The organism is Weizmannia sp. FSL W8-0401, from assembly GCF_038009125.1.
Taxonomy (GTDB): domain Bacteria; phylum Bacillota; class Bacilli; order Bacillales; family Bacillaceae_C; genus Weizmannia; species Weizmannia coagulans.
The window spans coordinates 461372-576714 of sequence record NZ_JBBPAG010000001.1; the positions used below are offsets into that span (position 1 = coordinate 461372).

Annotated in this window: 87 protein-coding genes, 10 pseudogenes and 1 CRISPR repeat array (1 of these 98 cut by a window edge); of the genes and pseudogenes, 60 read left to right on the forward strand and 37 right to left on the reverse strand. The window is 42.7% G+C overall.

Translation table 11 applies throughout. From position 1 onward, the window contains the following. Nucleotides 1-95: 95 nt before the first annotated feature. The 11 genes from NSU00_RS02200 to glf all read left to right on the forward strand — a co-directional run bounded on the left by NSU00_RS02200 (nucleotide 96) and on the right by glf (nucleotide 11074). On the forward strand, nucleotides 96-833 hold the full coding sequence (locus NSU00_RS02200) for a YveK family protein (protein ID WP_340703330.1): 738 nt from the start codon (nucleotides 96-98) through the stop codon (nucleotides 831-833). Beyond that, the gene (locus tag NSU00_RS02205) at nucleotides 823-1518 is read left to right on the forward strand and encodes a CpsD/CapB family tyrosine-protein kinase (protein ID WP_017550934.1); all 696 of its coding nucleotides are present in this window, start codon (nucleotides 823-825) and stop codon (nucleotides 1516-1518) included. The genes NSU00_RS02200 and NSU00_RS02205 overlap by 11 nt, the downstream gene beginning before the upstream one ends. Before the next feature lie 125 nt (nucleotides 1519-1643). Next, on the forward strand, nucleotides 1644-2408 hold the full coding sequence (locus NSU00_RS02210; RefSeq protein ID WP_207369140.1) for a tyrosine-protein phosphatase: 765 nt from the start codon (nucleotides 1644-1646) through the stop codon (nucleotides 2406-2408). Between the two features lie 318 nt (nucleotides 2409-2726). After that, nucleotides 2727-3614 (forward strand): UTP--glucose-1-phosphate uridylyltransferase GalU, encoded by an 888-nt coding sequence (galU, locus tag NSU00_RS02215; RefSeq protein ID WP_340703331.1) that lies wholly within the window; start codon nucleotides 2727-2729, stop codon nucleotides 3612-3614. Between the two features lie 13 nt (nucleotides 3615-3627). Further along, nucleotides 3628-4305 (forward strand): sugar transferase, encoded by a 678-nt coding sequence (locus tag NSU00_RS02220; RefSeq protein WP_340703332.1) that lies wholly within the window; start codon nucleotides 3628-3630, stop codon nucleotides 4303-4305. 144 nt (nucleotides 4306-4449) lie between these two features. Then, complete coding sequence (locus NSU00_RS02225; protein ID WP_340703333.1) at nucleotides 4450-5247, forward strand: DUF4422 domain-containing protein; 798 nt, start codon at nucleotides 4450-4452, stop codon at nucleotides 5245-5247. A gap of 53 nt (nucleotides 5248-5300) precedes the next feature. Continuing rightward, the gene (locus NSU00_RS02230) at nucleotides 5301-6425 is read left to right on the forward strand and encodes a glycosyltransferase (RefSeq protein ID WP_340703334.1); all 1125 of its coding nucleotides are present in this window, start codon (nucleotides 5301-5303) and stop codon (nucleotides 6423-6425) included. Between the two features lie 44 nt (nucleotides 6426-6469). Next, nucleotides 6470-7534: a glycosyltransferase gene (locus tag NSU00_RS02235; protein WP_340703335.1), complete on the forward strand. Its 1065-nt coding sequence runs from the start codon at nucleotides 6470-6472 to the stop codon at nucleotides 7532-7534. Between the two features lie 181 nt (nucleotides 7535-7715). Beyond that, entirely contained in the window at nucleotides 7716-8879 is a 1164-nt protein-coding gene (locus NSU00_RS02240) for a hypothetical protein (RefSeq protein ID WP_340703336.1), read from the forward strand. Between the two features lie 36 nt (nucleotides 8880-8915). Further along, nucleotides 8916-9941, forward strand: a complete 1026-nt coding sequence (locus NSU00_RS02245) for a glycosyltransferase family 2 protein (RefSeq protein ID WP_340703337.1) — start codon at nucleotides 8916-8918, stop codon at nucleotides 9939-9941. 26 nt (nucleotides 9942-9967) lie between these two features. Further along, complete coding sequence (glf, locus tag NSU00_RS02250) at nucleotides 9968-11074, forward strand: UDP-galactopyranose mutase (RefSeq protein WP_340703338.1); 1107 nt, start codon at nucleotides 9968-9970, stop codon at nucleotides 11072-11074. Between the two features lie 393 nt (nucleotides 11075-11467). Here glf and NSU00_RS02255 read toward each other — a convergent pair whose 3' ends face one another. Further along, a complete protein-coding gene (locus tag NSU00_RS02255) occupies nucleotides 11468-12769 on the reverse strand; it encodes an IS1380 family transposase (RefSeq protein ID WP_237349351.1) in 1302 nt (433 codons plus the stop codon). A 196-nt stretch (nucleotides 12770-12965) separates the two neighbouring features. Between NSU00_RS02255 and NSU00_RS02260 the strand changes: the two genes are divergently transcribed. The 8 genes and pseudogenes from NSU00_RS02260 (at nucleotide 12966) to NSU00_RS02295 (ending at nucleotide 22836) form a co-directional block, all read left to right on the forward strand. Continuing rightward, nucleotides 12966-14273 (forward strand): flippase, encoded by a 1308-nt coding sequence (locus tag NSU00_RS02260; RefSeq protein WP_340703339.1) that lies wholly within the window; start codon nucleotides 12966-12968, stop codon nucleotides 14271-14273. Nucleotides 14274-14495: 222 nt separating this feature from the next. Beyond that, a pseudogene (locus NSU00_RS02265) lies at nucleotides 14496-16049 on the forward strand (IS5 family transposase). A gap of 94 nt (nucleotides 16050-16143) precedes the next feature. Then, nucleotides 16144-16311, forward strand: a complete 168-nt coding sequence (locus NSU00_RS02270) for a hypothetical protein (protein WP_340703340.1) — start codon at nucleotides 16144-16146, stop codon at nucleotides 16309-16311. Nucleotides 16312-16377: 66 nt separating this feature from the next. Beyond that, the gene (locus NSU00_RS02275) at nucleotides 16378-16584 is read left to right on the forward strand and encodes a hypothetical protein (RefSeq protein WP_340703341.1); all 207 of its coding nucleotides are present in this window, start codon (nucleotides 16378-16380) and stop codon (nucleotides 16582-16584) included. A 51-nt stretch (nucleotides 16585-16635) separates the two neighbouring features. Further along, a pseudogene (locus NSU00_RS02280) lies at nucleotides 16636-16992 on the forward strand (xylose isomerase); the annotation flags it as partial. A 59-nt stretch (nucleotides 16993-17051) separates the two neighbouring features. Next, nucleotides 17052-18551, forward strand: a complete 1500-nt coding sequence (gene xylB, locus NSU00_RS02285; RefSeq protein WP_340703903.1) for a xylulokinase — start codon at nucleotides 17052-17054, stop codon at nucleotides 18549-18551. A gap of 339 nt (nucleotides 18552-18890) precedes the next feature. Beyond that, complete coding sequence (locus NSU00_RS02290; RefSeq protein ID WP_340703342.1) at nucleotides 18891-22217, forward strand: Ig-like domain-containing protein; 3327 nt, start codon at nucleotides 18891-18893, stop codon at nucleotides 22215-22217. A gap of 259 nt (nucleotides 22218-22476) precedes the next feature. Next, nucleotides 22477-22836 (forward strand): helix-turn-helix domain-containing protein, encoded by a 360-nt coding sequence (locus NSU00_RS02295; RefSeq protein ID WP_340703343.1) that lies wholly within the window; start codon nucleotides 22477-22479, stop codon nucleotides 22834-22836. Between the two features lie 152 nt (nucleotides 22837-22988). On the opposite strand, the gene NSU00_RS02300 is transcribed toward NSU00_RS02295, so the two are convergent. Then, the gene (locus NSU00_RS02300; RefSeq protein ID WP_003352379.1) at nucleotides 22989-23129 is read right to left on the reverse strand and encodes a ribbon-helix-helix protein, CopG family; all 141 of its coding nucleotides are present in this window, start codon (nucleotides 23127-23129) and stop codon (nucleotides 22989-22991) included. Nucleotides 23130-23216: 87 nt separating this feature from the next. On the opposite strand from NSU00_RS02300, the gene NSU00_RS02305 reads away from it, so the two are divergent. Continuing rightward, entirely contained in the window at nucleotides 23217-24335 is a 1119-nt protein-coding gene (locus tag NSU00_RS02305) for an RNA-guided endonuclease InsQ/TnpB family protein (RefSeq protein ID WP_195854872.1), read from the forward strand. 109 nt (nucleotides 24336-24444) lie between these two features. After that, entirely contained in the window at nucleotides 24445-24999 is a 555-nt protein-coding gene (locus NSU00_RS02310; protein ID WP_340703344.1) for an FMN-dependent NADH-azoreductase, read from the forward strand. Between the two features lie 609 nt (nucleotides 25000-25608). On the opposite strand, the gene NSU00_RS02315 is transcribed toward NSU00_RS02310, so the two are convergent. From NSU00_RS02315 to NSU00_RS02325, 3 genes are all read right to left on the reverse strand, one after another. Beyond that, nucleotides 25609-26784: an IS256 family transposase gene (locus tag NSU00_RS02315; protein ID WP_017551449.1), complete on the reverse strand. Its 1176-nt coding sequence runs from the start codon at nucleotides 26782-26784 to the stop codon at nucleotides 25609-25611. A 656-nt stretch (nucleotides 26785-27440) separates the two neighbouring features. Next, a complete protein-coding gene (locus NSU00_RS02320; RefSeq protein ID WP_340703345.1) occupies nucleotides 27441-30110 on the reverse strand; it encodes an SH3 domain-containing protein in 2670 nt (889 codons plus the stop codon). A gap of 380 nt (nucleotides 30111-30490) precedes the next feature. Next, entirely contained in the window at nucleotides 30491-30790 is a 300-nt protein-coding gene (locus tag NSU00_RS02325; RefSeq protein ID WP_340703159.1) for a glycosyltransferase, read from the reverse strand. 1139 nt (nucleotides 30791-31929) lie between these two features. Here NSU00_RS02325 and NSU00_RS02330 point away from each other — a divergent pair. Then, nucleotides 31930-32427 (forward strand): class I SAM-dependent methyltransferase, encoded by a 498-nt coding sequence (locus NSU00_RS02330; protein ID WP_340703346.1) that lies wholly within the window; start codon nucleotides 31930-31932, stop codon nucleotides 32425-32427. A gap of 171 nt (nucleotides 32428-32598) precedes the next feature. Here NSU00_RS02330 and NSU00_RS02335 read toward each other — a convergent pair whose 3' ends face one another. Next, nucleotides 32599-35268: a glycoside hydrolase family 70 protein gene (locus tag NSU00_RS02335; RefSeq protein WP_340703347.1), complete on the reverse strand. Its 2670-nt coding sequence runs from the start codon at nucleotides 35266-35268 to the stop codon at nucleotides 32599-32601. Between the two features lie 688 nt (nucleotides 35269-35956). Here NSU00_RS02335 and NSU00_RS02340 point away from each other — a divergent pair. The 3 genes and pseudogenes from NSU00_RS02340 to NSU00_RS02350 form a co-directional block, all read left to right on the forward strand. Beyond that, nucleotides 35957-36799: a HipA domain-containing protein gene (locus NSU00_RS02340; RefSeq protein ID WP_061566290.1), complete on the forward strand. Its 843-nt coding sequence runs from the start codon at nucleotides 35957-35959 to the stop codon at nucleotides 36797-36799. Continuing rightward, nucleotides 36800-37552, forward strand: coding sequence for an HIRAN domain-containing protein (locus tag NSU00_RS02345; RefSeq protein ID WP_017553302.1), 753 nt, complete (start codon nucleotides 36800-36802; stop codon nucleotides 37550-37552). Nucleotides 37553-37711: 159 nt separating this feature from the next. Continuing rightward, nucleotides 37712-38110: pseudogene (locus tag NSU00_RS02350) on the forward strand (class II aldolase/adducin family protein); the annotation flags it as partial. 456 nt (nucleotides 38111-38566) lie between these two features. Here NSU00_RS02350 and NSU00_RS02355 read toward each other — a convergent pair. The 3 genes and pseudogenes from NSU00_RS02355 to NSU00_RS02365 form a co-directional block, all read right to left on the reverse strand. Further along, on the reverse strand, nucleotides 38567-39550 hold the full coding sequence (locus tag NSU00_RS02355) for an NAD(P)H-dependent flavin oxidoreductase (RefSeq protein ID WP_340703348.1): 984 nt from the start codon (nucleotides 39548-39550) through the stop codon (nucleotides 38567-38569). 2 nt (nucleotides 39551-39552) lie between these two features. Next, nucleotides 39553-39908: pseudogene (locus tag NSU00_RS02360) on the reverse strand (MmcQ/YjbR family DNA-binding protein). Between the two features lie 273 nt (nucleotides 39909-40181). Then, a pseudogene (locus NSU00_RS02365) lies at nucleotides 40182-40687 on the reverse strand (DUF1648 domain-containing protein). 261 nt (nucleotides 40688-40948) lie between these two features. On the opposite strand from NSU00_RS02365, the gene NSU00_RS02370 reads away from it, so the two are divergent. Together NSU00_RS02370 and NSU00_RS02375 are read left to right on the forward strand one after the other, a co-directional pair. Next, entirely contained in the window at nucleotides 40949-42280 is a 1332-nt protein-coding gene (locus NSU00_RS02370; protein ID WP_285957741.1) for a ComEC/Rec2 family competence protein, read from the forward strand. Between the two features lie 15 nt (nucleotides 42281-42295). Further along, on the forward strand, nucleotides 42296-42508 hold the full coding sequence (locus NSU00_RS02375; protein ID WP_340702272.1) for a DUF3006 domain-containing protein: 213 nt from the start codon (nucleotides 42296-42298) through the stop codon (nucleotides 42506-42508). 232 nt (nucleotides 42509-42740) lie between these two features. Here NSU00_RS02375 and NSU00_RS02380 read toward each other — a convergent pair whose 3' ends face one another. Continuing rightward, nucleotides 42741-46313: a glycosyl hydrolase 53 family protein gene (locus NSU00_RS02380; RefSeq protein ID WP_340703349.1), complete on the reverse strand. Its 3573-nt coding sequence runs from the start codon at nucleotides 46311-46313 to the stop codon at nucleotides 42741-42743. Nucleotides 46314-46965: 652 nt separating this feature from the next. Between NSU00_RS02380 and cas3 the strand changes: the two genes are divergently transcribed. The 5 genes from cas3 to NSU00_RS02405 all read left to right on the forward strand — a co-directional run bounded on the left by cas3 (nucleotide 46966) and on the right by NSU00_RS02405 (nucleotide 56850). After that, nucleotides 46966-49116 carry a CRISPR-associated helicase Cas3' gene (gene cas3 / locus NSU00_RS02385; RefSeq protein WP_340703350.1) on the forward strand — a complete coding sequence of 717 codons (2151 nt, stop codon included), beginning with the start codon at nucleotides 46966-46968 and terminating at the stop codon, nucleotides 49114-49116. A gap of 3 nt (nucleotides 49117-49119) precedes the next feature. Then, nucleotides 49120-49767, forward strand: coding sequence for a type I-C CRISPR-associated protein Cas5c (gene cas5c, locus NSU00_RS02390; protein ID WP_104851188.1), 648 nt, complete (start codon nucleotides 49120-49122; stop codon nucleotides 49765-49767). 18 nt (nucleotides 49768-49785) lie between these two features. Next, nucleotides 49786-51444: a type I-C CRISPR-associated protein Cas8c/Csd1 gene (gene cas8c, locus NSU00_RS02395; RefSeq protein WP_340703351.1), complete on the forward strand. Its 1659-nt coding sequence runs from the start codon at nucleotides 49786-49788 to the stop codon at nucleotides 51442-51444. A 3-nt stretch (nucleotides 51445-51447) separates the two neighbouring features. After that, nucleotides 51448-52371, forward strand: a complete 924-nt coding sequence (gene cas7c, locus NSU00_RS02400) for a type I-C CRISPR-associated protein Cas7/Csd2 (RefSeq protein ID WP_017552738.1) — start codon at nucleotides 51448-51450, stop codon at nucleotides 52369-52371. Between the two features lie 373 nt (nucleotides 52372-52744). After that, nucleotides 52745-54688: a CRISPR direct-repeat array (repeat unit 32 nt; unit sequence GTCACACTCCTCGTGAGTGTGTGAATTGAAAT). 506 nt (nucleotides 54689-55194) lie between these two features. After that, nucleotides 55195-56850 carry an APC family permease gene (locus NSU00_RS02405; protein ID WP_340703352.1) on the forward strand — a complete coding sequence of 552 codons (1656 nt, stop codon included), beginning with the start codon at nucleotides 55195-55197 and terminating at the stop codon, nucleotides 56848-56850. A 124-nt stretch (nucleotides 56851-56974) separates the two neighbouring features. Here NSU00_RS02405 and NSU00_RS02410 read toward each other — a convergent pair whose 3' ends face one another. The 5 genes and pseudogenes from NSU00_RS02410 to NSU00_RS02430 all read right to left on the reverse strand — a co-directional run bounded on the left by NSU00_RS02410 (nucleotide 56975) and on the right by NSU00_RS02430 (nucleotide 61862). Then, nucleotides 56975-58036, reverse strand: coding sequence for an Ig-like domain-containing protein (locus NSU00_RS02410; protein WP_340703353.1), 1062 nt, complete (start codon nucleotides 58034-58036; stop codon nucleotides 56975-56977). Between the two features lie 93 nt (nucleotides 58037-58129). Continuing rightward, entirely contained in the window at nucleotides 58130-59677 is a 1548-nt protein-coding gene (locus tag NSU00_RS02415; RefSeq protein WP_340703354.1) for an IS5 family transposase, read from the reverse strand. Between the two features lie 87 nt (nucleotides 59678-59764). Beyond that, nucleotides 59765-60538, reverse strand: a complete 774-nt coding sequence (locus NSU00_RS02420) for a PPC domain-containing protein (protein ID WP_340703355.1) — start codon at nucleotides 60536-60538, stop codon at nucleotides 59765-59767. 516 nt (nucleotides 60539-61054) lie between these two features. Next, nucleotides 61055-61449, reverse strand: a pseudogene (locus tag NSU00_RS02425) (IS3 family transposase); the annotation flags it as partial. Between the two features lie 206 nt (nucleotides 61450-61655). Continuing rightward, nucleotides 61656-61862 (reverse strand): transposase, encoded by a 207-nt coding sequence (locus NSU00_RS02430; RefSeq protein WP_445684484.1) that lies wholly within the window; start codon nucleotides 61860-61862, stop codon nucleotides 61656-61658. A 313-nt stretch (nucleotides 61863-62175) separates the two neighbouring features. Here NSU00_RS02430 and NSU00_RS02435 point away from each other — a divergent pair, with 313 nt between their 5' ends. Beyond that, entirely contained in the window at nucleotides 62176-63144 is a 969-nt protein-coding gene (locus tag NSU00_RS02435) for an LCP family protein (protein ID WP_340703904.1), read from the forward strand. A 233-nt stretch (nucleotides 63145-63377) separates the two neighbouring features. Here the strand turns inward: NSU00_RS02435 and NSU00_RS02440 are convergent, their stop codons facing one another. After that, the gene (locus tag NSU00_RS02440; protein ID WP_061565457.1) at nucleotides 63378-64295 is read right to left on the reverse strand and encodes an aldo/keto reductase; all 918 of its coding nucleotides are present in this window, start codon (nucleotides 64293-64295) and stop codon (nucleotides 63378-63380) included. A gap of 196 nt (nucleotides 64296-64491) precedes the next feature. On the opposite strand from NSU00_RS02440, the gene NSU00_RS02445 reads away from it, so the two are divergent. Both NSU00_RS02445 and NSU00_RS02450 read left to right on the forward strand, forming a co-directional pair. Then, nucleotides 64492-65406, forward strand: a complete 915-nt coding sequence (locus NSU00_RS02445) for an Rpn family recombination-promoting nuclease/putative transposase (protein ID WP_315958954.1) — start codon at nucleotides 64492-64494, stop codon at nucleotides 65404-65406. Next, nucleotides 65403-65663: a hypothetical protein gene (locus NSU00_RS02450; RefSeq protein WP_328013454.1), complete on the forward strand. Its 261-nt coding sequence runs from the start codon at nucleotides 65403-65405 to the stop codon at nucleotides 65661-65663. Before NSU00_RS02445 ends, NSU00_RS02450 begins: the two co-directional genes overlap by 4 nt. A gap of 96 nt (nucleotides 65664-65759) precedes the next feature. Here the strand turns inward: NSU00_RS02450 and NSU00_RS02455 are convergent. Continuing rightward, a pseudogene (locus tag NSU00_RS02455) lies at nucleotides 65760-65996 on the reverse strand (CoA transferase); the annotation flags it as partial. Nucleotides 65997-66487: 491 nt separating this feature from the next. On the opposite strand from NSU00_RS02455, the gene NSU00_RS02460 reads away from it, so the two are divergent. Then, nucleotides 66488-67501, forward strand: coding sequence for an NADP-dependent oxidoreductase (locus NSU00_RS02460; protein WP_029143143.1), 1014 nt, complete (start codon nucleotides 66488-66490; stop codon nucleotides 67499-67501). Nucleotides 67502-67892: 391 nt separating this feature from the next. Here the strand turns inward: NSU00_RS02460 and NSU00_RS02465 are convergent, their stop codons facing one another. Beyond that, nucleotides 67893-68033 (reverse strand): ribbon-helix-helix protein, CopG family, encoded by a 141-nt coding sequence (locus tag NSU00_RS02465; protein WP_003352379.1) that lies wholly within the window; start codon nucleotides 68031-68033, stop codon nucleotides 67893-67895. Between the two features lie 87 nt (nucleotides 68034-68120). Here NSU00_RS02465 and NSU00_RS02470 point away from each other — a divergent pair, with 87 nt between their 5' ends. From NSU00_RS02470 to NSU00_RS02480, 3 genes are all read left to right on the forward strand, one after another. Continuing rightward, nucleotides 68121-69236 carry an RNA-guided endonuclease TnpB family protein gene (locus NSU00_RS02470; RefSeq protein WP_340703357.1) on the forward strand — a complete coding sequence of 372 codons (1116 nt, stop codon included), beginning with the start codon at nucleotides 68121-68123 and terminating at the stop codon, nucleotides 69234-69236. A gap of 330 nt (nucleotides 69237-69566) precedes the next feature. Further along, nucleotides 69567-70766: an MFS transporter gene (locus NSU00_RS02475; protein ID WP_013858362.1), complete on the forward strand. Its 1200-nt coding sequence runs from the start codon at nucleotides 69567-69569 to the stop codon at nucleotides 70764-70766. Nucleotides 70767-70874: 108 nt separating this feature from the next. After that, nucleotides 70875-71081 (forward strand): HTH domain-containing protein, encoded by a 207-nt coding sequence (locus tag NSU00_RS02480; protein WP_327077200.1) that lies wholly within the window; start codon nucleotides 70875-70877, stop codon nucleotides 71079-71081. A 234-nt stretch (nucleotides 71082-71315) separates the two neighbouring features. Here NSU00_RS02480 and NSU00_RS02485 read toward each other — a convergent pair whose 3' ends face one another. Then, nucleotides 71316-72728: a glycoside-pentoside-hexuronide (GPH):cation symporter gene (locus NSU00_RS02485; protein WP_340703358.1), complete on the reverse strand. Its 1413-nt coding sequence runs from the start codon at nucleotides 72726-72728 to the stop codon at nucleotides 71316-71318. A 285-nt stretch (nucleotides 72729-73013) separates the two neighbouring features. On the opposite strand from NSU00_RS02485, the gene NSU00_RS02490 reads away from it, so the two are divergent. Beyond that, nucleotides 73014-74108 (forward strand): helix-turn-helix transcriptional regulator, encoded by a 1095-nt coding sequence (locus NSU00_RS02490; RefSeq protein WP_340703359.1) that lies wholly within the window; start codon nucleotides 73014-73016, stop codon nucleotides 74106-74108. Nucleotides 74109-74128: 20 nt separating this feature from the next. Here the strand turns inward: NSU00_RS02490 and NSU00_RS02495 are convergent, their stop codons facing one another. Further along, entirely contained in the window at nucleotides 74129-74752 is a 624-nt protein-coding gene (locus NSU00_RS02495) for an MFS transporter (RefSeq protein WP_340703360.1), read from the reverse strand. Further along, nucleotides 74643-75488, reverse strand: coding sequence for an MFS transporter (locus NSU00_RS02500; RefSeq protein WP_340703361.1), 846 nt, complete (start codon nucleotides 75486-75488; stop codon nucleotides 74643-74645). Before NSU00_RS02500 ends, NSU00_RS02495 begins: the two co-directional genes overlap by 110 nt. Before the next feature lie 493 nt (nucleotides 75489-75981). Between NSU00_RS02500 and NSU00_RS02505 the strand changes: the two genes are divergently transcribed. The 4 genes from NSU00_RS02505 (at nucleotide 75982) to NSU00_RS02520 (ending at nucleotide 81071) form a co-directional block, all read left to right on the forward strand. Beyond that, entirely contained in the window at nucleotides 75982-76410 is a 429-nt protein-coding gene (locus NSU00_RS02505; RefSeq protein WP_029142376.1) for a MarR family winged helix-turn-helix transcriptional regulator, read from the forward strand. Continuing rightward, nucleotides 76407-77606: an MFS transporter gene (locus tag NSU00_RS02510; protein ID WP_029142377.1), complete on the forward strand. Its 1200-nt coding sequence runs from the start codon at nucleotides 76407-76409 to the stop codon at nucleotides 77604-77606. Before NSU00_RS02505 ends, NSU00_RS02510 begins: the two co-directional genes overlap by 4 nt. 282 nt (nucleotides 77607-77888) lie before the next feature. After that, nucleotides 77889-78875 (forward strand): LacI family DNA-binding transcriptional regulator, encoded by a 987-nt coding sequence (locus NSU00_RS02515; protein ID WP_013858377.1) that lies wholly within the window; start codon nucleotides 77889-77891, stop codon nucleotides 78873-78875. 198 nt (nucleotides 78876-79073) lie between these two features. Then, nucleotides 79074-81071 carry a beta-galactosidase gene (locus tag NSU00_RS02520; protein ID WP_340703362.1) on the forward strand — a complete coding sequence of 666 codons (1998 nt, stop codon included), beginning with the start codon at nucleotides 79074-79076 and terminating at the stop codon, nucleotides 81069-81071. 387 nt (nucleotides 81072-81458) lie between these two features. Here the strand turns inward: NSU00_RS02520 and NSU00_RS02525 are convergent, their stop codons facing one another. The 4 genes from NSU00_RS02525 to NSU00_RS02540 are packed head-to-tail and all read right to left on the reverse strand — an operon-like array spanning nucleotide 81459 to nucleotide 84879. Then, nucleotides 81459-82136, reverse strand: a complete 678-nt coding sequence (locus tag NSU00_RS02525) for an ABC transporter permease (RefSeq protein ID WP_046721282.1) — start codon at nucleotides 82134-82136, stop codon at nucleotides 81459-81461. Between the two features lie 2 nt (nucleotides 82137-82138). Next, nucleotides 82139-83053 (reverse strand): osmoprotectant ABC transporter substrate-binding protein, encoded by a 915-nt coding sequence (locus NSU00_RS02530; protein WP_013858380.1) that lies wholly within the window; start codon nucleotides 83051-83053, stop codon nucleotides 82139-82141. Nucleotides 83054-83068: 15 nt separating this feature from the next. After that, the gene (locus tag NSU00_RS02535) at nucleotides 83069-83722 is read right to left on the reverse strand and encodes an ABC transporter permease (protein ID WP_340703363.1); all 654 of its coding nucleotides are present in this window, start codon (nucleotides 83720-83722) and stop codon (nucleotides 83069-83071) included. An 11-nt stretch (nucleotides 83723-83733) separates the two neighbouring features. After that, nucleotides 83734-84879, reverse strand: coding sequence for a betaine/proline/choline family ABC transporter ATP-binding protein (locus NSU00_RS02540; RefSeq protein ID WP_013858382.1), 1146 nt, complete (start codon nucleotides 84877-84879; stop codon nucleotides 83734-83736). Nucleotides 84880-85075: 196 nt separating this feature from the next. On the opposite strand from NSU00_RS02540, the gene NSU00_RS02545 reads away from it, so the two are divergent. Together NSU00_RS02545 and NSU00_RS02550 are read left to right on the forward strand one after the other, a co-directional pair. Continuing rightward, nucleotides 85076-85621, forward strand: a complete 546-nt coding sequence (locus NSU00_RS02545; protein ID WP_340703364.1) for a GbsR/MarR family transcriptional regulator — start codon at nucleotides 85076-85078, stop codon at nucleotides 85619-85621. 14 nt (nucleotides 85622-85635) lie between these two features. After that, on the forward strand, nucleotides 85636-86196 hold the full coding sequence (locus tag NSU00_RS02550; RefSeq protein WP_029142384.1) for a maltose acetyltransferase domain-containing protein: 561 nt from the start codon (nucleotides 85636-85638) through the stop codon (nucleotides 86194-86196). A gap of 272 nt (nucleotides 86197-86468) precedes the next feature. Here the strand turns inward: NSU00_RS02550 and NSU00_RS02555 are convergent, their stop codons facing one another. The 3 genes from NSU00_RS02555 to NSU00_RS02565 all read right to left on the reverse strand — a co-directional run bounded on the left by NSU00_RS02555 (nucleotide 86469) and on the right by NSU00_RS02565 (nucleotide 88873). Beyond that, the gene (locus tag NSU00_RS02555; protein ID WP_340703905.1) at nucleotides 86469-87506 is read right to left on the reverse strand and encodes an SDR family oxidoreductase; all 1038 of its coding nucleotides are present in this window, start codon (nucleotides 87504-87506) and stop codon (nucleotides 86469-86471) included. A gap of 350 nt (nucleotides 87507-87856) precedes the next feature. Beyond that, nucleotides 87857-88150, reverse strand: coding sequence for a hypothetical protein (locus NSU00_RS02560; protein ID WP_013858390.1), 294 nt, complete (start codon nucleotides 88148-88150; stop codon nucleotides 87857-87859). 150 nt (nucleotides 88151-88300) lie between these two features. Then, complete coding sequence (locus NSU00_RS02565) at nucleotides 88301-88873, reverse strand: cupin domain-containing protein (protein ID WP_013858391.1); 573 nt, start codon at nucleotides 88871-88873, stop codon at nucleotides 88301-88303. Nucleotides 88874-89176: 303 nt separating this feature from the next. Here NSU00_RS02565 and NSU00_RS02570 point away from each other — a divergent pair, with 303 nt between their 5' ends. Both NSU00_RS02570 and NSU00_RS02575 read left to right on the forward strand, forming a co-directional pair. Then, nucleotides 89177-89992 (forward strand): SGNH/GDSL hydrolase family protein, encoded by an 816-nt coding sequence (locus tag NSU00_RS02570; protein WP_118499522.1) that lies wholly within the window; start codon nucleotides 89177-89179, stop codon nucleotides 89990-89992. A gap of 608 nt (nucleotides 89993-90600) precedes the next feature. Then, nucleotides 90601-91312: pseudogene (locus NSU00_RS02575) on the forward strand (MBL fold metallo-hydrolase). A 29-nt stretch (nucleotides 91313-91341) separates the two neighbouring features. Here NSU00_RS02575 and NSU00_RS02580 read toward each other — a convergent pair. Continuing rightward, complete coding sequence (locus NSU00_RS02580) at nucleotides 91342-91863, reverse strand: carboxylesterase family protein (protein WP_340703365.1); 522 nt, start codon at nucleotides 91861-91863, stop codon at nucleotides 91342-91344. Nucleotides 91864-92014: 151 nt separating this feature from the next. Between NSU00_RS02580 and NSU00_RS02585 the strand changes: the two genes are divergently transcribed. The 3 genes from NSU00_RS02585 (at nucleotide 92015) to NSU00_RS02595 (ending at nucleotide 94809) form a co-directional block, all read left to right on the forward strand. After that, nucleotides 92015-93592: a YifB family Mg chelatase-like AAA ATPase gene (locus NSU00_RS02585; protein ID WP_340703366.1), complete on the forward strand. Its 1578-nt coding sequence runs from the start codon at nucleotides 92015-92017 to the stop codon at nucleotides 93590-93592. Beyond that, nucleotides 93537-94511 (forward strand): Rpn family recombination-promoting nuclease/putative transposase, encoded by a 975-nt coding sequence (locus tag NSU00_RS02590; protein ID WP_029142396.1) that lies wholly within the window; start codon nucleotides 93537-93539, stop codon nucleotides 94509-94511. Before NSU00_RS02585 ends, NSU00_RS02590 begins: the two co-directional genes overlap by 56 nt. Nucleotides 94512-94644: 133 nt before the next feature. After that, nucleotides 94645-94809, forward strand: coding sequence for a hypothetical protein (locus NSU00_RS02595; protein ID WP_013858399.1), 165 nt, complete (start codon nucleotides 94645-94647; stop codon nucleotides 94807-94809). 203 nt (nucleotides 94810-95012) lie between these two features. Here the strand turns inward: NSU00_RS02595 and NSU00_RS02600 are convergent, their stop codons facing one another. From NSU00_RS02600 to xylA, 4 genes are all read right to left on the reverse strand, one after another. Then, nucleotides 95013-96095, reverse strand: a complete 1083-nt coding sequence (locus NSU00_RS02600; RefSeq protein ID WP_340703367.1) for an iron-containing alcohol dehydrogenase family protein — start codon at nucleotides 96093-96095, stop codon at nucleotides 95013-95015. 286 nt (nucleotides 96096-96381) lie between these two features. Further along, nucleotides 96382-97761: a sugar porter family MFS transporter gene (locus NSU00_RS02605; protein ID WP_014096118.1), complete on the reverse strand. Its 1380-nt coding sequence runs from the start codon at nucleotides 97759-97761 to the stop codon at nucleotides 96382-96384. Next, complete coding sequence (gene xylB, locus NSU00_RS02610) at nucleotides 97751-99286, reverse strand: xylulokinase (protein ID WP_340703369.1); 1536 nt, start codon at nucleotides 99284-99286, stop codon at nucleotides 97751-97753. The genes NSU00_RS02605 and xylB (NSU00_RS02610) overlap by 11 nt, the downstream gene beginning before the upstream one ends. A gap of 59 nt (nucleotides 99287-99345) precedes the next feature. Further along, nucleotides 99346-100680, reverse strand: a complete 1335-nt coding sequence (gene xylA, locus NSU00_RS02615) for a xylose isomerase (protein ID WP_026104657.1) — start codon at nucleotides 100678-100680, stop codon at nucleotides 99346-99348. 208 nt (nucleotides 100681-100888) lie between these two features. Here xylA and NSU00_RS02620 point away from each other — a divergent pair, with 208 nt between their 5' ends. Then, complete coding sequence (locus NSU00_RS02620; protein ID WP_014096115.1) at nucleotides 100889-102061, forward strand: ROK family transcriptional regulator; 1173 nt, start codon at nucleotides 100889-100891, stop codon at nucleotides 102059-102061. Nucleotides 102062-102208: 147 nt separating this feature from the next. On the opposite strand, the gene nadA is transcribed toward NSU00_RS02620, so the two are convergent. Genes nadA through nadB form a run of 3 tightly spaced genes read right to left on the reverse strand, consistent with a single transcriptional unit; the run spans nucleotide 102209 to nucleotide 105715 of the window. Next, nucleotides 102209-103306, reverse strand: coding sequence for a quinolinate synthase NadA (nadA, locus tag NSU00_RS02625; RefSeq protein ID WP_340703370.1), 1098 nt, complete (start codon nucleotides 103304-103306; stop codon nucleotides 102209-102211). Continuing rightward, nucleotides 103303-104154: a carboxylating nicotinate-nucleotide diphosphorylase gene (gene nadC / locus NSU00_RS02630; protein ID WP_035191137.1), complete on the reverse strand. Its 852-nt coding sequence runs from the start codon at nucleotides 104152-104154 to the stop codon at nucleotides 103303-103305. The genes nadA and nadC overlap by 4 nt, the downstream gene beginning before the upstream one ends. Further along, nucleotides 104123-105715 (reverse strand): L-aspartate oxidase, encoded by a 1593-nt coding sequence (gene nadB / locus NSU00_RS02635; protein ID WP_340703371.1) that lies wholly within the window; start codon nucleotides 105713-105715, stop codon nucleotides 104123-104125. Before nadB ends, nadC begins: the two co-directional genes overlap by 32 nt. Nucleotides 105716-105798: 83 nt before the next feature. On the opposite strand from nadB, the gene NSU00_RS02640 reads away from it, so the two are divergent. From NSU00_RS02640 to NSU00_RS02665, 6 genes and pseudogenes are all read left to right on the forward strand, one after another. Further along, nucleotides 105799-106944, forward strand: coding sequence for an IscS subfamily cysteine desulfurase (locus tag NSU00_RS02640; RefSeq protein WP_118499514.1), 1146 nt, complete (start codon nucleotides 105799-105801; stop codon nucleotides 106942-106944). A 312-nt stretch (nucleotides 106945-107256) separates the two neighbouring features. Continuing rightward, a pseudogene (locus tag NSU00_RS02645) lies at nucleotides 107257-108785 on the forward strand (IS5 family transposase). A 6-nt stretch (nucleotides 108786-108791) separates the two neighbouring features. After that, entirely contained in the window at nucleotides 108792-109349 is a 558-nt protein-coding gene (locus NSU00_RS02650) for a M16 family metallopeptidase (RefSeq protein ID WP_340703372.1), read from the forward strand. 22 nt (nucleotides 109350-109371) lie between these two features. Beyond that, complete coding sequence (locus NSU00_RS02655; RefSeq protein ID WP_340703373.1) at nucleotides 109372-109902, forward strand: hypothetical protein; 531 nt, start codon at nucleotides 109372-109374, stop codon at nucleotides 109900-109902. Between the two features lie 212 nt (nucleotides 109903-110114). After that, nucleotides 110115-110816, forward strand: coding sequence for an ABC transporter ATP-binding protein (locus NSU00_RS02660; protein ID WP_340703374.1), 702 nt, complete (start codon nucleotides 110115-110117; stop codon nucleotides 110814-110816). A gap of 345 nt (nucleotides 110817-111161) precedes the next feature. After that, a pseudogene (locus tag NSU00_RS02665) lies at nucleotides 111162-111758 on the forward strand (IS21 family transposase); the annotation flags it as partial. A gap of 416 nt (nucleotides 111759-112174) precedes the next feature. Here the strand turns inward: NSU00_RS02665 and NSU00_RS02670 are convergent. Then, nucleotides 112175-113485, reverse strand: a complete 1311-nt coding sequence (locus NSU00_RS02670) for a transposase family protein (RefSeq protein WP_013858128.1) — start codon at nucleotides 113483-113485, stop codon at nucleotides 112175-112177. A 444-nt stretch (nucleotides 113486-113929) separates the two neighbouring features. On the opposite strand from NSU00_RS02670, the gene NSU00_RS02675 reads away from it, so the two are divergent. Together NSU00_RS02675 and NSU00_RS02680 are read left to right on the forward strand one after the other, a co-directional pair. Next, nucleotides 113930-114457: an NYN domain-containing protein gene (locus NSU00_RS02675; RefSeq protein ID WP_019722134.1), complete on the forward strand. Its 528-nt coding sequence runs from the start codon at nucleotides 113930-113932 to the stop codon at nucleotides 114455-114457. A gap of 678 nt (nucleotides 114458-115135) precedes the next feature. Next, on the forward strand, nucleotides 115136-115343 hold the 5' portion of the coding sequence (locus NSU00_RS02680) for a formate/nitrite transporter family protein (protein WP_326241341.1). It continues 581 nt past the right edge of the window; 208 of the gene's 789 nt are visible here — the first part of the coding sequence; the start codon lies at nucleotides 115136-115138; its stop codon lies beyond the right edge, outside the window.

Here is a 115343-nt window from a genome sequence, read left to right on the forward strand (position 1 = left end):
CAGTTTCCCGCACATTTCGGGAGGATCTATGATATAATGTATGATAGTTTTCTATCTATTTCGCATTTGTGCTGCAGATCTAAAGGGAGGAACTTATGGAAGAGACAATTAGTTTAAAAGAATTGATGCAGGTGCTGCGCAAACGGCTTTCCATGATCGCGCTGATTACACTGGGGGCGATGATTGTGACGGCCATTGTGACCTATTTTGTGATGACGCCTGTCTATGAATCTTCGACACAAATCCTTGTCAATAAAGCAAGCGATGACCAAACGATGTATACCACGAATGCCGTGCAAACAAATGTTCAGCTGGTCAATACATATAATGTGATTATTAAAAGCCCATCCATTCTCGATAAAGTGATTGACGAACTGAAACTCAACATGACAACGGACGAACTGAACAACAAAATCGAAGTCAGCACAGAGCAAAATTCACAAGTCTTTACTTTGACGGTAAAAGATACAAACCCGTATATAGCAACCAAAATTGCCAATAAAATCGGGGAAGTGTTCAAAAAAGAAATCAAATCCATTATGAAAGTCGACAATGTGACTGTCATTTCCAAAGCACAAGTGCCCAGGGGACCTGTCAGCCCGAAACCGCTTTTAAATATTGCAATTGCGCTTGTGGTCGGCCTGATGGCGGGTGTCGGGATTGCCTTTCTGCTTGAATACCTCGACAATACGATTAAAGATGAGCAAGATGTTGAACAAATTTTGCAATTGCCTGTCCTCGGCGTGATCGGGCAGATTGATGATCAGGAACTGAATGGTTTGCACCGTGCAGGAAAAAAAACAAAAGGAAAGGTTGAGACGGTTGGCGCCTAAAAAAACAAAGCTGTTGAACACGAGAAGAAAATTAATCGCAAAGCTAAATCCAAAGTCACCGATTTCCGAACAGTTCCGGACAATCCGTACAAATATCAGTTTTTCTTCCGTTGACAATGACCTGCAGATTCTGATGGTTACCTCAAGCGGGCCTGGAGAAGGGAAATCGACGATTGTCGGCAACCTCGCTGTCGTTTTTGCCCAGCAAGGAAAAAAGGTGCTGCTCGCCGATGCCGATTTGCGGCGTCCGACCGTCCATTATACGTTTGGCATGACCAATACATTCGGACTGACAACGGTTTTGACCAAGCAGGGGACATTGCTGGAGACTGTTTCAAAATGTGATGTGAAAAATCTGCATCTCCTGCCGAGCGGCCCAATTCCGCCAAACCCGGCAGAACTGTTAAGCTCACGGGCAATGAAGGAATTTTTAAAAGAAGCAAAAGAACAGTACGACATTATTTTACTGGATACCCCGCCGGTTTTGGCTGTGACCGATGCGCAGGTGCTGACCAACCAATGTGATGGCACGATTCTTGTCGTCTCAAGCGGGAAAGCGGAAGTGGAGGCTGTCAAAAAGGCAAAAGAATTGCTGGAATCTGCCAATGCCAATCTGCTTGGCGTTGTCCTGAACAACAAGAAAACCCAAAACACGCATTATTATTACTATTACGGAAAAGATTGACACCATTTGCACGTAAGTTTTCCAATCACTATTGAAAAATGATAAAAATGCACTATAATTTTGTATAGGGTTTGATTTTCATTGAAACGAAATTTCATTTCTTGACAGGTTTGGAGGGGTTCGGGATGATGGATATCCATTGCCATATTTTACCAGGCATTGACGACGGTGCGCAAACGATATACGACAGCCTTGATATGGCAAAACAAGCCGTCTCCCAGGGGATCAAGCAGATTATTGCTACCCCTCATCATATGAACGGAAAATATGAAAACCGCAAAACTGGAATCATTCAAAAAGTAAATGAGTTAAATAAAAGATTGAAAGAAGAACAGATTGATCTAGAAATTCTGCCGGGGCAGGAAAACCGGATTTACGGCGAAATTTTGCAAGACTATGAAAAAGGCGAAATCCAAACGTTGGCCGGCACTTCTTACCTGTTTATCGAGTTCCCTTCAGGCCATGTGCCACGTTATGCGGAAACGCTTTTATATGAAATACAAGTAAAGGGCTTAATGCCGATTATCGTGCATCCGGAGCGGAACGCAGAGCTGATCCAGCATCCGGACCGGCTGTATGAAATGGTGAATAATGGTGTGGCGACCCAAATTACAGCCGCAAGCTTAACAGGCGCTTTCGGGAAAAAGATTAAAAAATTCACCGAACAGCTGATTGAAGCAAATCTCGCCCATTTTCTTGCATCAGACGCCCATAATGTAAAAACGCGTGCTTTTAAAATGGATGAAGCAGCGGACGAAATTGAAAAGAAATACGGTGCGGATATGCTCTATTTCTTTACGGAAAACGCCGAACTGCTTGCCAAAGACCAAGCTATCTACAGAGAAATTCCGCAGCCGGTAAAACAAAAGAAACTGTTTGGTTTGTTTTAATCGGCTTTTTTGGTATTCCGGGTATATGAATGAAGCTGTAGGGGCTGCTCCGCTGTTTTTGGGAAACAGTTTTATCCAGCGTTGCTTGATTTTGGAACAGCTATTTTCGGGTATGTCTCTCATCCGTTATCGTGGGAGGCACTCGGCCATGCTGTGGGTGTGTGTGCACCTTAGACGCCTGTCGTCAAGAGTGTGGTGTGAGGGCGGGTTAGATGCCCGATAATTATTTTTATACCCGAATGTTGGAAGAACAAACATCGATTGTTTTTATCGCACTGCGCAAATCTTAAAAATCAATTAGAATAAGGAGGAATTTACGTGAAAAAAGTGAGAAAGGCAATTATCCCGGCTGCAGGGCTCGGAACACGATTTTTGCCTGCAACAAAAGCCATGCCGAAAGAAATGCTGCCGATTGTAGACAAGCCTACGATCCAATACATAGTCGAAGAAGCCGTCGAATCCGGCATCGAAGACATCATCATTGTAACCGGAAAAGGGAAACGCGCGATCGAAGACCATTTCGACAACGCTTGGGAACTCGAACAAAACCTTGCTGAAAAAGGGAAGTTCGACCTCTTAGATAAAGTCCGCTATTCTTCCAATTTAGCCAATATCCACTATATCCGACAGAAAGAACCACTCGGCTTGGGGCATGCTGTCTGGTGTGCGCGCAACTTTATCGGCGACGAGCCATTTGCGGTCCTGCTTGGTGATGATATCGTGCAGAATGACCCGCCATGTTTAAAACAACTCATTGACGAATATGAAAAAACCCATTCTTCTGTAATAGGTGTACAGGAAGTACCGGAAGAAGAAACGCACCGTTATGGGATCATTGCACCAGCTTCCCAAAACGGACGTAGTTATCAAGTAGAAAAGTTTGTTGAGAAACCAGAACAGGGAACGGCACCTTCTAATCTTGCGATTATTGGGCGCTATGTGCTAACGCCTGAAATTTTTATGTTCCTGGATAAACAGGAAAAAGGTGCAGGCGGGGAAATTCAGCTTACAGATGCAATCCAGCAGTTGAATCAGATTCAAAGAGTATTTGCTTATCAGTTTGAGGGAAAGAGATTTGATGTTGGGGAGAAGTTAGGGTTTATTCAATCTCAAATTGAAATGGCACTTCAAGATGAAACAATTAATCATGCATTACTAGAAATTATTAAAGATTTAATTGAAAAGGCAAGTTTAGAAACAAAGTAGGGGGGAATAAAAGTTGGCTGAACCTGGTTATGCTGCAAATTCAGTTGTAAATCAAATACCCCAAAGTATTGTCTTCGAAGAAAAAAAAACTTATACCATTCTCAAACGAGGAATTGATATCTTTGGGGCATTGTTTGGCCTTATTTGTTTGTCGTGGTTATTTTTGATTATTACAATATTAATTAAGCTAGAGGACCCCAAAGGACCAGTTTTTTTTAAACAGATACGAGTTGGAAAAAATGGAAAAGAATTTTATATGTATAAGTTTCGATCAATGGTGACTGATGCAGAAGAAATATTAAAGGATCTATTAAAATATAATGAAATTGAAGGAGCGATGTTCAAAATAAAAAATGATCCGCGTATTACTAAAATTGGAAAAGTACTACGGAAAACAAGCATGGATGAATTGCCGCAGCTAATTAATGTATTAAAAGGGAACATGAGTTTAGTGGGGCCTCGTCCTCCTTTACCACGTGAAGTTGCTCAATATACAAATTATGATAAACAGAGGTTACTTGTTACACCAGGTTGTACAGGCCTCTGGCAAGTTACCGGTAGAAATAGTGTTAGTTTTAAGAAAATGGTAGAACTGGATCTAATCTATATTAAGAATAGAAGTCTGATTTACGATATAAGGATTATTTTAAAGACTATAGTGATTATACTTAAGCCAAATAATGCGTATTAATTATCAGCTTTTTATCATTCTATGTAATATATAAAGAAATATAAATGCTTATATTTCTTTATATATTATTTTGTACTAAATGGAACATACTAGACTGGTTGGCTTTTACTTTTTGAATAACTTTTTTAAGGAGAGTACACGGATTTGGATATAAAAATCTTAATAGCTACACATAAAAAATATGATATGCCATCGGATGATGTATATATCCCTGTTCATGTTGGAAAAGAAAACAAGCAAGATTTAGGATATGTCGGTGACAATACAGGTGAAAATATTTCATTAAAAAATCCTAATTATTGCGAGTTAACAGCATTGTATTGGGGATGGAAAAACTTAAAATGTGATTATATGGGTTTAGTCCATTATAGAAGGCATTTTTGCAATAATAACTTTTATTTAGGCTTATTTGGTAATAAGAAAAAGAAAATATTAACAAAAGAAAAGGTGGAAAATATTTTAAAAAATTATGATATGATTCTTCCTAAAAAGAGAAATTATTGGATAGAAACACTGTTTTCTCACTATGAACATTCACATAATGGTAAGGATTTATTAAAAACACGAAAAATTATACAGGCTGCCCATCCGCAGTATCTCCACGCTTTTGATAAAGTAATGAAGAGAAAAAAAGCACATATGTTTAATATGTTTATAGCTAGAAAGGATATTTCAGATTCATATTCTGAGTGGCTATTTGATATTTTATTCCGTTTAGAAAAGGAAATTGACATTTCTCACTATTCTCCATATGAAGCAAGAGTATTTGGATATATAAGTGAACTGTTATTTGATGTATGGTTAGAAGTTAACCAAGTTAATTACGTTGAATTACCTGTTATGTTTATGGAAAAACAAAATTGGTTTATTAAAGGTTATATCTTCTTAAAAAGAAAATTTAGTTCAAAAAATGAAGTGAATAGAAGCTTATACCAATCCTAACATTTCCTATAATTTTTACCTTCTAGTTTTAAGAAGTGGGGAATCAACTAGCTATGAAAAATATATTAGTCGTTGGAGATTTTCTATACGGAAGCGGGCTAACGAGGTTTATCTTAGATACTTTTTCAAAAATAGATAAATCAAAAATAAAAATAGATGTTCTTAATATAAGCGGTTCTCATGAAATGGATGAAGAGATTAGAGAAATCGGCTGGAATATGTATTATATTTTTCCCGCAAATCAAGGCCTAAAAAAGCACTTGAAAGAATTTAAATTATTCTTAAAAAGTTATGGACATAAATATGATGCAATCCATTTTAATTACTCGGCCTTATGGAATTTTATGCCAATATTATATGCAAAAAAATACAATGTGAAAAATATTGTGATGCACTCTCATAATACGTATTTTAGTAATGTTTCTTCTAAAAAGTATGTCATGTTTGTATTGAATATATTGCATAAAATTGGGAGGAAAATTGTAGAAAAATCCTGTTCAGGTTTTTTTGCTTGTTCAGAGGATGCAGCAGAGTGGTTTTATAGTAAAAGAATCATCAAAAGCAGCAGGATGAAAATTATTAAAAACGGCATAAATCTAGGTAATTATTCATTCGACCAAAAAACTCGGGATTATATGAGATCTGAAATGAATTTAGAAGGAAAATTTGTTGTTGGTCATATAGGTGTATTAGAATCTAGAAAAAATCAAGAATTTCTAATAAAAATCTTTAAAGAGGTTCTGGATAAAAGAGGGAATGCTGTGCTGTTGTTGATTGGTGAAGGTAGTCTGAAATCAAAATATAAAGAGCTGGTAAAGTCTTTAGGAATTGAAAAAAGTGTTTTTTTCTTGGGTATTAGAAATGATATTGAAAAGTTATTACAGGTAATGGATGTTTTTGTCTTTCCTTCAGTTACAGAGGGATTCGGCATAGTACTTGTGGAAGCCCAAGCTAGTGGTTTGATTTGTTTGTCATCAAAAAATGTACCTAAGGAAGCATTTTGTACAGATTTGGTATATCCAATTTCTCTTAGATATCCTTCAAAATGGGTAGAACAAATCTTGAAAATTCCTGGTGACTATGATAGACACCTAAATAAAAATGAAATAAATCTCCGGGTATATGACATTAATAAAACTGCACGGGATATAGAAGATTTCTACTTAGCTTTAAACTAATGATATGATTACCATGTAATTTTCTGTACTATAAGGAGAAATAGATGAAGAAAATAATTTTTATTGCGCCACATATTTCTGGTAAGGGCGGAACTGAGACGGTTCTAAAAACAGTGGTAAAACAAATGAGCAATTCAAGAGAATATCAACCACAAATTTATCTTGTAGGCGGCAGTATAGATATAAGCTGGTTAAATGGTTTAACATATCAGTGTTCTAAATATTATAGTAACAAAATTATACGCAATGTATATTACTTTATTACTCTTTATAAATATTTATTAAAGGAAAAGCCGGATATCGTGGTAAGCTTGGACCCAATGATATGTTTGATGACCAAAGTTGCGCGGAGTTTATCCCTTTTAAAATACCCAATCATATCATGGATACATTTCTCTATAAATAGTCCAAAGGTACGTAAAAATCTTATTCCCATGGCAGATTATCATTTTGCGATTAGTACAGGTATCGCGAAACAACTTGCAGAACTAAATATTAATAAAAAAAATATATTTACTGTTTTAAACCCAATTACATCAACTTCAAGGGTTGTAAAAAGACCATCTGATAAGACGGTATTCTTATATATAGGAAGAATACTGTTCGAAGGACAAAAACGGTTGAAAGATTTATTTGACGCCCTATCTAAATTAGAAGGTGATTGGCAATTAGATATATACGGAGACGGATCTGATAAGGAAAAATGTCAGAAATACACAGTGCAATTAGGAATTGCAGATAAAATTAATTGGAAAGGTTTTGTCTCTGATCCTTGGGCGCAGATAAAAGAAGCAACAGCTCTTATCTTAACATCCTCGTATGAAGGGCTGCCGATGGTACTAGCCGAAGCAATATCCAGAGGCGTATACTGTATAAGTAGCAATTGCGAAACAGGGCCGGATGATATTATTAAAGAAAATGTTAACGGGAATCTATACAGCGTGAATCACTTAGAAGAATTGAAAAATACACTTCAAGAATTAATCAATGGTAAGCAGTTGCCAAATCATCAAAAAATAAAAGATTCCATAAAAGAATTATATATAAATGAATACTATAATAATTTTCTTGCCTCTTTACGTACAGTTGAAAACACATGGAATAAATAGTTGGAGGAAGGAATTTTACATAAGCTCTGTTGCTGTTGAATAAATGTTGTATGCTTGTCTTCGGATAGATTATCCTTAATTATAAGGATAATCCTAAAACTGCATATTATTCAAACATTATTCAAGTGTATAATCCTTTGAATTTGCGGAGATAATTTCTCTTTATTTATGGGGGACCAGGATGTTAAGAAAAAAGGATATTCATTCATATCTGATTTATACTTCATATATTATTTTAAATATATATTTTTTCTTTTGTTTAACAAACTTCTCAAATTTCCTAAACTCAAAGTATTTATTGTTATTAGGGCTGGGGTTGGCCTTTTTTGCTTTACTATATATTAAATCCTTTGATTTTTATCGCCTTATTTGTTTAGTTATTGTCGGGGTAGTTATCTTATTAAATATTATTTATAACAAGGAAGTTAGTAGCGGAAATTATAGCTGTGACTATACCTTTATTTATCTGGTCTTTTTTGTATTAACAATGGCAGATATTAAAATATCAGATTTAATACGAATTTCATTTTTCACTCAGTTATCATCATTAGTATTTACCATTATTTGTTTTAAATTAAACCTTATAGAAAATACAATTTTATATAGAGATGGGATAATAAGGAAGTCTTTTGGTTTTGCACATCCTAATCTTTTTGGATTAATAGTAATGTGCATCACAATTTCATTTCTATATATATATTTTAAAAAGATAAATCTAATTGTTTTTATTTTAGTATCAGGGATAAATTTATACGTTTATACAGTTACATTATCAAGAACCTCCTTCCTTTGTGCAATTTTTGCTATTTTAATCAGTCTTCTGGCAAAATACACATCTCTATATCGAAAAGGTATTATAAAATATATACTTATATTTTCTATTCCGGTTATTTTTTTGATAAGCGTTACTCTGCCTCTCTTCTACAACACAAGTAACTTTTATTATTTGTTGGATGAAATTTTCTCTGGAAGACTAATACAGGGACATTATTATATAAATAAATATGGAATTAGCATATTTGGGAAATTTATTCCAGACACATATAATATTTTAAATTTGTATAATTGGACAGAAGGATGGGTATTGGATTCTGCGTATTTAAGGATTTTAATACAGCAAGGAATCATTATCTTTATCGTTGTGTTTATATATGTTTTATATAAATGTATTATATTATGTAAAAATCAGAAAGTATTTGAAGTCCTCTTAATATTCACCAGCCTTATTTATGCTTTCTTTGAAAGATATTCACTCAATATTTTCATCTTTTCTATTACATTACTACTTTTTATGAGTGAAACTGATTTTTCAAGTGAAGAAGAATTACAAATTGAGCAAAATTAAGGTATTTGTATATTCTTAAAGTAAAGGAAAGATCTTATGCCGGAAATTAGTATAATAATACCCGTATATAAAGTTGAAAACTATTTAAGAACATGTGTGGATAGTATTTTAAAGCAAACTTTTAATGATTTTGAAGTAATATTGGTGGATGATGGCTCCCCCGATAACTCAGGAAAAATATGCGATAAATATCAAAGTAAAGATACGCGGTTCAAAGTAATTCATAAATCAAATGGAGGAGTGGGTTCTGCAAGAAATGTAGGTCTTGAAAAAGCTGAGGGGAAATACATATATTTTTGTGATCCAGACGACTATATTGAACCCGATCTGTTATCAGATAATATTTCTTTATTAAATAGGTATCATGCTAACATGATAGTATTTGGGTACTATGAAGATTTGAACAGTAAGAAAAGAAAAACTAAATATATTGAACGCAATCCGGAACAGAATATTTTTTTAGAGGATGCAAAAGACTTTCGAGAATATTTCCAATATCTATTTAACTTAGACATTATGTTTACCCTATGGAATAAAATATACAGAAGATCGTATTTACTTGAAAACGGAATTACATTTGAAAGTGTTAAAATCGGGGAGGATTCTAGATTCAATTATTCGGTATATAAGAAAATAGATAGAGTTTATATTAATTCACGAAAATACTATCATTATGTTATAAGCCGAACCGATTCTGCCGTAAACCTTTACAAAGAAGATATATTTAATATTCGATATGAAGAAACAAGAAAACTAGAGGAACTTGTGAAATTTTGGGGTTATGAAAAAAAGTACCGAAATATGGTATACAACGATTGGATTACTACACTTATGGCTGGTGTAAAAAATTTGTATCTAAAAGATTGTCCCTATAATGATAGAGAAAAAAGAAATAAAATACGACAGTTTGTTGTTACTCCGAAAATAGCAGAAACACTAAATGAAATATCGTTCCAAAATTTCAGTGGTTCATTGAAATCTAAAGTAAGAAAACAATTATTAAAAAGAATTACCAACTTTTTTGTATATTTGATGTTTAAAAAATTTTATAGTAACAAATAGTAGAAGCATAATGGAGGAAAGAATGTATGGGTTATGATTATTTAATTGTAGGATCTGGTTTATTTGGAAGTGTGTTCGCCTACGAAGCGGCAAAGCGGGGGAAAAGAGTAAAAGTTATAGACAAAAGAAATCATATAGCGGGAAATATTTATACTGAGAAAGTAGAGGATATTCAAGTACATAAATACGGAGCCCATATTTTTCATACAAATGATAAAAAAATCTGGGATTATGTGAATCAATTTGCGGCTTTTAACAGGTACACCAACAGCCCAATTGCAAACTATAAAGGTGAAATTTACAATTTGCCTTTTAATATGAATACATTTAATAAACTTTGGGGTGTTGTAACACCTGAGGAAGCAAAAGCAAAAATTGAAGAGCAAAAAAAAGCAGCTCATGTTGAACAACCAAACAATTTAGAAGAGCAGGCGATCTCGTTAGTTGGGACCGATATATATGAAAAGCTAGTAAAAGGCTATACAGAAAAGCAATGGGGCCGTAAAGCATCAGAATTACCAGCTTTTATCATCAAAAGGTTACCGGTACGTTTTACTTATGACAATAACTACTTTAACGACAAGTATCAAGGAATTCCTATTGGCGGGTATACTCAAATAGTAGAAAAAATGCTGTCAAGTGAGTTAATTGATATTGAATTGGAAACAGACTTTTTTGTTAACAAGGAAAATTATTTAACGCAGTTTCCAAAGGTTGTTTACACAGGAATGATCGATCAATTCTTCGATTATCAGTATGGTACATTAGAATATCGCAGCTTGAAATTTGAAACGGAAATTTTAGATGTAGAGAATTATCAAGGAAATGCAGTAGTAAATTATACAGATGCAGAAACACCATTTACGCGCGTTATCGAGCACAAACACTTTGAATTTGGAACCCAGCCAAAAACTGTAATCACAAGAGAGTACCCGGCAAGTTGGAAAAAAGGTGATGAACCATACTATCCAATGAATGATAAAAAGAATAATGAACTCTACAAAAAATATCGCGAATTAGCTGAAAAGGTGCCGAATGTAATATTTGGAGGTCGGTTGGGAATGTATAAGTATTTTGATATGCACCAAGTAATCGGTGCTGCTTTAACTGTAGTAGATCGCGAATTTAAGTAGGAAAGTAAAATGCGGTGATGGAGTTGTAATGATTTATCTATCAGCTCCATTTTTTTTATTATGCTATAGAGAATAATTTGGAAACATTTTATTAGACGAATGTTGGTGCTCGCTAGTTAATGGCAGGTTACCCCTCTAAAAAGTAAGGTTCGAATAATATATACCTGAATCCGTGACGAAAATATAACAAACGCCGTTAATAGGTAGATTTCCCAAGAGTAAGGATATAGTGGTGTCCGACTACTCGATAAATGCACTTTTAGTGATTCAGTATGTAAAAATTTCCCTGTTTCACTCGTTTTTGTGCAAGCTAAATAAACCTGCAAATTTCCATTTTTTGCAAGTTTTCGTTTTTTTATTTCTTTTTTCCTAGTAGTCTATTGATCGGGATGTTTAGTAAAAGGCTTGATACAAACGAGTAAAGACCGGTAACCATTTGTTGGTCTCCGCGACTTTTAATTTCCATTGCCGGCCACGGAAAACCAGCTTTGAGGCCAGTGTGATCATATTCTGGATGACGGTTCGGATTCTTCTTCTTGTTGTTTTCTTTTTCAATGGCGTATCTTGTTTTTTCAAGCTTTCTTGTCCAATCAAGCGAAGCAGGTTATACGCAAATACACCGAAATGGAGCACAAGGCCATTCGTTTCATATTTGCCTGACGGCAGCCGTTCGAGATCCAGTTCTGATTTAATTTCACTATGGAACTGTTCGCAAGTGCCATGGTTATGATAAAGAGAGATCACCACATGAGGCGGCACTTCAAGGTCCGTCCAGTAGGTTTCAAATTCATACTCGGGAATTAAAAAAATTTGTCCGTCTCTTGAGATGGTTCTTTCGGTCACTTTAAAAACTTTTCGGATGCTTCGCTCCTGGTCCTTAATTTGAATGGTTTCGGGGATGGATCCAAGGTAAACCTTCTTTCCTTCCCGTTCTTCACAACAGATCCCATATTTTCGGGCAATGTACAGCCAGTCCTCAGCTTTTTCCTTACGGGGATTGCGTTTGATAATAAAGCTTGCATGGTTTTCTAGGAGAATAATGAGATTATCCCGGCTGTCATTTCCGGAATCAAGCCTGAAAAGCAATGGCTGATCTGTTAGTTTCCGGGCAGATTGAATGGTTTCCTGGATGAAATTTGGTGTACCTTTTTGGCAGTGGACACTTCCCTTTCGCATCTCAACATGCAGGCAGTAACCTTCCTGTCCCATGTAAGCGAACATAGGGGCATAACCGTCACAGCCTTTATAGGTTCTTTCGACACCTTCCTTTTTTGTTTTGGAGTTATCGAAAGGGGAGACATCCAGATCAATCGGGATATACGGCTTGTCTTTGGCGTAAACCGGGCTGATTTCCGCATTTGTATGGCGAATCAGATCCAGCGATTCTTCGTGCAAGATCGTTTTCCATTTTTCCACCAAGGCGGCCTGGTCCAATCGTTGCCTGAGAGTCGGGCTGGAAGGAACCCTCTGGATATCCAAAGCCAGTGCAAAAAAAGCATCATCACGGAAGGTTTCAATATTGTCATAATCACTTTTTCCCTGGCAAAGCAAGCCGATATAAGATTTAGCCACATCACCATTGGAACAAGCCGGATACCGGGAGATATCAGGGAGTTTATAGGCATTCAACCTAGAAACTAAATTCGTTTGATTTAGTAAATTTCCTACTATCGCTAAGCCAGCTTGGGCAACAATTCATTCTTTTGTGGGTTCTATCACAAACTTTTTCATGAGATCACCTGAATGTGGAATGAATTTAATTTGTCTGATATCCCAATTATACTAAATTTTATGCGAATTGTTTGCCTTTAAGCGGAAATTTCGTCACGGATTCAGGATTTATAATACAACTTGTCCAGCGGTTATTAAAAATATGGAGGGAGTTAAAGCTTTGGGTCTGGCAAATAACTTTAGTGTCATAAAAAATAAATTACAAACAAAGTTCATGAGAAATACAGGCTGGCTGTTATTTGAACAGATTTTCCGCATGTCATTATCTTTAGTTGTTACTTCATTAATGGCTAGATACCTTGGAACCCATAATTATGGATTAATTAACTATGGACTTGCATATATTACGATTTTTACAAGTGTCAGCAAACTAGGCATTGATGCGATCCTGGTAAATGAAATTATAAAAAACAGGGATAAAACTGGAAATTTAATCGGTACCACAATTGGACTTAGGTTATTATCGTCATTATTTTCTCTATTAATCATTGCTGTAGTTGTAAGATTCCTAAATCCTAATGGTGTTACTTTACAAATTATAACCTTTATCCAATCCATCTCTTTGTTATTTGTCACTTTTGATGCTGTAGGATTCTGGTTTCAATCAAACTTGCAATCTAAGTTTGCAGTTGTCTCAAAGTCAATTGCATTTACGATTGTGTCATTATGGAGATTATTGTTAATTTATTTAAAAGCTCCAGTAGAATATTTTGCAATTGCAACAATATTAGAGGGTCTTGTAATAAGTGTTTTTATTATGGTTTTTTATTATAAATATAAAGGCCCGCGTCTTACCGCTTCTATTCAAACAGCAAAATACTTGTTGTCAAGAAGCTACCATTTCATCATTTCGGCTTTACTCATTAACATTTATACTCAAATGGATAAAATTATTTTAGGACAGGTAACAGGAGGATCCACAGTTGGTATTTATACAGCAGCAATGACGATTGCAAATTTATGGATCTTTATTCCGAATGCGATTATTGATTCAGCCAGACCAATTATTATGACGGAGAAAGAAAATCATAATGAAGAATTGTATAGGAAAAGATTTAAACAATTGTGCAGTTCCATTATATGGATTAGTGTAGTAGCATCCATTTTAATTACAGTTATAGCAAAGCCGATCGTATTTATTCTATACGGTCAACAGTATACTCAAGCAGTTGGTGTATTGATTATCTTAATATGGTCAAGGATTTTCTCTTTAATAGGTACAGTAAGTTCAATTTGGCTAATATCTGAAAACCTTATGAAACTCCAGAAATATTTTGTTGGTATTGGCGCAGTAGTGAATATATTACTTAACCTAGCGTTTATTCCTCATTATGGTGCTTCGGGTTCAGCAATTGCCACATTATTCGCTGAAGTACTTACCTCAACAGTTGCTTTATTAATTTTTAGAGAAACTAGGCCATTATTAAAATTGATCCTAAATTCCTTTAATCTGAGAAATATAAGATAATATAAACATGCTATAGAAATTATTAACATATAAAGCAGTTGGTTGCGAATCTCAACTTAAAGTTTAATGTAATGGATGTGATGTAAAGCTTTGGCTAAGTAGGGCTTGCTGAATAAGCAAAAATTCCAGATTTGACAAGGATTTTGGCTACTTTTGTCGAATATAAAGTGTAAGGATTTCAAAGGAAACACGTAAAAAACCTTGCACTTGGAGGCTGTTACGATGTACAAAAAGACCGAACATCAATTAACTTTTGTAGATGATTTTTTTCTACCATTCGGTGGGAAATGAAATAAAGAAAATCGCTGGGTCCGTCTTGCTGAAATGATTCCTTGGTGGATGGCCGAAGAAAAGTATGCCAAGTCCTTCAAGAAGAAATTCAAAGGCGAAAAGGCTTATTCTGTCAGAATCGCTCTTGGGGCTCTTTATATCAAAGAACGGCTTGGGCTGTCTGACCGGGAAACAGTCGAACAGATCACAGAAAACCCGTATCTTCAGTATTTTATCGGCTTGCCTGAATTCCAGGAAAAAGCCCCATTCGACCATTCTCTGATGACTCGTTTTAGAAAACGTTTGGGCGCAAATATCATCAACGAACTGAATGAATGGATCGTTCTGGAAGAACAAAAACGCCAATTGGAAGAAGCATCTAAGGAAAACGACAACAATGATGATCAGGATCACGACGATGACGATCATGATGATGAAGATCGTAATGATCATGATCATGATCGTGGCGATCTTCAGCCTTCCGGTTCCGATTCAGAAAAGCATTCAACTGAATCGGCTTCTCCCAAAACGAAGAACAGAGGAAAGCTCATTTTGGACGCAACCTGTGCACCGGCTGATATTGCTTACCCTACAGACCTCGGGTTGTTGAACGAAGCCCGTGAGAAATTGGAACATATCATTGATGTCCTGCATGAACCACACAAAGGGAAATTACGTAAGCCACGGACCTACAGAAAAAGAGCCCGCAAGGACTATCTTTCTGTCGCTAAGCAACGTAAAGCTGGCGCCCGGAAAATCCGGAAAGCTGTAGGCAAACAGCTCGGATATGTGAAACGAGATCTGGAGATCATTAAAAATCTTGTTTCCCAAAGCTCTCTGTCTCTTTTAAGCAAAGATGAATACAGGCAACTTCTCGTGATTCATGAACTTTACCGCCAACAGGCAGAAATGTACAAAAAGAAAACACACCGGGTTGACCACCGGATTGTAAGCATTTCCCAGCCACATGTCCGTCCAATTGTGCGCGGCAAGGCAAAAGCGAACGTGGAGTTCGGTTCAAAAGTCGCCATCAGTGTCGTAGATGGTTATGCCTTGATTGAGCACCTCGACTGGGAAAATTACAATGAAGGGACCACTCTCAAGGAATCTGTTGAAAACTACTACAACCGGTTCGGATTTTATCCGGAAGCGATCTTGGCAGATAAAATTTACCGAAACCGTAATAATCTGGCATACTGCAAATCTCTTGGCATTCGTCTGAGTGGGCCAAGGTTAGGACGCCCATCCAGAACGGAAGACAAAACCTTGGAACGCGTCGCAAGGCAGGATGCCTCTGAACGTAATGCCGTTGAAGGCAAATTTGGCGAAGGCAAGCGCAAGTATGGGCTGGGCCTTATTCGAGCACGCCTTCAGGAGACCAGCGAAACAGTAGTAGCCCTTCAATTCCTCATACTGAATCTGGAGCGCAAGCTCAGGGTTCTTTTTTTGAAATTTTTACACAACACTATTTTATATTTTGATAATCGGAATTTGGCTTGTATCTGACCAAATTTGATTCGTTCAGCAAGCCCTAATATACAATAGTATTCAGCAGGAAAAAGCAAAAAGAATTGCTGCTGATAAAAAATATGTACATGCTATGCATCAGTTTGTATCGGATGGATATAAAGCAGGAACAAAAGCTGAAGAAATGGTAAAAACACTTCAGGATGTGTGGCATGATGCTATTTTTGAAGCGACATATGAAATCGATGGGAAAATTCACGCTTCCGGTATGGACTTTAATGACGCAATTCAAGCACAATAAACATCATTCGAAAAGAATGGAGACCTATCAAAACTGGAAAGTCATCAGGCTGCGTTAGAAGCTGATATGGATAAATTGAAAAATCCACCAGCAAAGTATAAAGATATTTACCACGATATTGTTGACGCATACGGGTCTTTAAAGGAATTTACTGAAATGGCTGATGACCCAAGTGGTTCTTTGGACTCTTTTACAGACAAGGCCAATGAATTAGATAGCGAAGTTGCCAAGAAACTAAATGCTGTAGATGTTCAATTACCAGAAGAAAAGTAAAAGCTTGCCTCCGTATTTAGACAGTATCATTCTTAAGACAGTTTTTTATTAGGCGGTCTTGGCAGGGGCGGATTGAACTTTGATGCAAAAACACGCCGCGCCTCGTTCACAGATGAAGATCTGTTTTATGCCCATATTGCCGGCATGGACAGCTTTGCCCTTGGTTTAAAAGTGGCGAACCGACTGATTGAAGACCACGTATTTGATGTCTTTATCGAAGAACGGTACAGCAGCTATAAAGAAGGCATCGGCGCCGATATTGTTTCCGGCAAAGCTGATTTTAAATCACTTGAAAACTATATTCTTGATAAAAAAGAAATTACAAACCAATCCGGTCACCTGGAACAACTGAAAAACACGCTGAACCATTATATTGTGCAAGAAGCCTATCAAAGTGTAAATGCATAAAATTCCGAACCGGTCTGCCTGGATGAAGGCCGGCCGGTTTATTCTATGGGGAGATTATGATGAAATATGCAATCGGTGTCGACCTTGGGACAAGTTCTGTTAAAGTATTGCTTGTTGACCAAAATGGACAGGTGGTTTCATCTGTTTCCAAATCCTATCCGTTAATGCAGCCACACCCGGGTTACAGCGAACAGGATCCGGAACAGTGGGTCGAAAAAACAGTTGAAGCTTTGAAAGAACTAACGGAAAAATCCGGGGTTCCCCGCGAGGAAATTGAAGGGCTCAGTTTTTCTGGCCAAATGCACGGGCTTGTGCTGCTGGACGAAAATCTGCAAGTCATCCGCAATGCCATTCTTTGGAACGACACAAGAACAACGGAACAATGCAAAAAAATCGATCAAGTACTGGGTGGTAAGCTGCTGGAAATTACAAAAAATCCGGCCTTAGAAGGGTTCACACTCCCGAAGATGCTTTGGGTCCAGCAGTATGAACCGGAAAATTTTCGGAAAACGCGTGTCTTTCTCCTGCCAAAAGATTATCTTCGTTACCGGTTAACCGGGGCGGTCGGTATGGATTACTCGGATGCAGCGGGCACCCTGTTGCTAGATATCGTCAATCAGTCGTGGAGCACGGATATTTTGCGCACATTTGACATCCCGGCCGGCATTTGCCCGCCGCTTGTTGAGACGGAAGCAGAAGTCGGCACATTATTGCCGGACATCGCTGCGACATGCGGCCTTTCTCCTGCGACTAAAGTGTTTGCCGGTGGGGCGGACAATGCCAGCGGTGCAATTGGCGCCGGCATTTTAGAAGAAGGCAAAGCACTCTGCAGCATTGGCACATCCGGTGTATTCCTTTCATATGAATCAGACAGCAATAAAAACTTTGGCGGCAAAGTGCATCTTTTTAATCATGGACAGAAAGATGCTTACTATACAATGGGCGTTACACTCGCCGCCGGATACAGTCTGTCCTGGTTTAAGGATACATTCGCAAAAGGCGAAGATTTTGCAACATTGCTGGAAGAAGCCGCGCATTCTTCGATCGGGGCAAACGGCCTGCTTTTCACGCCGTTTATTGCCGGGGAAAGAACGCCCTATGCCGATGCAAAAATCCGCGGCACTTTTACAGGCATTGACAGCTCACACACCAGACGGGATTTTACCCGGGCAGTGATGGAAGGCATCGTCTTCTCCATCAATGAAAGCGTTGAAATTTTTCGAAACTACGGCAAAAACATCGACACCGTGATTTCAATCGGGGGCGGTGCGAAAAGTGACCTGTGGCTGCAAATTCAAGCTGATATTTTTCAGGCAAAAGTCATCAAACTTCAGAATGAACAGGGTCCCGGGATGGGCGCCGCCATGATTGCAGCAAGCGGATTAGGATGGTTCTCTTCCCTCAAAGATTGTGCAGCCGCCTTTATCCGGACAGGCCGGACATTTGAGCCGGTACCGAATAACGTCAAGCGTTACCGGGATTTTTACCAGGTTTATAAAAATGTCTATTCCCACACCGCAGCGATCAACCACCAGTTGTTTGATTTAAGGAAGGAATGAGGGGGCTGCAGCACATTCAACTTGATAAATGTACCGTATGTTGGCTTTTTTTCGCAAAATAGTCGTTTTACCCTCTTTTATCCGTTGAAACAGTTTTCGAGTGCAAAGTATTTCTATAAAAAACTTATATTTTAATATTTTACTAAGCCTCGGAATTTTTACCAATTCTGGGGTTTTTGTTTATCCTATCTACAAAAAAATTAGAGGGGGAATTCGTAATATACACTTGACACTATTTAGAAAATATCGTAAAATTTAAACAAAGTGTTTTTTCTCCCTTTTTATAGAAAGGATTCTGTAAACAAGGGAGTGAGATGCAATAGATTAGGAGGGTATCATATGAAAAAAGTGAGATTAGTACTCTATGTATTGTTATCGTTCTCTTTGATTATTGGGTTGCCAGTAGGGGCACAGGCAAGCAGTGGAGATACGAATTACTATGAACTCATCAGCAATGAATCTCCTGATGGTTCAAACTCTGAATATACCGGTTCTTTCCGCATTAATAACGATGCTTACGCCGAAAGCAAAAAACTCAGCCCGTCCGCATATCGTATGGATTACGTGGCACCGTTTGATACAGAGAAAAACCAAAATAAAGCCCTGAAAAAAGAAACAAAATCGATTAAAAAAGATTATGTTAAAGGGGACAGCAAATCATTCTACGTCCAAAACTTAGAAACCAACGAGTTTTCATCCATTTCTGCAACGCTCCTTTATAGCGGCGACCACGCCAACGTTTGGGTGAACAACAATGATATTACAGAGGACGAAGCAACGTTACTTGGAAAAGAATTCGATAATAAAATCTATCGATTAGATGTCGATAATTTCGGATTGCCATCTGATGTTGACCAAAACGGGAAGGTCAATATACTATGCTATGATATTCAAGATGGATTTAGTGGAAGCGGCGGTTACGTGGCTGGTTATTTTTCTCCGCGTGACCTGTATAATGTCAGCTATTCCAATCAGTCGGAAATTTTCTATATTGATACCTATCCGCTGATGGGCATGTCTGGTACGAAAGATGTTTCGCAAGCTTATTCTACGCTGGCGCATGAATTTCAACATATGATTAATTTTAACCAGAAAGTATTTGTGCAAGGATTGACCGATATGGATACTTGGATGAATGAGGGCCTCTCGATGGCGGCTGAACAAATTTACACCGGTGCGCCGTTGAATGACCGGATCGATTACTATAATGAAGATGCGGACATTACAAAAGGCCATTCGCTCCTGTATTGGGATTATGCGGGTGACACATTGGCAAACTATTCTTTGTCATACCTGTTTATGGAGTATTTAAAGGCCCAGTGCGGACAAGGAAACACGATTTATAAGGAATTGATTAATGATCCGCATACTGATTATCAAGCAGTGCAGAATATCATCCATAAATACATTGATCCGAACCTTAGCTTTGGCCAGTTTATGACAGATTTCCGTGCCGCACTTGTCTTGAAAGAAGATACCGGTCTTTACGGGTTTAAAGGAGATACTGCTTTTGACGGGCTGAAAGTAAAAACCTACAGCGGTTCCTCCATCAATATAAAAGGCGGCGGAGCCATCGTCAAAGCTTTAAGCTCCAAAGATGATTTTCAAGTTCCTTCTGACAAAGGAACCGATATCACCTATACGCTTCTTGAAAAAGGTGATGCAGGCGCTGTAACGTCTCTTTCAAAACCGTCCGTTCAAACGGTGGGGGATAATGACACAGTGGTTACCGGTACGGCCGACCCGAATGTGACTGTGAAAGTAGCGGTGAGCGGAAAGGAAATTGGTTCCAATTCTACTGATTCAAATGGAAGTTTTTCGGTCAGCATCCCTAAACAAAAAGCCGGAACAGAACTGCATGTATATACAGAAGATGGCAAGGGTAATCAGAGTGAAGAAACCGTCGTCACTGTTCAAGACAAAACGGCTCCGGCAGCGCCAAAAGTGAATGAAGTAAGTGATGCAAGCACTGCGGTTACAGGAACCACGGAAGCGGGCGCGAAAGTAACAGTAAAATCTGGCTCGAACATTTTAGGCACGGCAACAGCCGATAGTACTGGTGCATTTAATGTAACCATTGCAAAACAAAAAGCAGGAACGAAGCTTGTCGTTTATGCAGAGGATGCAGCAGGGAATAAAAGCGCTGAAACAACGGTAACGGTCATTGACAAAACGGCTCCGGCAGCGCCGAAAGTGAATGAAGTAAGTGATGCAAGTACTACGGTTACAGGAACCACGGAAGCGGGCGCGAAAGTAACAGTAAAATCTGGCTCGAACATTTTAGGCACGGCAACAGCCGATAGTACTGGTGCATTTAATGTAACCATCGCAAAACAAAAAGCAGGAACGAAGCTTGTCGTTTATGCAGAGGATGCAGCAGGGAATAAAAGCGCTGAAACAACGGTAACGGTCATTGACAAAACGGCTCCGGCAGCGCCGAAAGTGAATGAAGTAAGTGATGCAAGCACTGCGGTTACAGGAACCACGGAAGCGGGCGCGAAAGTAACAGTAAAATCTGGCTCGAACATTTTAGGCACGGCAACAGCCGATAGTACTGGTGCATTTAATGTAACCATTGCAAAACAAAAAGCAGGAACGAAGCTTGTCGTTTATGCAGAGGATGCAGCAGGGAACAAGAGCGGTGAAACAACGGTAACGGTCATTGACAAAACGGCTCCGGCAGCGCCAAAAGTGAAAGAAGTAAGCGATGCAAGTACTACGGTTACAGGAACCACAGAAGCGGGCGCGAAAGTAACAGTAAAATCTGGCTCGAACATTTTAGGCACGGCAACAGCCGATAGTACTGGTGCATTTAATGTAACCATCGCAAAACAAAAAGCAGGAACGAAGCTTGTCGTTTATGCGGAAGATGCGGCAAGGAACAAGAGCGCTGAAACGGTGGTAACGGTCATTGATAAAACGGCTCCGGCAGCGCCAAAAGTGAAAGAAGTAAGCGATGCAAGTACTGTGGTTACAGGAACCACAGAAGCAGGGGCAAAAGTTACTGTGAAATCCGGCTCAAACATTTTGGGTACGGCAACGGCTGATCATACCGGTGCATTTAAGGTAACCATTGCAAAACAAAAAGCAGGAACGAAGCTTGTCGTTTATGCGGAAGATGCGGCAAGGAACAAGAGTGTTGAAACGGTGGTAACGGTCATTGATAAAACGGCTCCGGTGGCTCCGACCGTTAATCCGTTTGGCGATAATCAATTAACGATTACCGGAAAAGCAGAAGCCGGCGCCAAAGTGACGATTAAACGTGGCAAAACTGTGCTGGGGACAGGGACAGCAAACAGTAAAGGCACCTTCTCAATCAGGATCAAATCGAAGCAAAAGGCAGGAACGACTCTGACAGCCTACGCGACGGATAAATCGAGAAATACAAGTGCAGGCAAATCGTTTAAGGTTGTAGATAAAACCGCCCCTGGCATTCCAACAGCCGGAAAGGTCACTTACAAATCAACAACGGTTTTCGGTAAGGCGGAAAAATACGCGACGGTTTATGTTTACAACGGTAGCCATTACGTCGGAAAAGCAACGGCAAATTCAAAAGGAACCTACTCGGTGCATATGAAGAAACAAAAAAGAGGATCCACGCTGAAGATTTATGCAAAAGACAAGGCAGGGAATAAAAGCAAATACAGATATGTAAAAGTGAAGTAAGATGAAACGGCCTCCAGGTAGGGGGCCGTTTCTCCATATCCTGGAATGATAGATCGTTTTAGGTGAAAATTCCATCGCCTTCAGCTGGTGTTTTAAGCTGGGGATATTGGTCAATTATTACCAAATGCAATGAATAGTGTATTCGTATAAGGTATCCCAAACAAGGGAGATACTATGCTGCAACTTTTGTAGACGTCTACACTTTTTGCGTGGTTTTGTATATGATAAAGATATAGGAATAATTGAGGGAGTGTAATTCATGAATAAAGCCAATGAAGCGGCAATCAAAAAAGTGAGAGATTGGCTTGACACAGAAGGAAAATCCATTCAAGATCTTGCTGAGGAAGTAGGAATCAGTAAATCCTTAATGGGACATATTTTAACAGGAAAACGGCAATTTCTTCCAAACAGAATGGCTCAAGTCGCAAAAGTTATGGGGATTACCGTTGAAGAATTGTTAGCTGAAGATCGTTCAGAAAAACCTTATGTACTTTCTTTACGCGGGAAAGCCGATTCGAGGGCTGCCAAACGCCAGTTGGAAAATATGTTATTTGCAATTGAAGAGTGTTTACGGATTGAGGAGATCAATCGTGCTACTGGGGAGAAACCATATGAGTAAGCTGAAGTTACAGTCGGAACAAGTTGGTGAAGCTTTCGCCGGGCAATTTTTAACGGCTTTCCGAAAGAAGTCTCCCATCCTCAAGGAATGTGAAGGTGCGAATCGCACCAATGAGTAGGTGGGAGATGAATTTCGGTTGGCTTTAGCCAAAGTTATTTTTCCAATCCTTTTCTCAACAATTCTAAGATTGCGGCTGTTCTAGTTGGAATCCCATTTTCTTTTTGATATTGCTCCAATTTTTCTAATATCGTCTTAGGCATACGAATTTCTACACGTTCTTTCTCTTCTCTCATGATTATCACCTCATATTGATTGTACGGATTTTTTACGATATAATCAATATATACGAAATTTTTCCGCACAAAGTGAGGTGAATGGATATGGCCAAGCAAAACAAAGCTTTCAAGTTTCGTTTGTTACCAAACAAAGAACAATCCGCATTATTAGCTAAGACATTTGGTTGTGTTCGCTTTGTCTACAATAAGATGTTAGCTGAACGCAAAGAAACGTATGAAAAGTTCAAGGATGATAAAGAATCGCTTAAAAAGCAAAAGTTTCCGACTCCTGCAAAATATAAAAGTGAATTTCCATTCCTAAAAGAAGTGGATTCTTTAGCTTTGGCAAATGCACAAATGAACTTACAGACTGCTTATAAGAATTTCTTTGAAGGAAATGCGGATTTTCCAAAGTTCAAAAATCGTAAAGCAAAACAATCCTATACAACTAATATGGTCAACGGAAATATTAAGCTAGAAAATGGTCATATCAAACTGCCAAAAATCAAAAAGCCAATAAAAATGAAACAGCATAGAGAGATACCTGCTGATTATAAAATCAAATCTTGCACTATTTCTAAAACAAAGACAGGCAAATACTACATTTCAATTTTGACAGAATATGAGAAAGATATTCGTCCAGTTAAAATACAGAAAGTTGTTGGTTTGGATTTTGCTATGGATGGTCTATATGTCGAGAGTGAACAGGGTAAGAAAGCCAATTACCCACGTTACTATCGGCAAGCCTTAGATAAATTAGCAAAAGCACAACGAATTCTTTCTCGAAGAAAGAAAGGTTCTGCACGTTGGAACAAGCAACGACTAGTAGTGGCTAAGTTACATGAGAAAGTGGCGAACCAACGCATGAATTTTCTTCATCATAAGTCAAAAGAATTAGCTTCTAACTTTGATGCTGTCGTGATTGAGGACTTGAACATGAAAGGGATGTCTCAAGCCCTTCACTTTGGGAAAAGCGTTCACGACAACGGTTGGGGGATGTTCACTACTTTCTTAGCGTATAAGCTAAAAGAACAAGGGAAACAACTTGTGAAAATTGATAAGTGGTTTCCCTCCACTAAGAAGTGTTCATGTTGCGGCAAGGAAAAAGAAATGCCATTATCTGAACGTGTATATAAATGTTCTTGCGGCTTTGTATTAGATCGCGATCACAATTCAGCAATCAATATCAAAAATGAGGGATTACGCTTATTAGCGTTATCATAAGTAACAAAACTCTTGGAACAAGAGGGTTAGCTCGGTCAGTTTTCGTTGGCTAGTAAAAGCAACGATAAGTCGAGAAGCCCCCACTTCAATCAAACCGTAAGGTTGATAAGTGGAGGGTAGTTCACAGTCTTACCGGGAGCATCATCCAGACGATGAAATAGAAGAAACCCATTTGTATGATATCACCATTCCTGAAATTGACCGGGACCTGTTGGAAGCGTGGAACCAGTTAAAACAAAGGGTTCCTTTTTACGCATTATCCATTGAACAGCAACACAAAGTGACGTTGTTTGATTCTTTTACTGCGAGTTTTTTGGAAAAGGATAAAGTTGTCATTGCCAATCCTTTGTGGAATTTAAGCGTGCCAACCCATTTAAAAGCTTGGATTGATACCATTACAGTGGCAGGGAAAACCTTCAAGTACACAGACCAGGGATCTGTTGGGTTAGTGGAAGGAAAAAAAGCACTGCACATTCAATCAAGCGGAAGTGTCTACAACGGCAGTGACCCTGCAAGCCAATATGTAAAAACGTTATTCACTTTCTTGGGCTTTAAAGATTTTCAACAATTATTTGTTGAGGGGATGGACCACTTTCCTGAACGGGCTGAAGATATTATGGAGGAAGCTATCAAAAAGGCGGTTGAAATGGGGAAAACATTTTAATGGTTATTTGGCTTGCTAAATACCAAGATTTGGCGGTAGGTTCTGATCACTCTGCCCAATTAAGAGCAGCTGAATTATGCATTTTCATAAGTGCATGATTCTGTAAAGGTGGGGCAGGTTATGCTGGAAAATCGGATTCGTTCAGCAACCCGTATTTAGGGCTTGCTGAATAAGCAAATTCCTAGATTTGGCAGGGATGCTGACAGCTTTGGCATAAATTTAATGCAAGGGTTTTATAAAAAATGTGGGAAAAAGCTTGCATTTGAAACGTACCCTATGTGAAGAAAGGCCGTCAATTTTTCGAGCTTCCCTCACATAGACGGGCTCTATGTGAAGGAAGAGCTTCGTTTTATCGAGCTTCCTTAACGCAAACGCTCTCTATGTGAAGGAAGAGCCTCGTTTTTCCGTGCTTCCTTAACGTAGACGAGTCAAGTCCAGGTTATTGTGTAAATTTATGGGCAAATGTTTTCAACCACCCCTTCATTTTTTCGGCTTAACTTCCATGGGTTTTTTTCTTCATCTCCGGGAAGGGATGTCAAATGCCTTTCAATTTGACATCCCTTCCCGGAGATGAAATCATCCATGATGGAAGTTAAGCTGAAAATGCTGCTAACTATTCTTTCCCATAAGTGACTTCCTCTTCGAGTATTCTGTATCTTGATACTGCATTAAAACGGCACCAACCAAACGAAAAGCAGATTGGGTATTAGGAAAAATGCGAATGACCCTTTCCCTTCTACGAACTTCTTGGTTAAGCCGCTCGAGGGAATTAGTACTCCGTATGTGCATACGGATATTCTCAGGAAAGTTCATGTATTGGATAGTATCTTCAAAACCTTCATCTAAAATGGCCAGGGCTTTTTCAAATCTTGCTTCTGTACCAAATTTGTTTATTAATTCATCTTTAAACTTGCGTATGTCCTCAATCGTAACGGCCTCAAACACGCGCTTAATCATCACCCGGATTTCTGCAGTATCTTTTTTGGGCAGTTTTTCAATGATATTGCGTTTAAAATGAACATTGCACCTTTGCCAAGCAGTGCCAATGAATTCCCGTTGTATTGCTTTCTGAAGGCCCATGTGAGCATCGGAAATAACGAGTTTTGGTGATTGGAGTCCACGTGATTTAAGTTGTTTAAAAAATGAACTCCAACTCTCCAAACTTTCTGCATGGTCAACGCTTAAACCCAGTATTTCACGTGTATTCTTCTCTGTAATGGCAGTCGCAATATAAACAGCCTTTGATATGACCTTATGGTGCTCCCGTACTTTTATATACATGGCGTCCACAAACACATAAGGGTAGTAGGTTGTATTCAACGGTCTCTCGGCCCAAGCATTCACAATGGGATCCAGTTTTTGCGTAAGGGAAGAGACAAACGACTTGGATACATTCTTACCGCAAAGCTGTTCTACGACATTTGTGACCTTACGGGTAGAGACGCCATTGATGACCATCTCCAACATTGAAAGGACGAAAGCTTGGTCACATCTGGCATACTTTTCAAATAAGGTAGTTGAGAATTCGCCATTACGTGTCCGGGGAACTTTTAATGTAACATTGCCGATGCTCATCAACAGCTCGCGTTCATAGTAACCGTTCCGGTAATCCCGGCGTTCAACAGCGCGTTCATAAGGGCTCGTTTTTAAATAGTCATCCCTTTCCTTTTCCATAAACTCGTTTAACACGAGGACAACCGCTGATTTAATTACCGCGTCAAGATCGGAAGTCATGATGGCTTCTTTTAAAACATCCAAATTTAGGTTAAACTGTAAGTGAGTCATTTTATCTCCTCTTTTCATTGTTTATTGTTGTTGAAAACAGTGTTGCCAAGAGTTGATAAAATGACTCCTTCTTTTTACACAATTATACGGACTTAATCCGTAGACGGGCTCTATGTGAAGGAAGAGCCTCGTTTTTCCGTGCTTCCTTAACGTAGACGAGCTTTATGTGAAGAAAGGCCCTCGGTTTTTCCGTGCTTTCTTAACGTAGGCAGCCTCTATGTAAAGAAACAACGTCTTTTTTCCATGCTTCCTTAACATAGAGCTTGCTGAATAACCAAAATTCCTAGCTTTGGCAAAAATTTGGATACAAGGGTGTTATAAAAATCCAGAGAAAAGCTTGCACTTGAAAGCTGATTCAATGTATAGATATAGAGAAGACAGAATCGTATTTTTAAAGATGGATTCTTCTAGAACTTACTGACAAATTGGGTACAAACTCAGAATCGGATTCGTTCAGCAAGCCCTATTTATACAAGATGCAAAAAAACGGTGAGACACTATGAATGCTGGTGTCTCGCCGTTTTTATGTTTTCTTTTGAACTTTTTCAGCGGCTTCCCAAAAAGGGAGAAGCTTTTACCATTTGTCATGCTCTTTACAAGGTCCTGAATAGCCTTCGTTCGTAAAACCTTATGAACGGCTTAGTGGCTGCAGGCAGTTACTGATAACTTGGAACTTCCAATGTAATATTGTAATTGTCTAATAGGTTGTATAAGTTATAGATTTCATCCACTTGTTTGTAAGCCCAGCCAATGTCTGTTGCATATTGGTTGGAGGCATAGCCATATGTTGCAGCGACATCTGGATTCCATCTCATTTTATACAAGGTATCTTGACCGGCGCCAAGGTAATTGCTGCTGATAAATTTAGCTCCGCCAATGATGGCCGCTTCCGGGGTCGTCCAACCATGTTGATAGGCATACCTGGCTCCATCTTGGACAGCATTGCCATCATTCGCACCTGTCCCATACATATTATAAACAGTCTTGCCATTATACTTGACGCCATTTGCAAGCTGGGATGTGCCATTTCCTGTTTCAAGTAAGGCATGGGCAATCAAGTAAATTTCATTGATTCCATTTTGTTTTGCAGCGGTTAAAAATGCAGATGCTTTCCCGGCTAAAATGCCTTTACCCGCAAGAATTTTTTGGTTCACTTCTGTTGCATTCAAATTGGCAGTCGAAGTTAATTTCAAAAATTGAAGTGAGCGGACTGGATCCGAAACAAAGTTATTCGGATTTAAATAGTATTTCACTTCATTTTTTGTGGCATTTTTCCATGCTTTGTTGTAACTGATTTGATACCATGTATAGCCGTCATCCCCTTTTACGGTGGATAGGATGGTGACCTTTGTGCCTTCTTTAAGCGTTTCGCCGACTTCATGATTCTTTGTACCCGCACCATCTCTGATATTCCAGCTTCCGTTTTGGACAACACCTGTTGTATGGCTTGTCAGCTTAATGGCATCACTTCTGATATATCGTTCATTTGTATCTGTTTGAGGCGAAACTTTCATTTGAATATTTGCAAGTTCATCCAGTGAAAGATCATATTTTTTTACAATCGATGTCACCTTGCCATTGGATTGTTGCGCAGCGGATGTTAAATAATTTGTGCTGACATAACCAATTTTTCCACCGATTTCTACCTTTGCCCAGCCATCCTCTTCGGAGTAGACCTTTACAGCTGTTCCTTTATCAAGGACTTCAATCACACTTGCTGACTTAGAAGGCCCTTTACGTAATTTTAAATCTGCTGTCGTGTATTTGGTTATCGTAGAATCTGGTGTTGGTTCGGAACTGTTATTGCTGTCATCTGCTGTGCTTGCATCAGGGTCTGCATTTGACAGATAGGATGCGAGCACATAACCGGTTATACCTCTCGCTTTCACTTTTACCCACGGGCCGGAAGCTGTATAAACCGTCACTTTTTCGCCTCTTTGCAGACTTGCTAATATTTTGCCACTTCTGGAGGCTTTGGAACGCAAAACCAGATGGGAACCTTTGTCCACATTGACATATTTCGTCGTTGTTTGGACTGGGGTTGAAGTGCCTGCACTGCTATCCGGATTTGAATTCGCCAAGAAAGATGCATGAACATAGCCCGTTTTGCTGCCGGCTTTTACTTTCGCCCAGTCCCCGGAAATAGAGTACACCGTCACCTTTTCGCCTCTTGGCAAGCTGTCCAAAATGCTGGACGTTTCGGAGGCTTTTGAACGTAAGATTAGATGTGAACCCTTATCCACGTTGACATACTTCGTCGTTGTTTTGGCTGGAGTAGAAGTGTCTGCACTGCTATCGGGATTTGAGTTCGCCAAGAAAGATGCATGAACATAGCCCGTTTTGCTGCCGGCTTTTACTTTCGCCCAGTCCCCGGAAATAGAGTACACCGTCACCTTTTCGCCTCTTGGCAAGCTGTCCAAAATGCTGGACGTTTCGGAGGCTTTTGAACGTAAGATTAGATGTGAACCCTTATCCACATTGACATACTTCGTCGTTGTTTTGGCTGGAGTAGAAGTATCTGCACTGCTATCAGGATTTGAATTCGCCAAGAAAGATGCATGAACATAGCCCGTTTTGCTGCCGGCTTTTACTTTCGCCCAGTCCCCGGAAATAGAGTACACCGTCACCTTTTCGCCTCTTGGCAAGCTGTCCAAAATGCTGGACGTTTCGGAGGCTTTTGAACGTAAGATTAGATGTGAACCCTTATCCACGTTGACATACTTCGTCGTTGTTTTGGCCGGAGTAGAAGTGTCTGCACTGCTATCCGGATTTGAGTTCGCCAAGAAAGATGCAAGGACATACCCCGTTTTGTTACCGGCTTTTACTTTTGCCCACTCCCCGGAAATGGAGTAAACCGTCACTTTTTCGCCTCTTGCCAGGCTTGCTAAAATGCTGGCCGTTTTGGAGGCTTTCGAATGTAAGATTAAATGAGAGCCTTTGTCCACGTTGACATACTTCGTCGTTGTTTTGGCTGTGCTCGTTGTTGTTGCGGTACTGCCGGGTTTTGTGCTGGTTAAATATTCCGCACGAACATACCCCGTTTTTGTCCCGGCTTTTACTTCTGCCCAACCATCAGACACATTGTATACCAATACAGCTGTTCCTTTTTTTAAGCTGTCTAATTTGGCGGCACTTTTTGAAGGCTTTGCTCTTAATGTCAAGCTTGAATTCGAATCAACATTGACATATTTTGTCTCTGTTTTTGCTGCGGCTTGTACACTTGAACTATGTAGGAATTTTGTCAGTGAAGCGCCCTGTACCGTTTTATCAAAAGCAGGAGTGGATAATACTGCAAAACAAAGTGGTATGACTAAGCCTTTTTTCATTTCAATCTCCTTTCCAATTGGATCTTTCGCCAAACTTAAAATTTCATTCTATGAGTCTTTGTTCTATCAAAATACCCTAAACCTTATCACATCCGTCTAGTAAATTTATCGTCTTTTTTTGGTATTTTTTAAGGGGGACAGGCCAATTTCATTGAAAAAATAAACCGAAAGTCGCAAAGTGTGAAAAAATCTCTTTTGGCAAATGCCGGGAATCATCCTCCCAGCGTTGAATTGGAAGAAACCCCATTAAGAAAAACAAGAATGCATCAGTGATCATTAGCCAGTCATTAGACTAAAAGACGGTGAACGCAATAAATGACAGCGTTCACCGTCTGTAACTTTTTGGATAGTCTTCACGATAGAGCTTACTTCGATTTTGGCTATGTCAAATCATAAAGGGTAACGCCATCAACTGTTTTTGATTTAAAGTTCTTTTGAACCCAACTGGTGATCGATGAGCTTGTATTGGAACCTCTGCCCATGGCGCCATTTGGGGCATTGTTTTCAACCTTTTTGCCATTTGTATTGCCATCTTGCAAGGTTTTGGCCATTTGTTTCATATTGCCGAACGAGCCTCTTCCATTATTGATAAAGTAGTGGATCTTCCCTTGGCGGACATATTTTTTAAACGCGGAAAGGGTCGGGGCCGGGTCACTTCCTGTAAAACCGCCGATGTCCATCACGGGTTGATCTGTTGCAAGCTGATAAGTCGCCGGAGATGCGCACTTACCGTTGCAGCGACCCAAGTGTATGTTGAAGCACCTTTTTGTAACAACTTCACAATCTTTTTACTTTTGGATTCAGACCTTCCAGGAAATCCACCCTGTGTCTTTGGGGTTTATTACAGAAACTTAGTCTAGAGGGCTTCTTTTAAATTTTTCTTAATTTCGCCTGAATGTTTCGGTAGGGGGGGACAGACCGAATTTTGCCGCAAGATTTATAGATTGGTGTGGAGGCGAAAAAGCGATCCTTAACTCCTGATCATGCTAAGCATGGCGTTATCGCAATTTGATTTGGATGTCCAGCGGATGCCGGCTTCGTGATTAGATAGCTGAATCGTTGATGAATCGGTATTAATGGAAACAGGGACAGCGGGGATTGCAAAAACGGCCGGCTTGTCCACCCAATCATTTAATGGGCATTTTAATGATAAGAAAACCCTAAAAACAAAACCGGGAGCACAATGCGTACCCCCGGTTTTGTTCCGGCTCTCATGATAAAGCTGTATAAGGCAGCATTCCCTTTTTCCGTGCAACTTTCGAGCATGTGAGGGGGGCATGGAAAACGGACTTTAAATGCCGAAGATGTTTTTTGCAAGAAAAAAGTGCAGAGTATTGCAGTATATAAATTCGTTTATACCGCATAAAAATTCAATCTGAATTCTCGCTATTAAGGGCTTGACATGGAGCCTCTGCAGCCATGATTCTTTTGCCAAGCGGCCAGCTGTAACAGATTTGGCAAACCCAAACAGGTTATCATGGCTACCCCTCCATGTAAAGCCCCTCTGCATAACCATTTGCATAGAAATTTTGCACATCTCTGCACTTTAATTTTGCAATAAACACCCCCATATGCCTTCCTCCATTGTTTTTTCTTAACCAAAGTATGTTTTTAAACGATAAAGGTTACCGATTTCTGCAATGGTACATACGGTATATCAACGAGCCAACTGTTTGGATGGCAAGGGAGGGGTTAGAGTGGATCAGGAATATACTTACCTGAATGGCTTGGCAGAACTGGGAGTCGGCGGAGCGCATCCAGGCGGTTTCAAGCTGACACAGGATATATTATCGGCTGAACATATAGGAAAAAAACAACAGTGCTTGATGCGGGCTGCGGCACCGGCCAGACTGCTGCATACGTCGCGCAGCAGTACGGATGCCAAGTGACAGGGCTGGATCATCATCAATTGATGGTGGAAAAAGCCAGAAAAAGAGTCCGACCATTAGGTTTGCCGGTACAAATTGTGCACGGGAATACAGAGGCTCTCCCGTTTGCAGACAGGCAATTTGATTTGGTATTGTCAGAGTCGGTGATCGTTTTTACCGATATGCCCACAACGGTTCAGGAATTCCGGCAGGTGCTGAAGCCCGGGGGATGTTTAATTGCGATTGAAATGGTTTTGGAACAACCTGTTTCGCCCCAAAAACTGGCACACATCAAAGATTTTTATGGCGTATCCCAAATTTTAACCGAGGAACAGTGGGTGCAGCTTTTTCAGAAAGCAGGGTTTCCATCCATCCATTCTGAAAAAAATGATTTGCAATTTGGAGTCCAAAATGTCCCTGATAATCCGGAGACATTAATGTTTCCCTGAACTGGAGGAATGGGCGATGAATGAGCAGGAGGGACTCGAAACAATCAAAGAAAACCCCGAATTTTAAATAAAACCTACCTTGAAGGTGCCCTTCTTTCTGATTTGCAGTGAGCAGAAAAAAGCATCCCCACCCCGTTGCCGGTTATGGGGACGCTTTTTGTTTAAAGAAATTTATTTGCTTTTAACCGCCTTGGCATTGATGTAACCTATCCATTTGCCTTTGTTGTCATAAAGGGACAGGTAGCTTAACCCATTTATGTGGTAAAAAATGTACTTCGCCAAGTATGTTTTGTTTACGGCCCGGATATTTTTCTTCTGCCAGTTGAAGTTTTGATATACGGCGTAGTTCTTGCTGGTGACTTTGACATGTTTGCCGTATTGTATGGCAGCGCCTTGCTTGCCGCTTCCGGTTTTCACAGCTTTGGCGTTGATATAGCCTGCCCATTTGCCTTTGCCGTCATAAAGCGACAGGTAAGTGGATCCGTTGCTGTGATGGTATTGGACCTTGGCAAGATACGTTTTATTCACTGCAGTGACATTTTTCTTTTTCCAGTTGAAGTCTTGATATACGGCATAGTGCTTGTTTGTTACCGTTACATACTTACCGTATTGAAGTGCAGGGCCTTGTTTCGGCGTTGCCGCTTTTTTTGAGGGGATCCAGACGCCAAGATACCCTTTTACCTGGGCGTTTTGCGTCCCTTTTACATGAACGGTTAAAATGCCTTTGCTATCTGTGGACAGCTTTTCGTTATGAAATCCGGTTGCATCCTCAAATAGCTGGTTGGCATGCCGGGTACCCATGTCCACTTTAATAGTCGTATCGGTTTTCGGGTTATTTCCGATTACGGTTGCCACGCCGGTATTCCGGTCTTTTCCATAGCGGACGCTTGAGATTAGATCTTTTCCCGCCGTGCCGGAAGTGTTCGACTTATAGTTGGTTACTTGCTGGTTCCCATAGGCATAATTTTTGCGCACTTTCAACAATTTCACAATCGTATCATAATACGGCGTATGCTCGCTCATGTAAGAAGCATTCGTTTTGTACAAGTCGCCGTAAAAGACAGTCGGGACGGTATCTTTATTCGTCAAAATATATGCGTACTGGCTCGGCACATTGGATGGCGCATATGTTTTTACCGTTCTTTCCATGTCTTTTTCATAAATATCCAAAGCTTTTGCCTCTGTCTTTTTATCATACAGATCTTGGAAAGATTTCGGTGCGGATGTGCCGTAATGTATACCCGGCTTAATGCCGTACAGGTCCATCATGATTTTATTCACACGGTTCTTTTCCTGGTCATGATTATTCACAAATGACCAGTTAGGCGTTGCATTCGCCGTGCCTGCGCCTGCCCTGTTGACAACAGCGTTTGTAGCAATGGTTGACAGGCTGTTTGATGGCGAATTTTTGCCCAAAGCATTTTGCAAAGAATAGAACAGGGCATAATCCATCATTAACTGCGGATTCCCGTTTGCATTTTCAAAATTTGTCCCGGCACTTTCATAAGTCTCAATATAGCTTAAATGGTCGTTTAAATGGCTGCCAAAATGCTGTTTCATAACGTCACCTTCATCCAGCAGCACTTGCTTATCGTAATGGCTTGCCGCATCAATTCTGAAGCCGTCAAAGTGATACGTATCAAGCAGCCAGTTCATCCAGTGGATCTGTTCTTTTTGGACAGTTGGATTCCCGTTGTCTATGTCCAATCCTAACAGAAACTGGTTCTTCCCGCTGATCGTGTTGTTAAGGTTGTGAAAAGTTGTCCCATACTTGTTCACAAATAAAAATTGATCCTGGTTATCTGATCCGGAAATATCATTTTTAAACGACCTTTCTTCCGATCCGAAGCCGTACCCGGGCTGGGATGCAATATACGCATCTGTTAAACTTGCGATTTGCCCGTTGTCGCCGTTCAGTATATCGTCAACAGATGAATAGCCATGGCTTTTCATGTACTTTAAATAGCCGGGGTCATGCATTAACATCGGCTTCCAATAATTATCCGAAGTCGAAGCGTCTTTTGCAGCATACCAGCCGTCTACTGGCAAATAAGTATCAACTGTATTGATTTTATTTGCTGCTGCAGCTTCATCAAGCCAGCTTGGCAAGTGGTTTTTCGGGTTGTTTGGCCCAAAATAACGGTACGGCCAGCCCTTGCTGTCTTTCATCACGCGATCCATACCCTGCCCTTGTACGGAGGTACCGTTAAAATATTTTTTGTTCCATTCTTTGATATAGCCATATTTTGCCTGTCCTTCGCCGCCACCTTTTGTGTAAGCGAGATAAAGGTTGGCCCTGATTTGCGTTTGAAGTCCTGTTGTATAAGGATTTTTAAACAAATTTCCGTTTTGATCAACGCGTGTGACGTAAACTGCTTCCCTTTTGCTCAATCCGAGAACCTGGTTGGGCACAAGGTCTTCCTGTACTTTTAAACCATTTGCGTGAAGCACGGAAACCATACTTTTCAATTCATCGCTTGTCCCGTATTTGGTCGGCCGGGTGTTATTCGGCCCCTGGTTAAATTCACCGAGGTCATAACGGTCGGCAATGGCGTAGCCTTCCATGTAACGTGCCGCATTGAAAGAACGGTAAGCCGGCGGAAGCCATATATCCGTAATCCCCCAATCTTTCAATTCGTTGCCTTTCGTTGAAAGAATTTTGTACATATTGCTTTCATATGGCATGTACAGGCTAAAACTTTGGAAAATCACGCGGTTATCGAGCGATGTGCCGGATGTATAAGCCTTGGCAGATTTAGGAAAATAACTGACCGAGCCGGCAACCAACAATACAGAAAAGATCAATATTGATAATCTACTAAAAAATTTCTTTTCCAACATATCCGCCCCTTTTAAAAATAATGTTTCAATAGTAAAATATTACTGCATGATGGGAAAATATGCAATATCATCCTCACAAGTTTCACATAAAATTTTAATTTTTTTCATTTAAAAGGAACACCTTTGGAGGACGCAGGGAACCTTTGCAGGGGAAAATTTTGTATCCGGAGATGGCCTGAAAAAGAAAGGATAAAAAAGGAAATTTGAAGATATGTGTCGAATGTAACACATGTTTGTTTTTGAGGGAATGGGCAACAGAGGTTCCACTCCCTTCAGCAATAAAGTGAATCACACATTTTATAAAACTTATGAATACATCATCCCGGTTCAACTGATCTGTGCGTATGTTCCGCAGTTAAAAGGGATCGACCCAAGTACGCCAAAAGACAAGGATTTCCATAGAAAACTGGGGAGCAAGAAACTGGACCGGTGATTTGTTCAAGTTTTCCTTTTAAGAAAAAATAGCGGCATAACGCCGCTATTTTTTTTGATTTCAAGTCTGCAGATCTATGCTTCCTTCACAAGGTTAATGGTTTCGGATCTTCATCACAGCTTAAATGTAAGCACTCTATAAGGTTGTGATGAAGTTGGTTGGGGGCCGAACGTAAATGACTAAAAATAAGTTCATTGGCTGACAACTGCATCTTGTTCAATTATAATGGAATAAAGATTCCTAAAAGGTGAAACGATGTGCTTAATGGATGTTACAAATTGGAAAGTAGATGAAAAAAGGCAGGTTTCAGGAACAAGAGAGAAATATTGGTTAGTTCATCCGGAGACTGGCCAACATTTTCTATTGAAAATTCCCAAGGAAAACACGGGAGAAGCTTGGGCGGAGAAAGTAGCATCTGACGTGGGGAGAGCAATCGGCCTCTCCACAATGGATGTGCAACTGGCTAAGAAAAATGGAAAAGTTGCCACACTGGCGAAAAATTTTATAAGCAAACAAGAAGAGCTATTTGAAGGTGGAGATTTATTTTTCAATATCGCAGAGGATTTTGACAGATATAGTCTTAAGCATTACCACTTTTTTAATATTATGCGTGTTCTGTCAGAATTTAAATTGAACCGTGATTTCATTGGAATTATTGTATTTGACGCCTTAATTGGAAATCAGGATAGACATTGTGACAATTGGGGAATTATATATGATAATAATGAGTATAGAATCGCCCCTGTTTATGATAATGGCGCTTCTCTAGGATTTCAATTGAAAGAAAACAGAATCCGTCTAATGGACAAAGATTGCAATATGTTTAAAGCTTTTAGCAATCGTAGTTATTCCTTGATAGGCTTGCCTGAAAAAAAGAAGCCGCGCTTTCTTGATTTATTAACAGTGATCAAACAATATTATCCTTTAGAGACCAAAGAATCGATAAATTCATTAAATAAAATAAACTTGCAGATGCTTCAGGAAATCGTAGACTCCATACCGGAAAAAGTGATGGGACCTGTATACAAAAAGTGGGTAAAAAAGTTACTCCTCTATCGTAAAGAATGGCTCTTGAACTGGTACAAAGGAGGTGCTTGAATGCAAAAAAATCCATGTGTCTTATGGCTGATCTGGCAAAATCAGAAGACAAGGCAGCGTTATCATATTGGCAATTTATTTCATGAAAATGGAAAATACATTTTTTTATATGAATTAAGCGGGAAGCGCAGAACCTTAAAAGAGGCTTTGGAAAATGGATATAAACCGCATCTGTCATTTCGTAATCTAAATAAGACATACGTTTCTGATCGCTTATTTGGACCATTTGAACGGCGGTTACCGGATAAAAGGAGACCGGATTTTGATAAGATTTTAAAAAATTATGGGCTGCCTCCGGATTATACAGAAATGGATTTATTGCGGGCTACTGGTGGACGGCTGGCTACTGATCCGTATGAATTTGTTGCCCCGATTCGTGTTTTTGAAGACCGGTTTAATTTTGACTTTTATATCGCGGGGTGGCGCTACTATGACGGAGAAAAAGTCATTAATCAGTTGAAAGAAGGCGCGGCTGTGCGTTTTCAATTGGAGCCTTCAAACAAGGAAGATGAAAAAGCTGTAATCGTTTTGTCAGAAAAAGGGGAATATAAATTAGGATATATTCCGGCTTTCTATAGTGGCTTTATGTATGAGATGATTGAAGAACATTTCGTTTATGAAGCAAGAATTGAAAAAGTGAGCCCTATGGCAAGGCCGCAATCAAAGGTAAGTATTTCAGTTACCGGATGTTTGGCGAACGGTTTTTTCGTAAAAAATGGCGAAAATGTTGAATCAGTACATGTGCTTGTTTAAAAACAGCTTACTCTGTATAATCGTTTCCCGTATACATTACTAGGAAATGGTGTTTCTGGATTGAGCCGGAAGATGGGTATTCTTGGCGGTGTGTCTAGCCGTTAGCCTTATTGATTCACCATAGCATGAACTTCTGCAACTGAATGCATTCCGTGAAGTGACATGCATATGGCCTGTTATCATGAGAATGAATCGATCGGCTGTGTGCTCCATGCCCATCCAAAGGAATCTTTCGTTTTTGCGACTTTGGGAATGGATATGCCGAATTTAACTGAGGCTACACAAAAGCTCGGAAAAATCCCAACGTTGGAATACCGCCCGGCAACAACAGTAGAACTGGCAGAAACTGTCCGAAAGCACATTATCTCGTTAGGGGAAAAAGTAACACCGGCAGCCATGCTGCTCAATAGGCATGGTATCCTGATTACAGATGAAACCCTGCACAAAGCCTATGATATGCTTGAGAGAATTGAGTATAACGCATATGTTGCAAGCAAAGCCCTTGTCTTTGAAAAATTGGGCATCGCCGCAATCCCTGATGAGGTCTCTGCTCATTAAGACTGGACCATGCCCAAACAAAACAAAAATCGAAAATCAGCTCTTCCTATGGCAGCTGGCAGGCGATCCATAGGGAGAGCTTTTTATATGAGTATCGTAACACATAAAGGGGAGGAGCGGAACATTATCTAATTGGTTTTTTGGTAAGTATGTACTCGAAGTCGAAGGGGTAGATGAATGGAAAAAAGGGAAGACACTCTACTGTACACCGTGAAATGAACATCTAGAGAGAGGTCTTCCCATGGATATAATATCACGAATTGCTGGATTTGGAAAGGATACAAAGAGTCTTATCGAATTTGAAGAACATTCTGATCCAGGAGACTCTGGAATGGGGAAAATGAGAAAACTGCCAAAGATGGATCTTTGGCAGTTTTTTAGCAGAGGATTCAATTGTTATCCAATCCGAACGAGATATTGGGCAAGGGAGCCTCGTCAGATTCGTCAATCGTTGCTTCACGATGATCTATGGGTTTGTTCTTTCATAATATGATCTAATCGGGATAACCCTTTTTCTGCAGTATGCATCATCTCGTCAAACAATTCCTGCACTGTCGGAATCGTATGAATAAGGCCGACGACCTGTCCGGCCCAAGCATAACCTTTTTCTTCATTCCCGTCATAAATATAGTTGCAATTTGCGCTACCGCTAATCATCTCTTTCAGGCCTTCGTAGGATGCCCCTTCCTGTTCACGTTCCATAATATTCAAGGCAAAGCGGTTTTTCAAGACCCGGCCCGGTGCCCCTAATGTTCTCTTAATCACTACTGTATCCGTTTCTTTTGCATGCACGATTGTTTGTTGATATTTCTCGTGTGCATGAATACATTCTTTGGTGGCAATAAAACGGGTCCCCATTTGAATTCCTTCTGCGCCAAGAGCAAGGGCAGCCAATAATCCACGCCCGTCCCCAATGCCCCCGCCGGCGATTACAGGAACGGATACTTCGTCTGCAACCCGGGGAATGAGCACCATGCCGCCAATGTCGTCCCGGCCTAAATGGCCCCCGCCTTCCTGCCCGACGGCGATCACTGCGTCTGCACTCAATTGTTCAGCTTTTTGTGCTTGTCTGGTTCCAGCCACAAGCACAAGTGTACGAATGTTTTCTCCTTTTATCCTTTCGAAGACCGGTTGCGGGTTACCGCCACTGATGGAATTGGCTGGAACCTTTTCTTCAATGGCCACTTCAAGCAACTCCTCGTCCCGGCCGTTATACCTTGCGATTGCAAAGTTTACACCGAAGGGCTTCCCGGTTAATTTTCGTACTTTGTGAATTGCATTGCGAAGTTTTTCAGGTGTTCGCAGCGTCGCGGCAGTGATTTGCCCCAGGCCGCCCGCATTGGAAACAGCAGCAGCTAATTCCGCATATCCGAGATAAGCAAGGCCTCCTTGGATAATGGGGTATTTTATTTTTAATATCTCCGTAATGCGAGTTCTCATTTTTACCGGCCCCTATTTGACTGAATTCCTTTTTTCTTCGTTAAGTGATAGCTTTGCCTTATCATATCACAGATTTCTTCCTCCGGGACGGTGCCGTCAAGAATAACGGAATTCCAATGTTCTTTGTTCAGATGGTATGCCGGAACAACAGCGTGGTATTTCCGCGATAAAAGTCCAGCCAGCCGTTTTCACCTTTCACATTGATCCAAATATGGCCGTTTCTTTCAAAAATCCAGGCAAAGACTTTTTTATTTTTTTTGTGGCGCATTAATGTCCAATTCTTATCTTTAAAGGGGTAATCTTCATACGTGTTTTCCAGTTTTAAACAGTAATGGATAGCGTCCTCTCTTGTTTTCATTTATGATGCTCCTTCAACATGCCGCTTGCTATTTATATTATATAAAAATATTTAGGGTGCCGTCAGTTTTTCCAGTTCTCATATCTCTCGCTTTCTTAACGAGACTTGGGATCTGTTAAGGAAGGATGCTGTTTATTCGTGTTTTCTTAATGCAGGCGCGGTCTATGTTGTGGAAGGGCGTCATTTTTCTCACTTTCTTAACGTAAGCGTGCTTTATGTTGGTTCCAAATGGCGAAATTTTTCAACGTTCATGCTTCCTTTATCGTATTGTTGTTATTTTATTTTCCTTTGCGTCACGATTCCTAATACAATCGGAATTCCAATGCCAATGATTATGATGGGTAAAAACCATTTACCAAAACCGTTATCCCATCCCATTGCAATCCCAATGGACTCCAATAAGATGAGGGCAAAGAAAATCAGACAGATATTTTCAATTGATTTAGCAGTTTCCGGCTATGCACATAAAATTGTTTTGCATTCAATGCATTTAATCGTTCAGGATAATTATAAATATGAGGGAATTTTTCCAAAACCTGCATCAATAGCGCAAGGATTGCCCCCACGCCGGGTAAAATCAAAAGTTCCCATTTTGATCCCCAACGATCAACTCTACCGGCGGCATCATAATGTCCGGGGACTTTTTCCGGAAGTTTTCCCCAAACGCTGGCCAGAAAAATAATCGATCCAAGGAAAAATAAATAGCCAATGATGTCCCAAAACCATTCGCTTTTTGTCTTGGGAATTTTCAATTTGGGCCGCTTCCGGGAGTTTGGCATGCCATTTCCCCTCCAATCCAGTTTAAAAATTTTTTGTATACGACAGCGTCTCCAAGTGCAAGCTTTTTTACATTCCATGCCATCTTTATTTATATACGACAAAAGCAGCCAAATTTCTTATCAAATTTGAAATTGGTTTTTTTATCCGGACTTCTCTCTAGAGCGGGTTGTGTATGGTAAACTAATGATGTCTTTGCCACTTTGAAAGGGGCTCCAGTTTTTTCACCATTTGAGTCCATATGGAAAGAAGGAGAATAAAATTTGAAAATTAACCGGACGGGCGCATGGTTTCTGCTATTATTCTTCATGCTCTTTTGCAGCGGTTGCGGCCAAACCCAACCCGCTAACAGCCAGCCGGCAAAAGAAAAGCAGGTTCAGCAGGTAAGCACGGAAAAATCAGAGAGTAAAGCAGACAGCAAAACTGTTAACAAGACAGACAGCCATCATAAAAGTACTGCATCACTTCCAAAAGGAAAACTAAAGGTTTATTTTTTTGACGTCGGGCAAGGGGACAGCATCCTCATCCAAACGCCAAAAGGAGAAAATGTGTTAATTGATGGCGGGAATAATGACAAAGGCGATGATGTTGTCCGGTATCTCCGCCAGCTGCATGTCAGCCAATTGGATGATGTGATTGCCACCCATCCGGATGCTGATCATATCGGGGGCCTGGATACGGTCCTGGAAAACTTAAAAGTAAAAAATGTATATGCGCCGCGGGTCGTGAATACAACCAGAACCTATGAAGATTTTTTGCTGGCCGTGAAAAATAGCAGGCTTAAAATCAAACAGGCAAAAGCGAATGTGGATTTGGGGCTGCAGGGGGCATCGATGAAGTTTGCCGCGCCTGTAAAAGATTATCACGAAGAGATGAATGACTGGTCGGCTGTTGCAAAACTCTCCTATGGGGAGAAGGGCACTTTTCTATTCACGGGAGATGCCCCCTTCCGTTCTGAAGAAGATATGATTGCAACGCACCAGGATCTTTCGTCTCAGGTATTGAAAGTGGGGCACCATGGTTCAAAGACTGCAACAAGCCAGGCGTTTTTGGATGCCGTAAAACCGAAGTACGCGATTATTTCGGTAGCGAAGGTTAATTCGTACGGCCTTCCAAGTGACGAGGTCATCAATCGCTTAAAGGCGAATCATATTCAAATTTTCCGGACAGACGAAATGAAGACCATTTTAGCGGTGACAGATGGGCATTCCATTGAATTCCAGCCGGTTCCGTCTTTAACGCCAAATCATTTGTCTTCGGAAGCGGGGAATGCAACGGCTTCCGGCAAGGCTGTTCCGCCAGCAAAGCAGCCGTCCCAGCGAACCACTTCTAATGGTACATTACAGGCGAAGGTTGATGATCAAACGCCCGAGCAGTATGGTAAAATTAATTTAATGGTTACAGGTTTGACAGGCGCGGCATATCAGGCAACTTTTCATTACAAAAGCAAGGACACCGTCTATCAGGGGACGGCAGGGACGCCGCTTCCGGTTCGGATCAGCAGAGCGGCTCCCGGCTATGAAGTGCGGATTGATATAAAAGCTGTTGTAAAAGGGAAAACATATACCACCCACACTTCTTTTACCCCGCAATAAAGGAGGCCGTTTTTGATGAAATATATTGTTGATCGGATCGAAGGGGAATTTGCTGTTTGTGAAAAAGATGACCGGACGACGGTGGATATCCGTCTGAGTGAGCTTCCATCCGGTGTCCATGCCGGGGACGTGATTATCGTTGAAGATGGAATACCGCGCATTGACAGGCAACTGACGAAGGAACGAAAAGCCCAAATCAAAAAATTGGCGGATGAACTATTTGAGTAGGCAGCAGGGGGGGAGGATCTATCGGGATGCCGATTGGGCGTATAGCTATATCCAAATAGGGTTTGTACTGCCCAACTTTTATAATAAAGAGTACACGGGAATCTATGTGTCCCATTAACTTTTACGATCTGCAAAAAAGGAGGATTGGTAAAGTGCTGGAATGTGAAAAAAAAATAAGAGCATGCCCCGGCCGAGTGACCGGCTTTTAGGCACGCCCTTATTCCTATCATGATTATTTTGCTTTCACCGCTTTTGCGTTGATGTAACCAACCCATTTCCCTTTGCCATCGTACAGGGAAAGATAGGTGAGGCCATTGCTGTGATAATAGGCATACTTGGCAAGGTAGGTTTTATTGGCAGCTTTGACATTTTTCTTTTTCCAGTTAAAGTTCTGGTATACAGCATATTTGCCGTTTGTCACTGTGACATACTTGCTGTAAGGAATTCCGGCACCTTGCTTACCTTGTCCGGTTTTTACAGCATGCGCGTTGATATATCCGGCCCACTTTCCTTTGGCATCATAAAGTGAAAGATAAGTTGAGCCATTTGTATGATGATAGGCATATTTGGCAAGGTAGGTTTTATTGGCAACTTTGACATTTTTCTTTTTCCAGTTAAAGTTCTGGTATACAGCATACTTGCTGTTTGTCACTGTGACATACTTGCTGTAAGGAATTCCGGCACCTTGCTTGCCTTGACCGGTTTTTACAGCATGCGCGTTGATATATCCGGCCCACTTTCCTTTGGCATCATAAAGTGAAAGATAAGTTGAGCCATTTGTATGATGATAGGCATATTTGGCAAGGTAGGTTTTATTGGCAGCTTTGACATTTTTCTTTTTCCAGTTAAAGTTCTGGTATACAGCATACTTGCTGTTTGTTACTGTCACGTACTTGCCATAATTTATGGCATTCCCTTGTTTGCTGGTCAGGTCATATTTTACAGTCACCATTTTCACGCCGGCAGTATTAGCCTTCAAGCTGTAGCTGTACGATTTTGAAGACGGGGTATAGTGATTTACTTTTGGTAAAGACACTTTTGCGGTGTTGCCGACAGTTGTTCTAACAATTGTATTTGGTGTAATCGGTTCACCCGTTTTCGCATCTACATACTTGATTACTGTGGTTTGTCTGGATACATCGTTGACAGCATCCCTATAAAACTTCAGTGACTGCAAAGCATAGCCGCGGTCATCAAATAGCCCCTGGTTATCCCAAGTTGTACCGCCCCAGGCAGGCTTGCCGTTGTAATACATTTTGCTGTCTGGGAAATAACCGACAGCACCTGAGCTGGCCCAGCCTGTCCCGTATTTTTCAGCAGCATCTTTATTCGCCTTCCAATTATCCCAGCCAGCGTAAACCGGAATCCAGGCCGGCTCCCAGTAGAATGCCCCGAGGCCGTTTTGCTGGCTCATCACTGTACTGTATAAACTTGTCAGTGCGTCTACCTGGCCTTGTGGGCCTACCGGGAAAGCATTTGTGTTTTGCCAATTGCTTTGCTCTTCGCCGATTGAATTTGGTGTCCCGTCAGCATCTTTCAAGCTGTTTACCCAAGCTGTTTCCATCACGGCAAACAGTTTGCCGTAGCTGGCGGCCAGTTTTTCCACCTTCGTTAAGGTTTCTGGTGTGTTGGCTTTTGCCGCTACAGACCAGTATGGATAGTATGACGATCCAAGCACATCATAGTCGACACCATCACGTTTCCATGCATTCATAATGTCTGTATACTTTTTCACATCCGGTGTTTCAATGTGTAAAGTGACTAAAGCGTTCGGTGCAGTATCGCGAACAGCTTTGATGCCGGATTTGATATAACTGTCAACCCGGGCTGATTTTGTTTTATTATTCCAAATGCCGGTGTATGATTCTCCTGCGTCACGGTTCGTCGTTACGCCCATCATGCCGTTGGTGATCTCATTGCCAACCTGCACCATCCCAACATCCGCGCCTGCGTTCTGGAATTTTTTAATGGTGCCGCTTGTAAAACTGTAAACATCTTTCTGTAACTGGGCGTCACTGTGCCCCCGCCATGCTTTCGGCAAAATTTGCTGCGCCGGGTCTGCCCAGAAATCCGAGTAGTGAAAGTCCAGCAAGATTTTCATCCCGTATTGGGCAGCTTCCTTGGCAATCGCCAGTTCGTGTTCAACGTCACACTGCCCGCCGCCGTAAATTGCGCCAGTTGAACTTTTTGGATCGTTCCAAATCCGTAATCTGATATAGTTCACGCCGTTATCATGGAGAATTTTTAAGAGGCTTTCCCGATTGCCGCTAAAGTCGTAATATTTTACGCCGGCTTCTTTCAGCGCTTCATAAGATGAGATATCCACGCCGCGAATCGAGTCGGAGGTCATATTTGTTAACTTGTTAATTGTAACAGTCTGTGCTTTTAAGCCGGTGTCCGCCCCGGTTTCAAACGGGTCTGCTTGTGGAGCAGGGGCCGTTGTTCCTGTATTGCCACTCGTGTTATCACTGCTGCCATCATCTGTACCGGTTAATAACTGCTTAAAAGCTGTGAGCGATTGGAGCGGATTGCCCAAGTCATCAAATAATGCCTGGTTATCCACTGAACTCGCGCCTGCCCATTGATCGGCGCCATCAACATATCCGGCTGCCGCCGTTGTTGCCCAGCCTGTCCCGTATTTTTCAGCTGCGTCTTTATTGTGCTGCCAGTGGGTGCCACTATTGCCGGCTTCCACTGCAATCCACACAGCATTGTCGTAAAATGCACCGCAGCCAGCAGTGTTATTTCCATCTGCCGTGATTGCGCTGTAAAGATTGTGCAGATAAGTTGCCTGGCCTTGGGGGCTGACTTCGCCAATTCCATTTTTCAGAATGTCGGAAGCTGTTGACCCGTTGCTTTCCCCGTCTGAATCCTGGTCTGTAAAGGGATAGCTGACACTTAATACTGCGAATTTTTTGCCGGCTTGTTTTGCCGCTTCCATGGCCCCTTTGATATCAGAAATTGCATCCCATGCCGCATATACATTGGCACCCAAAATATCATAATCCACATTTGCACTTTTTAGGTTGTTCGCAATGGTTGTAAACCAGTTTGAACCAGGATCGGCATAGGCCAATGCAATTTGGATGCTACTGTCAAATGACCGGATTTCTTTCGTTACAGCCGCCAAAATATCGTTGCCAGTTGCCATGTCCTGGCTCAAAAAATTTTGGGCTAAGTTGCTTCCCACTGTAACCATATCAGGTGTTACATTGTTGCTTTTTAATTTGTTCAAGGATTCGCTTATATAGCGAACAGCCGTATCTTTTAAGTTATCCGTTGCCCATCCTTTGGGAAGCTTCTGGTTATTTTTGCTTGTGTAAAAATCTGAGAATAAGAAATTAATATTGACTTTCAATCCTGCTGACTTGGCTGCCTGTGCAGTTTTAACGGCGTTTTCGAGCGTCGGGTTCCCGCCGTCGTATGATTTGCCTTCATCATTTGCAGGATTCACGGCAACTTTAAGATTGACATAATTGACGCCGGAATCTTTTAATAGATTCATAAAGCCTTCTTCATCGAGCGAACGGCCATTAAAGTCTTTGTATTTTACCCCGGCGGCCAGTTCTGCTTGATAGGGTGTTAAATCAATACCGCGGATGGTATCATCTGTTACAGTGGATACTTTACTGATTAAGGCAGGCAATTTAGAAGCGCCCGTATCTGTCCCGTTGCTGTAGGCCGCCGCAGTGTCTGAAGGTGTATCAGCAAGTGCGAATGGCACAGCTAAAGATGGGGCAAAAGAACCAGCCAGCAAAGCGAGCGTAGAACCAGCCACCAGTAAAGACCTTGTTACTTTCTTCATCAAACTTCCCCCTCATTTTTTTCACATACTATTAGATTATACTATAGTTTGGTTTGCGAAAAGAATGGTTAATCATTTTTTCTGCCTGCATTTATTGAGCTGAACAAGGGATGCAGGGAAGGCGTGCGGAAAACAAACGAAGATAGAAGGTGAATACAGATGCTTTGAAATTTTTAATCATCTTTGATAAACTACCGATGTATTCGCATTTATGGGGAGTACGATAAGGTATAAACGCTAACGCGAAATGGATGCGTTGTTTATATTTTGCTGTACTCAGTAAGTGCGTGGATTGAAATTGTGATTTGGAAATTTACGTTATTCTTGATTTTTTTACGTGTGTAGGCCAAACTGCCAGGGTATTGCTCCGATAGTTTGGCCTTTTTTTGTTCGGCAGCGGAATTTCAATATTAACAAACATTTATATGACCATGAGTCCAATGAAAAGTTCTAAACAGATATAAAAAACATCTCTTTTTATGAACTCGTCACTTTTGATGCGGGGTTTAAAAAATATTAAATGTTCAAATTTTTGTGTTGCAGAGCAAGAAAATTTTTACTATAATTAATGTATAGTTAAATTTCCAATTCACAGAAGGTGGTAAAAATCAGATACATTGCCCATTTTGCTGAAAATAAAGAGCCTCATTATTTGGATGAGCATATTAAGGGGACGTATTTTCAAACAAGACGTTTTAGCCATACGTTTGATCGTTACGGGATCACGGCCATTGCTGCGATTGCACATGACTTGGGGAAAAAGTCTGGTGCGTTTGTACAATACTTAAAAGCAGACAAAAAAATTCGCGGGTCAGTCCAACATGCTATTGGCGGTGCGATTGCACTTCATGACATCATGCAACGGGGGGTGCAGGATGAACGGATGATCATGGCGGCAGCAATCGTAGCGGGGCATCATACAGGAATGCCGGATCTGAATACAGTGTTTGATGAAAAGATCCCTGACGCTCCGCAATATTTGAAAACGATTCCGGATTTGTCGCAAACGGAAATGCAAATCATTAAAGACATATTGAAGCGATTTCCGGGATTGCCGCTCGGAGGGAAATCTGATAGCAAATCTCCATTTGCATACAAAGAAATGCTGATGAGAATGTGTTTTTCTGCACTGGTAGATGCTGATTTCCTGGATACTGAACGATACTTTGATTATGGGAAGAGTATAAAACGGCAGGGAAAAGCATTCAGTATACATCAACTGGATGAACAATTACAGAACTACATGCTTGAGTTGCGGATGAAAGGCAAGGATAAAGAGATAAATAGATACAGAAATGAAGTATATACGGCTTGCAGAGAAGCGGCAAAACAGCCTTTGTTTTTCCGGGCGCTGGTGGTGCCGACCGGGCTGGGGAAAACGCTGGCTTCAATAGCTTTTGCACTTGAGCAGGCAAAACGGTTTAACAAAAAACGGGTGATTGTGGCATTGCCGTTTGTGAACATCATTGACCAGACAGCCCAAAAGTATCAAGAGGTGTTCGGAAAAGCATCTGTTTTGGAACAGCATTCCCAGCTAAGTTATACGGATGATAAAGATGAGGCAATGGAGCGGGCAAGGCTGGCAGCCGAAAACTGGGACTCGTTTCCGATTATCGTGACAACGACAGTGGAACTGTTCGAGAGTTTATTTTCAAACCGGACAAGCAAAGTGAGAAAGCTTCACCGTTTAGCAAACAGCGTCATCATTTTGGATGAGTTTCAAAAACTGCCCATCCATGTTCTTGCGCCAATTTTTCAAGCTCTGCACCTATTGATGGAACATTTTAATGTCACTGTCGTTCTGTGCAGTGCGACACCATTGTCTTTTGAAAATGCAAAATTGATAGGAAATATGGGTACTCCAATTGAAATCTGTAAAAATCGCAATCAACTGTTTGCAAGCATGAAACGGGTTGAATATATCCGGGTTGAAAAGCCGCTTACTGTTTCAGAGCTTGTCGCCAGAATGAAGGAATACCCTGCAGCACTTTGTATCCTAAATACAAGGGAAGATGCTTTCCGTGTATACCGTGAAGCAATCCATCAAAAGCTGAACGGACAGCACATATACCATTTATCGAATCGCATGTGTCCTCACCATCGAAAAAAGGTGATCGAACAAATCAAAGAGGATTTAAAAAATGAAAAGTCCATCCTTGTAATCGCGACGTCATTGGTAGAAGCGGGAGTAGATTTTGATTTTCCGGCAGTGTTTCGCGCAATGGCCCCTTTGGACTCGATTGTCCAGGCTGCTGGAAGGAGCAATAGAGAAGGTAAACTGGAAAAGGGGGCAGTGTTTATTTTCGAATTGATTGGAGGGGGGATGCCTGGCGGAATGTACCGCAAAGGAACGGAGCAAACGAGGATTTTATTGGATCACTACAGCACCGCTGCATTGCATGATCCTTGGATTTTCGAAAAATATTTTCGGAGCTTGTACTCCTTCGGTGCAGACGATTTGCTGGATTCATATGGGATAACAAACCTTAAACCTTTTTCGTTTGAGACAGCGGACCGCTTGTTTCAAATGATTGATCAGAATACGGTGTCCATCCTTTGCAAAAATTACCAGGGTGAAGACGGACAGATTGAAAGATTAATCCGGATGTATAAAGAAGCGCCGTATTTAACAAAGGAATGGTATCGTGAAGCACAGTTATTTGCTGTAAATGAATATGTGGACAGCCGTTTTTTAAAAGAGAATCAAAATCAGCTAGAGAAGGTTTCGGAAGGTTGGTATATTTGGCACGGGGGTTATGACATGAAAACCGGGATTATGGATATGGACGAGAAAGGAGATTGACTGATGGGGAAAATTTTCCGGCTGAAAGTCTGGGGCGAGTATGCGCTGTTTACCAGGGTGGAAGCAAAAGTGGAACGGGTATCTTATCCCGTAATGACTCCGTCTGCGGCAAGGGGTATTTTAACAGGGATTTTTTGGAAGCCGGAATTCAAATGGCGAATAAAAAGCATCCACGTCTTGAAGCCCATTCAGTATTATTCCATTTTGCGGAATGAAGTTGCTTCAATTGTACCCAGTAATATTGTCACAAGCAAGCGGGACTATTTCACAGATGATGACCGGCAGTTACGCCATTCAATCATGCTGCGTGATGTTGCCTATATTATAACGGCAGAAATGCATCTAATGAACCCGACGATGGAAAATAAGAGGAAGTATGCATCCATGTTTTTGCGGAGAGTGGCCAAAGGGCAGTGCTTTTATCGCCCTTATCTCGGGACAAGGGAATGTTCACTTCACTTTTCCCTGCCTGAAGACGATGATCAGGCAATACCCGATACAATGGATATTGGCCCAATGTTATTCGACTTAAAATATCCCGCAGATCCCGGACAAAAAAATGCGCGTGCGATCCCCTATTTCTTTAATGCCAAATTGGACCGGGGTATATTGCATGTGCCCGAGTATTTATATAAGGAGGTGGATGGCTGAATGTATATGCGCAGACTGGTGGAGTTTGCCGAACAGCATGCCAATGATTTGCCGCCGGTCGGATATGCCCGGAAAAGTTATCAATGGTTTGTTGTAATTACACATGATGACCGTTTTGAGTTTATTCAGGCTGAGCGGGGTGAACAGCGTGTTATTCCGAATCGCAGTCGTCAATCGGGTGTATCGCCTATTTTGCTTACTGACAAGGCGGAGTATGTATTCAAGCTGCCTAAAAATCCCGCCAATGCAAAAAGAGCAGCGGAATGCCACCTTGCATATATGAAGTTATTGAAAGAATGCTGTGAGGCCACACGCAATGAACTTGTTCAAAAGATCGTGCAGATATTGGAAAGGCAAGACTGGCAGATTCCAGACGGTATGAAATCTACTGATGTGATCTTGTTTCGGACGGAAGCGGGCGATTTTCCCCATGAAGACAATAAAGTAAAAAAGTTTTGGGAGGATTTTCTAATAAAGAATAGCTCAAAGGAAGAGAACGATAGTGTTTGCTTCATTTGCGGACGTTCTGCACCGGCAGTAAAACGCCATACCATTGAATTTTCTGTGGGAAAAGAAAGGACAAAGCTTATTTCTGCCAATGAAAGTGCCTATCTTTCATACGGATTGGAAAACTCGGAGATTGCACCTACTTGTTTTGAATGTGAACAAAAATACGGGCAAGCGCTCTCGTACTTATTGAGAAAATATGCAAACAAAAAGCAGCACGGCGGCCCGCATATGATGGAAATCGGCAATGTAACATACGTTTATTGGGCAAGGCAAAACGATCCGGAAACGACCAGCATGTTTACGTTTCTATCCGACCCGGATCCTGTTGCAGTCCGGAGAATTCTATCATCGCCGTTCAAACGGGCCGAAAATCACGGTTCTTTAGATCGTATATGTATTTTAGCACTTTCAGCAAACAAGGCCAGAATGGTTGTCCGCGACTATGCAGAGCCGCCTGTATGGAAGGTGAAAAACCAAATCCGGCAATTTTTTGATGCACAACAAATTGTGGGAGCGCCAAAACCGGCCAGCATTTATTTATTGGCGGCGTGCATGTACCGTGACGGCAGAAAGGAAATGCAGAAGGAAGATGTTCAGGACTGGATGAACTGGGCCATTTACGGGAAAAGGCTCTCCGGGCGGATTATAGCAAAAATGGTAAAAAGAATTCAGGCAAGAGGCGGTATGGCATGGATACATGCAGCAGCAATAAAAAGCTGGTTGATTAGTCAAAAAAAGGAGGAATGGACAGTGGATTTGGATCAAGCCAGAGTCACGCCGGCTTACTTGTGCGGCAGGTTGTTTGCGGTATTGGAAGCGGTACAATACGAAGCAGTAAAGGGAAACGAAACGATTGCTTCAAGGTTCTATGCGGCAGCTTCATCTACTCCAAGGACAATTTTCGGGCTTTTAATGAGAAATAGCAAATGGCATTTAAGTAAAATTAGTAAAGAAAACAAAGGATATGAAGTTCGTTATCAGCAAAGGATTCAATTAATAACCGGCCAATTGAAAGAATTCCCAGCTGTCCTTGATTTGCAAGGACAGGCTGAGTTTGCGCTAGGCTACTATCATGAAAGACAAGATATATACAAGAAAAAAGAAAATATGCCTGCTGATGCTGCCAATGTAAGTGATTTAAATAAAACCGTTGTTGAGGGGGAGTAATACATGAACATAAATTCAATTATTGATCCAAACAAACGCTATGATTTTGTGCTCGTTTTTGATGTGACGGATGGAAATCCGAACGGTGATCCGGATGCAGGCAATCTGCCGAGAATTGATCCGGAAACAATGCAGGGTATCGTAACGGACGTTGCAATAAAAAGAAAAATAAGGGATTACATTTATTTGACCAGAGGGCATTTGGAAGGTTTTGATATTTATGTCAAGCATCGCGGGATTCTCACAAAGGAGCAGAAGAAGGCTTATGAACAATTAGAAAAACAGGAAAACGACGACAGCCCGAAAACAGTAAAAGATGCGCGGCAGTGGATGTGCGAACATTATTTTGATACACGTATGTTTGGCGCTGTAATGTCCACAAAAAAATTTAATGCAGGTCAAGTGCGGGGAGCTGTCCAACTGACATTCGCACGCTCGGTTGATCCTATTTTTCCTGCTGAATCGAGTATTACTCGTGTTGCACTAACGAATGCTGATGATATTAAAAGCGGGAAAGCTACTGATGAAGAGGCACGTACTGGCCAAATGGGGAGAAAAGCCTATGTGCCATACGGTTTATATATCGCCTATGGTTTTTATACACCATCATTTGCAGTTCAGACAGGAGTAAGAGAAGAGGATTTAAAAGGACTGTGGGAGTCGCTTATTAACATGTGGGATCTGGATCATTCAGCCTCCCGCGGCCGGATGGCATGCCGGGGATTATATGTATTTTCACATGAAAGTTACTTAGGCAATGCGCCATCTAACCAATTGTTTGAAAAAATTGAAATCCATCGCATTGATCAACATAAGGTTGCAAGATCATATAAAGATTATGCCGTCGTTTTTGATGAAAAGATGCCAGAGGGAGTAACACTGCACAAAATTGCAAATTCCTTTAAAGATGCTAAAGTTGTCAACTGAGTTGCTGTTTTTGGATACGGATCCTTTCTTCAGTGCCGTTCTTTATTGAAGGAGAAGCTTAACAGAGGCTTATAACCTGTAAAACATAAAAACCATTAGAAATAGTTTAATGTTAATTGCGTTACGACCGTGGACTATGATGTTGCTGCGTTTTAACACTCTGTTTTATGCAAAATAGCAGCCTTGTAATGAGAATTGCTTTTTGGCGCAACTGTGCGAATGGAGAGTATACATGAATTTCCCGTGGGATTCGCACCAGGAATCCCCTTGCTTTTTTCCAAATTACGGAATTTTTGCATGGATAAATTTAGAATAATATGGAAAAAACACAGTTATTCGTCAAAAAACATCAAATTTCTACAAGGTTATAGCTGTCACACTCCTCGTGAGTGTGTGAATTGAAATCAGGGCGAGCATAACAAGCGTACTCTTAGGCACTGTCACACTCCTCGTGAGTGTGTGAATTGAAATATAATCTCTATAAGTTGCAAGGTTCCAAGCACTGGTCACACTCCTCGTGAGTGTGTGAATTGAAATTCCAAGTTTTAAAAAACTTTTTTATAAACCTACCGTCACACTCCTCGTGAGTGTGTGAATTGAAATAGTAACAACGTTTTCAAGCTGTTTTTTTGTGTCGTCACACTCCTCGTGAGTGTGTGAATTGAAATTGCTCTGTTAATCCCAGAAGAATTTCAAACAGTCGTCACACTCCTCGTGAGTGTGTGAATTGAAATCCACGCTTTCATTTTTTTCATTTTGTCTCTTCCTCGTCACACTCCTCGTGAGTGTGTGAATTGAAATACTCCGAAAGACCTTTAAACGCTTGAAAGACCTGGTCACACTCCTCGTGAGTGTGTGAATTGAAATATGAAATGGAAATGGGATAATAAGGGAGCATATAGTCACACTCCTCGTGAGTGTGTGAATTGAAATTCCGCGCTCTACGGCCTCCAGCTTGCTGCATAAAGTCACACTCCTCGTGAGTGTGTGAATTGAAATAATCCGCATGGCAATAGCGAATTTATAGAACATGTCACACTCCTCGTGAGTGTGTGAATTGAAATATATTCGATTATGGACAGTTACGCGATCGATGATGTCACACTCCTCGTGAGTGTGTGAATTGAAATGCCTGGCTTGATAGTGACATCTTTCACAGCGACAGTCACACTCCTCGTGAGTGTGTGAATTGAAATAATAATAACCGCGTCTTGTTCCGTAAGATTCCGCGTCACACTCCTCGTGAGTGTGGGGATTGAAATAATAAACATTACGAGAAAGGGCTGGGGAGTGGAATGTCACACTCCTCGTGAGTGTGTGAATTGAAATCAGCAGAAAAAACGCCGGCAACCGTATTGACTATGTCACACTCCTCGTGAGTGTGTGAATTGAAATAAAAAGAAATGGAGACATATTATACAAAGTAATAGTCACACTCCTCGTGAGTGTGTGAATTGAAATAAATGCTCACCCATACCCAAACCACTAAAAAACTGTCACACTCCTCGTGAGTGTGTGAATTGAAATATCGCATTTTTTTCATTATTTATCGGCATTTTAGTCACACTCCTCGTGAGTGTGTGAATTGAAATCAATCGCGACTGTTAAACATTATACCCGCCTCGTGTCACACTCCTCGTGAGTGTGTGAATTGAAATCGGCGGAATGATGGCAGAAAACTTTTCATCAGCGTCACACTCCTCGTGAGTGTGTGAATTGAAATTCGGCGTAGTCACGGTCGATAACAAATCCGGTAGAGTCACACTCCTCGTGAGTGTGTGAATTGAAATAGCGCGATTAGCAGGGTATCTAATACATTTGCGTCACACTCCTCGTGAGTGTGTGAATTGAAATGCCAGATGATGAAAAAATACGTAGAAGAAAAAGAGTCACACTCCTCGTGAGTGTGTGAATTGAAATCTTTGGCATTTAAAAATGAGTCACAAGCGATACGGTCACACTCCTCGTGAGTGTGTGAATTGAAATTATCTTAATAAGTCCTTTTGGTATAAAATCGCTTGTCACACTCCTCGTGAGTGTGTGAATTGAAATATACCAGCGTCTAATATGCCAAGCATTTGGTTTGGTCACACTCCTCGTGAGTGTGTGAATTGAAATCCCCCTGGAACCCCTACGGGCGAGGCGGTCGGGAGGTCACACTCCTCGTGAGTGTGTGAATTGAAATCCGGACCGAAAGCCGGTTGTGTTTATCGACTATTGTCACACTCCTCGTGAGTGTGTGAATTGAAATTCTCACACAAACCTTTAAAAAACTTCGGTATCTGGTCACACTCCTCGTGAGTGTGTGAATTGAAATAATGAAAGGGTTATGAAGGAAATACAGAAAAAACTTTGCACTCGAAAGCATTTTAACGGTTAGAAGAGGACAAAATCACCCCCTTTTTGAGATATTTCTTCTATTGGTGGTAAACATTCAAGCCGGCTTGCTGGGTAAATCGGTTAAAATGCCAAAATCCGATTCGTTCAGCAATTTCTATTATGGATCGATTTTTTTGTGCCAACTGTTGAATCCGAATGAAAAGGAGAGCCGGCCCGTCCATTTACAGTCTGAAATCTGGCCGGGAATCCACTTGCTTCAAGATGGAAAAGATATTGTATAGATTCTATTCAAATTATTGGGCATTCGTATTTTTTAAAGATAAAATGGAATTATGTATTTATAAATTTTGTCATTATTAGAGGAGGCGGATGAGTTTCTCTCGCTTGTGCCGGGGTAAAATAAAATTTTCATCAAATTTTTCATATCATGCTTTTTGAAATTTTCAACTTGGCCAACACAGAAAAAAGAAAGAAGGATCCTGTATGAACAAGATGCATCGTAAGTTGGGAACTTTTGCGCTTACCATGACCGGCCTTGGGTCCATCATCGGATCCGGCTGGTTGTTTGGTGCCTGGAAAGCAGCAACGATTGCCGGCCCTGCAGCCATTTTTGCCTGGGTGATCGGGATGGTTGTTATTTTGTTTATTGCCCTTTCTTACAGTGAACTGGGGGCCATGTTTCCGGTAGCGGGGGGAATGGTAAAATACACCCAGTATTCCCATGGCTCTTTTGTCGGTTTTCTTGCTGCATGGGCGAACTGGATTGCCATTGTTTCCGTTATTCCGAGTGAGGCGATGGCTTCTGTTCAGTATATGAGCTCATGGCATTGGAGCTGGGCGCACAATTTGGCCCATAACGGAATGCTGACGCCAAAAGGGCTCGGCCTTGCTTCTTTGCTGTTGTTAATCTATTTTTTTCTGAATTACTGGGCAGTCAGTTTATTTGCTAGGGTAAACTCACTTATCACAATATTCAAAATTATTATTCCGGGGTTGGCGATTTTTGCACTTCTGATTGTCGGGTTCCATGGCAGCAATTTTACATACGGCCAAGCTTTTGCCCCGTATGGATGGTCAAGTGTGCTTACGGCGGTGGCGACATCCGGGATTGTGTTCGCATTTAACGGCTTTCAAAGCCCGATCAATATGGCGGGCGAAGCGAGAAAGCCGGGCCGGTCGATCCCGATTGCAGTCGTGGGATCTGTTTTAATTGCAACGGTGATTTACGTTCTGTTGCAGATTGCGTTTATCGGGGGTGTCAGCCCTTCTGTCCTGGCACATGGCTGGAATCATTTGAATTTTAACTCCCCGTTTGCAGATCTTGCCATTGCGTTAAATATTAACTGGCTCGTAATTGTCTTGTATTTGGATGCCTTTGTTTCTCCATCCGGCACCGGGATAACCTATACTGCAACAACGGCACGCATGCTGTATGGCATGGAGAAAAATGGATATTTGCCGCGGTTTATCGGCAAACTGCATCCGGTTTATGGCATTCCGCGCCCGGCGATGTTTGTCAATTTAGCCATCTGTTTTATTTTCCTGTTTGTGTTTAAAGGCTGGGGTTCACTGGCAGAGGTCATTTCTGTTGCAACGTTGATTTCTTATATCACCGGGCCTGTGACTGTCATGGCTTTGCGAAAAACTGCGGGGTACTTGTACCGTCCGCTCCGGGTGAAAGGCATGCAGATCATTGCGCCATGCGGCTTTATTTTTGCTTCGTTGACGCTGTACTGGGCACGGTGGCCGCTTACCGGGGAAGTTTTCCTCATCATCATGATCGGGCTTCCAATTTATTTTTACTATCAGGCGAAAAGGAAATGGAAGTCTTTTTCAAAAAATTTCAAGTCCGGCATTTGGATGGTCGCCTATCTGATTGTGATGATGTGCATTTCTTATCTTGGGAGTGAGAAATTTGGCGGCCTCAACATGATTCCGTACGGCTGGGACATGGTCCTCATTGCTTCCGTTTCGCTTGGTTTTTACATCTGGGCAGTGAAAAGCGGATACGAAACATCTGACCTGCGTGAAGCTGCAAAATTAAACAAAGCTTTGAAAGAGCACGACATGGGTGTGGATGATGATGAAAATGGAAACGGGAAACGAAACCCGGCTTATTCAACGGATTGGCCACACTGATTATCGTAGAATTTGTCTAACAGGGGAATCCCTTAAAACACGTACAAAAAGCAGCAACCCATTTATTATTGAAAAACTGAATACCAAAAAAGCGCAGCTGAACCACTGCGCTTTTTATGCCTTTTTATTTCACTTTCACCGTCCGGTATCCACTGCTGTTGCCGGATTTATCTGTAGCTTTTACTTTGACCACAGTCCCTTTTTTCTTCGGGTTGATTTTTATTTTGTAACTACCATGTTTATCAGCTTTGGCAGAGCCGATTTTTTTACTGCCGGTATAAGCGGTGACCGTTGCATATGCTTCCGTTTTTCCGGTGATATAACGGGAAGTATGGCTGACAGTGTTAACAGACGGTGTACTTGGTGCAATTCTGTCAACCACCGTCACGCTTTTTGTTCCACTTTTGCCATAGGTGTTTGTAGCATACACATAAATTTTTGTTCCGGCTTTTTGTTTAGGAATAGAAACTTTATAGTCGCCTTTGCTGTTGCTTTTGCCTTTATAGGTTTTGGAACCGATTTTAACATGAACGGTGCTTGATTTGCTCGTCTTCCCGCTAACGAATGTGCTTTTATTGCTGACTGTGTTCACGGACGGCGTTGCAGCCGGTGATCCGACGGTCGTTACTTTTGTTCCACTTTTCCCATAAGTGTTTGTAGCATACACATAAATTTTTGTTCCGGCTTTTTGTTTAGGAATAGAAACTTTATAGTCGCCTTTGTTGTTGCTTTTGCCTTTATAGGTTTTGGAACCGGCTTTAACATAAACCGTGCAGTTTGCGTCTGTCTTGCCAGATACACTTGTACTATTGGTACTTACCGTATTAATAGATGGTGCAGAAGGGTACAAAGGTGCATTGACGGATAAAACGTACTTGCCGGTATTATAATCACTGCTAATTTTTAAATAGTATGTTCCCGCTGGCAGGCTCTCACTTTTGTTCCATTGTTTAGGTGTTTCAATGGAGCCGTCGTAAATATAGTCGTCCCAGATGTTGTTTCCGTTCGCATCTATAAGATCCACATAGGCCCAATCTATACTGGAGTCAAGACTGATTTTAAGGTTTCCTGCTTTTGGCAGGTTTACTTTATAAACGTCCGTATCGTCACTCCAGCTCAAAAAACCGGTTACTTTTTGGCCGTTTGACAGCTCCTGTGCCTGAGATGTACTGTTATTTGGCTCCACTTCATTATTTCCTGCTGGTGTGTAATTGACATATAAATTGTATTTACCCGTATAACCGCTGGAATTAGGGCTTGCTGAACGAATCAAATTTGGTCAGATACAAGCCAAATTCCGATTATCAAAATATAAAATAGTGTTGTGTAAAAATTTCAAAAAAAGAACCCTGAGCTTGCGCTCCAGATTCAGTATGAGGAATTGAAGGGCTACTACTGTTTCGCTGGTCTCCTGAAGGCGTGCTCGAATAAGGCCCAGCCCATACTTGCGCTTGCCTTCGCCAAATTTGCCTTCAACGGCATTACGTTCAGAGGCATCCTGCCTTGCGACGCGTTCCAAGGTTTTGTCTTCCGTTCTGGATGGGCGTCCTAACCTTGGCCCACTCAGACGAATGCCAAGAGATTTGCAGTATGCCAGATTATTACGGTTTCGGTAAATTTTATCTGCCAAGATCGCTTCCGGATAAAATCCGAACCGGTTGTAGTAGTTTTCAACAGATTCCTTGAGAGTGGTCCCTTCATTGTAATTTTCCCAGTCGAGGTGCTCAATCAAGGCATAACCATCTACGACACTGATGGCGACTTTTGAACCGAACTCCACGTTCGCTTTTGCCTTGCCGCGCACAATTGGACGGACATGTGGCTGGGAAATGCTTACAATCCGGTGGTCAACCCGGTGTGTTTTCTTTTTGTACATTTCTGCCTGTTGGCGGTAAAGTTCATGAATCACGAGAAGTTGCCTGTATTCATCTTTGCTTAAAAGAGACAGAGAGCTTTGGGAAACAAGATTTTTAATGATCTCCAGATCTCGTTTCACATATCCGAGCTGTTTGCCTACAGCTTTCCGGATTTTCCGGGCGCCAGCTTTACGTTGCTTAGCGACAGAAAGATAGTCCTTGCGGGCTCTTTTTCTGTAGGTCCGTGGCTTACGTAATTTCCCTTTGTGTGGTTCATGCAGGACATCAATGATATGTTCCAATTTCTCACGGGCTTCGTTCAACAACCCGAGGTCTGTAGGGTAAGCAATATCAGCCGGTGCACAGGTTGCGTCCAAAATGAGCTTTCCTCTGTTCTTCGTTTTGGGAGAAGCCGATTCAGTTGAATGCTTTTCTGAATCGGAACCGGGAGGCTGAAGATCGCCACGATCATGATCATTACGATCTTCATCATCATGATCTTCATCGTCGTGATCCTGATCATCATTGTTGTCGTTTTCCTTAGATGCTTCTTCCAATTGGCGTTTTTGTTCTTCCAGAACGATCCATTCATTCAGTTCGTTGATGATATTTGCGCCCAAACGTTTTCTAAAACGAGTCATCAGAGAATGGTCGAATGGGGCTTTTTCCTGGAATTCAGGCAAGCCGATAAAATACTGAAGATACGGGTTTTCTGTGATCTGTTCGACTGTTTCCCGGTCAGACAGCCCAAGCCGTTCTTTGATATAAAGAGCCCCAAGAGCGATTCTGACAGAATAAGCCTTTTCGCCTTTGAATTTCTTCTTGAAGGACTTGGCATACTTTTCTTCGGCCATCCACCAAGGAATCATTTCAGCAAGACGGACCCAGCGATTTTCTTTATTTAATTTCCCACCGAATGGTAGAAAAAAATCATCTACAAAAGTTAATTGATGTTCGGTCTTTTTGTACATCGTAACAGCCTCCAAGTGCAAGGTTTTTTACGTGTTTCCTTTGAAATCCTTACACTTTATATTCGACAAAAGTAGCCAAAATCCTTGTCAAATCTGGAATTTTTGCTTATTCAGCAAGCCCGAATTAGAAATCTTGATATAATAGGTTCCTGCCTCCAGATCAACACTCTTTGACCATTGCTTCGGCGTTTGAGAGGATCCACCATATATGTCTTCATCTCCCCAAACATCATTTCCACTTTCATCCAGAAGATCCAGAGAAGCATCATAAATGTTTGAATCTACGTGAACATCAATGGTGCCTGCTTGTTTCAAAATGAATTTATAGCAATCCGTATCATCATTTAAGCTAAGAAAACCGTTGATTTTCTGGGTATTGAGTGTAATAGGCTGTGCTTGTGATGTGCCATTGTTCGGCTCTTTTTCATTGCTTCCTGCAGTATTAAATCCAACCTTTAAATCATATTTTCCGGTATAATCATCGGCCTGGGAAATCTTGATGTAATAGGTTCCGGCCTCCAAATCAGCTTGATCCGACCATTGTTTTGGCGTGGAAGCAGATCCATCGTAAATGTCTCTGCTATAACCCCATACACTCTCTCCATTTTCATCTGTCAGATCCAAGATAACAGCTTCGATATACGAGTTTAAATTGACTTTCACTGTACCAGCCGAAGGCAGTGTAATTTTATAGACTTGCTCAGCATTTTTGTTACTTATTGTGTTAGTAACTGTCGTATTAAAGTTTAAAGTTTGCGTGGTGCTCGCAGAAGCATGACCTGTTTGTAAAACAAGTGCTGGTAAAATTAATGCAATTGCCAAGACCAAGTAAATGGTTTTTTTATAACCTTCACTATTCAACCCCTCCAGTATCGACAAATTAAAAATAAGTGGGAAAACACGTCTCCTTTCTTTGCAAAATTAAAAAAACTAATTCTATTATAAAAGAAATTGGAAAAATAAACAACAATTTTTATAGGGCTTTTGTATGAGGGATTTATCGTATTTTTAAAGCTACAAATCCTGTTTTCCAGAGTAGTTCGGGAATTCCGGGGAAGTCAGTTAGTACCAGCGTAAGGTGGACCCCATCGTCAAGACACAAATTTAAAATTTTTAAGGTGGGGCAGAATCTGAAAAACAGATACTGACTAATAGAGCGTGAGGATGCTCATTGGAGGCAGTTAGTGGACAGTTCACATTTTTTGGAGTGATTCATCCTGCTTTATTTTTCCTTCTCTGGGGGTGTTGTGTCAAGGGCGAGTGTAGCGAGGGCTTTGCCGAACCCTTGACACAACACCCCCGGAGAAGTATCCTCTACCCGAAAGATGAATCACTTAAAGGCCATAAACGGAGGCAGGAGTCTTATAGCCCAGGGCCTATGTAGCGCTGTACAGCCTTTCGGTTGATGACCAAACCTTCGGCATTCAGTAAAGCAACAATGCGCCTGGAGCCGTAATAGGGATGTTTGGTGTAGATTTCATCAATCCGATGTTTGATAAACAATTCTTCAGGAGACGGCCCGACTGGCTTGTAGTACAGGCTTGAACGGTTCAGGCTCAAAAGATCGGCCTGGATGGAAATTGGCAGTTTTGCTTCGTCATCCCAGTCGACCATTTCAACTCGTTCTGCTCTACTCCTTAATTCCAGATTTTTTTTAAGCCACGACAACTGCGTGGTTAGGCGGCCGACTTCCGCATAGAAACTTTCAATGGTCTGTTCATACTCGGCTTTCATTTTTCAACTTTTTTGTTGCCTTTTTCAAAGACTTTTGGCATCTGTTTGTTTATTGCAAAATTAAAGTGCAGAGATGTGCAAAATTTCTATGCAAATGGTTATGCAGAGGGGCTTTACATGGAGGGGTAGCCATGATAACCTGTTTGGGTTTGCCAAATCTGTTACAGCTGGCCGCTTGGCAAAAGAATCATGGCTGCAGAGGCTCCATGTCAAGCCCTTAATAGCGAGAATTCAGATTGAATTTTTATGCGGTATAAACGAATTTATATACTGCAATACTCTGCACTTTTTTCTTGCAAAAAACAATCTGTTCAAGAAAAGCATTTCTCCATTGGCGAATTTGATTCACATGGATTCCATGAGCAGAAGCAATTTCGTTCATCGTTTTTTCTTCTTTTAAGACCTCTAGCACGACTTGAGTTTTAAATTCAGGCGTATAACTTTTTCTCATAAACCTACTTTAACAGCTCCTCATTTTGTGTCTAGTTTTATGGGTCCATTATAGCGGGGCTGCAGCTGGGTTCCGTTTAAAAGTGGGGATTTTCAATCTGAAAAAAATATGAGAAGGTTCTTCATAGGACAGGAAACTATGGCCCCATTGTTTGGTAACAGACAAATTTTCAACTTGTGGCATCATGGGGAAGGTGAGATATCATATGAATAAGTTGCCAGTTACAACAAAATTTTGTCGAATTGTATAGTCTTGGATGGAAAAATGTTATATAATTTAAATAGTTTACACATAAATGATTTTGGAGGAAATGATGAAAAAACTGAGGATCTTTTTATCCATTTTACTGGCGGTTGTTGTATTGGGCGGCGGTGTAGCTTATTTTGCTTACCAAAAGCTGCAGCCGGAGAACCATTTTAAAAACGTGCCGACCGTTTCTAAAACAAGGAACAACCCGGGCAGCCAAGGCGCAACAACACCCAAAATGAAGGAAAACGTATTCAATGTCCTTTTACTCGGTTCGGATGAGCGAAAAGGGCAGAAGGTGGGCCACTCGGATTCGATTATCTTGCTGCATGTCGATCTGAATAAGCACAAGTATAACATGGCCAGCATTCCCCGTGACACACGCGTGTATCTTGATGGCTACGGCTATACGAAACTGACAAGCGTGCAATATATTAAACAGGCAACAGGTGGCACAACAGCCGGGATTAAAGCCGCTATTAATTCAATCAGCCAATTGACAGGCGTACCGGTCAACTATTATGTGGAAACGAATTATGAAGGCTTGCAGTCGATGGTGGATGCGCTGGGGACGATTGATGTGGATGTGCCGTTTGATGTAAAACTGACACACCCCTGGTACCCGGAAAACAAAGGAAGAATAATTGCACAAGGTACGCAGACGCTTGACGGGGAGATGGTGACAGAGCTTGTACATGAACGCTATTCGTTGAAAAATGTGGACTATGACCGCCAGCTGTTGCAGGCAAAAGTGCTGATCGGTATTGCCAAAACCGCACTCCAGCCGAAAAATTTAACAAAACTGCCGAATCTGGTGGACAAATCATCTGATTTTGTCATTGCTACCAATATGTCCAAAACAGATATCGCAAGCCTCGGCCTGCTTGTAAAAAATCTCAACACAGATAAGCAAGTGACCTATTACCAGCTGAAAGGCACTTCTAAAAGCATGTATGACGATATTTTAAAAAACAACAACTCGGAAATCGTCCTTGACCAGACGGCATTGAAAAAGACCATGAAGCACTTTGAATAAAAGGATTCGGAATGGGGGATTGTGATTTGCATGATGGAGCTGGGATAAGCGGCATTTTCCGACGAGACGAAGTACGTGGAAAGGGAAGCAGTGTAAGGATGATAAAAAGATGCCGTTGTTTGGTCCGGCATCTTTTTATCATTATGAAGCTAAAGCGGGAAAGCTGCTCTGTTGTTTTAAAAGGGAAACGATCACGAGGCCCACTGCTGTTTTTGGATCCAACAATATACCTGTTAAGGCAAATCGTTGCCGGCAGCAAAATAAATATCATACCAGTCTCGGCGGGTAAGGCTTACTTTTGATGCTTCTGTGATTTTTTTCAGCCTTTCCGGGTTCATTGTTCCGGCAATGACTTGGATTTTCGCCGGGTGCCTTAAAATCCATGCGGTTGCGACGGCCTCTTTGGAGACGCCTTGTGCTTGCGCCAATTGGCCGAGTTTTTCGTTCAATTCCGGGAATCTTGGATCGTCGATAAAGACGCCTTCAAAGAACCCGTACTGGAATGGCGACCAAGCTTGAATGGTGATATCATGCAGGCGGGAATATTCCAGAATTCCGCCGTCATGGTTGATGCTGCGTTCGTCTTTCATATTGACGTGCATCCCGAAGTCAATCATGCCGGTGTGCGCGATGCTGAATTGCAACTGGTTGACAATCAGTTTTTGAGAAACGAATTTTTGGACAAGTTCTACCTGGTACGGATGGAAGTTGCTGACCCCGAACTGGCGGACTTTGCCGGCATCTTGCAGTTCTGAAAAAGCTTCGGCAACTTCTTCCGGTTCCATTAATGGATCAGGGCGGTGTAGCAGGAGTATATCCAGGTAATCGGTTTGGAGCCGTTCCAGAATACCGTCAACCGCTTGTAAAATATGCGATTTGGAAAAATCATACATTTTGTCGCCGATGCCGCATTTTGATTGTAGAATGATATCTTCCCGTTTGATGGAACTGTTTTTCAGCGCATTTGCAAAAATTTTCTCTGATTCTCCTTTTCCGTATATATCGGCATGATCAAAGAAATTGATGCCATGCTCGACTGCTGTTTCAATCATCGTTTGTGCCTCTTTTTCCGATAACGCATTCATCCGCATGCAGCCTAAAGCAACTTCTGATCCCAATATACCGCTCTTGCCAAGATTGATATGATTCAACTTCATACCTCCTGTAAAATTCTTCACAATTTTATTATGAGTTTGGATCGTCTGCTAAGTCAATGAAAAGCACTTGCACGACCGGGAAATGGCGGATCAAATTTGCAAATTGCAGATAGTAAAATTCACTTGAAAATAGGGCGAGTGTCCTTTAAAATAAAACTGAAAAATAAGAAAAGGAGTGAGCGATTTGCCATTGGAACTGGTAATGGAAAAACAGGCCGGTTACAACGTGCATGACCGTTTGTTTAAGGAGCTGATCCAAAACTTTTTTAAGGAATTTATGGAAGCGTTCTTCCCGGATGTGTCAGCGGATCTTGACTACCGCCGGGTGAGGTTTTTGTCGCAGGAACAGTTTACGGACTTTCCGGGCGGCGAACAAAAACGGGTTGACATCCTTGCCGAGACGAAGGTAAAAGGCAAAGACACCGTGATTCTCATCCATGTAGAGCCCCAGTCGTATTACCAGAAACTTTTTCCTGAGCGACTATTTCGCTATTACATGATGATCAGCCTCAGGCACCGGAAACCAGTATTGCCGATTGCCGTATTCAGTTATGAGGAGAAAACAGAGACCCCCGATACGTACACCTTTGCCTTCCACAACATCGAAATTCTTCGTTTTCACTATTTATCCATTCATCTGATTAAGAAAAACTGGAGAGATTATATCCGGAGCAACAATCCCGTTGCCGCAGCATTGCTGAGCAAAATGGGGTATACAAAAAAAGAGCGGGTGCAGGTCAAACTGGAGTTTCTGCGGATGCTAGCCCGGATGGAACTCGACCCTGCAAAAATGAGGCTGTTATATGGTTTCTTTGATTTTTATTTAAAACTGAATGAAAAAGAGGAGGCGGAAGTAATGGAAAACATTAAAATGCTGGATCCGGATGAAGCAGAGCAAGTATTGAAGCTGCCGAATTCTTACTTTGACCGCGGGTATAGGAAGGGAAAAGAAGAAGGAAGAGAAGAAGGTGAAGAAAAGTTAAAAAGATTTATTGCCAACTTGTTAAAAAATCAAGTGGATTTGAAGATCATTGCCCAAGCATCCGGCTTGAGTGAAGAGGAGATCCTGAAAATCAAAAGGCAGATAGAGGGGGGAAAGCATTGAGCCCGGTTTGTGACGAAGCAGAACAAGTAATAAAGCTGCCGAATTCTTACTTTGACCGCGGGTATAGGAAGGGAAAAGAAGAAGGAAGGGAAGAAGGAAGAGAAGAAGGTGAAGAAAAGTTAAAAAGATTTATTGCCAACTTGTTAAAAAATCAAGTGGATTTGAAGATCATTGCCCAAGCATCCGGCTTGAGTGAAGAGGAGATCCTGAAAATCAAAAGGCAGATAGAGGGGGAAAGCATTGAGCCCGGTTTGTGACGAAGCAGAACAAGTAATAAAGCTGCCGAATTCTTACCTTGACCGCGGGTATAGGAAGGGAAAAAAGGAAGGAAGAGAAGAATTGTTACAAACGATTCCAATTTCACGTTTTAAATCAAGCGTAATGCTTTTTTTATTCCGGTTGGCGCATAAATAGCAAGCGCTTACTTTTTGCTGGAACGGCGGCCCCCATCCCCGTGTTTCGTCACTCCCGCCGGGTGCTTCGACTTTGATCACTTCTGCACCGAGATCGACAAGGATCATTGTGCAAAAAGGCCCGGCCAGCACCCTTGTTAAGTCAAGCACTTTTATCCCGGACAATGCGGCTTTCAATCTATCCACCCCTTTCAAAAAATAGAAAAAACCAGCATTTGCATCCAAAAGGCACGGATAAAAATGACTGGCTTTTTCTGTCGAACAACTTATCTTGCGGAATAAGCAGGCAGAATAAACAGTTATGTCTTTCATCAACAGGATTGCCCCCGGCTGGCTTTGTTCACGTATTCCGGGGATGGAACATCGCACAAAGCTTGGTGGGTGTTATGTATATAGGATAATCCATTTCGGCAAAATTGTAAATTGTTTTTGAATATTTTTATTAAAAAATCAAAGTAAACAGGTGACATCCCTGTACGGTTTATCAGCCAGCTTGGCCCTGCTGATTGCGGTTTATGGTGCATTCGCATAGCGCGTGGTTGATTGGATTTTCATCATACCAGTGCGTGTTGAATTCCAATATCCGGAAAATCTTGTTTGCATTATTTTTGACCGCCGAATTGGGGAATGTTAAATTAGAGGAAAATGGTTTTTCAGGAGGGATTTTCATGGAGGGGAATAAAAAACAGATCCGGCTGGCGAGAAGGCCTGTTGGAACGCCAACAATGGAAGATTTTGCTTTTACCGAAGCGCCAATTGGCACACCGGGTGAAGGCGAAGTGCTAATTCGGAATGTGTATATCTCCGTCGATCCGTACTTAAGGGGCAGAATGGAGGATGTGAAATCGTATATCCCACCGTTTCAGCTGAATGATGTCATTGTAAGCGGCGTGATCGGACAGGTTGTCGCATCCAAGTCCGCCCAATTTGCCAAGGGCGACATCGTGATCGGCTCACTTGGCTGGGAAACATATTCGCTTGCGCATGAAAAAATGATCCGGAAGCTGGATCCCGATCTTGCGCCCGTTACGGCCAATCTTGGCATCCTTGGAATGACCGGGCTTACCGCGTATTTCGGCCTGATCGATATCGGGAAGCCGAAATCAGGCGAAACGGTGGTTGTATCGGGTGCTGCAGGGGCGGTCGGCTCCGCTGTCGGCCAGATTGCAAAAATCAAAGGGGCGCGTGCTGTCGGAATTGCCGGATCTGAGAAAAAATGCCGCTACCTGACAGAAGCATTAGGGTTTGATGCTGCCATTAATTATAAAACGGAAAATGTCGGAAAGGCACTGAAGGAAGCCTGCCCTGACGGTGTTGATGTATATTTTGACAATGTTGGCGGTGAAATTTCCGACGCGGTCTTCCCGCTGTTGAACAATTTTGCGCGCATTCCGGTATGCGGCGCCATATCCGCTTACAATAAAACAGAGCCGGATGTCGGGCCGCGTGTACAGAGTTATTTAATCAAAACGAGTTCGCTGATGCAGGGTTTTACAGTCGGCCATTACAGTTCCCGTTTTAAAGAAGCCGGCGCCCAGCTTGCCGCCTGGTTGAACGAAGGCAAATTAAAATATGAAGAAACGATAACAGAAGGTTTTGATTCGATCATTGACGCTTTTCTCGACTTGTTTAAAGGAAAAAATATCGGTAAGCAGCTGGTGAAAATCAGCGAATTTGAGTAATGTAGTGAGAAATAATGCATAATGGGTGCAGGCCGGCTGCACAAATTGGGGCATAACGATTCATGGATCAGGTATAGGGCGGGGATAAAGGCTGCCATACTTGACAACAAGTGATGTCCTTCTTTTGTGCGTTCCCCAGGCTATATGGAATTTTTCAATAGGATCCATCACAATGCAGCAGAAATTAAAAATACCGTTGTACCGGTGTATTGCTTTGCATCTTTTATATAGAAGAATTCAAAAACGGCCATTCAAAAATACTTTTGGATCGTGGCTGAATCTGTGTTTTTAACGGCTTTCCGAAAGAAGTCTCCCATCCTCTAGGAATGTAAAGGTGCGAATCGCACCAATGAGTAGGTGGGAGATGAATTTCGGTTGGCTTTAGCCAAAGTTATTTTTCCAATCCTTTTCTCAACAATTCTAAGATTGCGGCTGTTCTAGTTGGAATCCCATTTTCTTTTTGATATTGCTCCAATTTTTCTAATATCGTCTTAGGCATACGAATTTCTACACGTTCTTTCTCTTCTCTCATGATTATCACCTCATATTGATTGTACGGATTTTTTACAGTATAATCAATATATACGAAATTTTTCCGCACAAAGTGAGGTGAATGGATATGGCCAAGCAAAACAAAGCTTTCAAGTTTCGTTTGTTACCAAACAAAGAACAATCCGCATTATTAGCTAAGACATTTGGTTGTGTTCGCTTTGTCTACAATAAGATGTTAGCTGAACGCAAAGAAACGTATGAAAAGTTCAAGGATGATAAAGAATTGCTTAAAAAGCAAAAGTTTCCGACTCCTGCAAAATATAAAAGTGAATTTCCATTCCTAAAAGAAGTGGATTCTTTAGCTTTGGCAAATGCACAAATGAACTTACAGACTGCTTATAAGAATTTCTTTGAAGGAAATGCGGATTTTCCAAAGTTCAAAAATCGTAAAGCAAAACAATCCTATACAACTAATATGGTCAACGGAAATATTAAGCTAGAAAATGGTCATATCAAACTGCCAAAAATCAAAAAGCCAATAAAAATGAAACAGCATAGAGAAATTCCTGCTGATTATAAATTGAAATCCTGTACCATTTCCAGAACAAAGTCAGGAAAATACTATGTTTCCGTACTAACAGAATACGAAAAAGATATACAGCCTAAAACAATAGAAAATGTCATTGGGCTAGATTTTGCTATGGCTGAATTATACGTGAGTAGCGAGAATGAGAAAGCCAATTATCCTCGTTATTATCGTGTGATGTCAGAAAAATTAGCAAAAGCACAACGAATTCTTTCTCGAAGAAAGAAAGGTTCTGCACGTTGGAACAAGCAACGACTAGTAGTGGCTAAGTTACATGAGAAAGTGGCGAACCAACGCATGAATTTTCTTCATCATAAGTCAAAAGAATTAGCTTCTAACTTTGATGCTGTCGTGATTGAGGACTTGAACATGAAAGGGATGTCTCAAGCCCTTCACTTTGGGAAAAGCGTTCATGATAACGGCTGGGGGATGTTCACTACTTTCTTAGCGTATAAGCTAAAAGAACAGGGGAAACAACTTGTGAAAATTGATAAGTGGTTTCCCTCCACTAAGAAGTGTTCATGTTGCGGCAAGGAAAAAGAAATGCCATTATCTGAACGTGTATATAAATGTTCTTGCGGCTTTGTATTAGATCGCGATCACAATTCTGCAATCAATATCAAAAATGAGGGATTACGCTTATTCGCGTTATCATAAGTAACAAAACTCTTGGAACAAGAGGGTTAGCTCGGTCAGTTTTCGTTGGCTAGTAAAAGCAACGATAAGTCGAGAAGCCCCCACTTCAATCAAACCGTAAGGTTGATAAGTGGAGGGTAGTTCACAAATCTTCTTTAACAGTATTTAGCAAAAGCCAAAAACAAAACAGGTTTCATGCAAGTCTACTTTTTTATTGGCAGATTTTTCATTATTTCACCACAAGAATCCGGATGTGCGGAGGGGAAATCGTCAAATATCTTTACCTTGCACACGCCTGGTGATTCCGGTATGATAGGGGCACAATGGTGTCGGCGCAGGAGGATATAAAATTTGAGAGAACTGCTAACTAACCGGTTTGTCCGGATGATTTTCTTATCGGAATTATTTTTGCAAGCCGGGATCTGGGTACGGAATTTTGCCGTCCTGTTGTTTGTTACAGATAAAACGAACGGAAATCCGCTTGCGGTATCGATGATTTCAGTCGCAGACTATTTGCCAATTTTCATCTTTAGTTTTATCGGCGGGGCATATGCGGACCGGTGGCAGCCAAAGAAAACGATGATCTGGTGCGATTTGCTTAGTGCCGCCTCAGTTTTTGCCGTGATCGGCGCGCTTATATTTGGTTCGTGGCAGGTGATCTTTTTTGCCATGCTCGTTTCTTCCACTTTATCGCAATTTTCGCAGCCTTCGGGATTAAAGCTGTTCAAAATGCATCTGGAAGAAAGCCTGATTCAGCAGGGGATGGCGGTGTACCAGACGATTTATGCCGTGTTCATGATTTTCGGCCCGGTGATCGGCACATTTGCTTATCAAAGGTTAGGAATTGATCTTTCGATAACCATTACCGGGGTGGCCTTCCTGCTCTCCGCAGCGGCCTTGTCTTTTATTCCGCGCGATGAAAAGGTCAAAAAGGCTGAAAATGCGACAAATATTTTCCAGGAAATGAAAAGCGGGGTTCGTTATGTGCTTGCAAAGAAGGAGCTCAGGCTGCTTGGCTGCGGATTTCTTACTGCCGGGCTCGGCGTCGGGTTCATTCAGCCGATGAATATTTTTCTTGTAACCGATCGCCTCGGCCTGCCGAAAGAATACCTCCAGTGGCTCGTGATGGTAAACGGGATCGGCATGATTGCAGGCGGCGCGTTTTCAATGTTTTTTTCAAGATCCACTTCCCCGCTTAAGTTGCTCGTTACCGGACTGCTCGCGAATGCCCTCGGGCTTGCGGTGATCGGCGCGTCAACTTCTCTTTGGCTGACGCTTGCTGCGGAGCTGGTTTCCGGCCTGTTCTTGCCAAGCATTCAAATCGGGATCAGCACAATGGTTTTACAAAATACGGAATCGGACTATATTGGCAGGGTGAATGGCACGCTTTACCCGCTTTTCACGGGGGCAATGGTGATCACGATGAGCCTTGCCGGCCTGGTGAAAGTATGGCTGTCGGTGACGGCTGTTTTTGAAATTGCGGCGTTATTTTTTATCATCGGCCTCTGCTTTGCCTTCCCGTTAATGAAAGAAAGATCACACGCGAGGTGAAGTCTTTGCGGGATAGGCAAGAGGCAAACATATTTGCAAAAAAAGTTTTCCAAAAGAGGATGCTTCGAAACGGCGGAAGCACCCTTTTTCGTATATCGTTCTATAAAAATGAATGGACAGCAGGGCAGTGAAAGGGGAATAAAAGCCTTGATTTCGAATCGGCAAAAACAAATATTATGGTTGTTACAAAAGTCGGATGGCCCTCTGAATGCGAAGGCCATCGGGGAGCGGCTGGGCATTAGCGACCGGACGGTAAGGGAGGAAATTCGGCAAATTCAACAGAAAAGCGATGAGCTTGGCGTAAAATGGAAATAAAGGAATGCTGCGGGCAAATTCGTTTTGTTCCCATGGCCGGCAACCTGTTTTCCCACAGGCTGCCAGGAACAGGCGGAAAGGAAATATTACGGCCTTTGCATGATTCGTTTAGGGCTTACTGAACAAATCAGATAGTTGAAGTTGCTGCCTAACGCAAATTTTATAAAACTTCTTATTCAAAATGTTTCCTAGCATCATGATTTACACTCCTGCCGGCCGTTCACATTTATGCTGTTACTTTGTGCTTAGTTTGTGCTCAAGCTGTTGTACAATTTGCGCGTGTTTTTCTTCTGACAGCTTGATTTTGAAAAAGTAGAGCAATGCTGCAATGGCAATTAAAATCATCGGGCCGAAGAAAATGAAAAGTTTAAAGATGGACAGCCCATGGCTTGAGATATCACTCGGGAGGGCATTCCCTGTCATACCGGCAAGTACGGCCGCTATCCCGACAATCCCGTTGGAAAAGGCGCCGGCCAGTTTATCAAGCAAAGGGCGTACGGCTAATGTGACAGACTCATTCCGGTTCCCAATTTTTAATTGTCCGTATTCCACACTGTCGGTAATCGTCATAAGCGCGGCCAGGAAAATCATCGGATAAGGGAAAAAGTACAGCGAAACAGCAACCAAAACAGGAATTAAATGATGCCCGGCCGTTAAAAACAGCACGTAACCGCAAAGCATGAATATAATGCCGCCGGTGTAAATGGTTTTGCGTTTCACCCATTTCACCATGACCGGGAACAGGGCAACAGATACCATTCCTAAGATGGCCGTAATCACGCCGACTAAATAATAATCACTCTGTCTTCCTAACACATATCTAAAATAGTAAATTAAAAGCGAGTTTGTAATCGTATACCCTAAGGCAAAAAGAAAATAAGAGAGTGCCAGCCACATTAACTGGTCATTTTTGCCGAGCACTTTAAACACATCGCGAAGGCGAATCTTCTCGGCGCTTTCACGGATCAAGTTCTTTGTTTCTTTCGTCCCCCAAATGGTGGCCATCGCCCCTAAAAAAGAGACAAGCGCAATGACAATTGCAAAACCGAGCCACCCGGCGCGTGTTTCCGTCTCACCTGATGTACCGGAAAAAATATGGGAGAAAAAAGTAACGAGCGGTACAACCGCGATGACAACGCCCTGGGCTCCTAACGTAGAGCCGAAACGGGAAATCGTGCCGAATTTGGCCCTTTTATCCGAATCAATCGTTAAAGCCGGCAGCATCGACCAGAAAGAAATATCCTTAATAGAATAAAATACATCAAGAATCACAAAAATAATGCCAAATAGAATCAAATAAAGATACGGGCTTTTTGTCGTTAAGCCGCCTAAATTGGTAAAAATAAGAATCAGCGCGATTGAACTTACAGCCGCCCCGGTAAACAGCCATGGTTTAAATTTTCCGTAACGCGTTTCCGTATTGTCAATGATGCCGCCAATAAACGGATCTAACGTGATTTCAGCGATACGGATCACGACGATCATGGTCGTTACAATCCCAATCATTTTCGCACCCAATCCCGAATGGCTGTTGTCAAAAAGCTGGCTGGTGACAAAGATCATAAAATAGGTGCTTAAAGCGCTGTAAAAAGCATCATGTCCAAAAGCCCCGAGTGCATATGACAAATACTGTTTCAACTGTTTCATTCTTAACTCCTCCTGCCTGGGTTTGCCTGTATAAAGCTTCATAATTTTTACTAAAAACTTTGGAGTTTCAAACGAGAATAATAGAGGAAAACCATAAAAGCGCTAACATAAACCGCTTACAAAGAAAGGATATGCCAATCTAACCGCGATGTCAAGTGATTTTTTAGTAAAGTTTTACTAAAATGCGACGTACTTTTCTCTACGAACATGTTCCACGTTTTCCAAAAGGAGAAAGCCTCTTTCCGACTCGGCCGCCATGCCCACACCGGCATCAAGGATGAACGGATGAAAGAGATTCTTGCTTATATTGGGAAAAATTACCGTAAACCGATTACACTCGCGGAAATCGCCAACCGTCATTATTTGTTGCTTTACTACTTATCCCACTATTTCAAAGAACAAGTGGGTGCCAGTTTCTCCCAATATATCAAACAGCTCCGTTTGAAATCGGCAGTCCGCGAGCTTATTTATACGGACCACCCGATTACCCGGATTTCCCTGAACAATGGTTTCCCAAATGTAAAGGCATTCAATAAAGCTTTTAAAGAAAAATACTGGCAAACGCCTTCCGAATATCGCCGTTTTCACCAAATCGAACTTTCGGATACGGAGGAAGGGCGCGGAAAGAAAAAATCCACATTGCTGAAGTCGCCCCAATTTTTCATGGAAGTCAGCAAATACATTTCGGACCGGGAAAAAAGCACGATGCTGACGGAACTGGCGGTCTCCACCGTCTATATCGATCTGCCGCCGGAGCCTGTGTTCACTGGCGAAAAAGGTGCAAAAATACTGGCAATCGGGAACCTGGAATATGTTTTGCATGAAGAGGTACAGGCGGAGTTGAGGATCGTCCAGGAGGAAATCGGATTTGACTATGTCTATTTTTCCAATCTGTTTTCGGACAGCTTTGCGATGACAACCCCCCTCTATCAAATTGGCGGGCAATTTTACCAGATGGATGCCCTGTTGAACAGTTTTCAACGGCTTGGGCTTGTGCCTTTCATTCGCGTGGAGGTTGAGAAAGAAGCAGCAGACAGTGCCGGATATTTAAAGAAGCTGGATGCCTTTTTACAGCACAGCCTTCAATACTTTGGCAGCCCTTTTGTCGAAAAATGGCGGTTTGAATTGGCTTTCAGGGAGTGGGGCGGCACGCAAAGAAACTTTTACCAGGCTTTTTATCAAACAGTGAAGAAGCGGGCTTCTGCTGTGAAAGTAGGCCTGCATGTGCCGGTTTCTCCGGCAGCTTCTAAGGCAGCCTTTTTGAAGCAAATTTCCGGCCAATGCGAGTTCGTTTGTTTCACTTGCAACCCCAATGAAAAAGTGGATTTTACCGATATGAATAACCGTACCTTTGAAGGTGTAAATATCCTCTTTTTGTAACCGCCGCATGATATGGCATGTTATTTTGTTGCTTCAACACCATCAGCGCGAATAGGCGGCGCATCATCATACGCATTTTCAATATGCTCCAGTGAACGCCCGGTTGTTCTTGGTGCCAGAAGGGAGATATCCAATATGACAATAATCATTGCCAGCGCCACGATCGCAAACATTGTTGTTGCACCTTGATGCTCCAAAACTGGCAATAGAATGAAAGGCATTAAACCGCTCATCAGCCGGCTTACGCTATAAGCTGCACCGGTGGCCGTTGCCCGGATCTCAGTTGGAAAGATTTCCGCCTGCAGGACATGAAAAGCATTTGAAAAAATATTGCTGCACAGCGTATAAATAAATCCAAAAACAATGATCATGGAAGCAATAGTCCCCATTCCAAATAAAATTCCAAACACGCCCATGCCAAAAGCTGAAGCACTAACAAGCCATTTTCTGTCAATTTTTTCGATGAGTGGAACGGAAAGCAGAGCACCAAGCGGGTAGCCGATGAACGAGAGTGCAATATACTCTAAGGAATGACTAATATTGTAACCTTTTTGCGCCAACACAAGAGGTGACAGTGTACCAAACCCGTAATATCCGATCGTTTGGAAAATTTGGAAAATGTAAAGCATGATTGTATTCTTCATCCATTTTTTTTTGGAAGATCGGCCTGCTTTGCCTGTCCTGTTGAGCGGCATCACGCTGTGTCAGGGAAGCCTTTGCACGGAATTCCTCTGCTTGTGTCTTACTGCCACCCAATTTTTTAAATACTTCTGCCGCCTCATCCCACTTTCCTGCCGTTGCCAGCCATCTCGGGGATTCCGGCAGCAAGTGTGCTGTTAAAAAAACAATAAGGGCACCAATCGAACCGATCATAAACATCCATCTCCATCCTTCAATTCCAAGCGGTGTTAACGGAACAAGCATGCGAGCCAGGAATCCCTCGGCCGGAATGGAGAGAAATGAAAGCGTATAGGCCCAGGCAATGTATTTTCCGCGCTTTGCTGTCGGGATGATTTCACTTAAATAAGCATCACATAACGCAGGCTGTGCACCGAGACCCAAGCCTGCCAAAAAGCGGAATAAAATAATGAATCCAACGTTCGGACTTAATGCAATGCAAAAGGTAAAAATGCTGTAAATCCCCAGATTGATAAGAAATGCTTTTTTCCTTCCGATTTTGTCGGCCAGTCTGCCCAAAAAGATAGCTCCGATAAACATCCCTAAGAAACTGGAACCCAATAATAATGAAAGCATGGATGACTTAACATGGAATTCTTCACTTAGAACACTGCCCAGAACGCTTGCTAGAAATACTTCGAAAAACTCAAAAAAATAGTCCGACTCCAATAATGATCGTTGCGCGCTTATGGTATTTTCCAACAGCAAGTTGATCCAACTGTGCCCCAATGGTTACTGCCACACATATTCCTCCTATTCCGTCTGTATGACCAAGCTGTTGTAATTAAAACATTCTCAATTTTTTATATCATAAACTTTTCCCATCCGGATCGTCAACTATCGGCGGCGAAAAATTTAAACTTTTTGTATTTATATAGCATCTAGCTTTGAAGATGATTTTAAAGAGACACTGAAAGAATCCATTCTCTTGCCGGAATGATTATGGTTTAACAAACCTTGGAATAAATGCATCAAACGCAAACAAGAGAAAAATCTTACCGAATTATCAGGAACATGGATACATTTTTTGAATTATCAGTATAACCGCCCATTGACAACGACTGAATGAACCTGTATATTTAGTCTTGTGAAATGTTTCTTAGGGTAACGAAACTGTTTGTGTGATTTCGCTGTGGCCGGAGCTTTCTAATGCGGGCCCGGGCAGATGCTCAAGGGATTGGAGGAGGCTTGCTTGATGCAAGGGCTGTTTTACCGCTATATACGCTTGTACCGCGTACTGATCAAGAAATTGAACGGCTTATTGGCACAGTTCGGGTTGTCCTATTCGCTCTGGCAGGTGACGTTTTATGTGCGGAATTTCGGCCCGTGCACACTTGTGGAAATTTGCAAGTATTATCAAATTGAAAAACCGAATGTGACAAGGATTGTCCAAAAGCTGGAAGAACAGGGAATCGTAGAACAGATCCCGGGAAAAGACCGCCGTGAAAAAGTGATTCGGATGACGGAAAGAGGCGAAAACCTCTACCGGCAGTGCCGCGCGGAAATTACCGGATTGGAACAGCAGGCAATGAAGGGGATTCCGGAAGCGGAGCAAGAGATGGTATTCGAACTGCTTCCGCAAATCAGAGACAATTTAGATCACAAAGGGGAGGAAACAAATTGAGCAGGCCGAAGTTATGGACAAAGGATTTTATAATTGTTTCGACCGCGAACTTTTTTCTGTATTTTACATTTTACTTATTGATGGCGACCGTTACGATTTTTGCGACTGACCGGTTTCATGCATCACCAAGCGCGGCCGGCCTGGCATCAGGGATTTTCGTCGTCGGGGTCCTGGTTGCGCGGCTCTTTGCCGGCAAATCGATTGACCGCATCGGCAGGAAAAAGATGCTTTATGCTGGTTTTATTGCGATTATCATCATTTCATTATTTTATTTTGTGACGAATCAACTAGGTGTTTTACTGGCTGTCCGCTTTTTAAACGGCGCAGCGCTTGGGATAGCTTCAACTGCAACGGGAACCATTGTTGCCGGGATCATACCAAATGAACGCCGCGGGGAAGGCACGGGTTATTATGCATTGAGTGTGACACTTGCCGCGGCTGTCGGGCCTTTTGTCGGCATGTTCCTCATTCAGCACGCAAGTTTTAATATGGTATTTGCTTTATGCCTTGTGCTATTGGCTTTGAGCTTTATCTCCGCCCTCTTTTTAAAGATGCCGAAAGTGGTACTTTCAAAAGCGGATCTGGAAAAGATGAAGGGGCTCAAAATCAGCAATTTCTTTGAGCCGAAAGTGTTCCCAATTGCCATCATCAGTGCATTTGTCGGGCTCGGCTACTCTAGCATCCTGTCTTTTTTGACTTCATATGCGAAAGAAATGAATCTTGTTGATATTTCAAGCTTTTTCTTTATTGTTTATGCTGTAACGGTGCTTGTGTCCAGGCCGTTTACGGGAAGATGGTTTGATACAAAAGGCGAGAACTTTGTCATGTATCCTTCGTTTCTTTTGTTTGCGGCAGGGCTCGTGCTGCTGAACCAGGCTGACAGCGGACTATTAATTTTATTGGCCGGAATTTTCGTCGGGCTTGGGTACGGCACTTTCTCGGCAAGCGGGCAGGCGATTGCAGTCAAAGTATCGCCGAAAAACCGGATTGGGCTTGCAACTTCAACGTTCTTTATTTTTCTTGATGCCGGTGTCGGGGTCGGGCCGTTTTTGCTCGGGCTTTTGGTTCCGTTCGCTGGTTATCACGGCTTGTACGCCATCATGGCTGTTGTCCTTGTCCTTTGCGTATTTCTTTATTATTTTGTCCATGGGAAAAAAGCTGCATCTATGCAAGGCGTGGTGGAAGAAGCAGAATAATTTGTCTGAACACAAACCCGGGGATTGCCCCCGGGTTTGTTTTTTTTAGCCGTTTGCCCGGTTCAAAAGCAAAGGCCGGGGAATCAAAAAAGAAGCAAGAGGCAGGCTCTTTTGACTGCACAGCGTAAGGTCCCTGTTTTTTCATAAGATAAGTTAAAAAATATTTTATAAAAAATTTGATTATCACTAATTGTTCCGTTTACAATAAACATAAGCGGAGTTTTTTACGTAAAAATAAATAAAAATTTACATATAGTTTTCGTAAAGGATAAGGTGGTTATTATGGCGACAATGGCTGATATTGCCAAAATGGCGGGGGTATCCATTGCAACCGTGTCCAGAGTTCTGAATTATGATGATAAGGTAGTGGCATCTGATGAAACAAGGCGAAAAATATTTGAAGCAGCCGAAAGTCTGAACTATACAAAACATATAAACAAAAAAACGGCCAGGAGGGAAAAAATCGCAATTGTACAATGGAGCTCGCAGGAAGAAGAACTGAATGATATTTACTATATGTCCATCCGCTTGGGGGCTGAAAAATACGCAGAGGAACACGGCTTGTCCATCTCCCGGGTTTATGCCGAATACGAAAAGATCCCGGGTGATGTGGAAGGAATTTTAGCGATTGGGAAATTCTCAAAACAGCAGATTCAAGTGCTTCAATCTTTTCAAAAACCGATTTGCTTTGTGGATACTTATTATGAGGTGGGAAGTGCTGATCAGGTTATGGTAGATTTTGAACAGGCAGTTAAAGATGTCATTGATTACTTTGTACAACAGGGGCATCAGCGGATTGGATATATCGGGTCGTTGGCTGAGGATGAAATGAATTCCGGAATTGATCCGCGCAGTCTTGAATATACCAGATATATGCAAAAGTTAGGGCTCTATCGTAAAGAAGATGTTTTTGATTTTAAAGGGAAATATGATGTTCGTGCCGGCTACCAGCAAATGATTTCTGCTATTAGGAACAGGGGGGATCATTTGCCGACAGCTTTTTTTATTGCAAATGATCCGATGGCGATCGGCAGTTTAAAGGCCCTTCATGAAAATAACATCCGGGTTCCGGAACAAGTGAGTTTGATCGGTTTTAATGACGTAAGTGTGTCCCAATATACGGTTCCCGCCTTGAGCACAGTAAAAGTGTATACCGAAGTGATGGGCGAAGAAGGGGTGGCATTGTTGCTGGAACGTATAAACAGCCGGGAAATCCCTAAAAAAGTCAGACTGGGGACAAAACTTGCCATAAGAGAAAGCAGTAAATGAACGCTTCCTCTGCAAAATATTTACGTAAAAATTATGCAAAAAGGAAGTTAAAAAGTTTAAATTTTTATTGATTTTTGCGTAAAATTGTAGTACGATGGTGTTGGTTTATGGTAACGTTTTCAAAAAAGGAAGCATTGAAGCATTGGAATTTACAGGGTGGCGTGTACTTAAATAACGGACAACTTGGAGGAATGCGTGATGCTAAAAAAACATGAAAAATTTTATTACGGCGGGGATTACAACCCTGAACAATGGGATGAATCTGTATGGAAAGAAGACATGCGGCTGATGAAAAAAGCCGGCGTCAATTATGTAAGCATCAACATTTTCAGCTGGGCAAGGCTGCAGCCGGATGAAGAAACATATGATTTTTCAACGCTCGATAAAATCATGGATATGCTTGCGGAAAACGGCATCGGGGCGGACCTGGCCACTGCAACTGCGGCACCGCCGGCATGGCTGTCGCGGAAATATCCCGATTCGCTTCCGGTTGACAAGGACGGGTCGCGCTTTTTGCCGGGGTCGCGCCAGCATTATTGCCCGAACAGCAAAGACTATGCGCGGCTTGCGGCGAAACTGGTCCGCAAAATTGCGGAACGGTACAAAAGCCATCCCGCGCTTGTCATGTGGCATGTGAACAATGAGTACGGCTGCCATATTTCCGAATGCTACTGCGATCATTGTAAGCACGCATTCCAGCAGTGGTTGAAAGAAAAATACGGGACGATTGAAAACTTAAACCAAAGCTGGTCGACCGATTTTTGGAGCCAGCGTTATTATGAATGGGAAGAAATCTGTCTGCCAGGGAAAACGCCGACATTCGCCAATCCGAAACAGCAGCTTGATTACAAGGCTTTTATGGATGATTCGCTTTTAAAGCTGTATAAGATGGAGCGTGATATCATCAAAAAATATACGCCGGATGTGCCGGTGATGACGAATTTAATGGGGCTACATAAACCGATTGACGGCTTTAAATGGGCGAAAGAAATGGATGTCGTGACATGGGATGCATATCCGGATCCTTTCGACCGTATTCCGTATGCGCAGTTTATGGCCCATGATTTAATGCGGAGTTTGAAAAAGCAACCGTTTTTGTTGATGGAACAGGCGGCGGGTGCAGTCAACTGGCGTGCGCAAAATGCCGTGAAAACACCAGGGCAGATGCGGCTCTGGAGTTATGAAGCGGCTGCGCACGGGGCGGACGGCATCATGTTTTTCCAATGGCGCGCATCCCAGGGCGGTGCGGAGAAATTCCATAGCGGGATGGTGCCGCATTCCGGGGATGAAGAAAGCCGGAATTTCCGGGAAGTAGTACAACTCGGCAATGAATTGAAAAATTTGGAAAAGGTAACGGGTTCAGCATATGCATCCGATGTTGCGATTGTTTTTGACTGGAAAAACTGGTGGGCGTTGGAACTCGATTCAAAACCTTCTTCGCTTGTAACCTATATCAAACAGCTTCTGCCGTTTTATAGGGTGCTTCATACCCAAAACATTGGTGTCGATTTTATTCACCCGGACGAGGCAATGGACCGGTATAAAGTGGTTTTCGCGCCGGCAAGTTACCGGGTGACAAAGACATTTGCGGATAAAGTAAAAGCCTATGTCGAAAACGGCGGTTATTTTGCCACCAATTTCTTCAGCGGAATTGCGGATGAAAACGACCGTGTGTATCTTGGCGGCTATCCGGGCGCGTACCGGGATATTCTTGGCATTTATGTTGAAGAGTTTGCGCCGATGAAAAAGGGGGCAGTACATCAAATCCGGACCGGGTATGGCGATGCGGCTATCCGCGTGTGGGAGGAAAAGATCCACTTGAAAGGCGCCGAAGCTTTGGCCTGGTTCAAAGACGGCTATTTGGCCGGGTCGCCTGCTGTCACCGCGCATCATTGCGGAAAAGGAAAAGCTTATTATATCGGGACACAGCCGGATGAACAATATTTGTCTTCTCTTTTAAAAGAAATTTTAAAGGAAGCGGATGTCCGGCCGGCATTGGATGCTCCTCGTGGTGTGGAAGTGGCAGTGCGCAAAAATGGGCATGAAAAATTTTTGTTCCTGCTGAACCATACGGATCAGGTTCAGTTTGTGGATGCTGGCGGCACGTATCCGGAACTGATTTACGGGCGCACTGAAGCAGAAACAGTCCGGCTCTCGCCCCGGGATGTGAAAATTTTGCAGGTAATTGAAAAATAGGAAGCGCCCGGATTGGAAAACTGCCCTTTGCCTACTCCAGAAAAACCGCCTGTTTTTAGAGGCCACTCCGGGTTTTCAAGTTGGATTGCCGGCGCTCGTCAGCCGTGCAAAGCGGCCATTCGAGACGTATCGGGGAAGAAACCCGGTGAACCGTTGAGCCGCAGTTCCGGCAGCACGGATACGAGAAATGCAATAGACGCCCATGCTGTAGCGGACATGTATCAGCAGAGGGATAAAAAACAGCAGGCATAAATTTCCAGGATAGAGATGTTGCAATTGCACATCAAAAGGATACGAACACGACCGCAACATCCGGCACAAAGCTGTACCGGATGTTGCGGTAATGCCTATCAAAAAGGATCCCCCGCGTCCCCGCGGGGGATCCTTTTATGCTGCCTGTTCTACGGTCTGTTTGCGTGTTTTCTTTTTTACCGGGGAAAGGCGGCGTTCAATCCAGCCCATGATAAAGTCGGCGGCGACAGCCATCAAGGCAGTCGGAATTGCACCGGCTAAAATAATGGATGTGCCATTTGAGACGCTGGTTCCGCGGACGATGATATCACCGAGTCCGCCTGCGCCAACAAATGTGCCCATGGCTGCAATCCCGATTGCAACCACGAGCGCGGTCCTGAGGCCGGCCATAATGACAGACAATGCAAGCGGAAGTTCCACCATCCGCATGATCTGGAACTTTGTCATCCCCATTGCCATGCCGGACTCAAGCAAAAATTGATCCACGCTGAGGATGCCGGTATACGTATTTTTTAAAATCGGCAAAAGCGAGTAAAGAAACAGGGCAAGTACGACCGTATTGGTGCCGAGCCCCATGACGAGCATCAGCATGGACAGCATCGCCAACGACGGAACCGTTTGAATGATATTGGCAAGGGTGAGAATCCAAGCGCTCAGCTTGCGGCGGCGGGCCATGAAAATCCCGAGCGGAATCGCGACGACCGCTGCAAACAGAACACCATATGCCGACATCAGGAAATGGCGGTAAAACTGTACCCATACATAGTTGCCGTTTTCCCCGTAATAATGAAGTACGCTTCTGATCGTTTCCATGATCACCCCTCCTCAAAGTAATGGTGTTTTTCCAGAAATTCTTTTGCCACCGTCGATGGTTCTTTCATTTCGACGTCACTTTCATAATTCAACTGCTGCATTGTTTTCGTATCAATTTTTCCAACAAGCTTTTGTAAAACTTTCCTGAGTTCAGGATGTTGTTTTAACGTGTCGTCCCGTACGACAGGGGAGGCGTCATACGGCGGGAAAAAGTGTTTGTCATCTTCCAGCATAACGAGGTTGTATGCATTGATCCTTCCGTCGGTTGAATAGGCAAGGACGACATCCGCCTTCCCGCTTTTGACGGCTTTGTAGACAAGCCCGAGTTCCATCGGGTACGTATTTCCAAAGGTAAATCCGTACGTTTTCACAAACCCGTCGTAACCGTCGCCTTTCCGTTTCAGCCAGGAATTATCCACGCCAAGCCGCAAATCTTTTGCCACTGGTTTTAATTGGGAAACTTTTGTCAAGTGGTCTTTGTCTGCTAAGGATTTGGTAACGGTAAAAGCATATGTGTTGGCAAATCCGAAAGAGTCGAACCATGTTTGGTGGAACCGTTTTTCAAATTGCTGTTTGACAATTTTTAATGCTTTTTTCGGATCGGTTACCGGTTCCATGCCGAGTGCGCCCGAAAGATCCGTCCCGGTGTAACGGACAGCGGAAATATTGATCTGCCCGCTTGTCATCGCTTTATGGAGCACAATCGACGAACCAAGATTATTGACCATATCGACTTTTATATCGGTATAATGTTCGATCATATCTTTTTCCATATAACCGATAATTTGTGTTTCTGTTGAGTTTGTCATGCCGATCTTTACGGACTGGCTGTCTGCGGCACTTAGGCCTGGCAGGGTGCAGCCGCCCGCAAAGATGCTTAAGCAGAAAATAAGCAAGAGGGCTGCTAACTTTTTCATGTGCCGTCATCCTTTCTAAGCGGCCTGTTTTTGTTTCCGGATACCTTTTGGGGTGGCAATCGTTTCGAGCTTTCCAAACAGATAGTCCACGATAAGCGCCAAAATGGTTACCGGTACTGCGCCGGCTGCGATCATTTCCGGCTGGTATAAATTGAGGCCGCTGAAAATATAGTCTCCGAGGCCGCCTGCACCGATAAAGGAAGCAAGGGTTGCCCAACTGATTAAGTAAACGGTGGACAGGCGGACGCCGGACATGATCACAGGGATGGCAAGGGGCAGTTCCAAATGGATCACTCTTTCCCATCCGGTCATCCCCATCCCGCGCCCTGCTTCCACCAGTTTTGGGTCAATCCCCTTTACACCGGTGTACGTGTTCCGCAAGATAGGCAGGACCGAATAGAAAAACAACGCCGCAATTGCGGGAAGCTTTCCGATGCCGAAGATCGGAATGAAGAAGGCTAAAATGGCAAGGCTTGGGAAAGTTTGGATAACGCCCGCTATGCCCATCACGATATGTGCCGCCCGCCGGTATTTTGTCAGCCAGATGCCAAGCGGAACAGCGACAACGATGCCCAGGATGACAGCCGTAATGGAGATATAGAAATGCTGCCATGTTTTGAACAACAGTTCGCTCCAGTTGGCTTCCATAAACTGCATGAAGGCTTCCATGATTTTTCCTCCTAACTGATGATTTCAGATACGGCTTCCTCTTCGCCCCAGATGGAGTCGTAAACGATATCGACAAGGCTTGCTCTCGTGACAATGCCAACAAGCCGGTGTTCATGGTCGACAACAGGCACGTATTTAATGCCCCGTTTTAAAATTTTCCGGACGGTATCGCGGATGAGGGTATCTTTTTCCACTGCGATTAAATTCGTTTCCACCATGTCTTTGACAAGAACCGGTTTCCTGCGGTTTCGATCGATGATTTCGACATCGATATAGCCGAGGAGCACTTTCCGGCTGTCCACGACAAGCAGGGAGTCAACCCGCCGTTCTTTCATGATTTGGATGGCTTCTGTTAATGTTTTATCGCCTGTGACTGTAACGGCTTTCGGGCTCATGATTTGTTCAACGGTCTGGATATTCGGCCGGGCCTGAAGCAGCCGTTCTTTGCCGATAAACGTTTCCACAAATTCGTTGGCCGGTTCGCGGAGAATTTCATCCGGCGTGCCAGTTTGGACCAGTTTGCCGTCGCGCATGATGACAATCTGGTCGGCAAGTTTAATTGCTTCATCCATGTCGTGGGTGACAAATACGATGGTTTTGCCAAGTTCCTTTTGCAGCTTTTTCAGTTCTTCCTGCAGGCTGTCGCGTGTAATCGGATCGAGCGCGCCAAACGGTTCATCCATTAAAATGAGCGGCTGGTCTGCCGCCAGTGCCCGCAAAACGCCAATACGCTGCTGCTGGCCGCCGCTCAATTCATGCGGGTAACGGTCCAAAAATTCTTCAGGCATATCTACGAGCTGGAGCAGTTCTTTGGCCCGCTCCCGTTGTTTTTCTTCAGGCCATTTCAGTAATCGCGGGACAAGAGAGATGTTTTGCTGGATTGTCATGTGGGGGAATAAACCGATTTGTTGAATCACGTACCCGATTTCTCTTCTGAGTTTGACGGGGTCCGTATTTTTGATGTTTTTGCCATTGATATAAATGGTACCCTCTGTTGGTTCAATCAACCTATTGATCATTTTCATCGTGGTCGTTTTACCGCAGCCGCTCGGGCCGATAAAAACGATAAAGCGGCCGGATTCGAATTCGAGATTCAAATCGTCCACGGCGCGTTTGCCGCCCTTATAAATTTTCGAGACGTGGTCAAACTTTAACAATTTTCGCACCTCCAGTTTTTTGGTTAAAGATTGGTTACAATATTAGTATAACGTAAAATTTGTAAAATGAAAAGTTTACGTATTGTACTTATTATATAGATGATATATATTGTAATTGAAGGCGATTTGTTATTCATTTTTTACGGTACCTTTTTCCGGCATTTGAAAAAGCGACCAAAAGGAGCATTTCTAAGAGATGGAAGAAAAGACGTTGGACAAGGTTGTCCAGGCGAAGGAACAATATATCGAAAAAATTGCGGACCATATTCGTGCTTTCGGCATCCCGCCAATCGTCGGGCGTGTCCTCGGCATTATCTATATGAACCACAGGCCGATGACACTCGATGAATTGTCCCAGGCAACAGGCATGAGCAAGACAAGGATGAGCCAGGTAGTCCGCGAAATGGTCGATATGAATATCGCAGAAAAAGTGTTTGAAAAAGGGGTCCGGAAAGATCTTTACAATGTCGGCCTCGATTTTTACGACACGTTTGTTACCATTTTCACGTCCAATTTGCAGAAAATCATTCACCGCAACAAATTTTTTGAAAAAAAATTTGCGCGTGAATTGGCAGAACTGAAGGCCAATGAAGAACTGCCGCCGGAAATGAAAAAACAGCTGAATAACTTCTTAAATGAACTCGGCAATCTTGCAGAATATTATGATTGGCTTTCGCGGCTTGTGGATTTTTTTGAGAGCGGAAAAATTTTTGAATATGTACCAAAGAAAAAACAGGGATAAACGGAGGCTGGCCCATGAGTACAGAAAAAGAAAAAATGATTGCCGGGAAGTTGTACAATGCGGGAGACCCGGAACTCGCGCAGGCGAGGCTTAATGCAAGACGCCTCGTCCGTACGTTCAATGAAACGGACGAAACCGATTTGGAAACCCGGACAGCATTGTTGAAAAAATTATTCGGTTCGACGGGGGAATGCCTCTTTATCGAATCTGATTTCCGCTGCGATTACGGGTTTAACATTCATGTCGGGGAGAATTTTTATGCGAATTTCGATTGTGTCATTCTCGACGGGGGGCCGGTTGAAATCGGGAAAAACTGCATGCTGGCGCCGGGTGTCCATATTTATACGGCAACACATCCGCTTGATGCAAAAACGCGCGTGTCCGGCCTGGAGTTGACCAAACCGGTGAAAATTGGCGATAACGTCTGGATCGGCGGACGCGCGGTGATTAACCCGGGCGTTACGATCGGCAACAACGCGGTGATCGCTTCCGGAGCCGTCGTGGTCAAAGATGTGCCCGACAATGCAGTCGTCGGCGGAAACCCGGCGCGGATCATCAAGATGGCGGAATCATAAGGGAGGCGGCGCCTTCCTTTTTTGTCGATGCAAGAAGGGATGCAAGCCTGGTATCAACGAAACGCCATGGGAAACCCGGGAAGTTGGGAAAAGCCGGGAGAGCAGTTAAAGCCAGGGAAAAGAGAGGACGTGAAAAAAACACTCTCAAAATTGGGGTTATGTAAACATAGCCTATCGAGTGACCAGAATCAGTGAAAACTGGCGGCCATCAGTAAAAAAACAGCGGAATGTCAACCATAACAAGCCACCCTGCGGTCAAGGTGGCTTGCCCCTTAATCTTTTTGCCTGGGTGAAACGGCAGCCCAGAGCGCTGCCCCGACAAATGCAGCTATGGCGGCTGATGCAGGCGGATATTTGCTCATCTTGACATAATAACTGTTTCTGCGCATCCAGCCTTTATTCGTGCCCCGTTCATGCAGGCCGTAACCCGGATGGTAGAGGGCGCTGTCCGCTTTCGACTTTGACGGCCGGTCGCTGTGCTGCGTCCGGTACATGGTCAGCTCCATTAATTTATCCATGAACCGTGGCAAGAAGCGGCCTAAGACTGCGACTATTTTTGCCTGCGATCCGACATACATATCCCGCTTCGGGTGCTCGGCTGCAAACAGGATGGCTTCCGCGACGGCTTGAGGCGGGTAAATCATGGACATATAATGCGCCGGTTGTTTCTTAAGGTAGCTGCGCGTATGCTCATTATACGGCGTATCGATCCGGCCGGGGTGAACGAGCGTAATCGAAACGGGCGCATGCTCTTTTTCAAGTTCCATCCGGATGCTTTCCGTAAAACCGTGCAACGCAAATTTAGAGGAAGCATAGGTGGACTGGATGACGGTTCCGCGGTCGCCGAACAGGCTGCCGATATTGATCACAGCGCCGGGCACGCCGCGGCTTTTGTAATGCTGGACGGCTAACCTTGTCCCGTATACGGCGCCCCAGAAATTCGTGTCATACATGCGTTTCATGTCTTCAATGCTGACGTCCATCGCTTCGCCAAAAATCGAAACGCCGGCATTGTTCACCCAGGTGTCAAAGCCGCCGAACGTTTTAATGGCGGTTGCCGCAATATGCTTCACATCTTCTTCGCGGCCGACATCCGCCCGCACCCAGATGGCGGAACTGCCATTATTTTTTAACTCATTGGCAAGAATTTTCAACGCGTGCTCATTCCTTGCCGCGAGTACAAGCCGTGCGCCGCGGGCTGCAGCCATTCTTGCGGTGGCAAGCCCGATCCCGCTCGAAGCGCCGGTGATCACGATGACCTGGTCTGCCAGTTTTTTCAGTGATAATGGTTTTTCCATACTGGCATCCATACTGCCGTTGCCTTGTTGTACATAAGATTGGTCCAATGTATGCCCTCCTTGAAGTTTTTTTGCTGTGTTTCGTAATATATCTATACCCTGATTGCGGTTATTTTTGCAGCAGCAGGATTTGGAAATGGGAGGTTCCGGAATTGAAAAAGCAGGGAAGGCGCGGTTGGGCTTTTTTTAAGGGATGCATGGGAGAAATTGCTGAAACCGCGATTGCGGAAATCATTTGGAGAGTATTGGCTTCCTTGGCCAAAATCGTTGCCCGGTTCGCGCTACATGGATGGAATAACAGAAAAACCTTGGAAAATCCAAGGTTTGAATGGAGCACGATGCTGTTTTTAAAAATCTGCCTTTTAAAATGGATCATTATTTTCCGTTCCAGAGAAAGACTCAATGGCATGCTCAAGGGCGTTGTATGCCTGGCCGAATGCGCCTGCCGCCGAATCAGTACCTGCATGGCGGTGTTCCGGGATCGAATGCTTCGCCTGTTCGATCGCCGTAATGGCATCTTCAATCATCGTCCCTTTGTCCCCGTACTGCTGGCGGGCATCCTGAAGCTGCCGGATGCAGGCATCTAAATCTGCTGAATCGGGATGATTATAAGCGTTTTCGAGCTTTTCCTTCACTTGTTCCAAAATTTCCTTCATGATTCACACCCATTTCTGTAAAGAATACAAGGCTAGTCTTTCAAGTTGGGTTTCATTTTATGCAATATGGAATGCAAACGAGAAAGAAATTTCATCTTTTGCGCTGGAACCAGCCTGCCCTGGCGGCCGTTTCTGCCCGCGAACTGCCGCTCATCCTGCTTTGCCGCCCGGTTCAGGGGTCCAATAGGAAAAAAGCGGCCCGTTTTTTCCAAACACGGGATCGGTTTCCGGCATGCCGGTTTTGCGGATATTTTCGCGCAAGGTTTCATCTGCCCTCATTTGGGTATCATAATCCTGCCCGCCCGGATAACCCCCTGTCACCGCGAACCCGCCTCCTGACTCAATCCGTTTATGCCCGGTTCCGGCCGGCAACAGCACACAATCACCTTCAGAAATTGTAAAAATTTTACCTTGAGGGCCGCCAAGCTGCACTTTGGCATGGCCGCTCCGTACCGCAATCACTTCATGGGAATTGCTGTGGAAATGATGGTAAGGGAAAATGGTCCATACCCAGTTGTTTCCCCAATTATTTTTTTGAAACACTTTCTCAATTTCGTCTGTCCGTCCTTTAAAAACACCGTGGTAAATGAGCACAGGGAGAAACGGATTATTCGGAATACCGCCGTTCTCCTCAAAATAAAATGCAGAAACGTTATCGTTTGCTGCCGTGCTCCCTGCATCTTTGCCATCTGAAGCTGACATAAATGGAAGCAATCGTTTCATGGTTGTTTCCCCTCCTCTTTTAATCAGGTTTCATGATTTCCCGGCTTCTCGTTCATCTGCACGATACAGGCAGAATTTTCTTTTTGGTATGCTCCGCCCTTGTTATTGTTTTCCCCCCGCCTAACTATCGGAAACTTTCATTTTTTGCCAAAAATCCACGGGCTTTTTTAATAAAGGCCTCCATGGTGTAATGGGATACGGCAAAGCAAGTTTTTTTGGATACCCAACCACATCCTATCCTTTTTCCCTCTTACAGGCAAATCTTGTATAATAGTCTCAGAAACCATTCAGGAGGACGGCAGTTTGGGAAAAAAAGGATGGCTCGTAGTTTTATTGTTTTTCATTACGGCTGGTGTGCTGGGAATCGGTAACTGGTATTATCAGGCGAACACCGGAAAAACGATTGAAAAAGCACAGCAGCAATATAAAAAAGACTTGGCAAAAGAAAAGAAGCGCAGCCTGGAGGCAAAGGCAGCAAAGGAAAGCGCGGCAAAACAGATTTACGAAAAACATAAAGGGAAAGAACTGGTGTATTTGCCGGTCGGCTCCAGCCTGACAGCAGGGGATTTTGCAACGAAAAAAAGCAAAACGTATCCCGCTTTGTTGGCTGCGCGCATTCACCAAGGCCTTGGATATAAAGTGAAGACCATCAATGGCTACGGCAAGAGCGGGGCCGGCCTGAAGGAACATGGGGCAGACAGTCTTCCCCATATTATTTTCAATCATCCTGATCTTGTGACGATTGAGTTCGGTACATTTGATCTGAACCGGAATGCCAAAAACACTTACGTTTCTGCCGGCCAATTTAAGAAAGATCTCGAACATTTTGTGGATGAAATCAGAAAGAGTACCGGCAAGAAAACAAAAATCATTTTGCTCACCACCTGGAACAGCGGGCAGTTGTCTTTTACTTATGACCGCGCCATTGAAGAGGTGGGGAAAGCAAAGGGTGTTCCTGTTGCCAATATTGAATCTGTCTGGCTGAACCGTTCCGATACACACGGCCAGAAAGGAGAGAAAGCGGCCACGGGCAAAAGCGATGGCTGGCTTGCCAATGACAAAGGGCATAAAGAAATTGCAAATACGGTGTACAAAAAAGCGTATGGGCTGTTAAAGTAAAATACTGGCTGCTTTTCGGAAGGGCAACCCCCGGTCTTTTGGCAGGCGCTCAAGGATTGTGAATATATCGCCCTGTCTTTCAGAAGGCTATCTCTGAAAGACAGGGCTTCTTGCTGTTTCCGTATAAATCACCCCAGTGAAAAACGAATTGTTCGTAATATAAAACAATTTGTTCTCAATATATTTTTAAAAAGCAAGGAAAACAAAGGAATGTTGCGAAAAAGAAAGTATTTTGTTCGTCATTACGAAAAAATGGCGCCGCTTTCAGCTGCATTTATTTTGAGAGACAGTTGATGCAATGCCCATTGTAATTCGTTATCAAGAACTATCGAGATGCAAAAGGTTAACATGCCGTTTCCAATTGTGGTTTTATAAAGTTGGCGTTGCCGGCGTGGCCGGGAGTTCTTCACCGAGAAACGGATTTAGTACGGTGCTGCCTAATACGGCCACCCATGTTTTTAACGTTCTCGTTCCAGGAGTCCTCCTTTTTCTTATTGGTGCAGCGATGGCGCGCACCAGTGCCATAAGCTCCAGCTTCGGAAGGAATAGCGAAAGGCAGCAGAATAGGGCTGTCTGTTTTTTGTGATAAGATGGAAAAGACAATGCAGATGGGAGGGATTCAATTGAAAAAAATTGCCGAGGGCGTTGCGATGCTGGAAATCAACCTGAACCATTTTATCATTCACCCCACTTTGATCTGGGATGAACAGAAAGCGGTTTTGGTAGATGCCGGCATGCCGGGTTCGCTTGATTTGATCCGTGCAGAAATGGAGAAGGCGGGCGTGCCGTTTGAAAAATTGGACGCAGTTATTCTGACGCACCAGGATATGGATCATATTGGCAGCGTCCGGCCATTCCATTACGGTGTACGCACACGGGCTGGACAAGCCATATATCGAAGGGGAGAGGCTTCTGATCAAAGCGGATCCGGAAAAGATCGATCCGGCAAGATGGGAATCGATGCCGGAAGAAATGAAACAGATGTATTTGAATCCGCCGAAAGCGAAAGTGGACAAAGTGATCGGGGATGGAGAAGTTCTGCCTTTTGGCGGCGGAATAGAGGTGATTTTTACACCGGGGCATACGCCTGGCCATTGCTGCCTGTATCTTAAAAAGAGCAAAACATTGATCGCTGCGGATGCGATGGTTGCAGACAACGGCAAACTGCATGGCCCCAGACAGCAAGTCACGCCTGATATGGGAACCGCAATGGCTTCATTGAAAAAGCTGCTTGATTTTGATATTGAATCCGTCATCTGCTACCACGGCGGCCTGTGCCATGAAAATGTAAATGAACAGATTCGCAAGCTTGCAGAATGAAATAAGAGCGTGGCAAAAAAGCCACGTTCTTATTTCATAAGCCAAACCGATGGCGGGAAAAGATGCCGGACATGGGGAAGAAAAGTCCCTGTCTTTCTGTTTTTTCCTTTTCTGGTGTGGGCCGTTTTTTGTCGTTTTTGAGTCATATAGCGGCCGACCTTGCCCCGCAGCCTTCCTTTTCTGGTGCAGGCCGTATCGCCGGTGTGTGATATAAAATGGGTTTTGTTGCCGCTCATGTTCCGGGCGGCCTTGTCATCCTGCCTCTCCCCGTCTGCTCCAGGCGTCCAAATATTATGATTCAGGCAGTCTTCGTCCATATTTTCAGCCAGATTCCCGAGAAAATCCATCAATTCAACCGGTGGCTGCCATGCAATTGGCCCGAACTGCGTGCAATCTTTTACGCCTGCCCAGGGTTCGGGCAGTTCCGGCGGGCGGAAACGCAAAGGTCCGATTGGCGGTTTTGCATAGGGAATCCCTTTCCAGATTTGCACACCTTTTTCCTCGTATCCCTGGGCCTTTCCGAAAACGGTTTCAACAATTGCTGTCTTCATTTTTATTCTCCTTTCCGGAATGGATTTCTAAAGTATTCGACGGGAATGTGCAAATTTCCTTTCGGTTTTTTTTGAAAAATAGATTGACAACGAACGTACGATCTTTTATTCTGTTTATAGAATGTAAGTTCGGGTGAAGGGGTGCGAAAATATGGCAACCATCATAAGCAGCATTGGCCTAAAGGGAATAGAAGGATATTGTGTTCATGCCGAAGTGCAGATGATGTTGGGGTGCGGGTCCGGGATCACCATTGTCGGGTTGCCGGATGCTTCGGTGAAAGAATCTAAGGAACGAATACGGGGTGCATGTTCATCGATTGGATGTATGCTGTTCCAAAGCAAAACGATTGTCAATCTTTCCCCGGCAGACGAGCGGAAAAACAGTCCTGCACTTGATCTGCCCATTGCAATCGGGCTGATGGCAGAAAACCACTTTTTTCAAGCCAGAATTCCTGATCATACTGCCTTTTTGGGCGCGCTCTCACTGGACGGGTCTGTTCAGGCAGTGGCTGGGATGCTTCCGTATGTGATGGCAGCAAGGGGATTAGGCATGAAAAGATTGTATTTGCCAGCCTCTGCGGAACTTCCCTTTTCACAAATGGACGGGATGGATATTATATTTGTCCAGCATTTAAAGGACGTACTCGATTCATTGTCCGGAAAGAAGCTGCCGCCTGTCCGGAAAAAGAGGCAGCTGCAACCAGATGAGTATTCATTCGAAGCAGATTTCAGCATGATTCTTGGGCACCGGCATGCGAAAAAAGTACTGGAGATTGCCGCCGCCGGAAGCCACAATGTTTTAATGTACGGCCCGCCCGGAAGCGGAAAAAGTATGCTGGCTGAGGCTTTTCCTTCGATTTTGCCGCCGCTTTCGGAAACGTCTTCTTTTGAAGTGGCGGGACTCTATCAGCTTGCAAACGTGAAAAGGGGATTTCACCGGAAACCGCCGTTTCGCGCGCCGCATCACGCTTCATCTGCAGTTTCACTCGTCGGTGGGGGTTCCCGGCCGCATCCGGGTGAAATTTCATTAGCCCATCACGGGGTGCTGTTTCTCGATGAAATGGCCGAGTTTCCAAAAAGAACGCTTGATATGCTCAGGCAGCCGCTTGAAAACGGGAAAGTAACCATTAGCAGAGCCGCTTCCACGGTGACTTACCCTGCCCGGTTTATTTTGCTTGCGGCCATGAACTTGTGCCCATGCGGTTATCTTGGGTCGCCGCATGCGTATTGTACATGCACGCCAAAACAAATTCAAGCTTATCAAAACCGGATTTCCGGACCGCTGTTAGACCGCTTTGACATATTTTTGCCGGTTGAGACAGTACCGTTACTGGAAGAATCCGGGAAAATAAACGAAACTTCAGAACAGATCCGAACCCGTGTCACGGAAGCAAGGAAAAGGCAGTACGAAAGGTACGGAGCGGAAGTTTGTAACGGTACTGTGCCAAACGAAATCTTTCTACAAAAAAATCCGCTCGCAAACAGCAGCAGTTTAATGCTGAGGCAGTGGGCAAGCAAGGAAAACTTCAGCAGCCGGGCACAAATGAAAATTCTCAGGCTGGCAAGGACGATTTCAGATTTGCAAGGCAGCCGGGAGCTGTCAGAAGACGCGCTCTGGCAGGCATTGCAAATGAAAAGAAATCATCTTTTTGGAAAAAGAAAGGTGGATGCATATGCAACTTATGATGGAAGAAAAAGCGGAGTATTTGCCGCACGACCGCTTGTTTAAAGAACTTATCCAAACTTTTTTTGCAGATTTCATGGAAGCCTTTTTCCCGGAAGTAGCGCGGTGGATGGACTTTTCTGATGTGGAATTCCTCCAGCAGGATCTGTTTACAGACATCACAGCTGGTGAACAACGCAGAATTGATATTTTGGCAAAATTGAAATTAAAAGGGGAAGACACGGTTGTCCTCATCCATGTGGAACCGCAGTCTTATTATCAAATGGAATTTCCGGAACGGATGTTTATTTACTATTCCCGCATTTATGAAAAATATCGCTTGCCGGTTTTGCCAATTGCTGTTTTCAGTTATAATAAACGCAGGGAAACTCCTTCTCTTTTCACCGTAAGAATCCGCAACTTTGAGTCCATCCGTTTTCGTTATATGTCCATACACTTAATCAGGAAAAACTGGAAAGAATATATTCGAAGCAACAATCCCGTTGCGGCTGCACTGCTCAGCAAAATGGGGTATACAAAAAAAGAAAAAGTACAGGTAAAAGTAGAGTTCTTAAGAATGATGGCCCGCATGGAACTCGACCCGGCAAGAATGGCACTCATCTATGGATTTTTTGATTCTTATTTTAAATTAACGGATAAGGAGGATGAACTTGTGATGTCAAGCATTAAAAATCTGGATCCGCAAGAAGCCGACCAAATCCTGCGCCTGCCAAATTCCTTTTACGACAAAGGGTACAAAAAAGGGAAGGAAGAAGGGAAAGAAGAAGGAAAAGAAGAAGGAAAGGAAGAAGGATTGAAAGAGGGGTTGAAAGAAGGGGAAAGGAGAGCGGCATTAAGGATTGCCAAAAGAATGCTGGAAGAGAACCAGGATCTGGCATCAATCGCAAAATACACCGGGCTGGCAGAGGAAGAATTGAAAAAGCTGAAACAGAGCGGAGCAACCAGACTTAGGTGTGATCAATAAATACACTTACACTGGGTTGCCGGAAGAAGAAATTCAAAATTTTAAAATAGAACCGAGCAATCGGCTGCAATCGCATAAATTATGAGCATCCGTGGAAAACTAGCCGCATCACTTCAATAAGGATGTGGAGAGAGTGGAAAAAGAGAACGGACGTGTTGAGCCGACACTTGCGACTGGCCTTGACGACCAGGAAGAGCTCGACCAAAAAGCAACGCCGGAAGAAATAGCAAAAGGTGAATATACGAAAGTGGTCAGATTGTCTCTGGATGAAGCAGATCCAAGTAAGGGTGAAGATTAATATGGCATCGAATTTTTTGGCAGGCTTAATTGCCTCCATAACTGCATTTTAAATCGCGATCCCGTATGAAAGTCCGCTATGGCGGCCATTTCTATTGAAAGTGATGCAAACAGAAAAGGCGGAAACTTTGAAAAAATGGTGCAACAAACGGATTGCATTTAAGCAGGGTGAAGGCGGCCTTGTTCCGGGGCCGCCCGTGCCAATCATTTGATATCAGCCTTTTCAGCCGTGAGCTGTTCGATTGTTTCCATTGCTTTTGCAATTTGCGCCTTCGTAAAGCTGCCAAGCAGGCGAAAGGATTCTTCGGGTTTTGCGGCATATGCTGCGACTTTTTCAATGGCCGCGCCATGATTTTCCGTCACATGCAGTGTATCCAGATTATAAGGAAAACCGAGTTTTTGATACAACGGAAGCAGTTTTTTCACTTCATTGATATCGCCTGTTGCCGCTAATTGGACAAGGATGCCGTAAGCCACTTTGGAACCGTGCAGAATGGAATGCGTTTCCGGCAGGAAGGACAGCCCGTTATGGATGGCGTGGGCCCCAGCCATTCTTCCGTATTCGCCGGCAAAGCCGCCGACTGTCCCGGCTGCGCCAATGATAATTTCAACTATATTGCGGAAAGCGTCGGTTATCTTCCCTTCGTTTCGGTCGTGTAATGCCTGCTCACTGTCGCGCAAGATCCCTTCATAAATCGCTTTTGCGGAGCGGAGGCCGAGTTCGACCATCACCGGCAAATGTTTCATGGAACGGGTGATGCCTTCTGCTTCATACCATTTGGCTAAAGAATCGCCAATTCCGCCCAGCAAATATTCGGCCGGTGCGTTCAGGAGAATACGCAAATCGATCAGGGTTAAAAAGGCGGAACGTTTGTAATAAGCGACATGACTGAATGAGCCGTCTTCATGATAAACAGCGGATAAAGGCGTATAACCGGCACACGTTCCGGCTAGCGTTGGAACGAGCACGACTTCACAGTTGAGCAGTTCTGCTGTTCCCTTTGCCGTATCGAGCACTTTGCCGCCGCCAATCCCGGCGATGACATCTGCACGGCCTGCCTGTTCCGCCAGTTTTGCCATGTTTTTCTCACTTGCAGTATGATCGTACCGGAGTATCGGCCAGTTTTGCGGTATTGACGCAAATTTTTGAAATGCTTTGAATGATTTTACCCCGGTAATGACAACCGGATATTTGAATTCTTCCAGCTTTTCTTCCAAATATTTGGCTGCATCCTCTTCACATATGTATTGGTTTGGACCGCTTCTTATGACTTGGCTTAGACGCATTTTACAGGACCTCCGTGATATAAAAATTTGATGTATGTCCAGCTTACGCCTAAATAAATTATATTTCAATAATTTTTTTATAAATGTCATAAGTACAAACTCTATTTTTTACAGATACTGGTTATCAAGAAATCTTTTGGTATAGAAACTTAACTAAGTATTGCAGCTCCATTGATTAGTCAAGTTTGGATAACGGAGTACGTGATTGAGATTACTTTATACATATAAGACAGATGTGCTTAATCAACAAAACAACGACTGACTAATGCAGCCGTTGTTTAATAAATTATTTTTGTATGGATTGAGAAAAGTTAAATTTTTTATGCTCAGCTTGTTGTCTGAGATCAATCTCAATTTGCTCAAGGCTTTTTCCTTTTGTCTCGGATACTTTTCGGGTTACAAAGATGAACGCCAGAACACCCATAATGCCATATATAATAAACATGGTTGAAATGCCAAATTGTTCAATCAATTTAGGAAAAGTTAAGGAGACAATTAAGTTTGCAAGCCAGTTTGTAACACTGCCAATCCCCATGCCTATGCCGCGAATTTTAAGCGGAAAGATTTCAGAGAGCATCACCCATACGACCGGTCCCCAGCTGAGGGAGAAAAATGCAATGTAAACAGCCAGGCAAATCACCGTTGTCCAACTGGCAGCAGTTGACGGGCCAAGTAAAGCGTTTACAATCCCCAGTACAAATAAGGCAAGAGACATACCGGCATTACCGATTAATAAAAGTGGTTTTCTACCAACTTTATCGATGATAAGAACTGCAATAGCTGTAATGATCACGTTAACAATCCCGATGCCTACTGTACCCAGAATAGCTGCAGATGCTCCTAGCCCGACGTTTGTAAAAGTGGTAGGTGCGTAATATAGAACGGTATTGCAGCCAATGATCTGTTGAAAGACTGCCAATCCTATGCCGGCAATTAATGCTGGCCGCACCCACGCTTGTTTTACTTCACTAAAACCGCCCTGATTTTTTTCAAGTTCGTTTGCTTGCTTGATCTCACGTATTTCTTCTTCAACGCCGTGCCCTTTTCTCATATAATTGAGAATCGTTCTTGCTTCAGGTTCTTTTCCCTGTTTCAAAAGCCAACGTGGGCTTTCTGGTAAAAAAAGCATACCGATTAACATCAGCAAACCCGGGATCAGCGCAAAACCGAGCATCCAGCGCCAGCTTCCTGTAGCAGCAAAAACATAGTTAATGATATAAGCCAATAAAATACCTGTCATGATCATCAGTTGATTCAAACTGGACAATGCACCGCGGATTGAAGTTGGTGCCATTTCTGATAAATACATTGGAACAAGGGTAGAGGCACTTCCGACTGCCAGGCCCAATATGACCCGGAAAAGAATTAAAACACCAGTATTTGGTGCCAACGCGGTACCTAATGCTCCAATACAGAAAACAGATGCTGCGATGAGAACGACTTTTTTTCTTCCCCATCTGTCAGACATTGCTCCGCTAATTGCGGCACCGATCATACAGCCAAACAGAATGGAGCTGACGACAATTCCTTCTGTCCAGGAAGTCAGGTGTAAATCATTTTTGATAAAAAGAAGGGCGCCGGAAATTACACCGGTATCATATCCAAATAATAATCCGCCCAAAGCGCCAAAAAAGTAAATCAAGCCATTATTGATTTTAAATTTCATCTGTTTTCCCTCCAAACCGCGATTCGTTTACTCTTCTTAAATCAAACAACTGGTGATTGATCGCGACGGTGTGCGGATAAACATCTTTATAAACCTGATAAAAATCCCGGTAACGGCTGACGTTTTTCGGTATTGGCTCAAATGTCCGGCCTGTCCGGATAAAGGCGGCTGCACAATCTTTGAGGGAAGAAAACCATCCCAATCCGCTTGCTGCAATCATGGCGGCGCCCATCCCGGGACCTTGTTCATTCTGAAGTTTGATAACTTTTGCTTGAAAAATATCAGCCTGAATTTGCAGCCACAGGTCACTTTTCGCACCGCCGCCGATGGATACCACGGTATCGATGTTCTTGCCATAGTTCCGAAAAATTTCAACACTTTCATTGATAGAGAAGGCAATACCTTCCATCACTGCACGGGTAAAATCCCGCCTGGTGTGTGAACTGTCAATGCCTGTAAAAGTGCCGCGGATTTTTGCATCGGCATAGGGCGTTCTTTCCCCGGCAATAAACGGCGTGAAAAGCAGGCCGTTTGCCCCGATCGAAGAATGCGCGGCTTCTTCCAGCAATGTTGCAAAATCTTCGCCTTTTGCGAATGTATCCTTAAACCAGGACAGACTGTATCCGGCGGCGAGTGTAACGCCCATTGTATAGTAAGCATCTTTCTGTCCATGATTAAAAAGATGCACTTTGCCGCCAAAGTTTTTATTGCTGTCTGATTCATATGAAAGGAATACACCGGATGTGCCAATGCTGCAAAGTGCTTTGCCTTCTTCTAAAATGCCGGCGCCAATTGCACCGCAGGCATTGTCCGCCCCACCGGCAAACACTTTGGTCGCATGAGAAAGACCGCACGTCGCAGCGATGTCCGGCAATAATGTGCCGACTTCTGCTTCCGTCTCAACAAGCGGCGGGCAAATGCCGGCCGGGATGTCAAATGTGCGCAAAATATCCGTGCTCCACGACTGATTAACGATATCTAACAACAGGGTGCCCGCTGCATCCGAGTAATCCATGCCAATCGTTCCGGTTAACCGATAACGAAGATAATCTTTTGGCAGGAGAAAGACACGCGTTTTCCGGAAATTTTCCGGTTCGTACTGCTGGATCCAAAGCATCTTCGGGAGTGTAAATCCTTCCAAAGCCGGGTTTTTTGTTATTTCCAGCAGCTTACCACCCAGTACTTGATCGATTTTTTTGCATTGTTCCGTTGTTCTTGTGTCATTCCAAAGAATGGCATTGCGGATGACTTGCAGATTTTCGTCCAGCAGCACAAGCCCGTGCATTTGGCCAGAAAAACTGAGCCCTTCAATTTCATCGCGGGGTACCCCGGATTTTTCCGTTAGTTCTTTCAAAGCTTGAATCGTTTTTTCGACCCACTGTTCCGGATCCTGTTCGCTGTAACCCGGGTGCGGCTGCATTAACGGATAGGATTTAGAAACAGATGAAACCACCTGTCCGTTTTGGTCAACAAGTAATACTTTAACAGAACTTGTCCCAAGATCGACACCGATTGCATATTTCATCTTAATCTCCCCATTGAATAAACCGGCCGGCCTTCATCCAGGCAGGCCGGTTCGGAATTTTATGCATTTACACTTTGATAGGCTTCTTGCACAATATAATGGTTCAGCGTATTTTTCAGTTGTTCCAGGCGGCCAGATTGGTTTATAATTTCTTTTTTATCAAGAATATAATTTTCAAGTGATTTAAAATCAGCTTTGCCGGAAACGATATCGGCGCCGATGCCTTCTTTATAACTGCTGTACCGTTCTTCGATAAAGGCATCAAATACCCGGTCTTCAATCAGCCGGTTCGCTACTTTTAATCCAAGGGCAAAGCTGTCCATACCGGCAATATGGGCATAAAACAGATCTTCGTCCGTGAACGAGGCGCGGCGTGTTTTCGCATCAAAGTTCAATCCGCCCCTGCCAAGTCCGCCGTTTTTCAATACTTCATACATCGCAAGCGTGGTGGAATAGAGATCTGTCGGGAATTCATCTGTATCCCAGCCGAGCAGCGGATCACCCTGGTTCGCATCCAAAGAGCCAAGCAAGCCGTGGGTACGCGCAACCCGGATTTCATGTTCAAACGTATGGCCGGCCAAAGTGGCATGATTTGCTTCAAGATTCAGCTTGAAGTGTTGATCCAAATCGTAAGTTTTTAAGAATGCAATAGTCGTAGCAGCATCAAAATCATATTGATGTTTTGTCGGTTCTTTCGGTTTCGGCTCAAGCAAGAACTGAGCATCAAATCCGATTTCTTTCGCGTAATCAACGGCCATATGGAAGAACCGTGCCAGGTTGTCCTGTTCCAGCTTCAAATCTGTATTTAACAAAGTTTCATAGCCTTCCCGGCCGCCCCAAAATACATAGTTTTCAGCGCCCAGTTCTTTCCCGACTTCAAGCCCTTTTTTCACTTGGGCGGCTGCGTACGCGAAAACATCTGCGTTGCAAGAGCTAGCTGCACCGTGGACAAAACGTGGATTTGTGAACATATTGGCTGTATTCCATAAGAGTTTTACTTTGCTTGTTTTCATATAATCTTTAATCATGGCAACGATGACGTCCAGATTTTTATTTGTTTCCCTTAATGTATCGCCTTCAGGAGCAATATCGCGGTCATGAAAGCAGAAATAAGGGTTACCTAGTTTTTCAAAAAATTCAAATGCTGCTTCTACTCTTGCTTTGGCAAGATCCATGCCTGTGAAGCGATCCCACGGGCGGATCTTGGAGCCTGCGCCAAACGGATCGGTACCGCTTTCAGTAAAGGTGTGCCAGAATGCGACTGAGAATCGAAGCTGTTCTTCCATCGTTTTTCCACCAACGAGTTCTTTCGGATTGTAATGATTAAATGAAAGACCGCTTTTCAATTGTTTGCCAGAATAAGTGATTTTGCTGACATTTGGAAAATATGCCATCATTGTCCCCTCCTATCATTCATTGCAAGCGTATACATAGGGCCCTAGAAAAATAGCACTTTGTTTGTTTAACGGTTAAACTAAGTACATGTTCATAGTAGCACGGTCTTTTTAAAAAAACAACCAATTTTTAAGAAAAATTTTTGATATAATGATAAAAACCGATAATGTTTGTTTAGTGCCTTTACGAATGGAGAGATATTACAACATGCACATAGCGGACCAAAGTTTTATTAAAAATCAAAACCAGCGGGTGATTTTGAACGAGTTGATGAAACATGAGCAAATTTCCCGTGCCAAATTAGCAAAAATTACGAAATTAAATAAAGCAACGATTTCTTCCCAGGTATCGTTTTTGATAGAAAAGAAGCTTGTGAAAGAAGTGGGCACTGGCTTGTCGAGCGGTGGAAGAAAGCCGGTTATGCTAGTATTTAATGAAAAAGCCGGTTATGCTATTGGCGTGGATATTGGTGTGACATATATTTTAACAGTGCTTACTGATTTGGACGGAAACATGATTTACAGTGATTACTGTGAAATTGAAGATCCTTCTTTTGAGATGATAAAGCCGGTAATTATTGAAAGAATCCGGCTTGTTGCAAGTAAAGTGTCGTCTTCCCCGTACGGTATTATTGGCATTGGCGCGGGCGTTCACGGATTTGTCGATATGCAACAGAATGTGCTGTTTACACCGAATTCCGGCTGGCGGGATGTGGATTTAAAAGGCTTGCTGCAAACCCATTTTGATTGTCCTGTTTTGGTGGACAATGAGGCAAATGCCGGGGCATACGGCGAAAAATTGTTTGGCATCTTGAAAGGATGCAAAAATGGCATATATGTCAGTATTGGCATTGGTATTGGGCTTGGTATCATTGTTAATGATGAACTGTATCGCGGAAAAGAAGGCTTTTCCGGTGAAATGGGGCATATGTCGATTGACTTTAACGGCAGGCAGTGCGGCTGCGGCAATAAAGGTTGCTGGGAACTTTATGCATCCGAAAAAGCTTTTTATGATCAACTGTGCTTAGTAAAAAACAAACGCCGGATTACTTTGGAAGAAGTGACGAATTGGGTAAAGGAAAATGATGGTGAAACACTACGGGAATTGGATAAGCTGGGGTACTTTTTAGGAATCGGCCTTACGAATATTATCAATACCTTTAACCCCGAGGCGATTGTGCTTCGCAGTAATTTAATTCAGGAAAACCCGACCATTTTAAATTCTATACAAAGTACGATTGCATCCAGAGTGTCAAAATATGTCCGGCAGAACCATCGAATTTATTTGTCGCAGTTGCATCGGAATGCGACAGCAGTTGGGGCTGCGGCTTTTATTGTCCATCATTTTTTGATGGAGTCGGAAGAGCTTTACGGGAATTAAGGATGCTGCAGGTAACCTGGTGTTCATGTTAAAGCTAGGCCATAAAAGAAAAAGATGCGGAGCGCCCACGTGCAAACCACCAAAAAGACAAAAAGGGGCTCTCTGGACCCCTGAGTCTAAGCATGCATCAATCCGAAACCAGCATCATCAAAGTTTTAACATCCGCTCTAACGCCAAAACCGCATCCCGCGCTGTGTTTTCCTCTACTTTGATCACGTTTGTTTCTTTGCCCTCGACAATATTTTCCAGCGACCATAAAAGATGCGGCAGGTCGATCCGGTTCATGGTCAGGCACGGGCACATGACCGGATTTAACGAAATAATCTTTTTATCCGGATGATTTTTGATCAGGCGCTGCACCAGGTTCATTTCAGTGCCAATTGCCCAGGCGCTCCCGGCCGGCGCGTTTTCAATCGTATCAATGATGTATTTTGTGGAGCCGCTGAAATCTGACAGGGCAACCACTTCATGCGCACATTCTGGATGGACAATGATTTGCATATCCGGATATTTCGCGCGCACGAATTCGATATTTTTGATGGTAAAGTGCTCGTGCACGGAGCAGTGCCCTTTCCATAAAATGACTTTCACATTTTCCAGCGCGCCTTCGTAGATAAGTTCGTTCCGGATCGGGTCCCAGACTGCCATATCTGCGAGTTCCACGCCCAAATCAAATGCAGTGTTTCGGCCGAGATGCTGGTCTGGTAAAAAGAAAACCCGTTCTTTCTGGGTGAAGGCCCACTTGACCATTTTTTTCGCATTTGAAGAGGTAACGGTTGCCCCGCCGTTGCGCCCGACAAATGCTTTTATCGCTGCTGTGGAGTTGACATAGGTAAGGGGCAGCATCGTATCCCCGAACAAAGATTGCAACATATCCCATGCCCGTTCCGTCTGGTGGATGTCGGCCATGTCTGCCATCGAGCAGCCTGCGCGCATGTCGGGGAGAATGACGGTTTGTTCCGCCGATGTTAACATATCCGCCGTTTCCGCCATAAAATGTACACCGCAAAACACAATGTATTTGGCATTGCGGTTTTTTGCCGAAATTTGCGCGAGCTGCAGCGAATCACCGGCTGCATCGGCAAACTGGTATACTTCTTCACGCTGGTAGTGGTGGCACGGGAGGAAAAGTTGCGCACCCATTTCTTTTTTGATGTCCCAAACCCGGTTTTCCATTTCTTCTTGCGTAAGGGACTGATATTTTTCCGGCAAAGTCGTAAGCTGTAACGTTTCCAGCAGGCTCATAAAGCAACCTCCTTCGTATTTTCCACGATTGCACTGATATCAAGTATTTGATAGGAATGGGTCAAAAATCCGAGCGAGATCCAATCGACGCCGGTTTCAGCATAGCTCCGGATATTTTCCATTGTGATGCCGCCTGATGCTTCCGTCGCAATATGGGGCGGCACGAGCGGCAGCCATTCGCAGATTTCTTCCGGTGTGCGGTTGTCAAACATGATGATGTCGGCACCGGCACGGACAGCCTCAAGCAGATGGTCCTTTGTTTCAATTTCGACTTCAATTTTTACGGTATGCCCGATGGATGCTTTCACTGTTTCCACGGCTTTTGTGATGCTGCCGGCAAATGCGATATGGTTGTCTTTCAGCATGACACAGTCGTACAGCCCGCGCCGGTGGTTGAATCCGCCGCCTGCTTTGACGGCGTATTTTTCAAGCATCCGGAGGCCGGGGGTTGTCTTTCTTGTATCGCAAATCTTTGCGTGGGTGCCTTCCGTCTCGCGGACTGCTGCGTTTGTGGTTGTTGCAATGCCCGACATGCGCTGGATGAGATTCAGGATTACCCGCTCTCCGGAAAGGAGGCTTACAATGGGGCCGCGAATTTCCGCAATAGCTGCCCCTTTTTCAATCCGGGCGCCATCCCTGGGAAAAATACGCGGTCTCACCGTACCGTCCAGAATGCGGAAACCTTCTTCTATCACATCCTTTCCACAGAAAATCCCGTTTTGTTTTGCAATAAACGTTAATTTGCCCGGCTGATCCGGCGAAAAAATATATTCCGTATTGATATCGCCTTCCCCAATGTCTTCCATGAAAAAATGTTTAAGCATGGATTGAAGTTGGAGCTTGTTCATAAAGTCCCCTCCGTGTGATTAAGCCTTTGTTTTTTGCATGAATGAGATGGACACCCTGCCAGCCGCTGCTTTCATCCGGGTAATCGGCGCGGATATGGGCGCCGCGCGATTCTTTCCGGCAAAGCGCCGATTGTGTGATGAGCAAGCTGTTGGTAAACATAAAGACTTTTTCCATTTCTTCCTTTGCAAGATGGCCGAGTGAAAAAGCGGAAAACGTATCAGCCCCACGTGCTTCGAGCCACTGCAAAAGATGCCGCAACCCGGTTTCTGAGCGGATCACGCCGGCATTCTCCATCATTTTTTTCTTCAATGTCACGGTGTCCAGCCGGCGGGCGATTTCCGGATTTAAAGGAGGGCGGGCGATTTCCGCTGTTTCGCCGCCCGCTGCTTCAGGTTCCAATGCATTTAAAAATGCTGCGAGCCGTTTGCCGAATACGAGCCCTTCCAAAAGCGAATTGCTGGCGAGCCGGTTTGCACCGTGCACGCCGCTTGCTGCTGCTTCCCCGATTGCATACAGCCCGTTTACCGTTGTTCTCCCGTATGTATCTACTACGATGCCGCCCATAAAGAAATGGCTGCCCGGGACAATAGGCAACAGGCCGGAATGGATATCAATGCCGCTTTCCCGGCAAATCCGGGAAATGGTCGGGAACCTTTTTTCAAAGTTTTTGATTTTACGGATGTCTAGAAAAACTTTCTTTCCGCTATGAATCGTCTGATGGATTTGGTGGGCGACCACATGCCTGGGAGCCAGGTCTTTTAACGGGTGGACGCCCGCCATGACAGGCGATCCGTTTTCATCCACAAGCACTGCACCCTCTCCGCGGACGGCTTCGGACACAAGGCCTTTCGCGCGGCCTTCCGCATACAATAATGTCGGGTGGAACTGGACGAACTCCATATCTGCAAGTTCCGCGCCGGCCCGGTATGCCATTGCAATCCCGTCGCCGATGATTTCCGGGTGGTTGGAGGTGAAAGGATACAAGCTCCCAAGCCCGCCGGTTGCGATCACGGTATGATCGGAAAAATAGTGGCGGATGTTGCCGTCGGCCGTTTTTGTTTTTACACCGGTTACGCGTCCTGTTTCTGCGGATACCATGAGTTCAAACGCCAGCTCATGTTCGATAATCCGGACGCTTTTTCCAAGTTGCCCGAGAAGATGCTGAATGACAAATTTTCCGGTTGCATCGCCGCCGCAGTGGAGAATACGGTGCACTGTATGTGCGCCTTCAAGCCCTAAATCAAGCCCGCCGTCCGGCCGCCTGTCTGCGGGAAGCCCGCTTTTTACGAGTTCTTCTACTACGGCCGCACCCTCTTTCACCAATTTTTCCACTTCTTTTTCATTATGGTGCCGGCAACCCGCCCGGATTGTGTCTTTCACATGGAATTCAAAACGGTCTTCCGGCGAGAGGACGGCTGCGATCCCGCCTTGTGCTTTGTAGGAATTGCTCGTCTTTGTTTGCGACTTTGTAATGATCGTCACATCGTAGCGGCTGTCCAGGTGCACGGCCAATTGCAGGGCGGCAATCCCGCTTCCCAAGATACATATTTTTTCTTTCATCCGTCTCCCTACTTTACATCTGTCTTGACACCTATCTTTGCACAAAATTAAACTGAATACAAGTACTTTTTAGGAGGCCAGCCATGTTTTATTTTGATTATGCGGCAACGACAAAAATGAGCGAACGGGCACGGGAGACATTTATGGAAGCAGCCGAATCTTTTTACGGAAACAGTGAAAGCCTGCATGACATCGGGACGGATGCGCGGGCGGTGCTTGAAAAATCGCGGGGCTTGATCAGCGGTTATCTCGGCGTACCGGCTGAAGGGCTGTATTTTACTTCAGGTGGCACGGAGGGGAATTTATTGGCGATTGTTTCGCTTGCAATGGGAGCTTCCGGAAGGGGGAAACATATCATTTCGTCGATGGCGGAGCATGCGTCCGTCCATTCAGCGCTCGGATTTTTGGAAAGGCTGGGATTTGAAGTGACAAGGCTCCCGTTTACGGAAAAAGGGACGGTGGATTTAAAGAAGCTTGAAGCAGCGATCCGGCCGGACACGGTGCTTGTTTCGGTTCAGCATATTAACCAGGAAATCGGCACCATCCAGCCCATTGAGGAAATTTCCCTGATGGTAAGAAGGCGGGGGATCCTGTTTCATTCCGATTGTGTGCAGTCATTTGGCAAAGCAGATGTAGCACGCATGATCCCTTATGTCGACAGCATTACCCTCTCTTCACACAAAATCCACGGGCCAAAAGGGGTCGGGGCAGTATACATTCACCCCTCTTGCGTCATCGCCCCCGTTTTTCCGTACCTTTCCCATGAAAAGGGGTTCCGCGGCGGGACAGTGAATGTGCCTGGCATTGCCGGATTTGCTGCGGCTGCCGAGGAGATTTTGATAGAAAGTGAGCGGGACTGGGAGTACCGGACCGCGTTAAAAGAGGCATCCGGTGGGACGGTTGTTTTTATAGAGGGGGAACGGGCGATGCAGCTTCCTTCCATCGTCGGCGGTATGATTCCAGGGGTTCAAGGGCAGCTTGTTTTATTGGAGTGCAACAAAGCGGGATTTGCGATCTCAACCGGGAGCGCCTGCCAGGAACATCATGAAGGCGGGAGCAAAGCAGTTGAAGCAATGGGATACGCGGAGGAAGCAATGGATCAGTTTTTCAGAATTTCCTTTGGGCGCCATACAACAAAAGAGGAGATCCTGTCACTCGGAGAAACATTAAAAAAGATTGCGGCTGCGCACAGTGCCGGAACCGCTATGCAAGACCTGTTTGCCCGTTGAATCCGGCGGGGATTATATATAAAGATGGATTTGGGAGTGGCTTGTGTTTCAAGCAGTTGGCAAGACGGAAAGAGGATGAAACAGCTAAGAAAAATATATAAAATTGCAATCAGTTCTGAGGAGTAAAAATTTTTCGTGATAATTTAACTATCCCCCCCAAAAATGCGGCTAAATATGTAATAATTTAAATAGGGCTTGCTGAATAAGCAAAAATTCCAGATTTGACAAGGATTTTGGCTACTTTTGTCGAATATAAAGTGTAAGGATTTCAAAGGAAACACGTAAAAAACCTTGCACTTGGAGGCTGTTACGATGTACAAAAAGACCGAACATCAATTAACTTTTGTAGATGATTTTTTTCTACCATTCGGTGGGAAATGAAATAAAGAAAATCGCTGGGTCCGTCTTGCTGAAATGATTCCTTGGTGGATGGCCGAAGAAAAGTATGCCAAGTCCTTCAAGAAGAAATTCAAAGGCGAAAAGGCTTATTCTGTCAGAATCGCTCTTGGGGCTCTTTATATCAAAGAACGGCTTGGGCTGTCTGACCGGGAAACAGTCGAACAGATCACAGAAAACCCGTATCTTCAGTATTTTATCGGCTTGCCTGAATTCCAGGAAAAAGCCCCATTCGACCATTCTCTGATGACTCGTTTTAGAAAACGTTTGGGCGCAAATATCATCAACGAACTGAATGAATGGATCGTTCTGGAAGAACAAAAACGTCAATTGGAAGAGGAAAAGAGCAACGATGATGATCATCACGACGACAATGATGATGACGTTGATGACGATCATGGTAGTGGTGATCATTAACCTTCTGGTCCTGCTTCGGAAGAGACTCAACTGAATCGGTCTCTCCTAAAACGCAGAACAAAGGAAAGCTCATTTTGGACGCAACCTGTGCACCGGCTGATATTGCTTACCCTACAGACCTCGGGTTGTTGAACGAAGCCCGTGAGAAATTGGAACATATCATTGATGTCCTGCATGAACCACACAAAGGGAAATTACGTAAGCCACGGACCTACAGAAAAAGAGCCCGCAAGGACTATCTTTCTGTCGCTAAGCAACGTAAAGCTGGCGCCCGGAAAATCCGGAAAGCTGTAGGCAAACAGCTCGGATATGTGAAACGAGATCTGGAGATCATTAAAAATCTTGTTTCCCAAAGCTCTCTGTCTCTTTTAAGCAAAGATGAATACAGGCAACTTCTCGTGATTCATGAACTTTACCGCCAACAGGCAGAAATGTACAAAAAGAAAACACACCGGGTTGACCACCGGATTGTAAGCATTTCCCAGCCACATGTCCGTCCAATTGTGCGCGGCAAGGCAAAAGCGAACGTGGAGTTCGGTTCAAAAGTCGCCATCAGTGTCGTAGATGGTTATGCCTTGATTGAGCACCTCGACTGGGAAAATTACAATGAAGGGACCACTCTCAAGGAATCTGTTGAAAACTACTACAACCGGTTCGGATTTTATCCGGAAGCGATCTTGGCAGATAAAATTTACCGAAACCGTAATAATCTGGCATACTGCAAATCTCTTGGCATTCGTCTGAGTGGGCCAAGGTTAGGACGCCCATCCAGAACGGAAGACAAAACCTTGGAACGCGTCGCAAGGCAGGATGCCTCTGAACGTAATGCCGTTGAAGGCAAATTTGGCGAAGGCAAGCGCAAGTATGGGCTGGGCCTTATTCGAGCACGCCTTCAGGAGACCAGCGAAACAGTAGTAGCCCTTCAATTCCTCATACTGAATCTGGAGCGCAAGCTCAGGGTTCTTTTTTTGAAATTTTTACACAACACTATTTTATATTTTGATAATCGAAATTTGGCTTGTATCTGACCAAATTTGATTTGTTCAGCAAGCCCTAATTTAGGGAATTATATTTCTTTTGCGTTGCCTGGATATAGTTATCATGAAATCGACACAGTTTATTTAAGTTTTTTAACTTGTATTCTTGGATATGGAAGTACTTCATTATTAAACAGGATACTACGTGATGAAATGGGACTTATCTATAATCTCAATGCCTACTTGCATACTTATAACGAGGGAGGGGCATTAATAATCAGTACAACATCTAACTCTGCTAGTAACATAGACAGAATAATAAGTATTTTTGGAGAAGTTATAGAAAGATTAAAGAATAGAGGATTAGATAAGAAAGATTTTGACAGAGTTCACTCTATTATAAAATCACAGATATTGTTCAAAACTGAGAATCCTCATGATATCATGCTGGAACTCGGGAGAAATGAGCTACTGGGGATAAATAACAACCGAAGCATAGTTGACTATAACAACTTGAATAAAACGATGGAAAATCTAAAGGAAATTACTTATGAACATTTTTGTGATTTTTTAAAAAATTCTTTGAGCAACCTTTTTCTTATTACGGACTACTAAATGAAAAGTGAGGAGAAATACTATGCGTCAAGTACTAGCATTTTATCTTCTGTACTTAAAGATGTTACTAGCAGAGAAAATAGCTCTTATTTGGTCTGTTATCTTTCCAGTAGTAATAGCTCTTGTATTTCAAAGAGGTTTTTTAAACGATGCTACAGACGAAAAAGAAATAGTTCAGTATATTTCCTTTTTTTGGGTATTCATTATTATATCAACTTACATAAACGGTATAGGACTTCAAATAGCTAGAATTAGAGAATATGGTTTATTAAAGACTTATGTAATGATTACAGGCAATAGATATACTTTTCTAACTGCGATCCTTTTAACACAAATTAGTTTCGGGGCAATTAGTTTGCTTCTATTTACAAGTATAGTTTCCATTTATTACAGAGCCTTTTCTTTTAATTTGTTATTATCTTCTTTAATAGTATTACTAGTGAGTTTCCCGTTAGCTATTGCAAGTGTCTCAATCGCCGCTATTCCAATTAAGTTTAATAATTTATCTACAATTATGAATATATTAGTTTATCCTCTTTTTTTCTCTCATTAAATAGCAGAAGTAGTAATCTATTAAACTATGTAAATCCGTATTATATCATTCATGAAATTACGGAAATAGTCATTAATCTGCTAATGGGCATAGATTATACGTATAATTTTTATCTGTTACTTTTATCGATTCTTCTATACCTTGTAGTTGGACTTTTTATTATTAAACGATTTAATCTTTTATCGTTAACATCTCGTTAGGGGGAAAATTAATTGCATGTTTTTAACTTGAAATATAAGTATAAAAAAGCAAAAGATTATGTGTTGAATGGTGTTACTTTCACGTTAAATACTAAAAAGCTTAATGTTATCGTTGGACTTAATGGTGCTGGAAAAACAACTTTATTTGATTGTTTAACTGGGAACTTAACTCCGGAAACAGGCGAAATATCACTACCTGATAAAAAGGAAATGCTTTATCTAACTCAAAATATATTTTTCTCACCCGAAATTAAAGGAAAAGACTTTGCAAAGTTTGTAGCTAGATTATCTGGAAAAAAAGGAAGTAACCAAATTGATGACTACTTGGACTTTTTGGATAGTAGGGAAAGAGAATTAATGGCACACCTGTGGTCTATGAAAATTGGTAAGATGTCTGTTGGTGAAAGAAAGTGGCTTTTCATAGCCCTTCTCGGTAGTATTGAGAGAAAATTATATATCTTTGATGAACCGACAAGTGGTGTTGACCCTTCATCAAGATTAAAAATTATGAATAAATTTAAGAAATTAATTGAAAATCAGCGTATCTGCATAATCTCTACACATCAACTTCAAGACTTATCTTATATTGACTCGCATTTAATTTTGCTACACAAAGGTAAGGTCCTTTATGAAGGCGATTTTCAAGACTGGTTAAAATTATTTAACACAATTAACCCTGATGAGGCATTCGCAAGAATGATCGAACAGGGATAAATTTCACCATCCTTTCATTAGCCCTCTAATGAATTTAGACACTCGATAAGGTTGTTGTTTTTTATAATCGTAGTGATCAATGAAGGGGGGGCTTTTGATATATGAAACGGAGAAAACATTCCCATGAATTTTATTAACTACAAGTGGTGAAATAAGCATTAGAAGTTGTGAATAAAGCACTTGTGGCTAGATGATATGAAATTAGTTGTTTAGTGCAAAATGAAAGTACAGAGTTCTGCAACAAAAAAGTGCAGAGCTTCATGGCATAAAAAAAGGCTTGCCAGCTCCTAAAATTCCCTCTACTGTTAAGGTTGTGAAGAACAAAACAGTGGAGGTAAAGAAAGGATGCTAGCAATGCCTGAAATTCATCATATCAAACATTTGCGTGAAAAGAAAGGGTTATCGCTTTCCGAAATTGTCCGCAGGACGGGATTTAACTGGAGAACAGTCAAGAAATATGCGGATGGAGACATTTCGGTCAGACAAAAAATAAAGAGAAAACGGGGAATGATGGAGGAAGAAGGATACGGTCAAATCATTGATGACTGGCTGGAGGAGGACGCCAAACTGCCAAGAAAACAACAGCGGACAAGCAAGAAGATGTACGAACAATTAAAGCAGGAACATGGCTTTAAAGGGTCTTATCGAACGGTTTGCGCCTACGTTCAAAAACGAAGACCTCAGCTTAAGCTGGAGAAGGAACGGCGTTACGAGAGGCTGGAACACCCTCCGGGGGAAACGCAGGTGGATTTCGGCACCATGTCCGTTGTGACGAAGGAAGGAAAAGAGGAAGACCGATCAATTCTGATTTTGAGCTTTCCGTACAGCAACGCCGCGTATGCGTATCCATTGCCGGCGGAAAACAGCGAATGTTTTCTTTACGGGCTCACTCAGCTGTTTCGCCAAGCCGGAGGCGTCCCGAGAAAACTGCGCATCGACAATTGGCGAACAGTGCCAGGCACTGTTCGCCATGAAACAATATTCAATGCTCTTACAGGATATACAGAGAAAAGGAATGAAGTTCATTTATTTCATTCATTAAATAAACTGCTTAAATCAACAAAATGTATTTATATGAATTTCCCATACCTAAAAAAGACGTACCCTTCTAACGGTGCTAGGCACACATTAGATATATTTGCAATTCATAATAATAAAATATCAGTTCTGAAGAGTAAATTCATCAATTTTTAGATGTTTTATGATAAAATGACTTATCCACATTTAGAAAATTTTTCCATCTATTTTTTCTGCTTTCAAAGTCAAAAAGAGCCGAATTTGCAAATTTCTTTTTTAAAATTGTGGATAACTTCAAAAAAACCTTTTTTTACATCACATCCTTTGCTATAATATAACCATTAAGTAAACCTTACTTGTATTGGCTTACTTAAATGGGTGAAATCCTCGTCTGTTAAAATGCGTGTCCGAAACGATTCCAACAGATTTGAGGATTTTTCTTTTGCCGTTTTTTTGAGTGCTTTTAAGATTGACGAACCTTTTTCAAACAGCTGTCTAATAATATCTGTTATTTGAACTAATAAATAATGATTTTTCATGGCTGTGTAGTTTTGGCTATTGGCATGTTCTATATTGTAACGATTATTTTTTTGTTCGTTAAATCCTTGATTTTCAATCTTCCAGCGGCTTCTTCCTGCAGCGATGAGTCGTTCCACGTTCTTTTTCGTGATTTTAATATCCGTTATAAATACATACTCTTTCGATTTCCCATCCTCTGTTTTCATTGTGGCCTCCATCAGATTGACCGTTCTGTCTTTGTAGGCAATATCATTCACCCAAACTAATGAATTCTGATCCTTACTTTGTTCCAGCTCTTTTATTGCCTTAAACTCCGTCGAGATACTTTTAATTCTCCCTTCCTTAAATCTGCATATATATTTCCATTTGTGCGCCCTGCACAGATTAAATACCGTTTCACATGCATAGAGACTATCTCCCAAGATACAAATCGGTAGTCTTTTAAATATTTTTTTTATTTTCTTTGCCAGCCTGTCGAAGGCTTTTAATTCACAATCTTGCTTAGAAACATTTTCTGATTCATTTTCGATAAATTCGGAGGCAATACTGAAGACCATATCCCCCACGACAAGCTTGGCTTCAAGTACATGGTGCATATAAAGTACGTTCGTTTCTCCTGTTTCTTTATTTGTATATGCCCGTCTCAGGCAGTGTTTACAATGTTTCTCATGAAAGGTGTGTAATCCAGTTCCATCAATGATGACACCCCAGTACTTTCCTTCAATTCGATAAGACTCGAGAGACCTTTTTTTCAATAATTCTTTAATCATATACGTTCTAATTTTTTCTAATTCATTTACATCTAAGCCAGATAAAAAGTCGTTAATTGTATCATAATGTGGAAGTTCTTCAAGAGAATCTAAGCCTAACACCTTCCCTACATTTTTAATACATTCTTCTTTATTAAAACTCTCACTCATGTTTCTCATGGATTTTAGGCCGGTCATATTTTTCAACATCATCGTAAATAAAAGGACCTCTGGACCATAAGTGATATAGCTTTGATGTCGGTGGTCTGCTACCTTTTTTAGGTTATTCATCAGGTCTTTGAAAAAATGCTTCTGAATTTTAAGGAACTCGAAAAAATAATTTGCTTCTTTTTCACGATTTCTTTTTTCTTTTCTAGTAACCAAAATAAAAACCCCCTCAAAACAGCCAAGTTTAATTAGGGCTTGCTGAACGAATCAAATTTTAGCTTGTATTCGACTTGTCACTAAGCCATGCCAAAATATTCGTCCAGCAAGCTCTAATTATTTAAATTATTACATATTTAGCCGCATTTTTGGGGGGAATAGTTAAATTATCACGAAAAATTTTTACTCCTCAGAGCTATATGGAAGAATATTTTGCTGTTGACAGCTTCCCCAGGATGGTGATATATTTACCTCGAAAAGGTTAAGAAGCTCGGGAACTTAACCAAAAAGGGATATAATAAGACCGTCAGTCGGAGGCGGTGTCTTTCAGTGTTGTGAGGTGCTTAGCAATCGGAGCTAAGTACAAGAGAATCAGAAAAGGCGTCAGCATCGAAGCTGGCGCCTTTAGTATGTCAAAGGGGGAAACCAAATGTGAAGAGAGTGATGGTATTTATCGATGGCAATAATTTTGAAGCTGCTCTTACTGCCTTGTACGGATCCCAGCAGAGGGTGGACTATTTAAAGTTGGCAGAATACGTGGCTGCCCGGAGAGATGGGATGCTTCAGCGCATTTATTATTACACGGCAGTCGGAAATTTGGATAAAGCAAAAGCAGCAGCAACGAAATCATTTATTGACCATTTAAATAAAAAGATTCCAAAATGTATAGCGAAACTGGGCTATTTAAGTGTTGTCGGAACGGACGCGTCGGGCAATCCCATTTTTACAGAAAAAGGAACAGATGTAAATATAGCGGTAGATCTGGTCTCACTTGCTTTTCATAACGGTTATGATGAGGCAATATTATTCAGTGCCGATACGGATTACGAAGCAGCCATTAAAATGGCCAGAAGTTTGGGGAAAAATGTTGTTGCCGGCGTAGTCGACCAACAAAAAGCAGGTTATATGAAGGATCTTTGTGATGAGTATATCACTTTAAAAAAAGAAGACTTTAATCAGTGCATGCGTTAATGAAAAAGAAAGCTGCCCGGAGTCCGAGCCTCAAGGCAGCCAATGATGCGCTTGGCTGTATAGTTCGAATCTGTACAGCCTTCTAATCATGAGTATGAACGGACAACACGGGTTCATACCCATTTTCTTTCGACATTTTTATTCCCGGTTGAAGGAATGAAAAAACTGTCTGCCATGCAATCAGTGTGGGAATAGCTTTTATGATTTAGACAAAAATACGCGCGGCTTCCGCCATAAGATGAATGGCTTCCTTAGGGCGCAGCTTTAAATATCCATACTGACTGAATCTTTTTAAAAAGAAATATAAAATTCCCTGCTTGTCTGTTTAAGCATGCGCCGAAGCGGGGAAAGGTATTTTGCCAAATGTCCAGAAACGCCAAAGTGCATTCGACTTCATGGAAAGTTTATATATATTATAAATTAGAAATTTTTCCATCGTGGAAGTTTCAAAAAATATCATGCAAAGAAAACGGGATAAAAAATTTTGCTTATACACACTAAAAGATATAATACCCGCCCGAGAAAAAATACGGCTGGAGCGGGAAGAAACACGCTGGCACTTAAATAAAGCCTCATTTAGAATGATCTATTTTGAAAATTTGCGCTGATCCTGGTGCGGGTGAGAGGCAGCAGGAATGTCTGTATTCTCTATCCTATAAGAAACGAGAGGTGGGTAAGATGGACTTAAGTCCGAAAGAAATTGCGGACGTAGCGATTGAAAAAGGAATAGCGAAAGCGAACAGCTCGTTTTTGTCGATGGTGGTGCTCGGCTTTTTGGGCGGGGCTTTTATTGCCATCGGTTATTTGGCGTATATCCGGGTGACCGGCACGATGCCGGGGAGCTGGGGCAGTTTTGACACATTTATGGGTGCCGCAGTGTTCCCGA

Bases quoted from the DNA above. Each gene is read 5' to 3' on its own strand.
- NSU00_RS02640 (WP_118499514.1), top strand. From the start codon at position 105,799: ATGTTTTATTTTGATTATGCGGCAACGACAAAAATGAGCGAACGGGCA.
- NSU00_RS02200 (WP_340703330.1), top strand. From the start codon at position 96: ATGGAAGAGACAATTAGTTTAAAAGAATTGATGCAGGTGCTGCGCAAA.
- NSU00_RS02675 (WP_019722134.1), top strand. From the start codon at position 113,930: ATGGTATTTATCGATGGCAATAATTTTGAAGCTGCTCTTACTGCCTTG.
- NSU00_RS02530 (WP_013858380.1), bottom strand. From the start codon at position 83,053: ATGAAAAAGTTAGCAGCCCTCTTGCTTATTTTCTGCTTAAGCATCTTT.
- NSU00_RS02325 (WP_340703159.1), bottom strand. From the start codon at position 30,790: ATGGACATCGGCGGTTTTACAGGAAGTGACCCGGCCCCGACCCTTTCC.
- NSU00_RS02240 (WP_340703336.1), top strand. From the start codon at position 7,716: ATGTTAAGAAAAAAGGATATTCATTCATATCTGATTTATACTTCATAT.
- NSU00_RS02535 (WP_340703363.1), bottom strand. From the start codon at position 83,722: ATGGAAGCCTTCATGCAGTTTATGGAAGCCAACTGGAGCGAACTGTTG.
- NSU00_RS02620 (WP_014096115.1), top strand. From the start codon at position 100,889: ATGCACATAGCGGACCAAAGTTTTATTAAAAATCAAAACCAGCGGGTG.
- NSU00_RS02345 (WP_017553302.1), top strand. From the start codon at position 36,800: ATGCAAAAAAATCCATGTGTCTTATGGCTGATCTGGCAAAATCAGAAG.
- NSU00_RS02655 (WP_340703373.1), top strand. From the start codon at position 109,372: ATGCGTCAAGTACTAGCATTTTATCTTCTGTACTTAAAGATGTTACTA.
- NSU00_RS02565 (WP_013858391.1), bottom strand. From the start codon at position 88,873: ATGAAACGATTGCTTCCATTTATGTCAGCTTCAGATGGCAAAGATGCA.
- NSU00_RS02275 (WP_340703341.1), top strand. From the start codon at position 16,378: ATGGATAAATTGAAAAATCCACCAGCAAAGTATAAAGATATTTACCAC.
- NSU00_RS02245 (WP_340703337.1), top strand. From the start codon at position 8,916: ATGCCGGAAATTAGTATAATAATACCCGTATATAAAGTTGAAAACTAT.
- NSU00_RS02545 (WP_340703364.1), top strand. From the start codon at position 85,076: ATGGAAGAAAAGACGTTGGACAAGGTTGTCCAGGCGAAGGAACAATAT.
- NSU00_RS02525 (WP_046721282.1), bottom strand. From the start codon at position 82,136: ATGGAAACGATCAGAAGCGTACTTCATTATTACGGGGAAAACGGCAAC.
- NSU00_RS02320 (WP_340703345.1), bottom strand. From the start codon at position 30,110: ATGAAAAAAGGCTTAGTCATACCACTTTGTTTTGCAGTATTATCCACT.
- NSU00_RS02315 (WP_017551449.1), bottom strand. From the start codon at position 26,784: ATGACTCACTTACAGTTTAACCTAAATTTGGATGTTTTAAAAGAAGCC.
- NSU00_RS02560 (WP_013858390.1), bottom strand. From the start codon at position 88,150: ATGAAGGAAATTTTGGAACAAGTGAAGGAAAAGCTCGAAAACGCTTAT.
- NSU00_RS02605 (WP_014096118.1), bottom strand. From the start codon at position 97,761: ATGAAATTTAAAATCAATAATGGCTTGATTTACTTTTTTGGCGCTTTG.
- nadA (WP_340703370.1), bottom strand. From the start codon at position 103,306: ATGAGCCTGCTGGAAACGTTACAGCTTACGACTTTGCCGGAAAAATAT.
- NSU00_RS02495 (WP_340703360.1), bottom strand. From the start codon at position 74,752: ATGAAGAATACAATCATGCTTTACATTTTCCAAATTTTCCAAACGATC.
- NSU00_RS02585 (WP_340703366.1), top strand. From the start codon at position 92,015: ATGGCAACCATCATAAGCAGCATTGGCCTAAAGGGAATAGAAGGATAT.
- NSU00_RS02480 (WP_327077200.1), top strand. From the start codon at position 70,875: ATGAATGGACAGCAGGGCAGTGAAAGGGGAATAAAAGCCTTGATTTCG.
- NSU00_RS02430 (WP_445684484.1), bottom strand. From the start codon at position 61,862: ATGAGAAAAAGTTATACGCCTGAATTTAAAACTCAAGTCGTGCTAGAG.
- NSU00_RS02210 (WP_207369140.1), top strand. From the start codon at position 1,644: ATGATGGATATCCATTGCCATATTTTACCAGGCATTGACGACGGTGCG.
- NSU00_RS02460 (WP_029143143.1), top strand. From the start codon at position 66,488: ATGGAGGGGAATAAAAAACAGATCCGGCTGGCGAGAAGGCCTGTTGGA.
- NSU00_RS02485 (WP_340703358.1), bottom strand. From the start codon at position 72,728: ATGAAACAGTTGAAACAGTATTTGTCATATGCACTCGGGGCTTTTGGA.
- NSU00_RS02465 (WP_003352379.1), bottom strand. From the start codon at position 68,033: ATGAGAGAAGAGAAAGAACGTGTAGAAATTCGTATGCCTAAGACGATA.
- NSU00_RS02375 (WP_340702272.1), top strand. From the start codon at position 42,296: ATGAAATATATTGTTGATCGGATCGAAGGGGAATTTGCTGTTTGTGAA.
- NSU00_RS02600 (WP_340703367.1), bottom strand. From the start codon at position 96,095: ATGCGTCTAAGCCAAGTCATAAGAAGCGGTCCAAACCAATACATATGT.
- glf (WP_340703338.1), top strand. From the start codon at position 9,968: ATGGGTTATGATTATTTAATTGTAGGATCTGGTTTATTTGGAAGTGTG.
- NSU00_RS02405 (WP_340703352.1), top strand. From the start codon at position 55,195: ATGAACAAGATGCATCGTAAGTTGGGAACTTTTGCGCTTACCATGACC.
- NSU00_RS02470 (WP_340703357.1), top strand. From the start codon at position 68,121: ATGGCCAAGCAAAACAAAGCTTTCAAGTTTCGTTTGTTACCAAACAAA.
- nadC (WP_035191137.1), bottom strand. From the start codon at position 104,154: ATGAACAAGCTCCAACTTCAATCCATGCTTAAACATTTTTTCATGGAA.
- NSU00_RS02505 (WP_029142376.1), top strand. From the start codon at position 75,982: ATGCAAGGGCTGTTTTACCGCTATATACGCTTGTACCGCGTACTGATC.
- NSU00_RS02435 (WP_340703904.1), top strand. From the start codon at position 62,176: ATGAAAAAACTGAGGATCTTTTTATCCATTTTACTGGCGGTTGTTGTA.
- NSU00_RS02290 (WP_340703342.1), top strand. From the start codon at position 18,891: ATGAAAAAAGTGAGATTAGTACTCTATGTATTGTTATCGTTCTCTTTG.
- NSU00_RS02580 (WP_340703365.1), bottom strand. From the start codon at position 91,863: ATGAAGACAGCAATTGTTGAAACCGTTTTCGGAAAGGCCCAGGGATAC.
- NSU00_RS02340 (WP_061566290.1), top strand. From the start codon at position 35,957: ATGTGCTTAATGGATGTTACAAATTGGAAAGTAGATGAAAAAAGGCAG.
- NSU00_RS02555 (WP_340703905.1), bottom strand. From the start codon at position 87,506: ATGGATGCCAGTATGGAAAAACCATTATCACTGAAAAAACTGGCAGAC.
- xylA (WP_026104657.1), bottom strand. From the start codon at position 100,680: ATGGCATATTTTCCAAATGTCAGCAAAATCACTTATTCTGGCAAACAA.
- xylB (WP_340703903.1), top strand. From the start codon at position 17,052: ATGAAATATGCAATCGGTGTCGACCTTGGGACAAGTTCTGTTAAAGTA.
- nadB (WP_340703371.1), bottom strand. From the start codon at position 105,715: ATGAAAGAAAAAATATGTATCTTGGGAAGCGGGATTGCCGCCCTGCAA.
- NSU00_RS02270 (WP_340703340.1), top strand. From the start codon at position 16,144: ATGCATCAGTTTGTATCGGATGGATATAAAGCAGGAACAAAAGCTGAA.
- NSU00_RS02490 (WP_340703359.1), top strand. From the start codon at position 73,014: ATGAAAGAGATTCTTGCTTATATTGGGAAAAATTACCGTAAACCGATT.
- NSU00_RS02295 (WP_340703343.1), top strand. From the start codon at position 22,477: ATGAATAAAGCCAATGAAGCGGCAATCAAAAAAGTGAGAGATTGGCTT.
- NSU00_RS02235 (WP_340703335.1), top strand. From the start codon at position 6,470: ATGAAGAAAATAATTTTTATTGCGCCACATATTTCTGGTAAGGGCGGA.
- NSU00_RS02230 (WP_340703334.1), top strand. From the start codon at position 5,301: ATGAAAAATATATTAGTCGTTGGAGATTTTCTATACGGAAGCGGGCTA.
- xylB (WP_340703369.1), bottom strand. From the start codon at position 99,286: ATGAAATATGCAATCGGTGTCGATCTTGGGACAAGTTCTGTTAAAGTA.
- NSU00_RS02300 (WP_003352379.1), bottom strand. From the start codon at position 23,129: ATGAGAGAAGAGAAAGAACGTGTAGAAATTCGTATGCCTAAGACGATA.
- NSU00_RS02335 (WP_340703347.1), bottom strand. From the start codon at position 35,268: ATGTTGGAAAAGAAATTTTTTAGTAGATTATCAATATTGATCTTTTCT.
- NSU00_RS02355 (WP_340703348.1), bottom strand. From the start codon at position 39,550: ATGAGAACTCGCATTACGGAGATATTAAAAATAAAATACCCCATTATC.
- NSU00_RS02550 (WP_029142384.1), top strand. From the start codon at position 85,636: ATGAGTACAGAAAAAGAAAAAATGATTGCCGGGAAGTTGTACAATGCG.
- NSU00_RS02415 (WP_340703354.1), bottom strand. From the start codon at position 59,677: ATGTACAAAAAGACCGAACATCAATTAACTTTTGTAGATGATTTTTTT.
- NSU00_RS02590 (WP_029142396.1), top strand. From the start codon at position 93,537: ATGCAACTTATGATGGAAGAAAAAGCGGAGTATTTGCCGCACGACCGC.
- NSU00_RS02520 (WP_340703362.1), top strand. From the start codon at position 79,074: ATGCTAAAAAAACATGAAAAATTTTATTACGGCGGGGATTACAACCCT.
- cas7c (WP_017552738.1), top strand. From the start codon at position 51,448: ATGAACATAAATTCAATTATTGATCCAAACAAACGCTATGATTTTGTG.
- NSU00_RS02515 (WP_013858377.1), top strand. From the start codon at position 77,889: ATGGCGACAATGGCTGATATTGCCAAAATGGCGGGGGTATCCATTGCA.
- NSU00_RS02380 (WP_340703349.1), bottom strand. From the start codon at position 46,313: ATGAAGAAAGTAACAAGGTCTTTACTGGTGGCTGGTTCTACGCTCGCT.
- cas5c (WP_104851188.1), top strand. From the start codon at position 49,120: ATGGGGAAAATTTTCCGGCTGAAAGTCTGGGGCGAGTATGCGCTGTTT.
- NSU00_RS02305 (WP_195854872.1), top strand. From the start codon at position 23,217: ATGGCCAAGCAAAACAAAGCTTTCAAGTTTCGTTTGTTACCAAACAAA.